Here is a 112,965-nt window from a genome sequence, read left to right as displayed (position 1 = left end):
ACATGGGCGACGACGAACGGCGGAATCCCCTGGAGGCTCTCGAGGGTCTTCACGCCGTGGGCGAGCGAGTGCTTCCGTGCCGACTCGAGCGAGAAACTGTAGCTCGACTCGAACACGCTCTGCAGCACACGGCGGAGGGCGAGGGCGGCGCGGGGCGGGTCAGGAAGGCCGTGGAGCACCTCCGCCAGTTCCGCCACGGTCGTGACGCGAACCTCGTTGAGGTCGAAAAACGCCTCCCCGAGACGGGCAAACGCCTTCTGGGCCAGTTCGTACGGGGCGTTCTCGAGACAGCAGGCGAACAGCACCTGTTCGAGAAGTGGCCGCGCCGTGTCGGTCGGGACGAGCCGGTATTGCGTCCGCAGTGCCTTGTGGAGTCGGGCGACCGCCTGCTGGCGACTGGATGCGCTCATGGCTGCTCCTGCTGCATGGCCGGCGGAAGCGGTGTCGATCCGCCGCCGTGGTCCTCCGGATCTGACGCGTCGTTGCCGGGCTCCGCGTCGGCGTCGCGGCCGGCGGGAGGAAGGACCTCGGCGAGAATCCGCGCCATCTCGATCGACTTCTTCACCCCGCCGTCGATTTCGAACCGCAGCCGGGGGGTGTACCGCGTCTCGATCCGGCTGGCGATCAACGACTGGAGGAAACCGGCCGAGCTCGCCAGCCCGCGCAGCGCCAGCGCCTCCTGCGCCGGGCTCCCCATCACCGACACGCGGACGGTCGCCGAGCGCATGTCGGGCGCCATCTCGACGCCGGTCACGGTGACGTCGCGAACGCGTGGATCACGGACCTGCGTGAGGATGGCAATGCTGACCACCTCCCGGACCGCCTCTGCCGCCTTGAGAAGCCGCCGCGTGCTCACGACAACGTCCGCGCGACTTCCTCGATCCGGTAGCACTCGAGGAAATCACCCTCCTTGACGTCATTGAAGCCCTGCAGCTTGATGCCGCACTCGAGGCCGTCCCGGACCTCGCGGGCGTCGTCCTTCTCCCGCTTCAGCGACTCGATGCCATAGTCGCCGATCACGCGACCGTCGCGGATGATCCGCAGCCGGCCATTGCGTGAGATCACGCCGCCGATCACCCGGCAGCCCGCGATCACCCCGATCCGACTGATCGAGAAGGTGCGCTGCACGACCGCGCGGCCGAGCTCCGTCTCGCGCTTCTCGGGGGCGAGCATCCCCTCCAGCGCGCTCTTCAGATCGTCGGTCATCTGGTAGATGATCTCGTAGCGGCGAATCTGCACGCCACGCTCCTCGGCCAACGACCGGGCGCGCTCGTCGGGGACGACGTTGAACGCGATGATCACCGCGTCGGAGGCATCGGCCAGCTGCACGTCCGCCTCGCTGACACCACCGACGGTGGCTTGGAGGATGCGGATCTTGACCTCCGGGTGGTCGAGCTTCTGCAGCTCCTTGAGGATCGCCTCGATCGAGCCGCGGACGTCGGCGCGGAGGATCAGGTTGAGCGTCGGCGTCTTCTGGGAACCGAGCTTTTCGAGGAGGTTTTCCAGGGTCACGTGCACCGGCGCACTGACGAGCGTCGACTGCCGGCGGATCGCGGCCCGCTTGAGCGCGACCTCGCGGGCCCGGGCGATCGACTCCACGACCTGAAACCGCTCACCGGCCCCCGGGGCGACGTCGAAACCGCTCATCAGGATCGGCTCGGCGGGGCCGACCGTCTGCTGGCGGCGCTTGCCGAGCGTCGGTTGCAGGGCCTTGACGGTGCCGCTGGCCTCGCCGCAGACGACGGCGTCGCCGACCCGCAACGTCCCCTTCTGGACGAGCAGGCAGGCCATCACTCCCTTGCCCTCGTGGATCGAGGCGTCGAGGCAGACGCCCGCCGCGAGGCGATCGGGGTTGGCACGCAGGTCGTGAAGTTCGGCGATCGTCAGCAGCGTGTCGAGGAGGTCGTCCACCCCCTCGCCGTTGAGGGCGCTGGTCTTGACCACTTCCGTCTCGCCCCCCCACTCCGTCGGCAGGAGGTCGGCCGTCGCGAGCTGCTGGTAGATCCGCTGCACGTCGGTCCCGGGAAGATCGATCTTGTTGATGCACACGACGATCGGGACGTTGGCCGCCTTGGCGTGGCTGATCGCCTCCTCGGTCTGCGGCATGACGCCGTCGTCGGCGGCGACGACGAGGACCGCGCAGTCGGTGACGTTGGCCCCGCGGGCCCGCATCTGCGTGAAGGCCTCGTGACCGGGGGTGTCGACGAACGTGATCGCCCGCCCGGAATGCTTGACCCCGTAGGCACGGATGTGCTGGGTGATCCCCCCGCTCTCGCGCTTGGCGACGTCGATGCCGAGGATCCGATCGAGGAGCGACGTCTTGCCGTGGTCGACGTGGCCGAGGAAGGTCACGATCGGGGCCCGCGGCATCCGCAGCACCGGGTCTTCGTCGACGGCATCGAAACCGGCGAGCAACTCCTGCTCGAGATCCTCCGCGGTCTTGAGGTCGAGGGAGACCCCGAGTTCGACCGCCAGCAATTCGACGGTATCCCTGTCGAGCATCGTGCTCATGCTCGGGATCGCCGTCGGTGCGAGGGAGAGGAGCTTCTTGAGGACTTCGCTGGCCGGCAGGCCGATCGCCTCGGAGAGGCCACGCACCGTGCACGGCACCTGGATCGAGGCGTTGGTCTTCCGTGGGGCGGCGGTCGACACGGCTGCCCCGCGCCGCGCTCGCGAGGAACGGCGCCGCCGGCCTCCGCCGTCGTCGTCGTCGCGCGAATCGGTGACCCGCTTGCGGTTGAGTTGCCGTGCTTCGCGCCCGCCGAGCAGGTCGTCCGACTTGCCGCCGACACCGCCGGCCTTGGAAGGCGTCCGCCGGGGGCGGACACCCGACTCCAGCGGCGGGGGCACGGGCATCGGCCCGGCTCCCCCACGGGCTCCGCCACGCGGCGCGACGCCGCCGGTGGTCCGCTGCCGCGCGATCTCGGCCTGCCGCTGCTCATGCTTGCGCATGTGATCGGCGAGCGGCTTCGCACCGCCGGCCTTCGCACTGCGGATCGCGTCGAGGGGTAGCTTCACATCCGGCTTCTGTGCGGCCGGCTCCTGGGGAGCGCGCGGCACGATCGTGGTCTTGCCGGCCGCCGGCACCGGCGCCAGCTTGAACGCGGGCCGCGGCACCGGCTTGGCTTCACCGGTGCGGCTGCCGATCGTGCGCGGGCGCGGTTCGGGACGCGGCGGCGGCTCACCGGGCCGCCCACGGGCCGCGACACCACCAGGGGCGATGTAGTCTTCTTTCCGCAACGGCCCGCTCGTCCGCGGGGCAGGAGCGGGTTCCGGAGGAGCGGCCGTCGGGGGTTGGGGAGCCTCGGGCGGAGCATCTCCCGGGCCGGCTGGACGTGCCGTCCCTGACTGACCGGCGCCCCCCGTGGACGGTCGCACCGCGCCACCGAGCGGGGCGCGCTCCGCGACGACGCCGGGGCGCGTGGGCACTGGCGCCGGCCGCGGCACCGCCGCGCCTCCCGCCGGCTCGACGGGCGCTGCCGCGGTGCCTGCACCCCCCTCGGCACCGTCCGGTGCTTCGGCGTCGGCTCGGCTCGGGGCCGGGGGCTTCGCTGCCGCGGGGCGCAGCGGCGGAGCCGGCCGCACCGGCGCCGCAATCGACGGCCGGACAGGAGCCCCGATCGACGGCCGCGCGGATCCCGCGGCGGGCCGCTCGGGAGGCCGCGAACGGGCGGCCATGAATTCCTTGAGCTTGACGACTTCCTCGTCGGTCAGACTCGCGAGCGCGGATCCTTTGTCATGGATCCCGGCGCGCGTGCACATCTCGACCAGCTCTTTGCTGTCGAGCTTCAACTGGTTGGCCAGCGTGTAAATCCGAACCGCCACGCGCACCCCTCATGGCAACGATCGAAACGATCCGCACCGGAACGACACCATCGTCTCACCGATCCACTCGTGTATCACTGGCCGCGATCCGCACCGGGCACGACCGGCGAATCGGCCACGCCGTCAGCGAGGCCACCCCCTCCGTCGCCAGACGCCGCCGCAGGCTCGGCATCGCCGCCGCCCCCGTCGGCCGCCGCCGAGTCGGCGTCGACCGTCGCCGCGGCATCGGCACCCTGGCTCTCCGTGGCGGCCCGGTCGACCCGCTCCTGCTCCCGCTGCTTCCGGCGTTCGTCGGCGGCGGCCATCTCGGCGACGGCGGCACGGCGTTCGGCCTCGGCGACGATCGCGTCCACCGACTCCTCCGCCAGGCCACCCATCTCCATCAGGTCAGCCGGCTCGATCACCGACAGGTCGTCGTACGACAGGAAGCCCTCGCCGACGAGCTTCTCGGCCACCGACTCCTCCATCCCCTCGATCGACGAGAAGCCGCTCACGGCCCGCTCGATCTGCTGGTCGAGCTCCTCGCGGGTCATGATTTCGATGTCCCAGCCGCACAGTTTGCTCGCGAGGCGGACGTTCTGCCCGCGGCGGCCGATCGCCAGGGACAGTTGGTCTTCCTGGACCAGGACGATCCCCCGGCCGAGCATCTGGCAGAGGATCACCTCGTCGACCTCGGCCGGCTGCAGCGCGTTGGGCACGAGGACCTGGAGGTCGTCGCTCCAGCGGACGATGTCGATCCGTTCGCCGCCGAGCTCCTCGACGATGTTCTTGATCCGGTTGCCGCGAACCCCGACGCAGGCACCGACGCAGTCGACGCGGTTGTCGGAGCTGATCACGGCTACCTTGCTGCGGTAGCCGGGCTCGCGTGCGATCGCCCGGATCTCGATGACGCCGTCGGCGATCTCGGGGATTTCCTGTTCGAACAGCCGGAGAACGAGTTGGGGACGGATCCGCGAGAGGATGATCTTCACCCGACTGCCGACCTTCCGAACCTCGAAGATCGTCCCCCGGATCCGCTCGTTGGGATGGAACGACTCCCCGGGGATCTGCTCGCTGCGCGGGAGGATCGCCTCGGTGTTGCCGAGCTGGACGGTCGCCGTCGCCCCCTCGAACCGGGTGACGACGCCCGACACCATCTGCCCGACCTGCTCCTCGAACTCGTCGTGCAGGGCGTCGCGCTCGGCCTCGCGGATCTTCTGGATGATCACCTGCTTCGCCGTCTGGGCACCGATCCGACCCGACAATTCCTGGGTGTCGATGTCGGCGCCGTCGCGGGTTCCGGTCAGCCGGCCGTCGTCGCGGTCGATGGCGATGACGATCTGCGACTCCTCGCCGTACTGACGCTGCAGCGCCGTGACGAGGGCCTGCTCGATCGCCAGGAAGACGATCTCTTTGTCGATGTTCTTGTCGCGATGGATCGCGTCGACGATGCGGAGGATTTCTTCAGGCTTCATGGATCGCTCGGAGTCGCTTCCGTGGCACCGCCAACGACGCTCGACCGGCAGCCGGGGCCACCGCACGCTCCCGTACGGCCCACACCGGACCACCGATCCAACAGCCATCACTGGCGTCAACACTGGCGTGACCCAGACGGTGAGCGTTCCGCAACCGACCACCGGCAGGGTCCGGGCCGCCCCATCGCGACAATCTTCCGATCCGACGGAAGCGCCCCGGCAGGACGACCACTGCTGCGACACCGATCGGCCCGGCCAGGGGGCCGACGTGCTCCACGTTCGCGCCGCGACGCGCGTAACTACCGTTTCGACGCCACGCACCTCGGCGAATCGCCGTCCGTCCGGACGACATTCTCACCTGTGCACAACGCGACCGGAGCCCCGTCTCAGCACCTGCCTGAAAGCGATCAGGTGCGGGTCCGGGGCCGTCTGGGAGCGACTCCCTGGCCAGCGGCCGCCCGCTGACGCAAGCTGCAAAGGGTACGGGCACGGCACTCGACTGTCAAGGATCCGCCTGCCGCCACCGAGGGGACCATCGGCCTCGTCGACACGCCCGGCATGCGGGTGAGATGCGTCAGGCGCGCTCGAGCAACCCGATCACCACCGCCGCCGCCTGCCCCTGGGGCGTGACCGACGAGGACATGAACGTGCGCCCCGCACGATCGCCGGCCACCGCCGGACGAATCGGGCAGGCCGGATCCGGCGCGGTGGAGTTGCGAAGCGGAAAGAGCGTTCCCTCGCGGAGCGCCTCGAGGCTGGCGATCGTCTCCACCAATCCGCTGGCGGCGCCGAGATTGCCGAAGTTGGCTTTCGCCGCGACGACCGGTATATCGCTTAGGCGGGGGCCGCAGACCTCGGCCAGCGCTTCGGCTTCATCGCGATCCGACCCCACCGTACTCAAGCCGTGCGCGTGGACATGCCCGAGCCCACCGGGCTCGAGACCGGCAGCCTCGAGGGCCCGGCGCATCGCCATCGCCAGCGCCGGCCGCCGCAGGCCGAGGGCGAGGCGATCGCTCGCTTGCCGCGCCGCGTGGCCAAGCACCTCGCCGTGGATCGTCGCACCCCGCGCCCGGGCGTGGCCGAGCTCCTCGAGGACCAGCACCGCCGCCCCCTCGCCGAGCACCATCCCCCGCCGCAGCCGGTCGAACGGCCGGCTCCACCCGGTGGGATCGTCGGTCCCCGTCGCGACCTGCTCCGACTGCAGGGCGTGGACGGTCTTCATCGGGTGGATGCGCGTGCCGGTGGCACCGGCGAGCATCACGTCGGCGGCACCGCGCTGGATCGTCATCGTCGCCTCACCGACCGCGAGATGGCCACTGGCCTCGCGGATCGTGATCGAGTTGCTCGGCCCGCGGAGGTCGTTGTAGATCGCGATGTGGCTGGCCGGCATGTTGGGGAGGTACTTGAGCAGCCACAGCGGATTGAGCAGCGGCATGCCGTCATCGGCCCAGCGCCCGAAGGAGAACCGGCCGTCGGCCCCACGGCAGCGCGCGATCCCGGAGGTGAAGTCCCCGGGGAGCGTGAGCATGTAGTCGGAGCCGAACACGCAGCCGAACCGGTCCGGCTCGGCCCCGCCGGCGGCGAGGCCGGAGGCGTACAGCGCCCGCTGGGCCGCCGCGACCGCCATCTGGCTCTCCCGGCACATCACCTTGAGGCCCTTGCGGATCGCCTTCTTGGTCTCCACTTCGAGGGGGCCGAAGTTGTCGATCTCCCCGGTGAACTGGCGGGCCTCGGCGCCATGGTGGAGGGGCAGGCCGCCGGTGTCGAACGACTCGATCGGGACGACGGCGCTGTGCCCCCCGCGGAGCCCGGCATGGAGGTCGGCGGGGGCGAGCCCGAACGGACAGACGACCCCCATCCCGGTGACGACGACTCGGCGGGCTGCGGTCTCCGGCATCGGGCACGATCCCCGGGAGGGCGACCACGGGAGGGCGGCCGCGGGGGACGGTGTCACCCCGGATCGCGGAGCCGTGGCTCGATGAACACCACCACGTCGGTGCGCGGCGCGACCGCCGACACCACGGGGGCGTCATTCTGCCCTGGAACCGGCCACGGGACCAACCCCAGGCCGACGACGAGCACCCGGCCGGCCGGCCAGCGCATCCGCTCTCCGACGCGCACCGCCGCCAGCTGCGGGACCTCGAGCTCCACCCGCTGTCCGGTGCCGCCGACGGCGACCGGGAGCGGAGCCATTCGCTCCACCTGGTCGATCCGGCAGCGGATCACCGCCTCGACGCCGGCCATGTCGGTCGACAGCAGCGGTTGCACGTCGATCGAAAATCCCTCGTCGCAACTGGCCGACAACGGCTGCCAGCCCGGCCAGACCTCGGGGCGCGGCGTGAGGTCGCGCAGGTACGGTCGCGACCGCCCCCCGCTGACGACCGCCGGCACGCCGTTGGCGGCGAGCACCGGCCCGGTGGGCAACTCGGCGAAGTCGGGGCGTTTGCGGAGGGTTCCCAGGACGACGGCCGCCTCCTCGCGCGAGGCGATCCAGGCCTGCACCCCCGGGGTCGCCGCCGGGATCGGCTGCAACAGCCCGCGGAGCGAGACGCGCCACCCGGGGTCCTTGACGCCGACGACCCGGATCGCGAACCGGTGCGGTGCTGCCGAGCCCGCGACGAATCGGGCCACGGTCTCGCCGACTCGCTCCTGGACGGGAGGCTGGTGGAAGCAGCGCACGGCCGTGGCGTCGGCGGACAGCGCGGCGACGACGCTCCCGTGCCAGGTCGAATAGCCGGTGTCCTGGAGGATCCAATCGACGACGTGGCGCTCGCTGCCGGGACCGGCGGCGGCGGTGAACGGCCGGATGTCGTGCTCCTGCCACACCTGCCCCGCCGCCGCGGGCAACGGGCCATCGCACCGGCCAGGGGGCGCCGCGAGCAGGGCCGCCGCGGCCAGCGCGACGGTGCCGAGGCACGCTCCGGGGGTGATCCGCCATACCGCCATCGCGGTGCCTCGCGCCCGGCCGGTATCCGGGTCCGGCCGCGGGGGACGATACAGCCCCCCGCGCACACCCTCCAGGCCGGTTTGCCGGACCGTCACACGCGCGCGAGCACCAACGACGCGTTGTGGCCGCCGAACCCGAAACTGTTGCTCATCGCCACCCTCACACGGGCCTCGCGGGCGACGTTGGGCGTGTAGTCGAGGTCGCAGTCCGGGTCGGGGTTGTCGAGGTTGATCGTCGGGGCGATCACGCCGCGCCCCAGCGACAGCGCGCAGGCCACCAGTTCGATGCCCCCGCTGGCGCCGAGCGTGTGGCCGAGCTGGCTCTTGGTGCTCGAGATCACCAGCCGCGCCGCGTGGGCGGCGAAGACGTGCTTCATGGCGACCGTCTCGGCTTTGTCGCCCAGCGGCGTGCTCGTGCCGTGGGCGTTGATGTAGTCGACGGCATCTGGCGCGAGCTCGGCGTCCTCGAGCGCCATCCGCATCGCCCGGGCGGCTCCCCGCCCCTCTTCGTCGGGCTGGGTGATGTGGCCGGCGTCACCGCTGGCGCCGTACCCGCGCAGCTCGCCGTGGATCCGGGCGCCACGGCGCCGGGCGTGCTCGTACTCCTCGAGGACCACGACGCCCGCCCCCTCGGCGAGCACGAAGCCGTCGCGGTCCCGATCGAAGGGGCGGCTGGCGGCCTGGGGGGCCTCGGTACGGAACGACAGCGCCCGCATGTTCTGGAAACCGGCCAGCCCCATCGGCGTCAGGGCGGCCTCGCTCCCCCCGGTGATCATCACGTCGGCGTCCCCCGAGCGGATCACCCGCAGCGCTTCGCCGATCGCGTTGCCGGCGCTGGCGCAGGCGGTGGCGACGGCGAAGTTCGGCCCCTTGATGCCGTACATCGACGAGACATGCCCGCTCGCCGAATTGACCATCAGCTTCGGGATCGTGAATGGCGAGACCTTGTCGATCCCCTTGGTGAGCAGGCGCTCGTGCTGGGCCTCGAACTCCGACAGCCCACCGATCCCCGAGCCGATCGCGACGCCGCACCGGTACGGCTCCTCGGTGGCGAAGTCGATCCCCGAATCACGCACCGCGTCGATCGCCGAGGCCATCGCGAACTGGGTGAACCTGTCGAGCCGGCGCAGCTCCTTGGGGTTGGCGATGCCCTCCGACTCCCCCTGCCAGGGCACCTCGCCGCCGAACTGGACGCGGAACCCCGTCACGTCGAACAGCGTGATCGGGCCAACCCCGCTGGCGCCGCTCACGAGCCGGTCCCAGAAGGTGTCGATGGCCCTGCCGAGCGACGTCACCACGCCCAGCCCCGTCACCACCACGCGCCGCTTCATCGCGTCTCCCGGGAGATCCCCGAAACCGCTCCCTCACAACGGCGGAAAACGCCGCCGGGTCATCCACCGGAGCGACCGACGGCACGGGGCGGACGACCGCCCGGAACGATCAGGCCGCCTGGTGCTTCTCGATGAACTCGACCGCCTGCCCGACCGTCTGGATCTTCTCGGCAGCGTCGTCGGGGATGTTGATCTCGAACTCTTCTTCGAGCTCCATCACCAACTCGACGGTGTCGAGCGAGTCGGCACCGAGATCGTTGATGAAGGAGGTCTGGGGGGTGATTTGATCCTTGCTCACGCCGAGTTGCGACGCGACGATGTCGATCACCCGTTCTTGGACGGAAGCCACCGTGTATTCTCCTCGCGATCCGGTCGACTGACACTCGGCCGGACTCCCCAATCCGTCTGGGGGCGGCTGGAACCGGGCCATGGACCGCAAGTGATATACCCGTTGCCCAGGGACAGTGTCCAGACCGCGGCGCGGTCCTGACTGTCCGTGGACAAAGCCCTCCATGGCCTTTGTCCACTCAGGCGACCGCGGGAAACGCCGGGGGTTTCCCGGGTCGCCGGGCCCCCAGGGCGGCGGCTGGACTCGCCGCGCCCGTGGAAACACCCGTCGGCGAGCCAACCCCGCGGTGCCGTTTCCGTTCCCGGCCCCCGCCGTTCGCGGCGCCCGACGACCAGATTCCCCGGCCGCGCCCCGGAACCTGCGGCGGATGCTCGGCGGCAGGCGACTCTGCGGTCAGCCGATCAACCCGCCGTCGACGGTCAGCACCTGCGCCGTCACGTAAGCCGCTGCCGGCGACGCGAGGAACAGCACCGCCTCGGCAACCTCCCACGCCTCGCCGAGTCGCTTCGCCGGCACGCGCTTCTTCACCTCGTCGAGCAGCGCCGGACCGAGGGCGGCGGTCATGTCGCTGGCGATGAAGCCGGGGGCAACGGCATTGACGGTGATCTTGCGCCCTGCCAGCTCTTTGGCGACCGTCCGCGTCAGGCCGACGAGGCCGGCCTTCGATGCCGAATAGTTGGCCTGGCCGGGATTCCCGATCAGACCGGAGACGCTCGCCACGTTGACGATCCGGCCGTAGCGCTGCTGCATCATCGGCCGGCTCACCGCCCGGGTGAACAGGAACGGCCCGCGGAGATTGGTGGCGATCACCTCGTCCCACTCCTCGTCGCTCATCCGCGGGAGGAGCGTGTCGCGCGTCACGCCGGCGTTGTTGACGAGGATGTCGATCCGACCGAGCGCGGCATGGACCGCCTCGACGACGGCGGCGACGTCGGCCGCCTTCGACACGTCGCAGGGGAAGCTTTCGGCACGACCGCCGGCGGCACGGATCGCGGCCGCGACCTCGTCGAGCTTGGCCGCCGAGCGGGCCACGAGGGCGACCGTCGCGCCGTTGGCGGCGAGCGTCTCGGCGATCGCGCGGCCGATCCCCTGCGAGGCCCCGGTGACCATCGCCACCTGCCCCGTGAGGTCGACGCGCAGGCGGGCGGGGGGCTGTCCGGTTTCGGTGGCCATCTGGTCCCTCCCCTCGGCCCCGCCGCGGCTCCGCGGCAGCGCACCGTCAATCACAGACGCCGGCGACCGCCACGCGGCGGTCGATCCGCTTCATCAATCCGCGGAGCACGCGGCCCGGTCCGACCTCGACCATCGTGCGGATTCCGGCACCGAGCAGATGCTCCATCGACGCCTGCCACTCGACCACCCCGACCAGCTGCCGTGCCAGGAGGCCGCGGATCTCGTTCGGGTCGTGGTGCGGGCGGGCATCGACGTTGCTGATCACCGCGATCCGCGGGGGCTCGATGGGTGTCGCCGCCAGGGCCGCGGTGAAGCGTTCGCGCGCCGGCCCCATGAGCGGCGTGTGGAAGGCACCCGCGACGTCGAGCCGCACGCACTTCATCGCCCCGGCGGCGGTGGCGGCCGCGGCGAGACGGTCGCAGGCCGCCAGCCCGCCGCTGACGACGACGTTGCCGGGGCAGAGGACGTTGGCCACGGCGAGCACGTCGCCGTCGCGGTGGGCCGCGCACAGCCCGGCGACCTGCTCGCGCTCCAGCCCGAGCACGGCCACCATCCCGCCGGGAGTGGCGTCGGCGCAGTCCTGCATCGCCCGGCCCCGCGCGTCGACGAGGCGGACGGCGTCCTCGAACTGCAGGGCACCCGCGAACGACAGCGCGGTGTATTCGCCGAGTGACAGGCCGGCGACGGCGACCAGGGCCGGGGGCAGCCCCCCGGGGCGGCGCCGCAGGACCTCGAGCGCCGCGAGGCTGGTGACGAGGATCGCCGGCTGGCTCACGGCCGTCGAATCGAGCCGTGCGGCCGGGCCGTTGCGGCAGACTTCGGCGAGGTCGTAGCCGAGGAGCGCACTGGCGCGATCGAACAGATCGAGTGCCTCGGGAACGTCGCACCACGCGCCGAGCATCCCGACCGACTGCGCGCCCTGACCGGGAAACAGCAGCGCCGTCGCCGCGGGAGGGTCGTTCAGCGCCGGCGCGGCGTGCGCTGCCTGTCCCACCTGGTCATTCCTCGGTCTTCACGACCGCGCGGCCCATGTAGTAGCCGCACGTCCCGCAGATCCGGTGCGTCGGCACGGCCTTCCCGCAGTTGGAACAGAACGTCAACTGCCGCGGCACGAGGAAATCGTGCGCACGCCGGGAGCGGGTTTTCTGGTTCGACTGACGTCGCTTGGGAACGGCCATGGCGCACCTGACACGAAAAAACCGTCGATCGGGGGAACCGCGGAGTGTAGTCGTGACCGCTCCGCAGGGTCAAACGCAGCCCCGCGATGGCCCGACGGCGCTCGTTTCGCCGCGAGCGGGGCTTTGCCGCCGCTGCAGCGTGCCCCCTGGCACCCTCAAAACAGCCGCGTCTGGCCGCCGGAGACCGGTTTGCCCCCGAGATGCTCCTCGCCGCGGGAGGTGAGCTGGCGGCCGCGGGGGGTGCGGATCACCAGTTCGCAGCGGAGCAGGAACGGCTCGACGTCCGATTCGAGCGTGTCGGCGGCGCTGCTCATCGTGTGGGCGATCGCCTCGATCCCCACCGGACCGCCGCCGAACACCCGCTGGATCGTCTCCAGGTAGCGGCGGTCGAACGAGTCGAGCCCGATCGTGTCGATCCCCTGCATGTCGAGGGCCTGGCGCGTGATGCCGAGGTCGAGACGGTCGCCCGCGCGGCTGGTGGAGTAGTCGCGGATCCAGCGCAGCCGGTTGTTGGCCAGCCGCGGCGTGCCCCGGCTGCGGCGGGCGATCTCGACGGCGCTGGCGTCGTCCATCGGCATCTGCAGCCGGGCGGCCGACCGTCGGACGATCTCGGCCAGTTCGTCGACGGAATAGAAGTCGAGGTGCTCGCGCATCTGGAACCGGTCGCGGAGCGGCGCCGAGATCAGGCCTGACCGGGTCGTCGCCCCGACGAGCGTGAACGGCCGCAGCGGCATGTTGATCGTCCGCGCCGCCACTCCCTCACCCCAGGTGAAGTCGACGCGGAAATCCTCCATCGCCGGATAGAGGAATTCCTCGACCGCGATCGGCAGGCGATGGATCTCGTCGATGAACAGCACCGACCCCTCGGTGCAGTTGGTGAGGTAGGGCATCAGGTCCTTGGGGGCCGACAGCGCCGCTCCGCTGGCGATCTGCAGCGTCGTGCCCAGTTCGCGCGGGATGCAGGTCGCGAACGTGGTCTTGCCGAGGCCGGGAGGGCCGTCGAGGAGGATGTGGCCGAGGACCTCGCCGCGCTTCCGCGCGGCGTCGACGGCGATCCCCAGCCGCTCGTGGACCTCGCGCTGGCCGATCATCTCGGCCATCCGCTGCGGGCGGAGATCGCGGTCGGCCGGGTCGGTGGAGCCGCTCGTCTCCACCGCTTCAGGCCGCACCGTGACCTCCCGTCCGCCGCTCATCGCTCGCCTCCGTGTCGGGGTCGTGCCACCGGCCCGAGCTTACCCGTTCCAGCGTCCGGCGGTCATGGCCGGCGCTGCCCCTGGCGGTAGATCGCCTCGAGTGCCTCCTGGGGATCGCGCCACGGTTTCTTGGCGTCGCGCAGCCCGTCGACGAGGCGCCGCGCGTCGCTCTCGGAGTGGCCGATCGAGCGGAGCACGGCGAGGGTCTCGGCGAGCACGTCGCCCCCCACGGGGCCGCCGGCCGGCAGCGCCCGCTGCACGGCGAGGGCGAACTTCGGCATCCGCCGGCGGAGCTTGGCGATCATCCGTTCGGCGGTCGCGGCGCCGATCCCGGGGAGCGTCGCCAGGGTCGCGGCATCCTGCTCCTCGATCGCCGTGGCGATCTCGCCGACCGGCTTGACCATCGCCCGCAGCGCCTTGCGGACCCCGACGCCGTCGACCTCGCAGACGAGATCGAAGAACTCGCGCTCGACTTCGGAGAGGAAACCGACCAGCCGCGGCACGAGATTTCCGCGCCCCGGCGTGCCCTCGAGGAACTCCAGGCAGTGGAGCGTCACGGTCGTGCCGGTACGCCCCTGCAGTTCGCGGCGCACCAGGTCGGGGACGAGCAGCTCGTGGACGACCGCCCCGACGGCCAGATCGATGGTCGCCGGTTCGACGCGCTCGAGCACTCCGGTGAGGCGCTTGATCATTCCCGTGTCGTCTCCGCGCGGGGGCAGCCGAGCAGGTCCAGCCGCAGCCGCAGGTGCCAGTCGGCCAGCGCCACCGCGAGGGCGTCGGCGGCATCCGCCGGCTGCGGCGGGCCGGCGAGGCCGAGCTCGCGCTGCACCGCGCGCTGCATCTGCGACTTGTCGGCGCGACCGCTGCCGGTGAGCAGCCGCTTCACACGGGCCGGCGGATAGTGGTGGACTGCCAAGGCGGCCTGGGCGGCGGCCAGGCAGATCACCCCACGGGCGTGGCCCATGAGCACGGCCGTGCGGGGAAACCGCGAGTGGACGAAGATCTGTTCGATCGCCAGGGCCGCGGGGCGGAGGTCGGCAAGCACCTCGGCGACACCGGCGTGGAGGCTGGCGAGCCGGTCCTCGATCGCCGTCCCGCGCGACCGCACCGTGCCGGCCTCGATCAGCCGGACCAGGCCCGGGGCACATTCGACGACGCCGTAGCCGGTGACGTCGAGGCCGGGGTCGAAACCGACGACCCGCCAGGCCGCCGCAGGCGGCGCCGACCGAACCGCTCGTGGTGTCTGCCCGCCGGCTGCCCGCATGGGGGCAGACTAGCGGTTGCCGCCGCGCTGGCCCAAGTCCAAAGGCCCAAGTCCAAAGGCCCAAGTCCAAAGGCCCAAGTCCAAAGGCCCAAGTCCAAAGCTGGACCTGCCCACAGTCGCCCCGAGGCAGAGCCGAGGGCCGACTCAGACCGGATCGATCGAGCATCCGCATGGCTTCGGATCGCGGACGTCATCTCACCGCCTCGAGCGGTGCCGTGAACTACACCCCGCAGGGCTCGAACCTGCAACCTTCGGTTCCGTAGACCGATGCTCTATCCAATTGAGCTAGGGGTGCGTCGGGCCGCGGCGCGAGTCCGCAGACCGTCGCTCAAGAATACAGCGCGGCCTCCATCCCTCAAAGCCGACAAGGGTCCGCGGTCACTCCGCTGCGGCCGGGCGGAGGAATCCGTCGCCGTCGATCGCGAGGCGTTCGGCGAGCGGCAGCGCCCCCGGCTCTCCGGGCGCCAGTCCACCCGGGCGGGGCAGCATCGCCCCGACGGCGACGGCCCCGCCGGCGGCCGCGGCGCTTCCCGCGAGCCGCGCCAGACCGAGCTCGTCGCGGCGCCCCGCGTCGGGCCAGACCACCGCCCCCGCCACGACGCGCCCCAGCGAGTCCGGTGCGAGCACGACCTCGTGCCCCGCCGGCACCCGCGCCGGCGGCGTGTTCATGGCCAGCAGCACCTGCGCGTCGGCGACGGCCAACGCGGTCACCGGCTCGACGCCGAAACGCCGCTGGAACGGGGCCCGTGCCGCAGCCGCCCGGGCGTGGGAGGCGAGATCCGCCACCGGCACGACGACGGCGTCGAGCGTCGCGGGGAGCGCGACACTGCCCGGCGAGGAGGCCAGCCGCTCGACCTGGTCGACCGTGGCCAGCCAGATCGTCGCCCGGGCGGCGGTGAGACGGCTGGCAATCTCGCCGGCCGGGGCTGCACCGTCGATCACCGCCCCGTCGATGCCGAGCAGTTTCGCGCCGAGGGGCCCGAGCGTGCGGCCCAGCGGGTCGTCGGCGGCCAGCGAGCTGGCGAGGACGTCGCCGCGCTTCACGAGGCAGGCCCCGTCGAACGCCTCGGCCAGCGCCACGAGCGCCGCCCCGTCGAGGGTCCCCGCGGGAAGCTCCACCGCGGCCGTCGCGGCGCTCCGCGCGGAGCCGGCATGGCGCTGCCGCGCGGCGGTGGCGGCGACGTCCTGGAGCGCCAGCCGCGCGATCTCGGGAGGGGTGCCCACGGGAAGCGGGGGGCCGAACGTGAGCGTCACCCCGCGGCGCCACCGGCTCGTCCGTTTGGTACCGAAAAACCTCGCTTCCGCGAACGAGAACCGGCTCCCCCACAGGCCGTCGATCACCAGCGGCTGGATCGGGGCGTTGACCCGTTCGAGCAACCACCCCAGGCCGCGCTTGAAGCCGATGACCTGGCCGGTCCGGGAGATGCCCCCCTCGGAGAAAATCCCGACCAGGTCACCGGCCTCGAGCCCCGACTGGATCGTCTTCAAGGCGCCGCCGATCGACTTCGGCCGCGGGTCGAAGAGGATGAACCGCCACTGGTCGGCGAGCATGCGGAGGAACCGCCCCTGGATGTTGGGGCCGTAGACGACCATCCGGGTCGAACGCGGCGATGCCAGCGCGACGAGGAAACCGTCGAGCCACGAGACGTGGTTGGCGACCACGACCAGCGGCCCGGTCACCGGCATCTTCGCGGCGTCGACGACCCGGAAGCGGTACGCGGCGTGGACCACGGCCGCGACCGCGCGCCGCAGCGTCGCCCGCGGCGCGCACCACACCGCGACGGCGGCGGCGCCGACCGAGGCGACCGCGAACAACCCGAAGATCGCCCGCGCCGACAGCCAGGGGCCACCGCCGGGACCGAGCGGAGCGCGCAGCGCCCCGTAGCCCAGGGAGGCGAGGAACATGCCGCTGAAGAGCAGGAGGTTGGTGGCTGCCAGGACGCTGCCGAGCCGGTCGCCCGGGCTCCGCGCCTGCTGGAACGTCTCGAGCGGCACGTCGAACATGCCCGCACCGAAGCCGAGGATCGCCAACCAGGCGAGCACTCCCCAGGCGTGGCCGCCCCCTTCGAGGAACCGCCCTCCGCTCAGGGCAAGGGCGACGAACGACACCGCCATGATCAGTGCCCCGACCGGCACGAAGCCGAGATCGACGCGCGGATCGGCTCCCGCCGGCCGCGCCGCCAGCTTGCCGGTGACGACGCTCCCGGCGCCGATGCCGGCGACCAGCGCCACCAGGAACGGCACCACCTGGGCCTGCGACGACGCCCCGGCCTCGGTGGCGAATTGATCGACGTTGGCCTGCGCCACGGCGCCGATCGCCCAGAAGAAGACGATGCCCGCGGCCGCCGCGGCGAGATCGGGACGGCTGGCCAGGAGGGAGAGGTCGGCCCGGGTGCGCGACAGCGCGTTCCACGCCGGCGGCGCGTCGGGATCGGCGGCGGGCAGGCGCGGGAGGCACAGCGACGCCACCCAACCGGCCAGCGCGATCCCCCCGATGACCAGCGCCGTCGGCAGCGCCCGGTCCCAGGCCGGGGCGGTCGCCGCGAGCGGCGTGGCATCGGCGAGCCAGTTGCCGGCCGCGGTGCCGGCGAGGACGGCGATCAGCGACACCAGCGCGAACACGCCGTTGGCCGCGGTCAACCGTGCCGCCGGCACGATCTCGGGCAGCACGCCGACGATCGCCGGTGTCATCAGCGCGGCCTGCATGCCGATCGCCATCACGGTGCCGAGGAGGAGCCACAGCCCAACCGGCAGGCCGCGCCACTCGCCCCCCGTTCCGAGGCCGAGGCCGACCACGGCGGTCGCCGCCAGCGCGATCCCGAGCTCCGCGACCTTGGCCCAGCGGATGACCGACGTCTTCGCTCGCCGATCGGCGAGCGACCCGGCGAGCCACGAGAAGAGGACGTAGGGGAGCGACAGACCGACCAGGCCGATGGTGAGGACGAGCGACACCTGCCCCTGGTCGACGAGCCGCTTGCCCAGGCCGATCGCCAGCCACTTCAGCGCGTGGTCGTTGGCGAGCGTGAAGAAGCGCGTCACCAACAGCGCCGGCAGCGCGCGGGGCACCGACACGACGTCGGCGCCAGACCCAGGCGGTTGGAGACCAGGGGGAGAAACCGGGGCGGACACGGGGCCCTCACAAGTCGGGGAACGACGATTGGGGCGACTGGGGCGATCGTGCCGTCCCGACCGCCGCGCCGAGGCGTGGTCGGGGGGGCCGCAATTTGCAGACACCGTCCGAGGGGGCGTATTCTTCCGGTTGTCACGCCGGTTCCACAAGTCGGTCCGGGCCACTCTCCAGCACCCCGCCACGCCCGCCTCCGGCCGATTCCGCCCCGCGCTCCCCCCGGAAACCCCGCGATGCTCCGCCCCGTCTCTCCGTTCATGTTCGCGATCGCCGTTGCCGCCGTGGCGGCGCCGCTGCCCGCCCAGACGATCGTCTACAGGCCGGTGGTGCCGATGTTCGCGCCGGCCGCCGGCCCGTACGTCGCCAACTACTCGCCGGTGGGCAACTACGCCGCCGTGACGGCCTTCTCGCCCCCGGTCGTCCAGGCCGTGCCGCTGGCGTCGGTGCCCGTGCCGGTCGTCGACACGGTGCCGTCGAGTTCGCTCGGCAACACCGGCTACACGCCGCTGGCGATCTCGGCGCTGCCCAGCGGCGTCGCGCCGACGTTCGTCACCAGCGCCCGCCCGGTGACCACCTATCATGCTCCGAGCTATGCGACGGCCATGGCACCCGCGCCGGTCTCCGCCACCGCGACCGTCGTCACCGCTGGCTACGCGCCCGCCGTGACGGTTTCCGCCATGCCGATGGTGCCGATGGCCCCGGCGACCGTCGTCGTTCCGCTGCGGCGCGGGCTGTTCGGCGGTCTGCGGCCGGTCCGCTCGGGATACGTCTATCCCGGCTGGTGAGCATGGGGGCACTCGGGGGCGACGCAGCCGCTGCGGCTGTCGATTTCTTGACCGTCCGCAGCGCCGACCTATAGTTTCGGTCTTTCTGGCACCCCGTTCGGGTGGCAGTCGGGCTCGGGCGTGTCCTGTCGTCAGGCCGCCAACGGCTCCGGGATGGAATGCCGGCTCCGCGCCGGTCCATCCCGCCGGCCAGGATCGGTTCGGCCGCGGCGGACGGATGGCGCGCACAGTCAACATCATCGGTGCCGGGCCGGGCGGGTTGGCGATCGCCATGCTCCTGGCGAATGCCGGGCTCCGCGTCCGGGTCCTCGAGCGGCTTCCCGTTCCCGGAGGTCGCACGAGCACGATCACCGCCCCCGGCGGTTACCGGTTCGATCTCGGTCCGACGTTCTTCCTCTACCCGCGCGTCCTCGAAGAGGTGTTCGGCGCCTGCGGGTACGACCTCCGCCGCGAGGTGGAGATGATCCGCCTCGACCCGCAGTACCGGATCGCGTTCGGTGGCGGCGGCGAGCTCCGTGCCACGCCGGACGTGGCCCGGATGGAGGCCGAGGTCTCGCGGCTGTCGCCGGCCGATTCCGGCTCGTTCACGCGGTTCATGGAGGCGACGCGGACCAAGTTCTCCCGGTTCGCCCCGTTTCTCGAGCAGCCGTTCCAGAGCTGGCTCGATCTGGCGAATCCCGACCTCCTCAAACTCGTCCCGCTCCTCAAGCCCTGGAAAAGCCTCGACTCCGAACTGGCGACATTCTTCTCCGACGAGCGCGTCCGGCTGGCGTTCACGTTCCAGTCGAAATACCTCGGGATGTCGCCGTTCCGCTGCCCGAGCCTGTTCTCGATCCTCTCGTTCCTCGAGTACGAGCACGGCGTCTACCACCCGGTGGGCGGCTGCGGGGCGGTGTCGGAGGCGATGGCGCGGATCGCCGCCGACATGGGGGTCGAGTTCCATTACGGCGAGGCCGTCGAGGCGCTCGAGTTCGACGGCCGGGCGATCAGCGCGGTGCGGACGGCGCAGCGCAGCTACGCCGCCGACGCCACGGTGGTCAACGCCGACTTCGCCCGGACGATGACCCGGCTGGTGCCCGACAGGCTGCGGCGCCGCTGGAACGACCGCAAACTGGCGACGTCGCGTTTCTCCTGCTCGACGTTCATGCTCTATCTCGGCGTCGAGGGGCTCGACGCCGACGTGCCTCATCACACGATCTACCTGTCGGAAAACTACCGCGACAACCTCGCCGACATCGAGACGCGCCACCGCCTCTCGCGCGACCCGTCGATGTACGTGCAGAACGCCTGCATCACCGACCCGAGCCTGGCGCCGGCGGGGCACTCGACGCTCTATATCCTCATCCCGGTGACCCACCGCCACCCCAACGTCGACTGGTCGCGCGAGGCCGCGGCGTACCGCGAGGTGGCGCTCGATCAAATCGAGCGGATCGGCATCGAACGGGTCCGCGACCGGATCCGCTACGAGAAGATGGTGACGCCCGACGACTGGGAGCAGGCCTACGAGATCCACCGCGGCGCCACGTTCAACCTCGCCCACGATCTCGGCCAGATGCTCCATCGGCGGCCCCACAACCGCTTCGAGGATCTCGAACGCACCTACCTCGTCGGCGGTGGCACCCATCCCGGCAGCGGCCTGCCGGTGATTTACTCCTCGGCGCGGATCACCGCCGAGCTCCTCCTCGACGACCTCGGGCTCGCGGCGTCGGCGCCCGGCCGCCCGCCGCGGGATGCCGGACGGCGCACGGGGGAACCCGCGGCGGTGTAGGCTGTGCACCCGATCGCGGCCCGGGTGATCGTCCGCGGTCCGGCAGGTGGCGGGAGAGCGAGACTGAGCATGAAACACGTCGATGAAACTCGCCGCGTGATCGTCGTCGGAGGAGGGCTTGCCGGGCTGGCGTCGGCATGCACGCTCGCCGCCCGCGGCTACGCGGTCACGCTGCTGGAGGCCAACTCCTGGGTCGGGGGGAAGGCGGCCGTGCTCGCCGAGCAGGGCTACCGGTTCGACATGGGCCCGACGATCCTCACGATCCCGGGGGTCCTGCGGCGGATCTGGGCCGAGGCCGATCGCGACCTCGACACGGCGCTCGACCTGGTGCCGCTCGATCCGCAATGGCGGAGCTTCTTTACCGACGGCTCGACGCTCGACCTCGTCGCCGACGTCGCCGAGATGCAGCGGACCCTCGACTCCTACGCCCCGGGCACCGGGTCGGCAGCGGGCTACGGCCGCTTCATGGCCCTCGCCGAGCGGCTCCACCGGCTGTCGGACGACTTTTTCTTCTGGCGGAGTGTGGGGGGGCTCGGCGACATGTTCGATCCTCGCCGGGGGATGTCGCTCGGCGTCCTCCGCGAAGTGATGAACATGCGCCCGGGCCACAGCGTCGCCGGGACCGTGCGCTCGTTCGTCGCCGATCCGCGCACCGCGCAGATGCTCGACCACTTCACGCAATACGTCGGCAGCGCCCCCGACGCCTCGCCGGCCGTGCTGTGTGGGATCGCCCACATGCAGTCGCATGACGGCGTCTGGTATCCGCGCGGCGGCACAGGCGCGGTCCCGCGGGCGCTGTCGAGCCTGGCGATCGACCTCGGCGTCGAGATCCGCACCCGCACCGAGGTGCGGCGGATCATCGTCGAGGGGGGCCGGGTCCGTGGGGTCGAGACGGCCGCCGGCGAGCGGCTCCCCGCGGCCGCCGTGGTCAGCAACAGCGACTCGGTGCGGACCCACCGCGAACTGCTCACCGCGCCGGCCGGCGACCGGTTCCTCGGCCGGCGCCGGTACGAGCCGGCCTGCTCGGGGGTCGTGCTCTATCTCGGCCTCGACCGCCGCTACGAGCAGCTGATCCATCACAATTTCGTCTTCTCCGCCGATGCCCACGAGGAGTTCGAGACGATCTACCGGCGCGGCGAGCCGGCCCCCGATCCGACCTGCTACGTCTGCGCCCCGGCGATCACCGAACCCGAGGTGGCCCCCCCCGGCGGCGAGGCGCTGTACGTTCTCGTCCACACCCCCTATCTGCGGCCGCACCACGATTGGAAGGCGATGTTCCCCGCCTACCGCAAGCGGATCATCGAGAAGCTCGAATCGACCGCCGGCCTCCGCGACCTCGAGCGCCACATCGTCTTCGAACGGGCCCTGACGCCGCAGGACATCCACGACCGCTACCGCGTGCTCGACGGCGCGATCTACGGGCTGGCGAGCCACGGCCGGTTCTTCGGTGCCTTCAAGCCCGCGAACCGGTCGCCCGACATCCGCGGGCTGTACCTCGCCGGCGGTGCCGCCCATCCGGGGCCGGGGATGCCGATGGTGCTGATGTCGGGCTGGATCGCCGGGGACTGCGTCGACCGCGACGGGCTCGTCGAACCGGTCAACGCGGCGCGGGCCGCGGCCGCATCGCCCGCCTGAGCGCGGGCCGGTCCGATCGACAGTGGCCGAGCGACCGTCGCGACGGTCAACGCGGCCCGTGGGGGCCAGCATGGCGCGGCGCGCGACGGCGGAGCGGCGGGGCAGGGGGGCCAGCGACGACACCGGTCGCGCCGAGGAACTGCCGCCGTTCTCCCACCGGCTCAACGACTGGTTCATGTGGTACGTGCGCGGGTATCTCGAGCGCCACTTCCACGCCCTCCGCCTCCTCGACGGCCCGGACGCGGTCCCCGACCTCGGCGACAGGCCGGTGCTCGTCTACACCAACCATCCGGGGTGGTGGGATCCGCTGGTGTTCCTGTCGGTCGGCCGGATCGTCTGGCCGGGCCGGATGAGCTACGGGCCGATCGATGCCGCGGCCCTCGGCCATTACCGGCTCATGGAACGGATCGGCTTCATCGGCATCGACCCGCGCAGCCGCGCCGGCGCCGCCCGCTTCCTCCGCGTCGCCCGGGCGGCGATGGCGCGGAGCGACGTGATCTTCTGGTGCACCGCGCAGGGGGAGTTCGTCGACCCGCGGACGCGCCCGCTGGTGCTCCGCTCCGGCATCGCCCATGTCGCGGCGGCCGGCGGCCCGGGCCGGATCGTGCCGCTGGCGGTCGAGTATCCGTTTTGGACCGAGCGCTGCCCCGAGGCGCTGGTGGCGATCGGAACGCCGCTGGATCTCGAGCCGGTCCGCGACCGGCGCCTGTGGCAGGAGGGGTTGACCGCGGCACTCGAGGCGACGCAGGATCGCCTCGCCGCGGCCGCTTGCAGCCGCGATCCGGGGCGATTCCGCACGCTCCTCGACGGCACCGTGGGCGTCGGCGGCCCCTACGACATCTGGCGCGGGCTGGTGGCGCGGCTCCGCGGCCAGCGCTTCGACCCGGCGCACGCGCGACGGACGCCGGAGGAAGGACGATGACGCTCGTCGGCGTGGCGGCCGCCGTGGCCTTGGCAACGGCCGCGCTCCCCGCCCTCCTCGTCGTGGCCAACCTCCGTCGCTTCGCCCCGGCGCCCCCGCCCGGGGATCCCCACTCCGTTTCGGCACTCGTCCCGGCACGGAACGAAGCGGAGGCGATCGACGGGCTCCTCGACCACCTCCTCGCCAGCCGGGGGGTCGATCTCGAGGTCGTGGTCCTCGACGACGACAGCCGCGACGACACCGCCGCGCGGGTCGCCGCGCGCGCGGCGGCCGACCCGCGCGTGAGGCTCCTGTCCGGTCGGCCGCTCCCCGCCGGATGGTGCGGGAAGCAGCACGCCTGCGCGCAGCTCGCCGCCGCCGCCCGCCACGAGACGCTGGCCTTCGTCGACGCCGACGTCCGCCTGGTGCCCGACGCCCTCGCCCGCGGCGCGGCGTTTCTCGACGCTGCGGCGGCCGACCTCGTCAGCGGCTTTCCCCGGCAGATCACCGGGCAGGCCGCCGACCGGCTGCTGCTGCCGCTGATCCACTTCATTCTCCTCGGCTTCCTCCCGCTCGGCCGGGCCCGGGCCCAGCCGTCGCCGGCGCTGGCGGCGGGGTGCGGCCAGTGGTTCATCACGCGACGGGCGGCCTACGAGCGCGCCGGCGGCCATGCCGCGATCCGGCGGTCGCTCCACGACGGCGTGATGCTGCCGCGGGCCTACCGCCGCGCGGGGCTGCGGACCGACATCTTCGACGCCACCGACGTCGCCAGCTGCCGGATGTACGACACCAGCCGGGCGACGCTCGCCGGGCTGGCGAAGAACGCCACCGAGGGGATCGGGGCGCCGCGGACCATCGTCCCGTTCACGGTCCTCCTCGTCGGCGGACAGGTTCTCCCCTGGGTCCTCGTGGGGACGGGGCTCCTCGGCGGCTGGCGCGATTGGCCAGGATGGGCGATCGTCGCCACGGTCGCGGCGGCGGCGCTCTCCGCCGCGACGCGGATCCAGCTCGACCGCCGCTTCACCGGCAGTGCCGTGGGCTGGCTCGGCCACCCGCTCGGGGTCGCGGTCCTGGTGGCGATCCAGTGGTGGGCACTGGCCCGGAAGCTCGCCGGCGCGAAAACCTCGTGGCGGGGTCGGTCGCTCGACCCGCAGTGAGCGCCGATCAGGTGCCCGGCGCGGCGCGGCAGGCACGGGCGCGGGCGGCGAGCACCGCCTCCTCGGCCGCGGTGGCCGTCGCGGCCACGGCGGTGAGGTGCCCCATCTTCCGCCCCGGACGCGGCGCCGCCTTGCCGTACAGGGTCAGGCTCACCCCGGGCACCGCCAGCGCCGCCGGCCAGTCCGGTTCGCCGTCGCCCCAGCACTCACCGAGGAGATTGGCCATCGCGGCGGGAGCGAGCTGCCGCGGCGCGCCGAGCGGCAGGCCGCACAGAGCCCGCACCTGCTGCTCGAACTGCGAGCAGGCGCAGGCTTCGATCGTCAGGTGCCCGGAGTTGTGCGGGCGGGGCGCGATCTCGTTGACGAGCAGCCGCCCGTCGCCGAGGAGAAAGAACTCGACGCACGCCACCCCCACCAGGTCGAGGGCCGTGAACACGCCGGCGGTGATCCGCGCCGCCTCCGCGCCGACCGCCTCGGGAAACGCGGCCGGGGAGGTCGTCAGGTCGAGGATGTGGTCGCGGTGGCGGTTGTGGACCGCAGGAAACCGCGCGAACGCCCCGTCGTCGCCGCGGGCGGCGACGACCGACAGCTCGGCGACGAACTCGACCCAGGCCTCGACGACGACCGGCCCCGCGCCGAGATCGCGCCACGCCGCCTCGAGGCCGGCGCGGTCCGCCACCCGGCGCTGCCCCTTGCCGTCGTAGCCGAAGGCGGTGGTCTTGATCACCGCCGGGAAGCCGACACGATCGGCGGCGGCGAGCGTCGCGGCGTCGGTGACCACGGCGTGGGGGACGACCGGAAAGCCGTGGGCGACGAGAAACGCCTTTTCGCGGCGCCGCTCCTGGACGGTGTGGAGCACGCTCGGCGAGGGGCGGACGCGCGTCCGTGCCGCGAGCGCCAGGGCGGCGGCGGCGGAGACGTTTTCGAACTCGAAGGTCACCGCGTCGACGTCGGCCGCGGCCCGGACCACGGCCTGCGGATCGTCGAGGGAGACGACGTGGAGCCGGTCGCAGTGCCGGGCAGCGGGACAGTCGGCGACGTCGGAAAACACCTCGACCCGGTAGCCCATCCGCCGGGCGGCGGTGGCGAACATCATCCCGAGCTGGCCGCCGCCGAGGACGCCGAGGCAGGCCCCGGGGAGGAGCGGGGGACGGCGACGGGCGGGGAGCGCGGAGGTCACCGGGTCGACACCCGCGGCGCGGATGGCTCGGCGATCCCGTCGAGGCCGTCGCGGAGGACGCGTTCCGTCTGCTCGCGCCGGTAGGTGGCGAGCCGCTCGGCGAGACGGGGATCGGTGAGGGCGAGGATCGCGATCGCCAGCAGCGCCGCGTTGGCCGCCCCGGCCGGTCCGATCGCCAGCGTCCCCACCGGAATGCCGGCGGGCATCTGCACGATCGACAGCAGCGAGTCGATCCCCCGTAGCATCTGCGATTCGACCGGCACGCCGAGGACCGGCAGGGGCGTGTGGGCGGCGAGCATCCCGGGCAGGTGTGCGGCCCCCCCGGCACCGGCGATGATCACCCGCAGCCCGCGGGCGGCGGCCTCGCGGGCGAACGTCGCGAGATGCTCCGGCGTGCGGTGGGCCGAGACGACGGCGCACTCGTGAGGCACGCCGAGCTCGGCGAGGACCATCGCGGCGCGTTCGAGCGTCGTCCAGTCGGAACGGCTCCCCATCACGACCGCGACCAGCGCGGCAGGGTCGGGGGATCCGGCGGTCTGAGCGGTGGCCATGGCAGGTCACGACGGGGTGGGGTGAGGCTGGATTGTTCCCGATCACCTCCCCGTCATGCAACGACCGCAGGTGCCGGTTGACTCCGGGACACGCCCGGCCGACCATTCCGCCGGCCGGCATCGTGCCGTCCCCGGCCTGCCGCTCGCCTGCGCCGGTGACCGTCGCGGGTTCGGCCCGCCACCCCGAGTACCGACCGGCCGCGATGGACCACGCCCTCCCCGACACGTTGCCGGTGCCCTGGCCGGATGGCGGCGCGCATCCGCCAGCCGCCACGGTGGCGGCTCTCGAACGCGCCGCCACCGTGCTCCGGGGCGGCGGGCTGGTGGCGGTGCCGACCGAGACGGTCTACGGGCTGGCCGCGCTGGCCCTCGACGAGGCGGCCGTCGCGAGGATCTTCACCGCCAAGGGACGGCCCGCCTCCAATCCGCTCATCGTCCACGTCGCCGACACCGCCATGGCGCGCTCGCTGGCGGCGGCCTGGCCCGACGCCGCCGAACGGCTCGCCGCGGCGCTGTGGCCCGGGCCGGTGACGGTCGTCGTGCCGCGTGCCGCGGCGGTTCCCGATCTGGTCACCGCCGGCGGCGCCACGGTGGCGCTCCGCTGCCCGGCGCACCCGGTCATCCGCCGGCTCATCGCCATGGTCGGCGCGCCGCTCGCGGCACCGAGTGCCAACCGGTCGCTGCGCCTCTCGCCGACCACGGCCGGACACGTCTTCGAGAGCCTCGGCGCCCGCGTCGACCTGATCCTCGACGGTGGGCCGTGCCGCGCCGGGATCGAGTCGACGGTCGTCGACTGCACGACGGCCGAGCCGGTCGTCCTCCGCCCCGGCCCGGTGGCGGCGGCCACGCTCGCCACCCTCCTCGGCCATCCCGTCGCCGCCGCCGGCGACCGTGCCGGCGTGCCGCGGTCCCCCGGCCAGCTCCGCCGCCACTACGCACCGCGGACGCCGCTCGAGGTCGCCGCCGACGCCCCGCGCGTCGTCCGCCGGGCGATCCGCGCGGGGAAGCGGGTCGGGTGGCTGTGCCTCACGCCCGACGCGCCGGCGACGCGGGCGGTCGCCGGATCGACGGAGGCCGTCGTCGTGCCGATGCCCGCCGTGCCCGAGGACTACGGTGCCCGGCTCTACGCCCTCCTCCACGCCCTCGACCGCCGGTCGCTCGACCTGATCGTCGCCGACGCGCCCCCGGCCGAGCCGGCGTGGGACGCGATCCGCGACCGGCTCACGCGTGCCAGTTCCCCGGACGAGACAGGCGACGCTGACGGCACCGCCCCGTGACGGGATCGCGCCGGCGCCGAAGCAACGCTCAGGCGGCCACGGTGAGGATCGCCCGCAGCGCCGAGGCGATGTCGGGGTATTGGAAGCGGAATCCGGTCTCCAGCGCGACGCGCGGGATCACGCGCTGCGAGTCGAACAGCACCTGGGCGAACTCGCCGAACAGCAGTCGCAGGCCGAAGTAGGGAGCCGGCAGGAACGCGGGGCGGTGGAGTTGCCTGGCCAGCGCCTTGGTGAAGTCGGCGTTGCGGACCGGTTCCGGGGCGACGCCGTTGACCGGGCCCGAGATGCCGGCCTGATCGGCGGCATGAACGTAGAGGCGCGCCAGGTCGGCGACGTGGATCCAGGGCATCCACTGGCGGCCGTTGCCGAGAGGGCCCCCCACCCCGAGCCGGAACGGCAGCAGCATCTTGGCCAACGCCCCGCCGCCACTGCCGAGGACGATGCCGGTCCGCAGCAGCGCCACGCGGACGCCGCCCGACGCCGCCGCGAGCGCTTCGCGTTCCCACTCCACGCACACCCCGGCGAGGAAATCGCTGGCCACGGGGCTCGTCTCGATCAGTTCCTCGTCGCCGCGGTTGCCGTAGATGCCGACCGCGGACGACGAGACGAGCGTCGCCGGTCGCGACGGCGCCTGGAGCATCCCGAGGACGAGATTCCGCGTCCCGATCACGCGGCTGTCGCGGATCTTCGCCTTCTGCGCGGCGGTCCACCGTCCGTCGGCGACCGACTCGCCGGCGAGGTGGAAGACGGTATCGATTCCCGAGAAGGCCTCCGCAGGAGGGGGACCGGCGAGCGGATCCCACTTGAAGATCGGGCCGACCGAGGGGCCGAGCCGTTGGCGGGCCCGCTCCGGCGATCGCGAAAGGACCGTCGGTGCGTCGAGCAGCCGCAGCAAACGCGGCCCGACGAAACCCGTGGCACCGGTGACGAGGGCCCGCATCGCGACATCTCCGACGGCCCCGTCCGCTCCGCGCTGCCGACGACGAAACCCGTGTCGGCGCCGGGACCGATGAGGAAGTATAAACGGGTTCCTCCGCCTGCCACCTCCGCCGCGCCGCCGCGCCCTGCGACGACCAACCGGTCGAGCGGCGTGGACCCCGCCCAGCTGCCCGAGTGACCCGTGTTCGCCCGCCGCCCGCGGATCGCCGCCGCGCTCCGCCCGTTGCTGCCCCCCCGCGCCGGACTCCGCCGCGACTTGTGGGTGTCGGCGGCGGACGCCGCCGCGTTCAGCGTGATGGTCGGCTGCGGCGAGACCTACATCCCGGCGTTCGCGCTGGAGTTGGGGCTCGGCCCGGTGGCGGCGGGCATGACGGCCACCGTCCCGGTGCTCGCCGGAGCCTGCCTCCAATCGGTCACGCCATGGGGCGTCCGCCATGTCGGCACGAACCGTGGCTGGGTGGTCGGCTGCACGCTCCTCCAAGCGGCGAGTTTTTTGCCCCTGATCGTCTGGGCGCTGACCGGCCACGCCGCCCTGTGGCAGGTGCTCGTCGCGGCGAGCCTCTACTGGTCGGCGGGGATGGCGGGGGCTCCGGCCTGGAACGCCTGGATGGGCACGATGGTGCCGGAGCGGATGCGGACTCCCTATTTCGCCCAGCGCCACCGGCTCGGGCAGTTCGCCGCCTTCGCCGGGTTCGTCGCCGGAGGGCTCGTGCTGCAATGGGGGGAGTCGCGCGGCGACGCGCGCGGGGCGTTCGCCGTGCTGTTCGCGATCGCCGCGGCGTTCCGCCTCGTTTCCACCGGCTGCCTGCTGGCGTGTCGCGAACTGAAGCGCCCCGCCCAGATCATCCGCGAGGCGCCGCCGAGCGCCACTCCGCCTCTCGCCGAGCGGCTCCGCCGGCTGACGGGGTCGGGGCCGGCGGCTCTGGTCGTCTTTCTCTGGCTGTTCGCCTTCGCCTGCCAGATCTCGGCGCCCTATTTCACCCCGTTCATGCGCCGTGAATTGGGGTTCTCCTACCTCGACTTCATGACCGTCGGCGCGACCGCCTTCCTCGCCAAGGCGTTCGCGCTGCCGGCCCTCGGCCGGCTTGGGTCGCGGATCGGGTCGACGAGGCTGCTGTGGGCCAGTGCCCTGGCGGTCACCCCCCTGGTGCTGTTGTGGGTTCCGGCCGAAACGGTGCCGTACCTGGTCGCGGTCCAGGTCCTTGCGGGGTGCTGCTGGGCCGGCTACGAGCTCGCCGTCGCGCTGCTGTTCTTCGATGCCGTCGCACCGGCTGACCGGACGAGCGTCGTCACCGTCTACAACGTCGGCCATGCCGTCGCCACCGTATCGGGCGCGACCGCCGGGGCGGCGCTGCTCGAGTGGCTCGGCGAAGGGAAGTCCGCGTACGTCACGTTGTTCGTGACGTCGGCGATTCTCCGCGCTGCGGTGATCCCGCTGATGGCGCGGATCAACCGCGGCGGGAGGACGGTCGGGGCCGCGGCGGCTCCGGGGCCGGGAGCGACCGCGGCCGCAGTCCCACCGCCGGTCGCCACCGCCGTCTCGCACGAAGCCGACGACGGCGCCACCGGCTCCGCACCCGGCCCGGGCGAAGGCGAACGCCCGGTGCGGGAGACCGGCTTGCCGCGGCCGCTCGCTCAGCCGCTGATCGGGAAGCGCAGCTCGTGGAGCAAGCTGTCGAGGAACGTCCGCGCCCTGCCGTAGTCGTTGGCCGAGTAGTCGTTGACGTGGGCCTTGAGCGCGTCGATGAAGTTCGACACGGTCTGGCGGATCTTGCGGTGGTCCTCGAAATCGATGCTCCCCTGCGTCGACGCGCGGTGGGCGAAGAGCGAGTCGAGTTGCGACCGGTTTTCGGCGAAGCGGCCGTCGCGCAGCACGAGCGGATATTCGATGTGCCCGGTGAGGGGATCGAGTTGGGTCGAGTCGAGCCGCGGCGGCGTCGCCATCTTGGCGATCCGGATCGCCTGTTCCTGGGTGACCCGCGGCCCCTCCTCCTCGGCACGCTTCTCGCGGTTGGTCCGCCGCATGTCGAAGTAGGTCTCGGTCCACTTGGCGCGGTTGTCGATCTCCATCGACTTCGCCTGCTCCCAATTCTTCGCCGCCTCGGAATTGGAGAGGTTGGCCTGCCCTTCGGAATTGATCACGGCGGAGTAGCCGTAGTCGGCGGCCTGACCGGCGGTCACGGCCATGCCTGAGCCGTAGCCCCATCCGCCCCACTGGGCCGCTGCGGGGAGCGCGGCCGTCAGCGCCGCCAGCGCCGCCAGCGTCCGCCCGCCCACGAGTGGCAGGGGGTTGCGGGAGAAAACGGACCGCGGGGAGGTGACGGTGGCAGGTCGGATCGGCATGGTTTCACCACGGGCGGAAAGGAAAGGGATCGCGAACGGGACCGGTGTGACTTGAAGCTCGATTGACGGACGGCGGGCGCGTGATCGGCGATGCCGCCGCCCACCGGCGGACCACGGGCGGGGCGTTGCCGTCGGGCACTCCGCGACCGCTCCGGAGCAGCCACCCGAAAGCATAGTTCGCGGGACGGGCCCGGTCGATGCGGGCGCTCGCGGGGGAGACGCCCGACGGCGTCGGCGCCGGTGCCCTCGGCATTTCCGTCACACCTCTCACGACCCCGTCATCCCGTCGGACATCACACGTGGGTGGGGAGGCAACGGATCTGCCGGTCGGAGCGACTCTGGCCCCGGGGCGACCCGTGACCGGGGGGCGAAACTTCCGTGTGACCGATGAGACTGAACGTATAATCTGCGGTGGAACTGCCGGCGACGTCGAATCGCGCGACCCTCCGAGAAGCGGTCGCGGCGACCTTCCGGTCAGCCTTCGGAGTGACTTGCATGTCCCGTGCCGCCGCCCGCTTCAGCCATCCGTCGCCCGCCGCCGCCGATCCCTGCCACCGGGCATGGCTCGAGTCCGCCCTGCATGCCGCCCGCACGGGCGCCGCCACCGCCTGCGTGGTGCTGGCGATTGCCGGCTGCAGCAAGCCGGCGGCTCCTCCCGCCCCGCCGCGACCGGCGCCTGCTCCCGCCCCGACGGCCGCCGCCGAGCAGGCCACGCCCAGGCCGGCCGCCCCCCAGCCGCCGACCACGCCCCGACAGGCGGCCGCTCCCGCACCGGCACCAGCGCCGGCGCCGGCCAACGACGTCGATGCCGACGTCGCCGCGATCAAGGATGCCGGGAAGGCCGCGGTGACGGCTCTCCTCGGCTCGCTGTCGGCGGCCACCGACGAGGATGGTCGTGTGGCGGCGATCGACGACATCGCGAAGCTCGGCGCCGCGGCGGCGCCGGCGCTCGACAAGCTGCTCGAAGCGGCCACGCATGCGTCGGAGCGGATCCGCTGGCATGCCGTCCGGGCGATCGGGCGGATCGGCCACGATGCCGCGCCGGCGATCCCGGCGCTGATCGACGCGCTCGGCGACGCCGACCCGATCGTCGTCACCCAGGCCGCCGCAGCGCTCGGTGAGATCCGCGCCGACGACCCGCGCCACGCTGCCGATCTGCCCGCCGCCGAGGCGGACCGGTTCGCGAAGGCCCTCGATGCCCTCGTCAAGGCCAGCAGCCATGGCGACGCCCGCGCCCGTCGCGCGGCGCTCAAGGGCCTGAAAGCCTTCAACGCCGGTCCCGAGACGCTCGGGCCGCTGTTCGTCCGCTTGCTGTCCGACTCCGATCCGTCGGTGATCCTGCCGGCGCTGCGGAGCCTCGCCGACATCGGTGAACCGGCGGTCCCGCTGCTCCGCAAGGCGCTGCAGGATCCCAAGGCGCGCTACTGGGCGAGCATCGCGCTGATGGAGATGGGGCCCGAGGCGGCTCCTGCCACCGACGACCTGATCGCCCTCCTCGGCACCGGCGAGATCGATGAGCGGATGCAGGCCGGGCTGGCGCTGGCCGCGATCGGCGAGCCGGCGGCCGCCGCGACCGACGAATTGGCCGCGCTCCTCGAGACGCCCGACGGGGCCCTGCGGTTCACCGGGGCCTATGCGCTGGGGCGCGTCCGCGGCGCGGGCGCCGATGCGGCCCTCGAAAAGGCCGCCGCCGACCCCGACGCCTTCCTCGCGACGATCGCGGCCTGGGCGCGGGCACGGATCCATCCCGACGACGTGGCCCTCGTCGACGCGGCCGTCACCCGGCTCGGCGAGGGATTGAAGAGCGACCGCCCCAACGTTCGGGCCGCGTCGCTGCGCGGCCTGGCCGACCTCCGTGGGGCGATCGCCGACGAGCGCGAAGCGGCGGTGGCCCAGGACATGGTCCGACTCCTCGCCGATCCGAAGCCCGACGTGTCGATGGCGGCCGCCGAGGCGCTGGTGCAGATGGGGCCGACGGCCGTCGCCACGCTCGAAGAGGCCCTCGGCGACCCGAGCCTGCGGATGACGGCCGTCCAGCTGCTGGCGGCGCTCGGCAAGCTCTCGCATCCGGCGGTCGACTCGCTCACCAAGGCCCTCGAAGAAACCGACACGCTCGTCCAGGGGGAGGCGGCGCTGGCGCTGGCGAGCGTCGGTTCGGAAGCCGCCGAGGCGATCCCCGGGCTGGTGCGGATCCTGACCGCCCCGGCCGCTCCCGACACGGCCGAACCATCGGCGACCGATGCCGTCGGCACCGTTGCCGGGAACCGGCTCGCGGCGGCCTACGCCCTGGGCAAGATCGGTCCCGCGGCGACCGCGGCCGTCGCCCCGCTCGTGGCGCTGGCCGACAAGGGGGACGACCCGATGCTCGCCACGATGGCCTCCTGGGCGCTGCTCAAGATCGAGCCGGGGAACGCGAAGCATTTCGAGCAGGCTGTCCCGCGGCTCCGCAAGGCGCTGCGGTCGGACCGCGAGCTGGCGCGGGTCGAGGCTGCCCGGGCGCTCGGTGAGATCGGGGCGTCTGCCAAGAGCGCGATCCCGATGCTGGAGCTGATGTCCGACGGCGATCCGTCGGAAGCGGTGCGGGCGGCTGCCGCCGCGGCCCTGCGGGCCCTCAAGAACGGCGCCGAGGCACGGTAGCCTGGCGGTTCCGTTCCCGACAGCGCGGCCGGCGCTGCGGGTCGGGAAAGCTGGGGGGCCGGGAGCGGCGCGGAGGCGGGCAGCTGAACCGCCGCCGATAGGCAGCCGATTGGACGGGTGAGGTCCCGGCGGACGGTTTCCGCGGGGCAGACTCCCGTCGAATCGGCCCCGCGATGCTTCCACGCTGGCTCGACCACCTCTGGCTGACCCGCTTCTCGCTGCCGGCGGGTGAGCGGATCCTCTGCCGTCACGTCCTCGCGCGCCGGCCGGCCCGGATCCTCGAGCTCGGCCTCGGGAACCTGCGCCGTGCGGAACGGCTGCTCCATCTCGCCGCCGACAGCGCCCGGGGCACTCCCGTCACCTACGTTGGCATCGACCGGTTCGAAAGCCGGCAGCCGGCCGAGGGCCCGGGTGTGTCGCTCAAGGAGGCCCACCGGCGCCTCCATGGGCTGGGCAGCGTAAGGCTCGTGCCCGGCAACGTCGACAGCACGCTATCGCGATTGTGCAACCATATCGGCGCGTTCGACCTGGTGGTCGTCGCTGCCGACACGCCCCCCCGCGAGCTCGAGCGCGCGTGGCTGTTCGTCCAGCGGCTCGTCGGCACCGACACGACGGTGTTCGTCGAGTCGCGCGGCGGCACGTGGGTGCCGCTGTCGCGGTCGCAACTCGCCGACCTGGCCAGCGCCTCGGTCCAGCGCCGCGCCGGCTGACGCCGCCCCCGGGCCGGCAGCGGCCGCGACCGTGGCACGCCCACGACGGCGGCAGTACATTGCGAGCCGGTCCTTCGGGCAGCCGTCTCCCGGCGCCCGATCCCCTCGGCTCGTCCACCCATGCCCGCCCCGCGCACGCTGCTCGACAAGATCTGGGACGACCACGTCGTCTGCGCCCCGCCCGGTGAACTCGCGCTGGTGTACGTCGACCGCCACCTCGTCCACGAGGTGACCAGCCCGCAGGCCTTCGAAGGGCTGCGGCTGGCCGGCCGGCGCGTCCGCCGCCCGGAGGCGACGTTCGCCACACCCGACCACAACGTCCCGACCACCGACCGGCGGCTGCCGATCGCCGACCTGATCTCGCGGCAGCAGATCGACACGCTGCGGAGCAACTGCCGCGAGTTCGGGATCCGTCTGTTCGACCTCGACGACGCCGACCAGGGGATCGTCCACGTCATCGGCCCCGAGCTCGGGATCACGCAGCCCGGGATGACGATCGTCTGCGGCGACAGCCACACTGCGACCCACGGGGCCCTGGGGGCCCTGGCCTTCGGCATCGGCACGAGCGAGGTCGAGCACGTCCTCGCCACGCAGACGCTCCGCCAAGCGAAACCGCGGTCACTCGAAATCCGCGTCGACGGTCGGCTCGCCCCCGGCGTGACCGCCAAGGACCTCGTCCTGTACATCATCGGCCGGCTGTCGACCGAGGGGGGAACGGGCTTCGTGATCGAATACACCGGATCGTGCATCCGCAGCCTCTCGATGGAGGAGCGGATGACGGTCTGCAACATGTCGATCGAAGCCGGGGCCCGGGCCGGGATGATCGCCCCCGACGCCGTGACCTTCGACTACCTCCGCGGCCGCGACTTCGCGCCGCGCGACTTCGATGCCGCGGTGTCCCGCTGGGAGCGGCTGCCGAGCGATCCCGGCGCCGTCTACGACCGCAGCGAACGCTTCGACGCCGCCGCGATCGTGCCGCAGGTCACCTGGGGCACGAACCCCGCCGAGGTCGTCGGGATCGACGGCTGCGTCCCCGACCCGGCGTCGTTCGCCGATCCCGGACAGCGCGACGGGGCGACCCGATCGCTGGCCTACATGGGTCTCGCCGGGGGCACGCCGATCGTCGGCATCCCGATCGACCGGGTGTTCATCGGCTCCTGCACCAACAGCCGGATCGAGGACCTTCGCGAGGCGGCGCGCACCGTCCGCGGCCACCGCGTCGCCAGTAGCGTCCACGCGATGGTCGTGCCGGGGAGCGGGCGCGTGAAGCGGCAGGCCGAGGCCGAGGGGCTCGACCGCGTGTTCCGCGACGCCGGTTTCGAATGGCGCGAGGCGGGGTGCAGCATGTGCCTGGGGATGAATCCCGACACGCTCGCGCCGGGTGAGCGCTGCGCCTCGACGAGTAACCGCAATTTCGAGGGGCGGCAGGGGAAGGGGGGGCGGACGCACCTCGTCTCGCCGGCGATGGCGGCCGCCGCGGCGGTCGCCGGCACGTTCGTCGACGTCCGCACCTGGCCGACCGACGCCTGAACCGAGAGGAGCCACTCAGGGGAGCGACATGGAGCCGTTCACGGTCCACACCGGGGTCGTCGCCGCGCTCGACCGGGCGAACGTCGACACCGACCAGATCATCCCGAAGCAGTTCCTCAAGCGGATCGAGCGCACGGGGTTCGGCAGGTTCCTGTTCTTCGACTGGCGCTTCCGTCCCGACGGCAGCCCCGATCCGGCCTTCGAGCTCAACCGCCCCGAGGCCGCCGGGGCGACGATCCTCCTGGCGCGGCGCAACTTCGGCTGCGGCTCGAGCCGCGAGCACGCCCCGTGGGCGCTGGCCGACTACGGTTTTCGTGCGGTGATCGCCCCGAGCTTCGCCGACATCTTCCATTCCAACTGCTTCCAGATCGGCATGCTCCCGATCGCCCTCGCCGATGCCGACGTCGAGGAGCTGTTTCGCCGCGCGGCGGTCGCGGCCCGCGACGGCCGTCAGCTCCGAGCCGTCATCGACCTCGCCGCCGGCACCGTGGCCGTCGACGCGCCGGGCGACGCTCCCTTCCAGCGCTCGTTCACGGTCGACCCGTTCCGCCGCGACTGCCTGCTCCGTGGCCTCGACTCGATCGCCCTGTCGCTGGCACACGGCGCGGAGATCGACGCCTGGGAGCGGGCCCACGGGATCGCCCCCGGCGCCGGGGCGTCGTCCCCATGAACGCCCGCCGGGGATTTTTCCGTGCGGGCCTGGCGGCAGTGGCCGGGGGGCTCGTCGGCCGGTCGTGGGGCGCCGACGTGCAGCCGGCCACGGTCACGCCGCTCGACGGCTTCGACACCGCCGGGCCGGTGACCGTGACCCGGACGGGACAGACGCTGTCGTTCCTCGATCCGTCCCGCCGCCGGATGGTCGCCGCCGATCCGGCCGAACCGACGAAACGCTGGACCGCCCTCGGCGCCGACGGGGGCGCCGCGGACGTCCCCGGGACGGTGGCCGCGATCGCCAGCCTCGACTCGAGCACGATGCTCGTGCTCTGGAACGACGGCGGGGAATGGGCGCTGCGTGCCCACCGCGTCCGCCCCCCGGGGACCGACGGAGCCGAGGCCACGCTCCAGACGGTGGCGCTGGGCCGTGCCGACGGCGACAGCGCCGGCCGGCACGTCGATCTGGTGATCAGCCCGTCGCGCACGCTGTTCGCCGTGGTCGGCCTGCCCGCGCCGCTACCGCCGATCCTCCGCGGACGGATCACCGGCGTCCGCCTCGACGCTCCGTCGGAGCGCCGCTGCCCCGCGCTCGACGGCCGGGAGGTGGCGGCGCTGACGTTCGGCCCCGGCGACGAATGGGTCGTGTTCACGATCGCACCCGGGGCGGACGCCGCGGCGCGGCTGGAGTGGTACGCGTCCTCGGGGGGCGGGGCGCTGATGGCCCTCGACACGGGCCTCCCCGGCGTGAGAGACGTCGCCTGGGACACGGAGACCGGGCGTTTGTTCGCGCTGGCCGGAGTCGAGGGGTCGGCAACACATCCGCCGGGATTGTGGCGTCTCGACGCCGAGTTGACCGGGGTCCGACAGACCTGCCGCCCGGTGTGCGTCGCCCGTGTCGGAGCGGCACACGGGCTGGTGTGCCTGCCCCGGCAGGTTGTGATCGTCAGCCACACCGACGGCAGCGGCGGGCTGGTGAGGATCACCGTTCCGGACCGGCCGGCCGATGCCGCCGCCGCGCCGCAGGAGGGCCGATGACCGCGTCACGCCGCCAACGGATCGAGGCCCTGCTCCGCGACGACCCGGGCGACACGTTCCTCCGCTACGGCCTGGCGCTGGAGATGGCGCAGGAAGGGGAGATCGACGCGGCGACGGCGATCTTCGCCGACCTGGCCACGGCCTCCCCGGCCTACGTGCCGGCGTTCCACATGGCCGGCCGCCACCTCGCGGCCAGTGGCCGGATCGCCGAAGCGCGGCGCTTCCTCCGCGACGGCATCGAAGAGGCACGGCGCCAGGGGCAGGACCACGCCGCCGGGGAGATGGCCGAGCTCCTGATGGAACTGGGCGCTCACGGTGCCGACGACTGACAGCCCGCGCCGCGCTCCGGGCCGCCGGTGATCGTGAAGCCGAGATCGGCGATCAGCGCCTCGTCCGCGGCCGGGGGCTGCCCCTTCGTCGTCAGGTAATCGCCGACGAAGATCGAATTGGCGGCGTACAGCGCCAGCGGCTGCAGGCTGCGGAGCTGGATCTCCCTGCCACCGGCAACGCGGATCTCGGAGGCGGGATTGACCAGCCGCATCATCGCCAGCCCGCGGAGGCAATCACGCGGCGTGAGCCGGGCGCTGCCCCCCAGCGGCGTGCCGTCGATCGCGGTGAGGAAATTGAGCGGGATCGACTCGACGCCGAGGGCGCGGAGTTCGAAGGCCATGTCGACGAGGTCGTCGGGGTCCTCGCCCATCCCCATGATCCCGCCGCTGCACAGCTCGAGGCCGGCGTCACGGCAGGCGGCGAGGGTGGCGACACGGTCGGCGTGGGTGTGGGTGCTGCAGACCGACGGATAGTAGCGGGCGCTGGTGTTGAGGTTGTGATTGACCTTGTCGACTCCGGCGTCGGCCAGACGCCGCGCTTGGCCGGGGGTGAGCAACCCGAGGCAGGCGCAGACGTTGAGCTCGTGGCGCGCCTTGATCTGCGGGACGATCGCGCAGACCGCGTCGATCTCACGTTCCGACGGTCCGCGCGCCGAGATCACGATGCAAAACGTCTTCGCCTGCCGCTCGGCCGCGAGCCGTGCGGCGTCGAGGATCGTGTCGGGGGCGAGCAGGTTGTATCGCGGGATGTCGGCCGTCGAGATCTTCGACTGCGAGCAGTAGCCGCAGTCCTCGGGACACAGCCCGCTCTTGGCGTTCATCAGGAAGAACAGCTGGACGGTGTCGCCGAAATGGCGGCGGCGGATTCGGTAGCTCGCCGCGAGGACCTCGAGGAGCTCGGCGTCGGCCGAAGTGACCACGGCGCGGGCCTCCTCCCGGCTGATCCCGTCCCCGGCGAGCACGCGCTCGGCGAGGCCCATCCACCCTCCAGAGGGGATCGACGGCGAATCCGCCGGCAACGGCGGGTTCAGCGGAACGGTCCCGGGAGGGGCGACGGGAACGGTGCTCATCCAGATTCCTCCTCGAGACGAACGGCACGGACGCCGGTCGGGTGCTCCGCGGCGGCGGCCCGGAACGGCCGTGGCCGGTGAATGTAGGCGAGGGGGGCGGCGCCGGAACAGTCCCCGTAGTTTCCCCGGCATCGCCGGCGGAGGTGCCGACGGGGGCGGAGATTCCGGTGATCCGGGCAGGCCCGGCGTTACCCGCAAAAGCTTTGACTTCGGATCGACCGATACACCCAGGGAACGACCTGCCCCATCCGAGGACGTGCCAGCCATGCTCCGCCACCGTCTTCCCGCGACCCTCCTGCCTGCGGCACTGTCCGCGGCGACGTTCGCGATGGCGCCCGCGGCAGCCGCGGAGAGGCCCCAGCAGAAGGCCCACTCCGTCGTCGCCCAATCCACCGAAGCGACCGCCGCCACGGGGCGCAAGCCGTTGGCGAAGCGGATCGCCGCCGCCAACCAGCCGATCCGGACCTCCGGTCCCGAATGGCCGATCCCCGGCACGGAGCCGGCAGCCGCGGTCGTCGCCCCGCTCGGCGACACGCTCGGCACGGCGACGGCCGAAACCACCACGGCGCTGCCCGTGGCACCGCCGGCGCTGCCCACCGATCCCGCGCTGGTCGTCGACGTGCCGCATCCGCCGGAGTCGATCGACCCGGCGATCGCCCTCCCCGGGCAGCTCGACGAAGCCCTCGTCGTCGTCATCGCACCGGCCGCGGAAGAGAATGCGTTCGAGCCCACGGCTGCGGTGCCCGTGATCGCCGCCGCCGATCCGCTCGCGGGCGCCGACGACGTGCCACCGGCAGACGCGATCCCCGAGCCGGCGGTCGCCGCAACGCCACGCCGGGTGGTCCCGGTTCCCCGTGTCAACGCAGCGCTCGTCGCCCCTCCGGAAACCCCGTCGTCGACTCCGATCCTCGACCGGTTCCGCGACACGCTCGCCCGCTGGCCGCGTCCGTTCGGCCTGCTCTCGGGGAGCGACTCCGTCGCCCACACCCATCAACCATCCGCACCGGCCCGCACCCGCCAGGCCCAGGTGCAGCCACCGCGGCCGCGGAGCGCGTCGCGCCGTCCGACGACCGCGCCGATCACGGTCGCCGATGGCCCGGCCGTCGAGCCCGCCGAGGCCGTCACCCCGGTGATCGCCGAGACCGTCGTCGCCGACTCGTCGACCACGGGGGACCAGACCGTGCAGTGGGTGGCGGCCGAAATTGGTGCCGAGTCTGCGGTGGCCGACTCCGCCGAGATCGCAGCGCCCGTCGTGGCCGAGTCCACCCCGACCGCGACGATCGACCCCGACGCCGGCGATCGCACCACGGCGGCCGGAGCCGAGGTGCTCGCGCTCGTCGCCGGCGACCCGGCACTCCCGACCGAATCGCCGACCGAATCGTCCACCGACGAGCAGGGTGCCGACGAGCCCTTCGCCGGTGCTCGGGCGACCGATGCCCTGGTGGCAGGGCCGATCGACAGCGACGCGCCGGTGGAGACCATCGACCCGGCCGCCGCCCCCGATTCCATCGCCATCGCTGACGATGCCGCCGCCAGCGATCCGGCCCCCGGCGACGAGGCCACGGCGACCGATGCCGTCGCGGCGACCGATGCCGGCACGCCGGCCGCCATCGCTCCTGCACCGGTCCCGCGCACGCACCTCGCCGAGCACTCCGCGGCCCGGCACCCGCCCGCACCGCAGCGCGAACTGCTCATCGACCGGCTGCGTGGCGCGTTCAACCGCCTGCCGCGGCCGCTCGGCCTGATCCCGCGCACGGCGCCCCAGGCGGGTGCCGTCGCCGCTCGGCCGGCGCCGAGCCGGCAGGCCCGCCCCCAGCACCTCGCGGGGCGGACGCCGGACATCCGGGGATCGGCCGGCACCGGTGCCCCCCTCCCGACGACCTCGGCAATCGCCCGCACCGTCGACCCGGCCAGCGCCTCGGTACCACTGGCGGATGACGGCGCCGCGCCGGCCACCTCCGGCACGGCGGCAGCCGCAGCCGTCACCACCGCCGGAGGCATGGCGATCGCGATCGAAGAGCCCCGCCGCGACGAGGCCGCGGCCGCCGAGGCGGCCACCGACAGCGTCGCGCTGGAATTGACCGGCCTGCCGGAAACGATCGGGGTCGACGCGCCGTTCGAGTTCACGATCGCGATCCACAACGCCAGTGACAGGACGATCCGCGGCGTGGTCGCCAGGGTGTTCTTCGCCGAGGGGATCGAGCCGGTGGTCGCGGAAGGACTCGCGGCACGCCTCGCCCCGGGTGTGATCGCGTTCGACGCGATCGCCAGCATCGAGGCCGGTGAAACGGCCACCGCGACGATCCGGGCCGTCGGGGTCGTCGCCACCGCAGTCGACTACCGGATCGACCTGTCGTGTGCCGAACTCGAAGCACCGCTCTGCACCGACGGCACCGTGACGGTGACCGCCCCGGAATCGCCGTGAGCGCGGCCGTCAGGCGAGACCGAGCGGAAACGGCGACAGCAGCTCGAGGCCATCGGCGGTGACGAGGTAGTCGTTCTCCAGCCGGATCCCGCAGTGGAGCCCCTCGCCGTACAGGGCCGGCTCGACGGCGATCACCTCCCCCTCGGCGAGCGTGTCGTCCCACGCCGGGTTGAGGTGCGGCGCTTCGTGGACGAACAGGCCGATGCCGTGCCCGAGGTGGCTCGACCAGCTCCCGACCGGAGCGGCCGCCAGCCATTCCTGGACCGTGGCGTAGATGTCGCGGCAGCGGACGCCGGGGCGGGCCATCCGCTCGACGATCCCGAACGCGCCGCAGACGTGCTCCCAGGCGGCGAGCTGCCGGTCGGTCGGACGGCCGTCGACGGCGAGCGTCCGCGCGTTGTCGGCGAAATACCCGCGGAACGCAGGGCCGAGATCGAGGATGAACAGATCACCGGCCCGGCAGTCGAGCGGCCGTGGCGCTCCGCCGCGGAGGCCGCTGGCGTAGTCGTTGCCGGTGCCGGTGAGCATCTCGCCGCAGGAGCGCACCGCAGCGGCCTGGAGCGCCGAAAAGACATCCAGCTCGCAGACACCCGGGCGGACGATCTCGCGGGCGACGCGGTACATCTCCCCGGTGGCGGCGATCGCCTGGCGCAGCAGGGCCAACTCGTCGGGGTCCTTCCTCCGCCGTGCCTCGACGAGGTGCGGCTCGATGTCGACGAGCTCCGCCGAACCGAGCATCCGACCGACATGGGGCGGGCAGGCGGACCATTCGACGCCGACGCGGCGGAGCGGCCCGCGCGCCGCCAGCCAGCCGGCAGCCGCAGCGGCGCTGGCCTGCCGCTGGTCCATCCGCAGCGTCGAGCGCCACTTCGCCTCGTAGGTGACGATCTCGTCGGCGGCCGCCAGCGGGGCCGGGCGGTCGGGGCAGACGAGCAGGGCGTTCCCGGCGGCGTCGAGGCCGACCAGCGGGGCGAACCGCCAGTCCCAGCGCGGCCCGGTGAGGTACTGGACGTGCTCGGGCAGGACGACGAGCACGGCGTCGAGGTCGAGCGGCGCGAGGCGCTCGAGCAACCGCCGTTGCCGCTGCCGGCAGGCAGCCGGGTCGAGCCAGGGCTTGCCATCCATCGGGCGAGACTCCGCCGGGCGGCAGCGACCGTCCCCCGGCTCCGTCCCCCGGTGCCGGCGCGGTCGGCCGGAGGGGGCGGTGAGAGTGTAGCCGGCCGGCAGGCCACGCGGTGGCGCGGCGGTGGCTCCCGCCCGGCCGCGGCTCAGCCGCCGGCGCCGTAAACCAGCGCCCGCGTGGGCAGCGCCCGCTGACGGCGCCGGAGGCGCGGCGGCAGGGCCATCAGCGATTCCGCCACCGCCTCGAGGTCGTCGTCATCGGGAGCGACGACGCTCTCCAGACCGGGCTCGGCCACCAGGGCCATCCAGGCACGGCTGACGTCGTCGGCGCCCTCGGCGGAGGCGAGCTCCGGCTCGAGCACGACCGCGATCGACCGGATCGGCAGGCAACGGACCGCGGCCGGCGCGTCGCCGACGGTGAGCGTGCCGGTGATGAACGGCGATGCAGGGCGCGCGGGTCGGGCGGGGGACAGCACGGGCATCGTGGGACTCCTGCTTCCGACGGTTCGGGGCCACGCGGCAGTCGCTCCGCGTCGGCCCCTGAACTTCATGCACGTTCGATGCCGGATGAAGATTCGCCGCCGGAATGCCGAAGGCGTCGCGAAACGGTGCGTGCTCCCCGCGCCGTCAGCCCAGCTTCACGGGCGACGGCGGGGGCAGGGAAGGGAGTGACGGCTGCGGAGACCGTGGGGCGTCGAGCGGTTTGCAAGAATTGCAATGCCGTCGTCGCCGGGGCACGGGGGCCTGGCCGTCAAAACGGGATGCCGTCGGCACCGAAGTCCGGGTCGAGATCCGCTTCGTCGCGACGGTCGCCCCGGGGGGCGTCGACGCTGGAGGTCTCGCGGACCTCGCGGAGGGCGTCGCGGAGCTGCGCGGCCCGCTCGTAGTCCTCGGCGCGGACGGCGTCGGTGAGCTGCTCGTCGAGCGTCCGGCCGACGTCGTAGCGCTCGCGGACGCTCTCACGCATCTGTTCGAGGCGACGGACCAGCTCGTCCTCCGAATAACGGTCGGCGGCGTCGTAGCGGGCGAACAGGTCGCGGAACCGGTCGAGCCCGGCGTTGATCTCGCTGATCGCGATCGCCGGCCGCTTCTCCTCGAGGGCCGCCAGCGCCCCGGCCTGGACCCGGTGGAAGAGCACGAACGGCCGGTACTGCTCGTGCGACAGCGTCCATTCGTCGTCGGGGGAATGCTGCCGGACGAAGTCCATGAAGGCGAGGCTGTGGTCGGCATCCCGGGCGGCGCGGCGGTATTCGCGGAGCGACAGCCAGCAGATCCGGCGGTGGTAGTACTGGACGAACTCGCGGTCCGCCTCCGCGCACTGCTCGCGGCTGAGGCGGAACGTGTCACCGGCGCGGATCGCCTCGCCGACGAGGTAGTCGTAGTACGTCTCGGCGCCGTGCGGAAACATCCCGTCGGGGCGGCGCTCGGTCTCCATCTGCAGCAGGCCCATGTCGACCCGCATCTGCAAGACTTCCCGGCCGGCACGCGTCTTTACGAGGCGGGCGCTGACCTCGCCGGGATTGAAAGCCCAGCCCTTGAGAACGCTGTCGATGTCGCGGGGGGAGGGCATTGGCGTCTCGTCGTCGAGGGACCCCGGCGCGGGCGGCGGCACGGGGTGCGAATCCTTCACGACTGAGTATAGCAACGCCCTGGGCCCCTCGGCGGCGGGCGGCGTCATCCGTCGGCGCCACGCCGCAGCGACTTTTTCCGGGCGGTCCGCCGCTTGTCGTCGAGACGGTCGGCGACCGCCGACCGCGGCACGCGCGTCGGACGGCGGCGGCGCGGCACGACCAGCGCCGCGGCCACCAGCGCGGACAGTTTGGCGACGCAGTCGGCGACGTTCCGCGCCCGCTCGCGGTGGACCTGGCTGGTGATCAACACCGCCCCGTCGGCCGCCAGGCGCCCCGCGGCCCGCGCCGCGAGCCGCTGCCGGGCCGCGGCGTCGAGGCCGGGGCACCGTTCCGGCGCGAAGCGGAGCACGGCCTTGGTGGCGGTCTTGTTGACGTGCTGGCCGCCGGGGCCGCTGGAGCGCACGAATTGCCAGTCGAGCGCCGCGGCGGGGATCACCACGCGGCCACCGGCAACGGGGATCTCCTTGGGAAGTGCCATCGGCTGTACCTTATCCGTCCGTGGACAAAGCCGTCCATGGCCTGTGTCCACTCGGGCGACCGCGGGAAACGCCGCGGGTTTCCCGGACCGGCGGCAGCCGCGGTGGAGAACGGCCGAGGAGACCACACCGATGTCCGGACGACGCTCCCGCGATCGCACGCGTTCCCCCGTCCAACCGCGCCGCGCCCTGCTCGCTGCCATGGGGGGCGCCGGGCTGGCGGGAATGCTCCGGGCCGACGGTGCGGTTCCGGCCGATCTCTCCCCCCGCACCGGCGAGGACTGGCCCGTGTTCCTCGGGCTTTCGGGCAACGGGCGGAGCAGTTTTGCCCCACTGCCGACGCCGTGGCCCGCCGCCGGGCCGAAGGTAGCGTGGCACGTCGAGCTCGGGGAGGGCTACGGCCCACCGGCGGTCGCCCGGGGGCGCGTGGTGATCTTCGACCGCGTCGGCCCCGAGACCCGACTCCGCGCGCTCGACGCCGAAACGGGGCGCGTCCTCTGGCAGCAGCTCGCCCCGTCCGCCTACGTCGACATGTTCGGATACGACGGCGGGCCGCGGACGGCACCGGTGATCGCCGACGACGCGGTGGTGAGCTACGACCCCGAAGGTCGGCTCGTGTGCCGCGCCCTCGACGACGGCGCCCCGCGCTGGGAGGTCGACACGACGGCGCGGTACCACGTGATCCGCAACTTTTTCGGCGTCGGCGCCGCGCCGCTGCCGCTCCTCGAGGGCGCCGAGCGCCTCGTCGTCGTGCCGGTCGGCGGCAGCCCACCGGGATCGCGCCCCGTGGCCCCGGACCGTCTCGACACGGTGCGCCCGCTCGACAGCGGCCTGGTGGCGTTCGACCTCGCGACCGGGGCGGAGCGGTGGCGGGCCGGCGCCGAACTGGCCAGCTACAGCTCGCCCCTGGCGACGACGATCGCCGGCCGACCGCGGATCGTCGCCTGGATGCGCGACCGCCTGCTGCTCGTCGATCCCGCGGCGGGCACCGTGCTGGCCAGTCACCCGTTCCGCGCCGACGAGCTGTTCAGTGTCAACGCCGCCAACCCGGTCGTCGTCGGCAGCGAGATCCTCCTGTCCGAGACCTACGGCCCGGGGAGCGTGCTCCTCGACGCGGCGGGCGACGGGCTCGCGGTGGTCCGCGAGGATCCACCCGCCAGCCGCCCCGCCCGGGCGCTGCGGGCCCACTGGGCGACACCGGTGGTCCACGACGGGCACGTCTACGGGTCGAGCGGCCGCAATGCCGGCGACGCCCAGTTCGTCTGCGCCGACTGGCGGACGGGGCGGATCGCGTGGGCCGAGCCGGGGCTCGGCCGGGCCAGCGCGGCGCTCGTCGACGGCCACCTCGTCGTCCTCGGCGAGTACGGCGACCTGCTCCTCGTGCGCGCGACGCCCGAGCGCTTCGCGGAGGTCTCACGAACCCGGCTGCTCGACAAGGGGCGCGAGCTGCTCGTCCCTCCCTGCTGGGCGGCACCGGTGATCGCGCGCGGGCTGCTCCTGGTGCGCGGCCGCGGCCGGCTGGTGTGCGTCGATTTGGCGGGGTGAGTCGGGCACCGCAGCCGTCCGTCGAAGCGCCTCCGCGGCGCGGCTGTCAAGAGGTCGAAGGACCGCGCCGACCAGCGCCGTCGCGCGGTCTCCCGACGAGCGCCGCGGCCGCGTTTCGGCGGGTCGTGAAGTTCTCTGGACAGCCCTCGCGGGGGCGTCCCATACTTCGCCCAGTCCGGTGCCGAGGGGTTCGGAAGGGCGCGACGGCGCGACGTCCCGACCGGTTCGTGGAGTGGGTGACGGTTCCATGCTGCACGCCTCGATCAGTGAGATCACGACGCTCCGCTGGGAGCTGTGCCGCGAGATCGAGCATCTCGTCCGGCACGGGTTCGATTGCATCGGACTGTGGCGGACCAAGGTCTCCGATCTCGGCACCGACGAGGTCCGCTCGTTGCTGCGGCGGTCCGGGATCCGGGTGTCGAGCCTGCAGTCGGCCGGAGGGTTCACCGGCGGCGACGGCCGGTCGTTCCGCGAGAGCCTCGCCGACGCCCGGGAGGCGATCGCCGAGGCCGCCTTCCTCGGATGCCCCACCCTGGTGATCCACACTGGCTGCCGGGGGGGCCACACGGTAGGCCATGCCCGGCGCCTGGTGCGCGAAGCCCTCCACGCCCTCGCCCCGCTGGCGGGAGCGAAGGGGGTGACGTTGGCCCTCAAGCCGTTCCATCCCGCCGTCGCCCCCGGGTGCGGGCTCCTCGGCGGGTGGGCGGAAACCGCGGCGCTCGTCGAGGAATGCGATCACCCGGCCGTCGGCCTGGCACTCGACTGCTGGCAATTCGCGGCCGACCCGGCGTTTCGGGCCGCGCTACCGCATCTCGCCGCGGCCCTGGCCGTGGTTCAGGTCGCCGATGGCACCGGCACGCCGTGCGCGGCCGGGGAACGCCTGCCCCCCGGCCTGGGAGCACTGCCACTGGCGGACGTCGTCGGCGCCCTGGTCGCCGCGGGCTACGAGGGCGATCTCGAGTTCGACCCCGTCGGTGAAACCGTCGAATGCCTCGGCTACGACGGCGTCCTCGGCCGCGTCCGGCGCGTCGCCGACGCCTGGTCGCTCGAGGCCGCCGGGCAGCGGGTCGTGGCGCGGCCGGCGCGGATCCGTGCACCGCGCCCCACCGCCGCCGCGGTCAACTGACGGCCGGCGCCGCGGGCGGAGTCCAGGCCCGCGCCCTCTGCCGGTCAGCGGCCGGCCCGTTTCGCAGCCGGCATCCTCAGGTCCCAAGCCTCGACCCAGTCGGTCTCCACCGGTTCGAGGCCGAAATCGGTACGCAGTCGGCGGTCGAAGTCTTCCATGTGGGCCGCGCCGTAGAAGATCGCGATCCGCCGCCGACCTGCCTTGATCTGCTCGCCGAGGACCTCGAGCGCCGCGGCATTGCGGTCGGTGATCAGGGTCGACCCGTCCTCGCCGCCGAAGGCACTGGTGAGGACGTCCATGTCGGTGAACTGCTCGGCCATCATCCGCCGCAGGCGGACCGCCCGGGCGGCATCCGACGAAAACAGCATCCCGAACAGTTCGCCGACGCCGACGTCGCCGCCTCCCCGGCCGGCATCGCGCTCGGCCCGTTTCATCCCCTCGCGCATCATCTTGCCGAACATCGACCACCACGATTCGCCGCGCCGCTCCATGGCGGCGTCGAATTCCTTCGGCGACAGGTCGGCATGGAGGAAATTGGCGGCCGTGTAGTCGACTTTTTCGAGCTGGAATTCGAGCCCCAGCACTCCGGTGAGGCCGTGCTGGGCCGAGCCGATCATCCCCGAAGGCTTCCGCCCCTTCTGCGGGATCCGGGCGTTGTCGGGGGCGACGAGCTCGTAGAGAACCGCGTCGTAATCGCGGAACAGCCGGTCGAGGAGGGCGTAGTAGGAGCCGTTGCCGACGTGCACGGCGCCGACGAGATCGACCTCGAGCGGCGCACGACCGGCCGCGGGGTGCCGCTCGCGGTAATGGACGACCGACGTGTCCAGCGACACCGGGTCGCCGCGCTCGTCGCGGAGGAGGCGGATGAAACCGACTTCGTCCGCCGCCGCACGGGCGCCGTGGGGTTTCTCGGCCACCGCCGCCGGCTCGTCACCGCGCGTCACCTGGCCGCGCTGGGCGAAGGCCGCCAGGCCCGCTCCCCCGGCGACGGCCAGCAGCACGACCACTGCCTTCTTCCCCACCTTGCCGCATCCGCCACACATGCCTCGTCTCCCGCGGGTTCCACGGTCCCATCCAGCGACGACCCTGCATTCGATGAGCCGGGAGGGGCCCGGCCCACCATGCAGGATACCCCGGTCGGCCCATGCTGCCAGCCTTGCGACCGGCACGGTCGGCAGGGTCAGCCGCGCCGGCAGGGTCAACCAACTTTCGTCAACTCGGTCGACCCGCACGACCGATACCTCGGGAGGAATCCGCAGACGCGGAAGACCCGCTCCTGCTCCCCAGGACATACTGCGATGGCCACACACTTGCGGCTCTCACGCGTATCGCGACTGCTCTGCCTCCTCGGGGCCGCCTGGACGGCGACCGCGACGGCGCGGGCCGGTGACTGGCTGCCGCTCCTGCCGGATCAGAACTTTTACGACTTCCAGTTGTTCGCGCCCCCCGATCTCCAGGAATACGAGATCTGGCCGGAGGCCGACGAGGGGCTGTTCTTCAGCTACGACCGGCTCTACTGGGGCATCACCGTGCCCCGCGTGGTGCCGGTCGGCAACACGCAGTTCTTCCCGGTCGAGCCGCTCAACCCGCTGGTCGCCCAGCAGCTCAACAACGCCCCGGGGAGCGTCTCGGGCGTGATCATCTACGGCACCGACCAGCTCAACCTGTCGCTCGACACCAGCTGGATGCGGACCAAGATGAGCTGGGGCAACCGCTTCGAGGGCGGTTGGATCTACAACGACCAGGGCGTGCTGATCTCGTACTTCGACAGCGGCCCGCAGTCGCAGAGCTTCACGACCGTCAACGAGTTCGCGGTCAACACCCCGGAGCAGGAGTTCGAGCAGGACTCGCCGCAGAACGGCGGCGGCGGCGTGGGCAACGTCAACGTCAGCCAGACGGTGTCGACGATCACGACCACCAGCCCGCCCCCGGACCACCTCATCAGCCAGCGCTTCACACAGACCAACTCGACGCGGATCCAGAGCGGCGGTGTCGCGGCGCTGATCCAGCGGCAGGTCCGCCATGCCGGCACCAACTCGGCGTGGAAGTTCGGCCTCGGACCGCGCTTCGTCCAGGTCGCCGACCGGTATGACCTCTCCTACCGGAGCCGTCAGTACCAGTTCCCATTCGGGGGGGCTGGCGCGACGGGTGGTGGCGGCGGTGGCGGTGGCGGTAACGCCGGCGGCGGTGGCGGCGGTGGGCTCGGCGGTGGCGGTGGTGGGCTCGGCGGTGGCGGTGGTGGGCTCGGTGGTGGCGGTGGTGTCAACGGCGGCGGTGCGGGCGGCGGTCTCAACGGTCTCGGCCAGGGTGGGTTCGCCACCGGCGGGCTGGGCAGCGCCGGACTCGACCAGCTGATCGCGACCAACGACCTCCAGAACCGCGGCCTCGGGGCCCCCCTCCAGAACGGCGGCTGGGAGACCTACACCAGCAACAACATCGTCGGGCCCGAGTTCTCGATCAACATGGCCGCCACGCAGGGGCGCTGGACCGTGTCCAGCGACCTCAAGTTCACCGCCGGCTTCAACTGGCAGAACAACATCTACCGCGGCTCCAACTTCCCCGACTCGCTGGCCGCCGACTACTTCCGCACGACCTTCGTGTCGGCCAACGTCGTCGCCCAGTCGGCGTTGTCGAACTCGCAGGCCAACATCACCGGCGATCCGATCCTCGTGCAGATCTACGGCGTCGGCCAGCAGAACGCCACCAACTCCGCCGAGCACACGTTCACGTTCACCCCGATCGGTGAATGGCGGCTCGGGGCGCAGTTCCGCGTCAGCCAGGCGATCCTCCTCCACTGCGGCTACACCGGCATGTGGCTCGGCCAGATCTCCCGGGCCAGTTCCAACACCGCGTTCCTCTCCAAGACCGACACGGTGCTGACGAGCATCGCCAACCCCAACTACAACCCCGGTACGATCCTCCTCGACGGCAACGGCGAACCCGTGCTCGTCAACGGCTCGCCGGTGATCGTCGGGGCCAACGATCCCTCGGCCCCGATCGACAACGTCCGGACGACCGTCGAGCCCCGGCCGGTGCGCTACGGCCGGATCGGACCGGCGCCGACGCGGGTCCAGGACTACGTGTTCAGCAACGGCATCGATTTCGGCGTCGAGATCAAGTACTGATCCCGTCGCCGCGGTCGAGGCCGGCGCCGAGCCAGTCGGCGGTGCCGCCGCGGACCTTGGCGAGCCGCTCGAGCCGCGCCACCAGCGGCTGCCAGAGTGGATCCGGCGGCACCGGCTCGACGGCCGTCGGCAACGGCACCGGCAGCCCGTCGCGGTCGACCTGGACGAAGCCGAACAGGCCGTCCATCCAGGGCACCGCCTGGCCGGCGAGCGGCATCCCGACCACGGCCACCGCAAGGTAGCACTGGCGCACGTCGATCACCGCGGCGCGGACCTCGACGAGCGTGCCGACCGGCACCCCCTGGCGGCACTCCACCGACAGCACACGGCGAAGCACGAGATTGGCACCGGGGCCGGCACCGCGCGTCGCCGCCGCATAGCCCGCCTCGAGGGCGTAGCGCAGCAGGCTGCCGGCGTACAGCGTGCCGTAGTGGTTGGCGTCGGCCGGCAGGACGAGACGGTGGCTGACGATCGTTCCGGTCGGCGCCATGCGGCGTTCCCTGCGGTTCGCGAACACGCCGGCGCCCGACGGTCGCCGCGGCACGGCGCCGCGGTCAGCGAGCCAGGCCGGCGGCGCCGCGCGGCGCTCCCCGCACCAGCGCCGGGTCGATGCGGCCGAGCTCCTCCTGCGCCGCGGCCACCGTCCGCCGGATCTGCTCCGGCGTGTGGCGCGAGGTGATGAAGAACCGCAGCCGCGCCGCCCGCTCCTCGACGGCCGGGTAGAGGATCGGCTGCACGCTGATCCCCCGGGAGAACAGCGCCCGCGACAGCCGCAGGGCGTTGAGCGAGTTGCCGAGGATCACCGGCACCACGCCCGAGCCCGCCGACATTCCCGTGTCGAGCCCCGCCTCGCGCGCCAGCTGCACGAACTGCCGGGCGTTGGCCTGGAGCCGCGCCACGCGTTCCGGCTGTCGCTCGAGCAGCCGCAGCGCCGCCAGCGCGGCCCCGGCGGCCGCCGGCGGCAGCCCGACGGAGTAGACGAACCCCGGAACGGTGTATTTCAGCCAGCGGATCAGCGTCTTGCTGCCGCCGATGTAGCCGCCGCAGCTCCCCAGTGCCTTGGAGAGCGTCCCCATCCAGATGTCGACGCTCGCGGGGTCGACGCCGAAGTGCTCGCCGATCCCGCGGCCGCGCGGCCCCATGACGCCGATCGAGTGGGCCTCGTCGACCATCAGCAGCGCCTTGTGGCGCTTCGCCAGGCCGATGAACCGGGGGAGGTCGGCGAAATCGCCGTCCATGCTGTAGACCCCCTCGATCACCACCAGCACGCGGCGGTACTGGCCGCGCACCTGGCGGAGGAGCTGTTCGGCAGCCTCCCAGTCGTTGTGGGGAAACGGCCGGCGCCGGGCCCCGGAGAGGATCGCCCCCTGGAGCAGGCTGTTGTGGGCCAGGGCGTCGTGGAGGACGAGATCCCCGGGGCCGACGACGTGGCCGATCACCGTCTCGTTGGTGGCGTGGCCGCCGACGAAGGTCAGCATGTCCTCGGTGCCGAGGAACCGGGCCAGCGCGCCTTCGAGCTCGCGATGGATCGTCTTCTCACCCGACACCAGCCGGCTGGCCGAGACGCTCGTGCCGTAGCGGTCGATCGCCGCCTTGGCCCCGGCGGCGACGTCGGGGTCGCCCGACATGCCGAGGTAGTTGTAGGTCGCCCAGCTGATCATCTCGCGGCCGGCGATCGTCGTCCGGTCGGCGGTCAGCCCCTCGTGGACGGTGAAGTAGGGGTCGTCGAGCCCCGAGCCCCGCACCATCGCGAAATTCTGCTCGAGGGCGCGGACCTCGGGGAACTGGGCGATGTCCCAGGCCTCGGGCGCGATCGGCTCGGCGACCATCGGCAGGGCGGCGACGTCATGCGCGCCGGCGGCCACCGCTCCCTCCTTGAGCGCCGCGGCGCCGGGGAGATGGTCGAGGATCGCCTCGGCGACCTCGCGGCAGGTCTCGATCTGCGGCAGCACCTGCTCGGGAAACCGTCCGCCGAACGTCTCCTCGAGGCTGGCGACGATCTCCATCCGCTCGAGCGAATCGAGGCCGAGCTCGACGATGTTGGAATCGAGCGAGAGCTGCGAGGCCCGTTCCTTGGCGATCGCGCGGACGTGCTCGAAGACCCTCTCGACCAGCGCCCGCGGCAGGTCGCGCTGCGGACCGGTGCGGCGCTCGTCGACGGGGCGCTGCCGGGCGAGGCGCGGCGCCTCGCCGACGCGGCGCGGGGCGGCCGGGGCGTCGGCCGACGGGATCACGGCCCGCACGGCCCGGTCGCCGGCCAGCCACCCGACGTGCTGGTCGACGACGTCGAGCGTGCCGTCGAGGAACTGCCGCTTGCAGGCGTGGCGCTGGATCTTGCCGCTCGACGTCTTGGGGATGCTGTTGGGGCGGACCATCACCAGCCCCTCGACGGCGACCTCGTGCTCGATCGCGACCTGCTTGCGGATCCGCTCGAAGGCGTCGGAGAGATCGGCCTGGTCGCGGCTGCCGCGCTCGATCTCGGCGACGACGACGACGCGCTCGCGCCCCTCGACGTCGAGGGCGAAGGCCGCCACCGATCCGGCGCGGACGACCGGCGTCGCACGCTCGACGGTGTGCTCGATGTCGTGCGGGTAGTGGTTGCGGCCGCGGATGATGATCAGGTCCTTGAGCCGGCCGGTGACGAACAGCTCCCCCTCGTCGAAGAACCCGAGGTCGCCGGTGCGGAGGTAGGGCCCGGGGTTCGGCTCCCACGCCTTGAGCGACTGCGGCGCCGCCGGTGCCACCGGACGGGCGAGCATCGCGCCGAACGTCTCGGCGGTCTCGGTCGGGCGCTGCCAATAGCCCTGGGCCACGCTCGGGCCGCTGACCCAAATCTCGCCGACCCGCCCCGTCGGGAGCGGCTCGCAGGTCGAGGGGTCGACGATCCGCACGTCCTGGCCGTCGAGCTCGCGCCCGCTGCCGACGAGGCGCCGCGTCCCCGGGGCGAATCCGGTGCGGAGCACGGCCGATCCGGTCTCGATCGCGGCGGCGTCGAAGGCGCGGATCACCGGCGGCTCGAACTTCATCCCGCCGGTCACCATCAGCGTGCTCTCGGCGAGCCCGTAGCAGGGGAAGAACGCCTCGCGGCGGAACCCGCACGGCCCGAAGGCCTCGCAGAAGGCGTCGATCGTGTCGGGGCGGACCGGTTCGGCACCGTCGAAGGCCAGCGACCAGCTGGAGAGATCGAGCCCGCGCCGTTGCTCGGGGGTGATCTTCCGGACGCACAGCTCGTAGGCGAAGTTCGGCCCGCCGCTGATCGTCGCCTTGTAGCGCGAGATCGCCTGGAGCCAGCGGAGCGGCTTCTGGAGGAAGGCCACCGGCGACATCAGGACGTTGAACTTCCCGCCGTACAGGGGCACGAGGATCCCGCCGATCAGCCCCATGTCGTGGAAGCTCGGCAGCCAGAACACGCCCGACTGGCTGCGCGTGATCTCGAACGCCTGCATGATCCGCAGCGAGTTGTGGAGCAGATTGGCGTGGGAGAGCATCACCCCCTTGGGCATCCCGGTGGAGCCGCTGGTGTACTGCAGGAAGGCGAGCGTCTCGCCGTCGATCGCCGGGCGCTCCCAGCGGTCGGCCCACCCCGGTTCGAGCTCGCCGTCGACGCGCCACAGGAGCTTCTCGAGGCTCGGCGCGGCGGCGCGGAGGGCGTCGAAGCGGTCGAGGACGTCGCGCGTGGTGAGGGCCACGGCCGCACGGGAGTCGGCGGCGATCGCCTCGATGCGCTCCACCGAGCGGTTCTTGCGCGGCGGATAGGCGGGCACGGCGATGGCGCCGCCGTACAGGCAGCCCATGAACGCCGCCACGAACTCGAGCCCGGGGGGAAACAGCAGCAGGACCCGCTCGCCGGTCATCCCCGAGGCCATCAGCCAGGCGCCGAGCGCCCGGGCCTTCCGGTCGAGCTCGGCGTAGGTGATGTTGAGCTCTTCGGTTTCGCCGTCGACGAGGAACGTGAACGCCCGGTCGTGGGGGCGGTAGGCGGCCCGCTGGGAGAGCAGGTCGACGATCGTCTCGGCGAATGACGCCTCGGAGGTCCCTGGGATCGGATTCACTCTACTGCGCCTCCGCCTGCCTGTCGGGCCCCGGTTTCGAGCCGGGCGCATGCCAGCCGACCGAGGGCGACTGACCTCTGGGATTTCGGCAGGTCCTTGCGGGAATCCCGAAGTCTACCCCCGCCACCCAAACAACCGGAAGTATCGCGAGAGCCCGGTGAACCGGCGGTTTGCTGGGCGAAACTCGAAAAAACACGCTGTTCGGCGGCTCCGGCACCGCGGCGGCTGGCCCCCCGGAGGCTGCCGGGGGGAGCGGTCGCGAAGACTCCGCCGGCGACGGTGACCTTCCGGCGGCGCGACCTCCACGGCGGTACCGCTCACCCCCCGGGCGCTGCGGCAAGACGATGGAAGACGCGTTCCAGTTCGACGAACCGCTCGGGGGGCAGGTCCTCGGCACGGACGTCGGCCGGTAGCCCGAGCGTCGCGTACAGCTCCTCCACCAGCCCCCGTGCGGCGGCGGTGCGGCGGCCGCCGGCGAGCCCGAGCAGGACACCGCGGAGGACCTTGCGGCGGTGGCAGAAGACGTCGCGGACGAAGCGGTGGAACCGCGTCCGGTCGTCGAGCAGGGCGCGCCGGGCGGGGTCGAGGTCGATGCGCACGATCGCCGATTCCACCCCCGGCCGCGGCCAGAACGACGCCGGGGGCAGGACGCGGACGATCTCCCCGCGGCACTGGGCCCCGACCCACACCGACAGGGCGTTGTAGGAAGAGGTTCCCGCCACGGCGGTCATCCGCTCGGCCATCTCCAGCTGCACCGTCACCGCCGCCGCCGTGAACGGCTCGGGGAGGGCGAGGAGGTTGGAGATCACCGGCGTGGCGACGCAGTAGGGGAGATTGGCGACGAGGAGGAACCGCCCCTCCGGCGCCGCCCCCCGCGCCGCGGCGACGGCGTCGAGCACCGCCGGCGCGAGCCGGTGCTTGCCCGCCAGCGCGTCCCCCTCGACGAACGTCACCGTGTCGAACGCCACCAGCCGGTCGCGGGCCAGCTGCGCCAGCCGCGGATCGATCTCGCAGGTCACGACGCGGGCAGCGGTCGCGGCGAGCCGCTCGGTCAGCGCCCCTGTCCCGGTGCCGACCTCGAGGACCACGTCCCCCGGCTGGACGGCGGCCGTCCGTTCGAGAAGGTCGAGGAGATTGAGATCGATGAGGAAGTTCTGCCCGTGACGGGCATTGATCGAGAACCCCACCTCGGCGAACAGCTTCTTCAAGTAGGCGGCCGTCTGCCGCGGCGGCGGGTGGGCCTCTCCCCGATCACCCGCGCCGCTCCCCGGTGGCTCCCTCACGGCGCCCCTCCCGCGGTCCACTCCGCCGGCGCGGAGCCACCGGCGAGCAGCCGGGCGACGTACTTGCAGACCAGGTCGGTCTCGAGATTCACCGCATCGCCGACGGCGAGGTCGCCGAGCGTCGTTTCGGCGAGCGTGTGGGGAATGAGGGCGACGGTGAAGAAGTCGCTCCCCGCCTCGACGACCGTCAGGCTGACGCCGTCCACCGCCACCGATCCCTTCGCCGCCAGCTGCCGCGCCAGCTCCGGGGGGGCGGCGAAACGGCAGGTCACCCACTCGCCGTCGACCTGGCGGGTCGCCAGGCGGCCGACGCCATCGACGTGGCCGGTGACCAGATGCCCGCCGAGCCGGTCGGAGAGGCGCAGCGACCGCTCGAGGTTCACGCGGCTGCCGGGGCCGAGCGCGGCGAGCGTCGTCCGGGCGAGCGTCTCGGGGCCGAGCTGAAACTCGACGGTGTCGCCGTCGCGGGCCACCACCGACAAGCAGCAGCCCCCGACACACACGCTCTCGCCGATCTCGGCGTCGGCGACCAGCGCCGCCGTCACCGTCAACCGCCTTCCGGCCCCTTCGCCGTGGCTGGCGATCACCCGCCCGACAGCCGCCACCAGACCCGTGAACATCGTCTCCCGGCCGTCTCGGACCGGGTCCTTCGGAGGCTCCCGGCAGCGCCTGAAGCGGGAGAACGCGCGCCGCAAACGCCACGCTGCGCACGACGAGGATACCACGGCGTCCCGCCGCGGCGGCGCCGCAGCGCCAGTCCCCTTTGCGGCGGGCGCGGCGCGGAGGCACAATCCCCCGCGGAAAAGCCCCCGCCCGTCCGCCTCCGAGAGGGAACCCGCGCATGAGCATGATCGTCGACGTCCACGCCCGCCAGATCCTCGACAGCCGAGGCAACCCCACGATCGAGGTCGACGTCAGCCTCGACGACGGCGCCTTCGGCCGGGCGGCGGTCCCCTCCGGCGCCAGCACCGGCGCCCATGAGGCGTGGGAGAAGCGCGACGGCGACAAGGCGGTGTATCTCGGCAAGGGGGTCCTCGAGGCCGTCGAGAACGTCAACACGCGGATCGCCGAGGAGCTCGAGGGCCTCGACGCCCTCGACCAGACGACCGTCGACGAGCGGATGCTCGAGCTCGACGGCTCGGCCAACAAGAAGAACCTCGGCGCCAACGCGATCCTCGGCGTCTCGCTCGCCGTCGCCCACGCTGCCGCCGAGCACTGCGGCCTGCCGCTGTACCGCTACCTTGGCGGGGCCGGCGCCCGGCTGCTCCCCGCGCCGATGATGAACATCATCAATGGCGGCGCCCACGCCGACAATCCGCTCGACGTGCAGGAATTCATGGTCTTCCCGCTCGGCTTCGACATCTTCGAAGACGGCCTCCGCGCCGGCGTCGAGACGTTCCACGCCTTGAAGAAGGTCCTCAAAGACAAGAAGCTGGCGACCTCGGTCGGCGACGAGGGGGGCTTCGCGCCCCACATCGGCACCTGCGCCGAGGCCCTCGAGGTGATCCTCGCCGCGATCTCCAATGCCGGCTACAAGCCCGGCGAGGAGATCGCCATCGCCCTCGACGTCGCCGCCACCGAGCTCTACGACTCGAAGACCGGCCGCTACACGATCGAGGGGAAGACGCTCGACAGCGCCGGGATGGTCGAGTTCCTCGCCAGCCTCGCCGGCCGCTACCCGATCGTCTCGATCGAGGACGGCTGTGCCGAGGACGACTGGCAGGGTTGGAAGGCGATCACCGAGAAGCTCGGCGACAAGGTCCAGCTCGTCGGCGACGACCTGTTCGTGACCAATTCGGAGCGCCTCGAGCGCGGGATCGGCGAGGGGATCGCCAATTCGATCCTCGTGAAGGTCAACCAGATCGGCACGCTGACCGAGACGATCAACGCCGTCCAGATGGCCCACCGCGCCGGCTACACCTCGATCTCGAGCCACCGCAGCGGCGAGACGGAGGACGCGACGATCGCCGATCTGGCCGTCGGGCTGTCGACCGGGCAGATCAAGACCGGCAGCGCCTCGCGGAGCGACCGGATCGCGAAGTACAACCAGCTCCTGCGGATTTCCGAGTCGCTCGGCGACGGGGCGATCTACGCCGGTCGCGAGGTGCTCGCGCGCTGGCCGGGAGTTTCATGAGGGGCGTGTCGTGACGGAGGAGCCGGTGGCGACGGGCCGAGGCGACGGGCATCGCGACAGCGCCCGGCAGCCGCCGTCGCCCGCGCGGGACGACGGTGTCGCGGCGGCCGGCGGGTTGTCTCCCGCAACGCCGCCGCCGCTCACCGACAGTGGCTGGTTTTGGGGGCTGGCGTTCGCGCTGGTGTCGCTGGTCGGCATCGGGCTGATCGCCCCCAAGTTCGACGTCCGGCAGCGGCAGATCGAGGGGCGGTTTCTCGGCCGGCAGAAGGCGGCGATCGAGCGGCAGCGCCGGGCGGCGGGTCTCGAGCCCGAAGACCTGGCCGACGCCGCCCGCGACCGCGACGACGCGCAGCCGGGGCGGATCGTCCCGTTGTGGACGCTCGCCGCCGGAGCGCTCGCCGCCGCCGCCGGCTGCGGCGCGATGCTCGTCCGCGAACGCCGCCGGCTGGCCACGGCCGCTCAGCCGATGATCGAGCGGCGCCGCGCGAGGTAGTCCCAGACCACGAACCGGTCGAGCTCCTTCCCGGCGGTGAAGAACACGCGCCCGTGCGCCGTCCGTGCCAGCCGGTAGGCGAACTGGATGTCCTCGCGCGACTGCGACCAGCCGGAGAGGAGGAACACGTTGACCGTGATCCCCTCGCGGCGGCAGGCCTCCGCCTCGCGGAGCGTGGCCTCCTCGGTGCGCCGGTGGGGCGGGTAGAGGAGGTACAGCTGCTGCCCCTCGAAGTGCGCCGTCGGGAGGCCGTCGGTGATCAGGATCACCTGGCGGTTGGGGGTGTCCTGCCGGGCAAGGTGCTGCCGCGACAGCTGCAGGGCGTGCTGGATGTTGGTGAAGTGCGGGGGGATCTGCGACTCGGTGATGTCGGGGTTGCCCATGTCGGCGCGGAGGCGGACGACCGAGTCGAAGATCGTCACCGGCTTGGGGAGCAGCGTCGCCACCTCGCCGGGCTGCCGCGGCTTGGCGAATGAGTACATCTCGATGAACTGGAGGTAGTCGCCGGGAAACTCGCGGAGCACGAGCCCCTGCAGCGCCAGCGCCATCTTCTTCACGCTCACGTGCAGGCCGCCGTAGCGCATCGACCCGCTCATGTCGAGGACCACGGTGGTGGCGCACTTGGGCGTGTTGCGGGTCTTGTGGACGAGGATGTCGCGCGGCTCGAGGCGCAGCGGCCCGCCGCCGGAGCGGAGCATGGCGTTGACGAGCGACCCGGGGATGTCCATGTGGGCGACCGAGTCGCCGAATTCGTAGGGGCGCGTCGGCACCATCTCGACGGCGCCGTCGCCGACGATGCCCGCCTGGTGGCGACCGGTGCGCGACGGGTCGAGGGCGGCGAAGATCTTCTCGAGGAGCTTCCCCTGGAAGACGCGCAGCGCCTTTGGCGTCAGCTGCCAGCCGCGGCGCGTCTTCTCGAGCCCTTGCTGGGAGGCCATCTGCTCGACGAGGTCCTCGACCTGGCGGCGCAGCGCGGCCAGGTCGTCGAGCTGCCCCTCCTCGGCGTAGCGGCCGAGGGCGGCCATGTCGATCAGCCCGATCCGGGCGTTTTTCCGCGCCTCGGCGATCTGCTCGAGGAGGCGCTCGATCTCCTCGAGCTCCTCCTTGATCGCGAGGGCGCGCTCGACGGTGAGCCGCTCCCGGCCGGTGAACGTCCACCGCGCGGAGAGGGTGTCGATCTCGTAGACCGCGCCGAGACGCTCGGTGAGGGCGACGAGCTCCGCGCCGAATGGCGATTGGTCGTCTTCCTGGGCGTACCACAGCCGCTCGAGTTGGCGGAGCTGCTCGCCCCGGATCGCCTTCTCGAACGCGTCGCGGTGCTGCTTCGGCGGCCGGACCCGCTCGGCAGCACGGCGAAACTCGTCGCGGGCGCGCTTCCGTACCGTCTCGGCCTCGTAGCGCGCGAGGATTGCCGCGCGGCGCTCCTCGAGCGCGCGGCGGAGGGCGTCGAGCGAGGGGCCGAGGCCTCGGATCTGCTCCGGGTCGAGCTCGATCGCGTTGGCCAGTTCCTCGTCGGTGAGCTCGTCGACGCTACCGAACTCGAGGAGGTGCTCCATCGCCGGCGAGACGAGATCGACCTCCGGAGGCCGCGGCGGCGGGATCCGCGCCGGGTCATAGCGCTGGTAGGAGTGGACGATCCCGCCGAGGGTGTCGCGGTTTGGCACGGGTCACCGGAATCCGGAGGTGTCGTAGATCGTGCGGCCGTGCATCTGCAGGCGCGAGACGCGCTCGGTGGCGTAGAGGCCGGCGAGGACGAACTCGATGCAGCTGGCGCGGACGGCCGGGTCGCGCGAGGCGTTGACCTCGAAGGCCTTCTCCCAGACCTCGGGGACGTCGGCCACGATCCGCTCGTAGGCCGCCGAGGGGACCATGTCGCCGACCTCGATCTTCACGCCGGTGGCGAAGATCTTCGCGATCGCGTCGAGGCCGTGGCGGTCGACGTATTCCTCGAACACCGTCGCGATCGCCTGGGCGACGACGGCGTCGAGCACCTGCCGCTCGGTCATCTGGTGGCTGCCCATCATGTCGAGCTCGAGCTTGCCGAGGCTCGACGAATAGAGGTGGCCGAGATCGCTGACCCGGGGCACGGCGGGGCGCTCGCCGAGCCGCACCGCCCGCTGCCGGGCGCTGGCGACCATCGTCCGGTAGTTGGCGATCGAGAACCGGGCGCTGACCCCGGACTGCTGGTCGATGAACTTGCTGCCACGGGCCGCGATCGTGATCTGCTCGACGACCTCCTTCATGAACGGCGGCACGACCACCGGCCACTCGCCGCCGAGATCGACCCCCGCCTCCTGCTCGGCGACCTGGATCCCGAGGGCCCGGTCGCGCGGGTAGTGGGTGTGGATCACCGCGCCGATCCGGTCCTTGAGCTGGGGGATCACCTTGCCGGAGCGGTTGTAGGTCGAGGGGTTGGCGGAGAACAGCAGCATCACGTCGATGTCGAAGCTGACGGGATAGCCGCGGATCTGCACGTCGCGCTCCTCGAGGATGTTGAACATCCCCACCTGCACCAGCTCGTCGAGCTCGGGGAGCTCGTTCATCGCGAAGATCCCGCGGTGCATCCGCGGGATGAGGCCGAAGTGGAGCGCCTCCTCGGCCCCCATGCTCGTGCCGGCGGCGAGCTTGGCCGGGTCGATCTCGCCGATGATGTCGGCGAATTTCGTCCCCGGCGCGAGGCGCTCGGCGTAGCGCTCGGCGCGCGGCCACCAGGCGATCGGCACCGTCGCCGGGTCGTGCTCGGCGACGAGCCGACGGCCGCCGCGGGAGATCGGCGCCAGCGGATCATCGTGGAACGGGATCGCCGGATCGTCGAGGTACGGGAGCCAGTCGTCGAGGAACCGGGCCAGCGACCGCATCAGCCGGCTCTTCGCCTGCCCCTTCTCGCCGAGGAACAGCATGTCGTGGCCGGCCAGGAGCGCGACGTTGATCTCGGGGATCACGGTGTCGTCGTAGCCGACGATCCCGGGAAACAGCTCCGCGCCGCCGGCCAGGGCCCGGGTGAAGTTGTCGCGCACCTCGTCCTTCACCGACCGGCTGCGCCAGCCGGAGGCACGGAGCGCCGCGAGGGTGCGGGGGAGATCGGCGGGAGCGGACTGCGGCATCGGCGGGAGCCTCCGGGGACGTTTCAATTCTAGACGGCTCGCGCTTTCGGCCGCGCGATTCGGGCGCGGCGGAAAAATCGCCGCGGGGCTCAGATCCCCCGTTGCACCAGCGTCCGTAGCCCTTCGACGACGCGCGAGAACCGCGTCTGTGCCCGGTCGATGGCCTGCGTCTGCTGGGTGTCGCGGGCGCGTTTCATCTGCAGTTCGCGGGGCGTCATCTTCACGCGGCCGGAGGCGATGTCGATCTCCTCACGGGCGAGGCGCTGGGTGCGCTGGCTGATCGCCACCATGAATCCCTGGAGCATCGACTCCATCTGCGCCAGCGCGTGGCGGTGGCGCCCGAGCCGGAATTCGCCGTCGCGGATCTGGATGATCGTGGCCACGCCGGGGATCAGCCCGCAGCGCTGGGCGGCGTCGATGAGGAGCGTGAACGCCCCCATGTCGATGACCAGGTCGCGCTCCGCCGCATCGGGCAGTTTCGGCTCGAGGAGGTAGACGCTCTGGCGGCGGGCAGCCTCCTGGAGCCGCCCGACCGCCTCCGGCTTCATCGGCCGATCGTCGGGCCAGGAATGGAAGTGCACCAAGCCGTCGGCCAGCGCCGGCGACAGCGTGCGGATCAGATGGCTCGAGCGGGCGCCGACGACGAAATAGACCGTGTCCGACTCGGAAAACGCATGGTCGGCCGCGACCGGCTCGACGCGGTATTCGCCGCGGAGCCTGAGCAGCCGCTCGTCGGCGCTGGCGGCCGCGGCGAGCGCTTCCGCCAGTGTCGCTGAAGGGGGCTCGATGGGCTGCATGCCGGCCCGTTCCGCCGGTGGATCGAGATCGCCCCCGGTGCGTGGCAACCGCCGGGAGACCCCCATCATCGTAACGGGCCGTGGACCGCGTGATCAGCCGCAGAAGGGGGCCCGGCGGCGCCGGTCAGGCAGCGGCTGCCGGCTCAATCACCGGGAGGCGGATCGTCACCGCCGTGCCACGACCAACCGCCGATTCGACGCGGATCCGGCCGCGGTGACCGTCGACGATCTCGCGACAGGCCGACAGCCCCAGGCCGCTGCCCCCCTTGCCGGTGGCGTCGGGACCCGACTTCGTCGAAAAGCCGGAGTCGAACATCCGCCGCATCACTTCCGCCGTCATCCCGCACCCGGTGTCGCGGACGGTCAGCTCGACCGTCCCCTGGAACGGATCATGGACGAGTCGGACGATCAACCGGCCGCCGCCGGGCATCGCCTGGCGGGCGTTGACCAGGAGGTTGAGGAGCACCTGCTGCAATTGGCCGGGATTGGCGGCGATCCGCGGCACTGGCTGGATCTCGCGCTCGACCTGGACGCGGTACTTCGTCATTTCCCGTTCGAGGAGGACGAGCACGTCCTCGACGAGCAGGGCCAGATCGACCGGTTCGAACCGGTGGCTACGGCTCCGCGACATCCCCAGGACGCTGGCCGTGATCCGCGCGGCGCGCGTGCCGGCCGAGAGGATCCGCTCCAGGGCCTTGTCGCGGGTGGCGGCGTCCTTGTGGCGGAGGCCGAGTTTGGCGTAGTTGAGGATCGTCGTCAGAGCGTTGTTGAACTCGTGGGTGGTCGTGCCGAGGAACTCGCCGAGCGTTGCTCCCTTGCGCGCTTCGAGGAGCTCGCGTTTCAGGGCCGCGACCTCGGCTGCATGCCGCTGCACCATCGCGCGGAGCCGCGGGTCGGCCTCCAGACCGTCGAGCGGTGGGGGCACTGCTGGGGCTTCGTGGTCCCGGCCTCCGGTGCCGGAGGAACCTCCGGCGCCGGTCAGGACGGGGGCACGCCCCGCCGAACCATCCCGCCCATCGCCACTTCCGCCGTCAGCCCAGGTCACGCCCCCACCCCAGCCGTTTGAACCTTCCTCACCCGAAGCGATAAGTCTGTTGCAGGAAACGACTTCGCTCACACTTGGGCACTATCGGCTCCGTCCGTGGCGAACCGGAATGAGCATGCCCCACACCTTTCGTTTCGCTCGACCGTTCCAGTTCAACAGACGCCCGACGGTTTGATCGCGGCCGGTTTGCGCCACGCCGCCTACACTCTTGACCATTCCGGAAGCCGCCCTCCACCCCGGCCGGCGTATCCGACACGACCCACCCGACATCGCGAGGTGCAGATTGAACATGGCCTCTTCCCCCGATCCGCGGAGCCGAGCCTGCCGCCCACGCCGCGGCTTCACGCTCGTCGAGTTGCTCGTCGTCATCGCCATCATCGGCACCCTCGTCGGGCTGCTGCTGCCGGCGGTGCAGAACGTCCGCGAGGCGGCGCGGCGGATCGAGTGCAAGAACCATCTCAAGCAGATCGGCTTGGCGATGACCATGTACATGGATCGCAAGACGCGGGAGAAGTATCCCGACGCGGCGATCCTGCCGAGCGACGAGCTGCTGTTCTTCACGCCGACGCGGCCGATCAAGAGGAGCATCGCCTCGTTCCTCGGCCCCTACAGCGAGGACAACCGCAACATCTTCAAGTGCCCCTCCGACGTCTACTACTTCCAGAAGTCGGAGAAGGCGATCAACAAGCTCAAGGCCGACTTGAGCGCGATCGGCCGCAACTACGACACGGTCCGCCCGCCGGAATACGCCACGCTGCCCTACGAGGGGCTGAGCTACGAGTACCCGGCGCGCCGCCTGGCCAACAAGACGCGTGAAGAGGCGCAGAGCTACCGGGGCAGCACGGGGGCCTCGTCGAAGCTGTGGTGGATGTACGAATTCGAGGCGTTCCACTCGGGCGGGAGCGGAATCTTCTTCCAGGACGACATCGATTACAACGACCCCGACCCGGGCCGGCCGCCGCCGCAGGAAGGGGCACGGAACTTCCTCTTCGCCGACGGCCACGTCGAGAACCTCTGACCCCGCCTTCCCTGTCCGTGCACGTACCTGCCCGGCGTTTTCCCGTTCCGGAGCCGATTGATGAGCACCTCCGCCAGCCGAGCCGCCCGTGACTTCTCGTTCGACGACCGGCAGGGGTCGAAGGCGAAGGGAGTCTGGCTGTGGATCGCGCTCGGGGCGGTGGCGCTCGGCCTGGTCGGGTTCCTCATCGCCTGGCTGATGGGCTGGATCCGGTTCGGCACCGATCCGCGCGTCGCCGAGATCCGGACGATGGTCCAGGACATGCAGACGAAGTTCGCCGAAGGGCCGGCCACCGAGGCCCAGGCCAAGGAGATGGTCGCGGCGATGGGGGCGATGCGGCAGAAGATGGAAGACCTCCCGCCGAACCTGCGCCGCGAGGCGATGGGGGGCATGGGCCCGATGCGCGGGATGCAAAACGGCGTGAAGAGCTACTTCGCCGCCAAGCCCGAGGACCGCAAGAAGGTCCTCGACAAGCAGATCGACCAGATGGAAATGATGCGCAAGGCGTTCATGTCGTCGGGAATGATGGGCGGCGGCCCTCCCGGAGGCGGGGGCGGCCAGGGCCAGGCCGGCGGTGGCAACGCCCAGGCCGGCGGTCCCCCCGGCGGCCCGCCGCGTAGCGGCGGCGAGGAGGGGCGCAACAACTGGCGCAAGCAGATGCTCGACTCGACGAGCCCCGGCCAGCGGGCCCAGTTCAACGAGTACTTCCGCGCCATGGAAGAGCGGCGCAAGGAACGCGGGATGGGGTCGTCGCCGTGGGGCCCGCGCGGCTGACGCGGGCGCGGCGATGATCGACACGCTCGGCCTGCTCGCCGAGGCGGTCCATCTGGCCGCCGAGCTCGGCCACGAAGTCCGCGAGGAACCGCTCGGCGACAGCCCGGGGGGGGCCTGCATCGTCGCCGGAACCCGGCGGATCCTCGTCAACGCCGACCTCCCGGCGTCGGACCGGCTGGCGGTGATCGTCGCGGCGCTCGCCGCCGACCCGCGCACGGCCGAGGAGCCGATGAGCCGCGCGCTCGCCGACCGGCTCGCCCGCGCCGCGGCTGCCGGGCCGCGCGGCTGACGGCGCGGTCAGGCGGGTGCCGCGCCGCGGTACAGCCCCCGCTCGGCGACATAGCGTTCGACGGCACGGGGCACCTGGTAGCGGATGCTCCTCCCCGCGGCGAGCAGCGCACGGATCGTGCTGGAGCGCAGATCGACGGCGGGAATCGCGACCTGCTCGGCGACGAGCGTTGCCACGCCGTCGGCGTTGAGCCAGCGGTCGAGCCCAGCCGTGCGGCAGGTGGTGGCGACGTCGTCGACCCCCGCGCGCGCGACGGCCACGATCCGCGCCCGGGCGAGGATCCCGACCGGATCGCGCCACGTGGCGAACTGCGCCAGCGAGTCGGGGCCGAGGATCAGGTGGAGCGTCGCCCCGGGATGCGCGGCGCGGAGCGCATCGAGCGTGTCGACGGTGTAGCTGACGCCACCGCGGTCGAGCTCGACCGTCGAGACGGCGAAGGCGTCGTGGCCGCCGACGGCGAGGGACAGCATCTCGACGCGGTGGCGGCCGTCGGCGCGCGGGCCGTCGGGCTTGTGCGGTGCCCGGGCCGCCGGCACGAACAGCACGCGGTCGAGCGCCGCCCCCTCGCGACACGCCTCGGCCAGCAGCAGGTGGCCGGTGTGGACCGGATCGAAACTCCCGCCGAACACTCCCAGCCGCACGTCAGCCTCCCCGCCCGCTCCGCCGCGGCCCGTCGGCCCGGTGTGTTACAACGCCCCGTGCCGGCACGCCCCCAGGCTGGCGGCCGCTCGGGCGAGTGCTCCGATGGACGACCAGCATACGACGCAGCGGTCCCTGTTCGACACCCGGCCGGCGTGGCGCGAGGACGACGCGCGCCGCGGGACGATCGCGACCGTCGTCCTCCCCGAGGGGGTCGACCGGCCGCTCGACTACCTCGTCCCCGACGCCCTCGCCGACCGGGTCGGCCCCGGGCAGCGCGTCCACGTGCCGCTGGGGCGGGGCGACCGGCGGCGGCTGGCGTACTGCGTCGCCGTCCACACCGGCGAGCTGCCGCAGCGGCCGCTCAAGGCGGTCCTCGGCATCGAAGACGACACGGCGCTGGTGTCGCCGCGGATGCTGGCACTGACGGCGTGGATGGCGGAGCGCTGGCTGGCGCCGTGGGGGACGGCGCTGGAGGCGGTGCTGCCGGCCGGGGTCCGGTCGACGCGGAAGCCGCGCTCGACCCCGCGGCTCGAGCCGACGGGATACGCCTCGCGCCTCCCCACCGCGCTGCAGGCGCGCGTGCTCGCCGCGGCCACCGGCCCCATGACCGCCGCCGAGCTCGCCGCCGCCGCCGGCGTGGCCCCGTCGGTCGTCGCCCGGATGGTACGGACGGGCCTGCTCCAGCCGGCGGCCGACACGGTCGCCGCTCCGCCGCCGCCGCGCCCCCACGACCGGCCGGAGGCGCTGTCCGCCGCGCAGAGCGCGGCGCTCGAGGCGATCGCCGCCCCCCTCACCGCCGGCCGCCACGAGACGATCGTCCTGTTCGGCGTCACGGGCAGCGGGAAGACGGAGGTCTACCTCCGCGCCGTCGAGGAGACGATCCGCCACGGCCGGCAGGCGATCGTGCTGGTGCCGGAGATCAGCCTCACGCCGCAGACCTGCGACCGGTTCCGGGCCCGGTTCGGCCAGGTCGCCGTCCTCCACAGCCACCTCACCCCCGGCGAGCGCCACGCCCAGTGGCGCTCGATCGCGGCCGGCGGGGCCCGGGTCGTCGTCGGGGCGCGGAGCGCCGTCTTCGCGCCGGTCCCGCGCCTCGGCCTGATCGTGATCGACGAAGAGCACGAGACGAGCTTCAAGCAGTCGACCGCCCCGCGCTACCACGCCCGCGACGTCGCCGAGTGGATCGCCCGCGACGCCGGCGTGCCGCTGGTGCTCGGCTCGGCGACGCCGGCGCTGGAGACGTTCGCCCGCTGCCGCGCCGGCGAGTGGCGGATGTGCCGGCTGCCGGAGCGCGTCGGCGCCGGCCGGCTGCCCCCGGTGATCACCGTCGATCTCCGCGCTCCGGAAAACCGCCGTGGCGGCCCGGTGAGCCCGCGGCTCGTCGCCGGGATCCGCTGGGCGCTCGACGCCGGCGGGCAGGTGATGCTCCTCCTCAACCGCCGCGGGTTCGCCACGCAGGTCCAGTGCCGGGCCTGCGGCGAGGCGGTCCGCTGCCCGCAGTGCGACCTCACCGTCACGCTCCACCAGCCCCGGTCCCGCGGCGTCTGCCACGGCTGCGGGCTGGTGACGCGGATCCCCGAGACCTGCCCCGTGTGCCGCGCTCCCGGCCTCGTCCACCGCGGCACCGGCACGCAGCGCCTCGAGGACCACTGCCGCGCCGCTTTCCCGGGGGCCCGCGTCGCCCGGATGGACACCGACACGATGCGCGCCCGCGGCAGCCACGAACGGACGCTCGACGCCTTCCGCAATCGCGAGCTCGACATCCTCGTCGGCACGCAGATGATCGCCAAAGGGCTCGACTTCCCCGCCGTGATGCTCGTCGGCGTCCTCTCCGCCGACACCGCGCTCCACCTCCCCGACTTCCGCGCCTCGGAGCGCGCCTGCCAGCTCGTCACCCAGGTCGCCGGCCGCAGCGGACGCGGCGAACGGGGGGGCCGCGTCGTCGTCCAGACGAGCACGCCCGACCATCCGGCGCTGGTCGCCGCGGTGCGCCACGACTACGAGGCGTTCGTGGCCGCCGAGCTCCCGGTCCGCGAGGCGCTCGGCTACCCACCGGCCGGCGCGATGGTACGGATCGTCGTCCGCGGCCATCAGGAAGACCGCGTCGCCGCCTGGGCCGGTGAGGTGGCGACGCGGCTCCGCTCCGCCGCGACCGCCGCCGGGGCGGCGATCCGTGTCCTCGGCCCGGCCCCGGCGCCGATCGCCCGGCTCCGCGACCGCCACCGCTGGCACGTCCAGATTCACGCCGCCGACGGGCCGGTGCTCCGGGCGCTGGTGCGCGACGTCTCGGCGGCGCTGCAGACGCCGGCGGGCATCGCCTGGATCGTCGACGTCGATCCGGTCGAGATGCTGTAGCGTGGCCGGCGCCAGCGGTGGCCGCCCGGCGCGGCCCCGCGAGGCGCGCCACCACGCCGGGTTTCACCGCCGTCGGGGCGGCGGGTACGATTTGCCCGGAGGGACGCGCCGTTCCATGGCCTCCACGAAGCTGGGCGAATTGCTGGGCGAGACGAGCCTGGAGCGGAAATGCCGCTTCCTGTTCGGGCTCTGCCTGCTGGTCCTGATCACCGGCAGCTTCTGGTGGTACGGCAGCCGCACCGAGGCGCTCGTCTACGAGAGCACGCGGACAACCGGACGGCACCTCGTCGACGCGATCATGCTCCAGCGCCACTGGGTGACGCTCGAGGCCAACCGCAGCAAGTACGAGCCGCTCATCGAGAAGCTCGGCCGCGACCTGCAGCGCGAGCCCTACGAGTGGGTCCTGCTCGATCCGGTCGCCCCCCCCGACGTCGCCGACGGCTACGCCCGGCTCGACGTCGCGGTCCTCGACTACTTCCGCTCCCGGCCGGCCCCGGCCGAGGCCGACGCCGCGGTTCCCCCCGGCACCGGCGAGGAGCGCGAGTTCCGCACCTCCGACCGCAGCGAATACCACTACTACCAGCCGATCCGCGCCCGGGAGCGCTGCCTCGTCTGCCATGCCTACCGCGGGCCGACCGCCCAACCGGTGCCTCCGCCCCCGGACGCCCCCCCCCCCGAGGCGCTGGCCGCCGGCGCCCTGCTGGCGGTCGTCAAGGTGGTGATGCCCGACGGCGCCACGCGGACGGCGATCAACTGGAACCGGGCCACGCTCCTCGCCGCCGCGATCATGACCTGGTTCCTGTCGATGCTCGCCGCCTGGGCGATCGTCCGCTGGGTGATCGTCAAGCCGCTCGAGCACCTCCGCGACGTCAGCGACGAGGTCCGCCGTGGCAACGTCGAGGCCCGCGCCGAGATCCACACCACCGACGAGTTCGAGGAATTGGGGGTGGCCTTCAACCGCATGCTCCGCGGCCTCGTCGACACCCAGGAAGCGCTCCAGAAGACCAACGGCACCCTCGACGAGAAGGTCGACGAGCTCGCCCAGGCCAATCTCCACCTCTACGAGATGAACCGGCTGAAGAGCGACTTCCTCGCCACCATGAGCCACGAGCTGCGCACGCCGCTCAACAGCATCATCGGGTTCTCCGACGTGCTCGGGTCGATCGAATCGCTCGACGACAAGCAGCGCCGCTACGTGCAGAACATCCGCTCGTCGGGGCGGATGCTCCTCGAGATGATCAACGACATCCTCGACCTGGCGAAGATCGAGGCGGGGAAGATGGAGGTCCGGGCGGTGCCGTTCGACGTCGAGGCGGTCGTCTCGGCGCAGTGCGACATGGTCCGGCCGCTCGCCGAGAAGAAGGAGATCGACGTCGCCTTCGAGGTCGGCCCCGGGCTCGAGGTCATCGTCCAGGACCAGGCCAAGGTCCAGCAGATCCTCGCCAACCTCCTCTCCAACGCCGTCAAGTTCACCCCGGGGGGCGGGCGCGTCGACGTCCGCGCGCGCCTCCTCCCCGGTGCCGCCGGCGGGGGCGAGCTGGTCCTCGACGTCGTCGACACCGGCGTCGGGATCGCCGCCGAGGAGCAGCAGACGATCTTCGAGAAGTTCCGCCAGGGGGGGCTGCCGCGCCGTGGCGACGACGCGATGACGCGCGAGTACTCGGGCACGGGCCTCGGGCTGTCGATCGTCCGCGAGCTGTGCCGCCTCCTCGGCGGCGACGTCGCCGTCGAGAGCCAGCTCGGGCGCGGGAGCCGGTTCACGGTGCGGTTGCCGGTGGGGATTCCCGAGGATCGGGCGCCGCCGGCGCTCGCGGAACAGGTGGTCGCCTGACGGCATCGCCGCTGCGACAGGGAGGTGGCATGGGCAGCGACGACGACGCCGAGGTGGTGCTGTTCACCGACGGGGCGTGCAGCGGCAATCCCGGCCCCGGGGGCTGGGCCTACATCCTCCGCCATCCCGCCAGCGGGCGCGAGTCGGCGGCCTCGGGCAGCGAACCGCTGACCACCAACAACCGGATGGAGCTGACCGCCGCCGTCCAGGGATTGGCGCAGCTCAAGCGGCGGACGCGCGTCGAGCTGGTCACCGACAGCGTCTACGTCGGCACCGGGCTGTCGGAGTGGCTGCCGCGCTGGAAGAGCCAGGGCTGGCAGCGGCGCGAGAAAGGGAAGCTCGTCCCGATCAAGAACGAAGACCTGTGGCGCGAGCTCGACCGCCTCGCCGGCCTCCACGAGGTGGTCTATACCCACGTCGCCGGCCACGCCGGCCATCCGGAGAACGAGCGCTGCGACACGATGGCCGTGGCCGCCTACCAGCCCCTCCTGCCGCGCAAGCGGTGACCCCCGGCCGCGGCAGGGACGCGATGGCACCAGACAGCGACGGCGGTTCCGCGGGCGGCGACGGTGCCGCCGCGCCGCCCGACGGCGCGCCCGACCGCGGGTTGGGGACGGCGCTGGCGCTCCTTCCCGGCCTCGGCGGCGGCCGGGCACGGCGGCTCGAGCGCCTCGGCCTGGTGACGGTGGCCGACGCGCTGATGCACTTCCCGCGCGACTACCGCGACTTCTCCGGCGCCCATGCGGTCGCCGACCTCGTCGCCGGCGAGCCGGCGTCGCTGGCCGGCGACGTCGCCGACGTGCGCACGCGGACCACGGCCGCCGGGCGGGCGCTGCTCTCGGTGCGCCTCGTCTGCCGCGACGGCCACGTCCGCGCGACCTGGTTCAACATGCCGTTTTTGGCGCGGCGCTTCGCCGCCGGCCAGCGCGTGGTGATCGCCGGCAGCCCGCGGCGCGGCGCGCACGGGTGGGAATTCGCCCACCCGGAAGTCCGCTGGCTGGCGGCGGGGGAGGCCGACCCGACCGGCGACTGGCTGCCCGTCTACCCGCTGGCCGCCGGCGTCCAGCAGCACCACGTGCGGACCGCCGTCGCGGCGGCGCTCGAGCACGGCGCCGACGCGGCCGTCGAGGCCCTCCCCGAGGGAATGCGCGCGGCCAAGGGGTTGCTGCCGATCGCCGCGGCGCTCCGCGCGATCCACCATCCCGGCGACGAAGCCCAGCTGGCGACCGCCCGGCGCCGGTTCGTGTACCAGGAGCTGTTCATGCTCCAGCTGGCGCTGCGGATGCACCGCGGCCGCCAGCAGGTGCGCCGCGCCGCGCCGGTGATCGCCGTCGACACGCGGCTCGACCACCGGATCCGGGCCCGGTTTCCCTACGAGTTCACCCCCGGGCAACGGCGCGTGGCGGCGGAGATCGTCGCCGACATGGCGCGCGGCGAACCGATGAACCGGCTCCTCCAGGGGGACGTGGGGAGCGGGAAGACGGCGCTGGCGGTGTACGCGATGCTCGCCACCGTGGCCACGCGCGTGCCCGCCGCCGAGCCGGTGCAGCGCTACCAGGCGGCGCTGATGGCCCCGACCGAGCTGCTCGCCCGCCAGCACGCCGCCACGCTTGGCCGGCTCCTCGACTCCAGCGGCGTCGGCGTCTGCCTCCTCTCCGGCAGCCAGAAGGCGCGGGACCGGCGCGAGGCCGTCGCCCGGATCGGGGCCGGCGACGTGCCGATCGTCGTCGGCACGCAGGCGCTGCTCGCCGACGGCGTCCGCTTCGCGCGCCTCGGGCTGGTCGTGATCGACGAGCAGCACCGCTTCGGCGTCCTCCAGCGCGCGCTGCTGCAGCGCGGCGACGGCGACCCGCACACGCTGGTGATGACGGCGACGCCGATCCCGCGGACGATCGCCCACGCGCTGTACGGCGATCTCGACGTCTCCGTGCTCGACGAGGCGCCCCCCGGCCGCCAGCCGGTGGCGACCTACAAGGTCGAGCCCCCGCAGGCCGACGACTGGTGGGATTTCTTCGCGCGCAAGCTCCGTGACGGCCGCCAGGGCTACGTCATCGTCCCCACCGTCGACGACTCGGCGCGCGGGCTGGCGAGCGTGGCCGGGGCCTACGAGCAGCTCGCCAACGGCCCGCTCGAGGCCTTCCGCCTCGGCCTCGTCCACGGCCGCCTCAACCCGGCGGCGCGCGACGCGGTGATGGAACGCTTCCGCGACGGCGAGATCGACGTCCTCGTGGCGACGAGCCTCGTCGAGGTCGGGATCGACGTCCCCCGGGCGACGGCGATGACGATCCTCGACGCCGAGAGCTTCGGCCTCGCCCAGCTCCACCAGCTCCGCGGCCGCGTCGCCCGGGGCGGGGTGCAGGGGATCTGCGGGGCCCTGGTCGCCGACGCCGCCCGGCCGCAGCCGCGGATCGACGCGTTCGTGGCGACGACCGACGGCTTCCGCCTCGCCGAGCAGGATCTGCTCCTCCGCGGCGCCGGCGACCTGGTGGGGACGCGGCAGAGCGGCAGCCCGCCGCTGTATCTCGCCGACCTGATCCGCGACACCGACCTCGTCGCCGAGGCCCGCGCCGACGCCAAGGCGCTGTTCGAGCGCGACCCACTGCTTTCCGATCCGGCGCTTGCCCGTGTCCGCGCGTTGGTCGAGACGCGCTGGGGGGCGACGCTCGGCCTCGGCCAGGTCGGCTGACGGCCTGCGCGCCAGCCGCTCAGGACGCCGCCGCCACGCTTCGCCAGCCGGACGCGCCTCGCTCCACGCGGTTGTAGAGCGTGTCGCGCTCGACGGGGACGCGCCCCGCCTCGCGGATCAAACGCGTGATCTCGTCGACCGACAGCACCTCCGGCGTCGTGGCGCCGGCGTCGTGGTAGATCAGTTCGTGGCGCACGGTGCCGTCGAGATCGTCGGCGCCGTAGGCCAGCGCCGCCTGCGCGGTGCCGATCCCGAGCATGATCCAGTAAGCCTTGAGGTGGTCGAAGTTGTCGAGCACCAGCCGCGAGACCGCCATCGTCCGCAGGCTGAATGCCGCCGTCGGCTTGGGGATGTGGGATAGCCGCGTGTTGGCGGGGTGGAAGGCGAGCGGGATGAACGTCTGGAACCCGCCGGTCTCGTCCTGCAGCGCGCGGAGGCGGAGGAGGTGGTCGGTGCGATGGAAGGCGTTCTCGATGTGGCCGTAGAGCATCGTGGCGTTGCTCCGCAGCCCGAGTTCGTGGGCGGTGCTGTGGATCGTGAACCACTCCTGCGTGTCGGCCTTGTGCTCGCAGATCTTGTCGCGGACCTCGGGATGGAAGATCTCGGCGCCGCCGCCGGGCAGGCTGCCGAGGCCCGCCGACTTGAGCTCGACGAGGATCTCGCGCACCGACCGCTTGGTGAGGTGGCAGAACCAGTTGATCTCGACCGGCGTCCAGGCCTTGAGGTGGAGCGCGGGGTAGTGGTCGTGGAGGAGGCGGATGATCCCCAGGTACCAGTCGTAGTCCTTCTGGTGATGGAGCCCGCCGACGATGTGCATCTCGGTGCTGCCGGCGGCGACCGCCTCGCCCCCGCGGGCGAGGATCTGCTCGTCGCTCATCACGTACCCACGCGACTCGCGCAGGTCGGCGCGGAAGGCGCAGAAGCTGCAGCGGTAGACGCAGACGTTGGTCGGGTTCAGGTGGGTGTTGATGTTGTAGAAGGCGCGGTTGCCGTTCTTCCGCTCGCGGACGAGGTTGGCCAGCTCGCCGAGCTCGTGGACGTCGATCGACTCGTCCCACAGCATCTCGCTCTCGGCAGCGTCGAGGCGGACGCCGCCCTCGACCTTTTCACGGATCGCGTCGAGCGACGGAACGACGGCGCGGATCATTCGAGCCTTCCTTTTCTAGAAGGGCCGCGACTGCCGCGGCACCACCAGGGGAACCGCAGCCGGCCGGTTTCCGCAACCGATCCCGGGAGGCGGCCGCCGTTTTCCGCGGCCATCGCCGGTCCCGGGTCACCACACCAGGTCGGCGGCGATCGCTACCAGGAGGACCAGGCCGATCACGGCGTTGGCCGTGAAAAACGCCTCGTTGACCCGCGACAGGTCGTCGGGGCGGACCAGCGAGTGTTCCCAGACGAGCAGGGCGGCGATCGCCGCCAGTGCGGCCCAGTAGATTCCACCCAATTCAGGGACCACGCCGGGGAGGAGGGCGAGGAGGAGGAGCGTCGTCGCGTGGAGCGGCTTCGAGACCGCCAGCGCCCGCGGCACTCCGAGCCGGGCGGGAATGCTCTCCAGCCCGTGGGCGGCGTCGAACCCGGCGTCCTGGCAGGCATAGATCATGTCGAACCCGGCCACCCAGGCCGTCACCGCGGCGCCGAGGAGCAGCGCCGGGAGCAGGTCGGCGGGGGTCGACAGCAGCGTCGCGCCGCGGAGGGCGATCCAGGCGGCGATCGGCGCCAGCCCAAGCGCCGCACCGAGCCAGACGTGGGCGAGTATCGTGAACCGCTTGGCGTAGCTGTAGCCGAGCAGCCAGGCGAGCACCGGCACCGAGAGCACCACCGGCAGCCAGTTGGGGAGGAACAGCAGCGTGGCGGCGATGAATCCCGCCGAGCTGGCGACGACGAGGCCGAGGACCTCGCCGGCGCCGACGTCGCCGCGCGGCAGGTGGCGCGAAGCGGTCCGCGGGTTGGCGGCGTCGAGCGCCCGGTCGACGAGCCGGTTGAACGCCATCGCCGCCGTCCGCGCCGTCACCATGCAGAGGAGGATCCCGGCCGCCGCCCGGACCCAGCCCCCCGCCGGCGCGGCGCCGTCGGCGATCCGCCGGGCGGCGATCAGCGCCGCCATCACCGCGAACGGCAGGGCGAACACGGTGTGGCTGAAGCGGACGAGCTCGAGGTAGGTGCGGAGCCTCGCCAGCAGGTTGCCCGCGGGCAGGCTCGTCGAGGGGCGCGGGGCGCTGGCCATCAGGACGTCTCCCCCCAGCAGCGCATGAGGTCGTGGCCGACACCGAGCTGGTCGCAGATCCGCGCGACGACGAAGTCGACGAGGTCGTCGAGCGACCGCGGCTGGTGGTAGAAGCCGGGGCTCGCGGGGAGCACGACCGCGCCCGCCTCGTGGATCGCCTGCATGTTCTTCAGCTGCGGTAGCGACAGCGGCGTCTCCCGCGGCACGACGACGAGCCGGCGCCGCTCCTTGAGGTGGACCTCGGCGGCGCGGTGGATGAGGTTCTCCCCCATCGAATGGGCGACGGCGGCCAGCGTGCTGCCGCTGCACGGGCAGATCACCATCCCCGCGGTGAGGAAACTGCCGCTGGCGATCGGGGCCATCAGGTCTTTGTAGTGGTGGTAGATCCAGCTTCCGGTGGCGGGAAGACCGCGGCCGAGGAGGACGGCGGGATCGAACCGGTCGAGGTCGACGCGCCGGCCGGTCTCCTCGGCGATCACCGCCTGCCCCGACGGGCTGACCGTCAGGTGGAGGTCGCACCCCGCGGCGAGGAGCACCTCGACGAGCCGCGCGCCGTAGGACGCGCCGGAGGCACCGGTGATCGCGACGACGACGGGCAGCGACGGCGCCGGCACGGCTCAGGCCGCCTTTCCGGCCGCGCGGTGGGCGACCGACAAGGTCGCGATCCCGAACGACAGCGGAAACTGCGCGACGGTGCCGAATCCGGCGGCGCGGACGAGCGCCGCGAGCCGTTCCCCCGAGGGGAACTCCTCGACGCTCTGGTTGAGGTAGGTGTAGGCCGCCGAACGGTTGCGGGCGACGGTGTTGCCGATTGCCGGGAGGAGGTTGCGGAAATACCACAGATAGCCGTGGCGGATCACCGGATTGGCCGGCAGCGAGAACTCGAGGATCGCCAGCGTGCCCCCCGGCTTGCAGACGCGGGCCATCTCGGCGAGGCCCGCGGCGGTGTCGGCGATGTTGCGCAGGCCGAAGGCCACGGTCACCAGGTCGAAGGACGCGGTCGGGAAGGGGAGGGCCATGGCGTCGGCCTCGACCCACTCGACCGTCCGGCTTACGCGCATCGCCTTCTCGGCACCGCGGTCGAGCATCGGCCGGCAGAAGTCGCTGGCCACGATCCGCACGCCAGGGGCGGCGGCGGCGTAGGCAAGCGCCAGGTCGCCGGTACCGGTGCAGACGTCGAGGATCGCGCCCCCGGCCGAGGGTGGCGGAGCTCGGCGGACCGTCTCGCGCCGCCAGCGGACGTCGATGCCTCCTGACAGGAGTCGGTTCACGAGATCGTAGCGCGGAGCGATCTCGGCAAACATCCCGCGGACCCGGCTGCCGCTCTTGTCAACACGGGCACCGTCGCCCGCCGGTGGGGGCGTGCGACCCGGTCGCTCGGCGGCTGACGTCATCACGGCACCCACGCTCGGCTCCTGCGGACGGTGTTCGCGGCCGTTTGCCGCTCATGAGAAATGGTAGCCGGACCGGCGCCGCGCGGGAGGGCACGCGGCCGCCCCCTCCGGCAGTATGCTCGCCGGGATGATCGACTGGCACTGCCACGACCTGGCGCCGCGGATGCCCCCCGGGGCGGCGGCCGGCGCGATCGCCGTCGTCATCGACGTCCTCCGTGCCAGCACGTCGATCGCCACGGCGCTGGAGTCGGGGGCGACGGCGGTGTGGCCGACGCCTTCGGTCGCCGCGGCGCGTGCGACCCGCGACCGGCTTCCCGCCGGGACGCTCCTGGGCGGCGAGCGCGGCGGCCTCCCCCCCGCCGGCTTCGATCTCGGCAACTCGCCGCTCGACTACACCCCGGCGCGCGTCGGCGGGCACGCCGTCGTGGTGACGACCACCAACGGCACCGCGGCGCTGGCCGCCTGCCGCGACGCCCGCGACGTCGTGATCGGAGCGCTGGTCAACCGGGCCGCCGTGGCGGCGTTCCTCCGCCGCCGCGGCGCCGCGCCCGACCGCGTCGCCGTCCACCTCGTCTGTGCCGGCACCGACGGCGCGGTGAGCGGCGAAGACGTCCTCGGCGCCGGGGCGATCGTCGACGCCGCCGCCGGTCCGGCCGACCGGCTCGACGCCGCCTCCAGCGCCGCCCGCGCCGCCTTCCGGAGGGTCGTCGCCGCGGGCGCGCCGGAGGCGGCGCTCGCCGACGCCTTCCGCGACACCCCCGGCGGTGCCAACCTGATCGCCCTCGGCATGCAGCGCGATCTCGCCGCCGCCGCGCGGCTCGACGCCGTCGCCGTCGTCCCGCACCTCGTCGGCGACCGGCTGGTGGCCGCGGCCGACTGAGCGGCACGGGCCTGCGGTGGACCGTCGGCGCCGGCTGCCACTACACTCGCCGTCCCCGCCGTTTCCCCACCAGGATCACGAGCCGATCATGGCAGACAAGCCCACCGGGCCCGCCGACCAGTCGCGGATGGACAAGATCGTGTCGCTGGCCAAGCGGCGCGGCTTCATCTTCCAGTCGAGCGAGATCTACGGCGGGCTCAACGGCTTCTGGGACTACGGCCCGCTCGGGGTGGCGCTGAAGCGCAACCTCAAGGACTGCTGGTGGCGCGACATGGTCGCCGGCCACGACGAGCTGGCGGCGCCGGCCGGCGCGCCGACCCCCTACGAGATGACCGGGCTCGACTGCACGATCATCATGCACCCGCAGGTCTGGAAGTGCTCCGGCCACTTCGACCTGTTCCACGACTGGATGATCGACTGCCGCGAGTCGAAGCGCCGCTACCGCTACGACCACCTCCAGGGGCGGTTCGCCGCCCACCGCGGCCGGCGCATGTTCGTGACCACCGACCAATCGGGCGACGAGGCGCTGCCGGCGACGGTCGCCCGGGCGCAGAAGCTGTTCGGCCTCCGCGCCAAGCAGGTCGACGAGATCGAGTGGTCGGGCGCGCTCCAGCCGCTCCCCGCCGCGCTCGCCGCCGGCGTCGATGCCGCCGACGTCCTCGGCCCCGACGCCTCGGCCCCGGGCACGCTGACGGCACCGCGCGAGTTCAACCTGATGTTCGAGACGCGGATCGGCGCCCTCGCCGGCGACGCCGACGACCGCGCTTTCCTCCGCCCCGAGACCGCCCAGGGGATATTCGTCAACTTCAAGAACGTCGTCGACACGTCGCGCGTCCGCGTGCCGTTCGGGATCGCGCAGATCGGCAAGAGCTTCCGCAACGAGATCACGCCGCGGAACTTCACCTTCCGGTCGCGCGAGTTCGAGCAGATGGAGATCGAGTTCTTCTGCCGCCCCGACGACTCGCCGGCCTGGTACCGCTACTGGCGCGACCGGCGCTGGCGCTGGTACCTCGACCTCGGCCTCACGGCCGGCCGCCTCCGGCTCCGCGAGCACGACGCCGACGAGCTGTCCCACTACTCGTGCGGGACCGCCGACATCGAGTACGCGTTCCCGTTCCTCGCCCCCGGTGAATTCGGCGAGCTCGAGGGGATCGCCCACCGCGGCGATTTCGACCTCCGCAGCCACATGGAGGGGAAGCTCGTCCGCCGCGACGGCCAGCTGGTCGTCGAGACCGGCGACGACGGCAAGCCGCGCCACCGCGGCAGCGGCAAGGACCTGTCGTACTTCGACGACGTCAGCCGCGAGCGCTACGTCCCCCACGTCATCGAGCCCTCGGCGGGCGCCGACCGGGCCGTGCTCGCCTTCCTCTGCGACGCCTACTGCGAGGACGAGGTCCCCGACGAAGACGGCAAGCCGCGGAGCCGGACCGTCCTCCGCCTCCACCCGCGGCTGGCGCCGGTCAAGGCGGCGATCCTGCCGCTGGTGAAGAAAGACGGCATGCCGGAGGTGGCGATCGACCTCTACCGCTCGCTCAAGCGCCACATGGCCTGCCAGTACGACGAGAAGGGCTCGGTCGGCCGGCGCTACGCCCGCCAGGACGAGGCCGGCACGCCGTGGTGCCTGACGATCGACGGCCAGACGCTCACCGACCGCACCGTGACCCTCCGCGACCGCGATTCGCTCGAGCAGCAGCGCGTGCCGCTCGACGAGGTCGTGGCGCTGCTCCGCGACCGGCTCGGCTGACCTCCTCCGAGACCGCCGCGATGGTTCCCGCCCTGGCCACCGTCTGCTCGCTCGAGGCACCGCTCGAGACGGTCCTCGAGGACTACGCCGCCGGCCAGTGCCATGCCGTCGAGCTGTGGCTCGGCCAGGTCGACGCCGCCAGCGCCCGCGGCGGCGTCGGCGCCGTCGCCGCGGCGCTCGAGCGCTACGCCATCCGCGCCGTGGCGGCGAGCTTCCAGGGCGGCCTGCTCACCAGCCAGGGGGAGGCACGGCGCGAGCACTGGCGCCACTTCGGCGAGCGCCTCGCCACCTGCCGCGCGCTGTCGGTGCCGGTCCTGGTCGTCGCCGGCGACGCCTTCGGCCCGCTCGGCGACACCGACCTGGCGCGGCTCTCGGCAAGCCTCGCCGAGGCGGCGTCGCGCGCCGCCGACGGCGGGGTGCGGCTGGCGCTCGAGTTCGACGCCCGCGCCAGCTTCCCCAACAACCTCCAGTCGGCGCTGGCGCTCGTCGAGGGGGTGGGGTCGCCGGCGCTGGGCGTGTGCCTCGACTGGTTCCATTTCCAGGTCGGTCCGAGCAAGCCGGCCGACCTCGGCCTCCTCTCCACGGCGACGCTGGCCCACGTCCAGCTCTCCGACGTGGCCGGCGTACCGCGCGAGATGGCCTCCGACGCCGACCGGATCCTCCCGGGGGAGGGGGGCGCGCCCCCCGACGAGCTCGTCGCCACCCTCGGGCGGATCGGCTACCGCGGTGCGGTGTCGCTCGAGGTCCTCAACCCGCGGCTCTGGCGGGTGCCGCCGCGGCAATTCGGCGAGATCGCGATGACCGCGCTGCGGCGGGTGCTCGGTCAGGCAGCGATGACCGACGCGCCGCCGGCGGCTCCCACTCCTTGATCCGCGTCGCCCGCGACTCGATCGGGTCGATCGGGCGCAGCGCGAACGACAGCGGTCGCGGCAGGAGCGGGTAGTGGCGGGCCGCGGTGAGGACGTCGATGATCTCGTGCGAGAAGCGGTCGTGCGTGACCCACAGCGCCGGGTCGTGGCGGCGCATGTCGACCGGCACGGAATAGGTGCGTAGCGTCTTGCGGCGGAAGCGGACGTACTGCGGAAAGTACGACAGCGCCAGTTCGCGCAGCGACCGGTAGACCGGGTCGCGGAACCGCAGGTAGGGCGTGTTGCTCTTCGAGATCGCCCCCCAGTGGCGGCCGCGGCGGAAGACGGCGATCACGTGGTCGACGTCCCCTTCCTCGGCACCGAGGTCGACGAGCAGCGGCGGCATCCCGATCATCCACAGCGCGACCGCGGCGACGAACGACGATTCGAGGCAGTGGGCGCGGTTGGCGTCGAGCGTCGCCGCCACGCTCATCGCCGACCGGCCGATCGCGAAGTTCATCGGCAGCGCGGTGACGAAGCGCTGGATCTCGTCGGGCGACCCGAGCCGGGCGAGCGTGCGCGCGTGCGCCGGGCAGAGCCCGAGCCGCCTCCCGACGGCCTCCCGGCGAGCGAGTGAAGATCCCACTGGCGTCCTCGATCGTGCCGTGGACAAGCCTTCCGCCGATTCCCGACGGTGTCGCGGCGGCCGCAACCTCGCCCCGGCCGCTGCGGTTTGCCCAGTTTCCCGCCCCGTTCGTCCCCCGCGGCACCGTTCCCTCGGGCTTTCCGACCCGAAGCCGTAGAATCGACCGGGAGGAGGAAAGGCCATGCACCGCCGCCGTCGGACCGGTCGAGTTTTCCTGCCGCTCATCCTCGCCGTGACCACCGCGGGATGCCTCGCCGGTACAGTCTCCGCCCACCCGCCCCATGCCGGGTGCGGACCGATGCCGATCGCCTCCTGCGGATGGGGCGGCGGCCCCCGCTGGGGTGAGTGCGTGCTTCCCGGCTGGCGCGGGGGATGGTGTGGGTTCGGCTCGGCCCGCGTGCTGGAGACCGTCGCGGTCAGCGGCGTCGGCTGCGGCAACTTCTTCTCCGGCAGCGTCCGCAGCGCCGTGGTCGGCTGCCCCCCCTGGCCGGTGTGCTGGGATCCCTGCGGCTTCGGCTCGTTCGGCTGGCGCCGCGGTGGCTGGTGGTCGGGTGGCTGCGGCTGGGATCCCTGGTGCGCGCCGGTCTGGTACGGCCCCTGGGTCTGTCCGACGCCGGCCGTGATCTGGCCGCCGATCGTCGTCTCACCGTTCGGCTCGTGGCTCCCCGCCGGCACCGTGCCGGTGTTCGGCCCGGCCGGCGTGGCGCCCTATCTCGGCCTCACCGCGCGTGGGCCGCTCGAGATCGGTTTCGTGCCCGGCATCGCCACGGCGCGGCGCGACGACGGCCGCCGGCTGCTCGCCGGGCTGACGAGTCCGGCACCTGCCAAGGCGACCGCGCGGACGAGCAACCGCGTCGCCCGGCAGCGCGCGGCGCGGCTGGTGGCCAAGGGGGACGACGCGCTCCGCGCCGCCGTGGCCGACGAGCGGCGCCTCGCCGACGCCCTCGACGCCTACCGCCGTGCCATCGCCGTCGCCCCCGATCTGCCCGACACATTCGTGCGCCAGGCGATCGCGCTGGTGGCCGCCGGCCGCGACGACGACGCCGCCGCGGCCCTCGGCCGGGCCGTGGCCCTCGATCGCCGGCTCGGCCTGGCCCCGCTGCCCGCGGCGGAGGGGCGGCCGGCCGATCCGGTGTTCGGCGACCGTCCGGCCGGCTCCGCGCCGCCGGTGATCGCCCGCGGCCGGGCGCTGTTGGCAGAGGTCCTCGCCGCGGGGGCCGGCCCCGCCGACGAGCCGCGCGGCAATTGGATCGCGACGGCGTGGACGAAGCGGTTCGGTGAACCGGCCCCGGCGCTCGCGCGGCGGTAGCGATCAGGCGACGACGCCCTCATCGGCTCGGTCGCCTGCTCCTCCGGCACCACCGGGGGTTCCGCCGCTCCGATTCGCCCCGGCCGGCGCGCGGGCTATTCTCCACAGGCTCGACCTCTGCTGCCGCCCCCCGATGGCCACCGCGATGCCCGCTCCCGCCGCCTGTCCGCTCCTTGACCTCGCACTTCCCGGCGACCGGGCCCGGCTCGACGCCCTCCGCCAGGCGCTCTGCTCGCAGGGGGACATCGTCAGTGAGGCGGGGCGGCAGCGGACGCTGGCGGTGTTCGGCGAGCCGCTCTCGCCGCGCCAGGTCGTCGCCCGGATCTGCACCGACGTCCGCCAGCGCGGCCGCGAAGCGCTCGTCGACTACTCGCGCCGACTCGACGGCGCCGCGGCCGACGGCCCCGTCGAGGTTCCCGAGGCGTCGCTGGCCGCCGCCCACGCCTCCGTCGACCCCGGGTTTCTCGCTGCCGTCCGGCGGATCCGTGATCGCGTCGAGCGCTTCCAGCGCGCCCTCCTGCCGCCGCCGGTGGCGGTGGCGCTGGCCGGCGGCGGCCAGCTCCGCCAGCGCGACCTGCCGCTCGACCGCGTCGGCGTCTGCGTGCCCGGCGGCGCCGCCGCCTACCCTTCGACACTGCTGATGACCGTCGTACCGGCGCGGGTCGCGGGCGTGCGCGAGGTCGTCGTCGTCGCCCCGCCGACGCCGTTCGGCGCTGACAACGCCCATGTGCTCGCCACCTGCCGCGAGCTCGGGGTCGACCGCGTGCTCCGCGTCGGCGGCGCCCAGGCGGTGGCGGCGCTCGCCTACGGCGTCGGGGGGATCCCGCGCGTCGACATGATCGTCGGCCCGGGAAACCTGTTCGTGGCGCTGGCCAAGCAATTCGTCGCCGGCGACGTGGCGATCGACTCGATCGCCGGCCCCAGCGAGATCGTCGTCGTCGCCGACGCCACGGCCCGGCCGGAGTTCATCGCCGCCGACATGCTCGCCCAGGCCGAGCATTCCCCCGGCTCGGCGCTGCTGCTCACCGCCAGCCGGCCGCTGGCCGAGGCGGTGGCGGCAGCCCTCGCCGCACAATTGTCGGGCCTCGAGCGCGAGAGCCTCACGCGCGACAGCCTGGCGCGATACAGCGCCCTGGTGGTCTGCCGCGACATCGCCGAGGCGGAGGCGCTGGCCGACGCGCTGGCCCCCGAGCACCTCTCGATCGACACCGCCGATCCCGAGGCGACGCTGGCGCGGATCCGCCACGCCGGCGCGGTGTTTCTCGGACCGCACAGCCCCGTCGCCGCCGGCGACTACGCGGCCGGGCCGTCCCACGTCCTGCCGACCGGCGGCACGGCGCGGTTCAGCGCCGGGCTGTCGGCGCGCGACTTCCTCCGGGGCGGCAGCGTGATCCGCCTCGCGGCCGCCGACCTCGCCGAGCTGGCGGCCGACATCCGCATCCTCGCCGACACCGAGGGGCTGTCGGCCCACCGGAAGAGCGTGGAGATCCGCTCGGCGTCACCGGGGCAGGGGGGCACGTGAACGACGACCCATTTCCGTTCTTCGTCGGCTGGGGGACGCTGTCGCTGATCAACGCCGGGCTGGCACAGTCGAAGAATCGCAGCGGCCTGGCCTGGTGGGTGCTGTCGCTCGTCCTCGGCCCGGTGGCGACGTTCCTGATCGTCGTCCTCGACCGGCTCCCGCCGCGCCTCGACTGACGGCCGCCGGATGCGGCCGACCGAGAGTCGACAAGGTCCATCCGGGATCGTCGTGGGTGGAAGACAGGAGACGACATCCCGGCATTCCCATCACAGGGCCGGCGCAGCCCCTCCGCCGTCGCCCGCGCATCGGCCCGTCACCCCTGGCTGCGGGTCGATGCGAGGGAAGAGGCGCGGGGGGCGACCCCCTCTGCAGAGACCGAGCGGAGGCTTCACCGGCCGCGGTGACCCACGGACATGCGAATCATGGCCTCAGCGGGCTTTTTCCACGGAAATTCAGCGGAACTTCACCAGCAGCATCCCGGCGAACACCAGCGCCACGCCGACGAGCCGCAGCGCCGAGAGCGGCTGCCGGGGCAGGTTCATCGCGCCAAAGTGGTCGAGGAGCACCGAGCAGGCCAGCTGCCCGCCGACGACCGCGGCGATGAACGCGGCGGCGCCGAGCCGCGGGGCGAGCGTCGCCCCGGCGAGCACGATCATCGCGCCGAGCGGACCGCCGATCCAGTACCACCACGGCGTGCCTCGGACGGCGGCCAGCGGCGGCAGCGGCGGACGGACGGCGAGCATGAACAGGCAGGCGCAGACGATCGTGCCGCAGATCGAGAAGAACGCGGCGACTCGCGCGTCGCCGACGGCGCCGCGGAGGGCGGCGTTGGCCGCGGCCTGGAGGGCGATGCAGCAGCCGGCGCCGGCGGCGAGCAGGATCCACCACGTTCCTTCCATCACGGGCTCCTTGCGGGGTCTGACCGACCGGCCACGATAGCAGCCGGCGGCCGCGCCGCGAGCGGCGCCGGTCGTGACGGTCGTGACGGCGGTGCAGGGGGCGCCGGGCCGGCGCTTGCTGTCCGTGGCCAAAGCCCTCCATGGCCTTTGTCCACTCGGGCAACCGAGGGAAACGCCAAGGGTCTCCCTGGTCGCCGTCGGCCGCATCCGGCGGCCGATACCTTGGTCCACGGCCTGTTGGCAGTTCAGGCGAGGTAGACTCCGGTCGTGACACCCACCACCCGCGCCGCCATCACCGCGTCCAATCTCGTCCGCCCCGGGCTGGCGGCGATCGCCGGCTACGTCCCCGGCGAGCAACCGCAGTCGGGCGACTGGATCAAGCTCAACACCAACGAGAATCCCTACGCTCCCTCCCCCCGCGTCGCCGCGGCGGTGACGGCGCTTTTGTCGGGGCGGACGCTCGCCAAGTATCCCGATCCGCTCGCGACCCGCTTTCGCGAGCAGGCCGCCGCGCTCCACGGAGTCGATCCCGACTGGATCCTCTGCGGCAACGGCAGCGACGACCTGCTCACGATCCTCGTCCGGTCGTTCGTCGGCGAAGGGGACTGGCTGCGGATGGCCTATCCGAGCTACATCCTCTACCGGACCCTCGCCCAGCTCCAGGGAGCGGCGTGCGACGAACATCCGTTCGCCCGCGACTGGTCGCTCGACGACGGCTTCGCCGCGCCGGCGACGCCGTCGGGCACGCCCCTCCGGCTGGCGATCCTCGCCAATCCCAACAGCCCGTCGGGGACCTGCCTGGCGCCGCAGCGCGTCGCCGAGCTGGCACGGCAGCTCCCCTGTCCGCTCGTCGTCGACGAGGCCTACGGCGATTTCGCCGACAGCGACTGCGTCGGCCTGGTGCGGACCCTCGACCGCGTCATCGTCACCCGGTCGCTGAGCAAGTCCTACGCCCTGGCGGGGATCCGCTTCGGCTACGCGATCGCCCGGCCGGAGCTCGTCGAGCAGCTGGTGAAGATGAAGGATTCCTACAACTGCGACGCCCTCTCGATCGCGGCGGCGACCGCGGCGCTGCTCGACCGCGAGTGGCTCGCCGCCACGCGCGCCCGGCTGCTCGCGACCCGCGCCCGGCTGACGGCCGGGCTCCGCACGCTCGGCTTCACCGTCGTCGACAGCCAGGCGAACTTCGTCTGGTGCACGCACGCCGACCGGCCCCACCGGGCGCTCTACGAGGCCCTCAAGGCGCGGCGGATCCTCGTCCGCTGCATGGACTACGCCGGCTGGGGCGACGGCCTGCGGATCACCGTCGGCACCGACGCCGAGATCGACGCCCTCCTCGCCGCCCTCCGCACGCTCTAGACCCCATGCACCGCACCGCCACCGTCTCCCGGACCACCGCCGAGACCGCCGTCTCCGTCGCCCTCGACCTCGACGGCACCGGCCGGGCCGAGATCGCCACGGGCCTCGGCTTCTTCGACCACATGCTCACGCTCCTCGCCGGCCACGCGCTGGTCGACCTGGCCGTGCGCTGCCAGGGCGACCTGCACGTCGACGGCCACCACACCGTCGAGGATGTCGGCCGGAGCGTCGGCCAGGCGGTCCGCGAGGCGCTCGGCGACCGCCGCGGCATCCGCCGCTACGGCCACTGCACGCTGCCGATGGACGAGGCGCTGGTCACCGGGGCGATCGACCTCGGCGGGCGTGCCGCCACCGTGCTCGCTGTCGAGTTCCGCGTGCCCACGATCGGTGCCTTCGACGTCCAGCTCGTCGAGGTCTTCTGGGAGGCCTTCGCGGCGACTGCCGGGGCCAACGTCCACGCCGTCCTCCACCACGGCCGCAACGCCCATCACGTCGCCGAGGCGGTGTTCAAGGCGCTGGCGCGCAGCCTGCGGATGGCGGCCGAGATCGACCCGCGCCAGGCGGGGATCCCGAGCACGAAGGGCACGCTGACGGTCTGACCGCCGCCGCCCGCGTCACTCGTTGACGAACGTCTCGAGGAACCGGGCGAGGCGGTGGAAGTCGCTGCCGCGTTCGACGTAGCGGACGACCGTCACCAGCGTCACCGGGTCGACGAGCTCCGCGAACGGGACGTAGTTGAGGTCGAGCTGTCCCGAGACGCTGACCATCACCCCGTCGAGGCCGCGCTCGGCGAGCGCCCGGTAGCCGCCGACGCCGAGCTGGCTGCCGAGCATGATGTCGAAGGCATGGGGCCGCGCGCAGCGCGCCTCGTAGCCGAGCTGCAGCCCGATCACCTTCCGCGACCGGCCGGTCTGGCGCTTGTACTCGGCCGCCACCAGCTTGGCGAACATCCGCCCGAGCTGCACGTGGCTGATCGAGATGTGGCCATGGTCGTCGCGTGGCACCCCCTCGAGGCTCCGGGCGGGGAGGTACTCGGCGAGCCCCTCGGCGAGGACGACGACGCCGAACTGCTTCCCCTCGCTCTCCTCGCGGACGAGCATCGTCTTCACGATCCGGCCGACGACCTCCTCGGTGTTCATCACCGGGCGGATGCTCGTCGTGCCGTCGGCGGCGGTGACCGTCTCCTCGCCGCGGTAGCGGCCGTGGATGTCCTCGACGCTGATCACCAGGCTCGCCTCACCGGAGATCGCCGCCCCGTAGGCCAGCCAGCCGGCACTGCGCCCCATCGTCTCGCAGACGAAGTAGGTCCGCCCCGCCTCGGCGTCGTGGAGGAGGTTGCGGATCTCGTCGCCGAGCGTGTCGACGGCGGTGAAGTAGCCGAAGGTGAAGTCGATCCCCATGTAGTCGTTGTCGATCGTCTTCGGCAGGTGCACGACGGGGATCCGCGGGCTGCCCGGCGGGAGCCGGTCCTGGAACAGCTTGAACTTGTTGGCCGTCTTCAACGTGTCGTCGCCGCCGATCGAGATCAGCGCCTCGACCCCCAGCGACCGCAGCCCCTCGTAGACCCGGCGCAGCGGCCCGACGCGCTCGGGGTCGTCGAAGTGGGCCGGCGACGAGACGAGCTTGCCGGGATTGGTCCGCGCGGTGCCGATCAGGATCCCCTGGCTGGAGCGCGAGCGCTTGAGGAAGTCGGAGGTGATCCGCACGTAGTCGCGCCCCTCGACGAGCGGGGCGGCGGGATCGAAGTCGGCGAGCGCCGAGTAGCCGTGCTTCATCCCGATGACCTCCGTGTCGTTGCGGAGGAACGAGATCGCGGCGGTCGAGATCACGGCGTTGGCGCCGGGGGCCGGCCCGCCGGCGAACAGGATCGCGACGCGACGGAACTGGTGGGCCGACTTCGGGGGGCGGGAGAGGCTTTCGTTCATGGCGGTGTCAGGAGGGGGAGCCGGCGAGCCAGCGTTCCACGAAGGTGGTGTCGATCCGCGCCTCGTGGAACGCGGCACTGCGGAGCAGTTTTTCGTGGAGCGGGACGGTCGTCTTCACCCCCTCGATCCGCAGTTCGGCCAGGGCCCGGAGCATCGTCGCCACCGCCGCCTCGCGCGAGGGCTGGTGGACGATCAGCTTGCCGACGAGCGAGTCGTAGTTGGGGGGCACGACCGAGCCGGCGGCGACGTGCGAATCGAAGCGGACGCCGAACCCGCCGGGGGCGATGATCCGCTCGATCCGGCCGGGGCAGGGGCGGAAGTTCGCGGCCGGGTCCTCGGCGTTGATCCGGCATTCGATGGCGTGCCCGCGCAGGACGACGTCGTCCTGCACCAGCCCGAGCGGCGCGCCGGCGGCGATCCGGATCTGGGCCTTCACCAGGTCGATCCCGGTCACCATCTCGCTGACCGGATGCTCGACCTGGATCCGGGCGTTGACCTCGATGAAGTAGAAGTTGTCGTGCTGGTCGACGATGAATTCGACCGTCCCCGCCGAGTGGTAGCCGGCGGCCTTGGCGAGGCGCACCGCGGCGGCGCACATCGCCTCGCGCGTCGCCTGGGGGAGGCGCGGCGAGGGGCTCTCCTCGATCAGCTTCTGGTGGCGCCGCTGCGTGGAGCAGTCGCGCTCCCAGAGATGGACCACCGTGCCGTGGTGGTCGCCGAGGATCTGGATCTCGACGTGCCGTGGCCGCTCGACGTATTTCTCGATGTAGATCCCGGGATTGCCGAACGCCGCCTGGGCCTCGGCCGAGGCCTGCTGCCAGGCACCGGCGAGGGCGGCGTCGTTGGGGGCGACCCGCATCCCCTTGCCGCCGCCCCCGGCGGTCGCCTTGAGGAGCACGGGGAAGCCGATCCCGCGGGCGATCCGCACCGCCTCCTCCTCGCTCGTCACCAGACCGTCACTGCCCGGCACGGTCGGCACACCCGCGCTCTTGGCCAGCGCCCGGGCGGAGTTCTTGTCGCCGAGCCGCTGCATCGCCTCGGGGGTCGGGCCGATGAACGTGATGTCGCAGGACCGGCAGACCTCGGCGAAGTGGGAGTTCTCGGAGAGGAAGCCGTAGCCGGGGTGGATCGCCTGGGCGTTGCCGACCTCGGCGGCGCTGATGATCCGGTCGATCCGCAGGTAGCTGTCGGCGGCCCGCGCCGGTCCGATGCAGATCGCCTCGTCGGCGAGCTCGAGGTAGGCGGCGCCGCGGTCGGCCTCGCTGTGGACGGCGACCGTCTCGATCCCCATCTCCCGGCAGGCGCGGATAACCCGGAGGGCGATCTCACCACGATTGGCGACGAGGATCCGTTTGAACATGCCTGCCATCCCTGCCTGTCCGCGACGTCGCCGGATCCCTCCGGCCCGCGCGCCGTGTTCTTCCGGGATCGGCCGGTCCACCGGAGCGCGGCCGGGGACGGACGCCCCAGCGGCATCAGTGTTCCGGATCGACCTTCAGGAGCGCCTGGCCGAACTCCACCGGCGCGCCGTTCTCGACCAAGATCGCCACCACCTGGCCCGACACGCCGGCGGGGATCTCGTTGAATACCTTCATCGCCTCGATGATGCAGACCGTCTTCTCCGGTTCGATCCGGTCGCCGACCTTGACGAACGGCGGCGAGTCGGGGCCGCTGGCCCGGTAGAACGTCCCGACCATCGGGCTCTTCACCACCATCGCCCGTTCCGGTTCGGCCGGCGCTGCCGGCGCGGTGCCGGCAGCCGGAGCGGCAGCAGGAGCCGCCGGCAATGCCGCCATCGGCACCATCCCTGCCGCGGCGCTCACCGCCCGCGAGAGCCTGACGCGCATCTCCCCCTGCTGGAGATCGATTTCGGTGAGCCCGTGCTTGTTCATCAACCGCACGAGCCGCTTGACGCGCTGCTCGTCGAAGACGTCGCCGCCCGGCGCCGGATCGGCTTCCGGGGGACCGCCCGGCCGCGGCTTTCCGACCGCTTTTTTGTCCGCCTTGCTCGGCTTCATGGCAAACCGCCGTCTCCGGTCATCCTCACGGGAGTGAAAGCCCGGGGAGGGTAGCCCGCGCGGCCGGTTTCAGTCAAGGTAACGGCTTCCCGGGTGAGCCGAGTCGACCGACCCCAACGGGCACCGCGACGATGACGCCTCCCGCAGCGCTGCCGCGCCTCGCCCGCCGTGTCCGCGACAGCCACAAGCACGACTACGGTCGCGTGGTCGTGATCGGCGGCGCCACGGGCATGGCCGGCGCTCCGGCGCTGTCGGCCCTGGCGGCGCTGCGCTGCGGCGCCGGCCTGGTCGAGGTCCTCGTCCCCGAGCCCGCGGCGGCGATCACCGCCGGCTTCGATCCCTGCCTGATGGCGCGCGGGTTCCCGGCCGACGCCGACGGCTGCTTCGCCAGCGCCGCCATCGCGCTGCTCGCGGCGCGGGCGGCGGCGGCCGACGCGCTGGTGGTCGGCCCCGGCCTCGGGCGCGGCGGCGCGGTCCGGGATCTCGTCGCCCGGCTGTGGAGCGAGGCGGCCGTGCCGACGGTCTTCGACGCCGACGCGCTGTGGGCCCTCTCCCCAACGCCGCCGGTCGCGGGCGCCGGCCCGCGGCTGATGACGCCCCACGAAGGAGAGCTGCGCCGGTTCCTCGCGCGCCCCGTCGGCGCCCGCGCCGCCCTCGAGGAACAGGCGGCGCGGCTGGCCGCGGCGACCGGCGCGGTGGTGCTCCTCAAGGGGCCCGACACGCTCGTCGTCGACGGTGCCGACCGCTGGCACAACGCCACGGGCAATCCGGGGATGGCGACGGCCGGGTCGGGCGACGTCCTGGCCGGGATGATCGCGGCGCTGGCGTGCCAGCCCTGCCTGGTCGACGGCGTGCGCCACGATCGGCCCGGCCTGGGGGCCGCGGCGCGGATCGGAGCCTGGGCCCACGGGCGTGCCGGCGACGTGGCGGCCAACGCGCTGGGGGAGATCGCGATCACCGCGCGCGACATCCTCACGGCGATTCCCGCGGCGCTCGGCGAGCTGGTCGCGCCCGACTCGGCTACCGCTGCACGAGGCGCGTGACGTCGACGACGGCGTCGTCGCGGCCGATCCAAACCCGTTCCCCCGGCATCGCCTCGTAGGTCATCCCGCCGGTGAACGAGCCGAACGCGGGGAGCACGAGGCGGCCGGCGTCGGCCACGAAGCACCGCGCGCGGATCCGCTCCCAGGCCGGCCCGCGGAGCGTGACGGCGGGGTGGAGGTGGCCGCCGACGACGAACCGCTCGGCGACGCCGCCGCGCGGGTCGTGGATGAAGTGCAGCGGCGGCTCGTCGAGCGCCGGGGCGACCTGGTCGAGGCCGAGCGCGCCGAGGCGGCGGCCGAGGCGGGCGTCGTGGTTGCCGACGACGAGCACGACCTCGACGGCCCCGACGCTCCCGCGCCACCGGCGAAACTGCTCCGTGACCGCGTCGGTCATGCCGCCGACGGAGTGGAACAGGTCGCCGAGGACGAGCAGGCGCCTCGCGCCCCGTTCGACGAGCAGCGCCCCGAGGCGGTCGAGGTCGGCGGCGGCCGAACCCTCGGGCACCGGGATCCCGGCGCGGCGGAAGGCGGCGGCCTTGCCGAGGTGGAGGTCGGCGACCGCCAGCGTCGCCGACGCCGGCAGCCAGGCGGCGCGGCCGGGGAGAAGGAGGATGTCGGCGGCACCGGCGTCGGGGCCGCCCGCCACGGCGATGGCCGGCGCGTTCATTGCCCGCCGCTCCCGGCCGGAGCGTGCGGCGCCGCGGCGGCCGTGGCCGCGGCCTCGAGATCGCGGGCCATGAGGGTGATCTGCTCGAGCCAGTCCTGCGTCGAGAGCCGCGCCTGGATGTGCTCGGCCCAGATCGGAAAGGCGAGCGGCGAGAGGCGCGGCGTGGCGACGACGTGGATCTCGCGGACGGCGATCCGCTCGAGCGTCTCCTCGAGCCGGCGAAACTCGAACTGCCGCTCGAGGACTTCGCGGCGCACCTGGCCGAGGAGCATGCTGTCGGCGTCGTGCTCGCAGAGGACGTCGTAGATCAGCCCGGCCGAGGCCTGCGTCTGCCGGTCGCCGTGCCGCGCCGCCGACACCAGCCCCGCGACGCGCGCGATCTCGCGGAAGTGGGCCCGGGCCATCTCGGTGCCGCGGAGGCACTCCATCAGGTCCTCGAGGAGGTTCCCGGGAGAGAGCAGCCGGCGCCACGAGCGCTCGTCGCCGGGGAGCGGGCCGCGGCCGGCCAGCTGCAGCCCCCAGTCGGTGGCGGCGAGGCGGAGCGTGCTCGAACGGCGCTGGGCGATCCGCCAGGCGACGAGCGTCGCCAGCCCGTCGTGGACGAGGCGGCCGGCGAACGGATACAGGAACACGTGCTCGCCGTCGCGCCCGGAGTAGCGTTCCACGAGCAGCTCGTCGGCCGCCGGGAGCCGGCTGGTGCGGGCCTGCGTATCGAGGAGGGGGAGGACGGCGGCGACCTCGGCGGGGAGGCGCTTCCGCCCCGGGCCGGCGGCGCCGCGGACGACGTCGAGGATCCCCTCCGAGAGCAGCGTGGTGAACGGCATCCGGGCGCCGTTCCAGCGCGGCACGGTGAGCCCCTGCGCGGAGCGCGCCCGCTTCACCCAGGCGACGCGGCCGTCGAACCGAAACAGCGACAGCGCCCGCCCCGCGAACAGGAACCGCTCCCCCTCGGCGAGGCGCGAGGCGAACGACTCCTCGACGGTCCCCAGCGTGCCGCCGCGGAGCCAGCGGACCTCGACGACGGCGTCGCCGACGATCGTGCCGATCGCCATCCGGTGGCGCCGCGCGATCGCCGGCGAGGCGACGTACCAGCGGCCGAAGCGCTCGACGATCCGGGCGTAGTCGGGGTAGGCGGCCAGCGCCGGCCCGCCGCGGGCGGCGAAATCGAGGGCCCACTGCCAGGAGCGGTCGTCGAGGGTCGCGTAGGCGCGCGTCGTGCGGACCTCGGCGAGCAGCTCGGCGGCGACGAAGCCGCCGCTGCAGGCGACGGTGACCAGATGCTGGGCGAGGAGGTCGAGCGGGCAGTCGAGCGGCACGCGCGGCTCGACGCGCCCCGCCACGGCGGCGGTCCGCGCCGCGGCGCACTCGATCAGCTCCAGCGCGTGCGTCGGCACGCACAACAGCCGCGAGGTCTGGCCGGGGGCGTGGCCGCTGCGGCCGGCGCGCTGCAGCAGCCGCGCCACCCCCTTGGGGCTCCCCACCTGGAAGACGAGGTCGACGGGGCCGAAGTCGACGCCGAGGTCGAGGCTCGACGTGGCGACGACGCACTTCAGCTTCCCCGCCTTGAGGCCCTGTTCCGCCGCCTCGCGCAGCTCGCGGTCGATCGAACCGTGATGGAGGGCGAGCGCGCCGCGCCAGTCGGGACGGGCGCGGGCGATCGATTCGTACCAGCGCTCGGCCTGGGCGCGGGTGTTGGTGAACACCAGCGACGTCGCCGCGCCGGCGATCCGCTCGACGACCTGCGGGAGGAGGCGCAGGCCCATGTGGCCGGACCAGGGGAAGCGCTCCATCGGCTCGGGGACGAGCGTGGCGATCTCGAGGCGCCGCGGCACGCGGGCGGTGACGACGCGCGCCGCCGGGGCCGCGGCAGGGCCGACCAGCGCCGCCACCGCGTCGGCGAGGTTGCCGAGCGTGGCGGACAGGCCCCACGTGGCCAGCCCCGGGGCGAGGGCGCGGAGGCGGGCGAGGGCCAGCTCCGTCTGCACGCCGCGCTTCGAGCCGAGCAGCTCGTGCCACTCGTCGACGATCACCGTCTGGAGCGCGGCGAAGTCGTCGAGGACGGTGTCGAGCGAGAGGAGGATCGAGAGCGTCTCGGGGGTGGTGACGAGCACCTCGGGGCGCTGCTCGCGGACGCGCTTCCGAGCCGCCGCCGAGCTGTCGCCGGTGCGGAGGCCGACGCGCCACCGGCTCCCGAGCCAGTCGGCGAGGTCCCCGAGCGGGCTCTCGAGCGCCGCGGCGGTGTCGGCGGCCAGTGCCCGCAGCGGCGTGATCCACACGACGCGCAGCCCGGCGGGGGCCGGTGCGATACCGGCGCGCGCCAGCCGCCGGGCACGGGCCAGCGCCCCGAGCCAGACGGCGAGCGTCTTGCCGGTGCCGGTGGGGGCGTGGACGAGGCCGCCGGCGCCGTCCGCGACCGCCTGCCAGACCTTCTCCTGGAAGGCGAACGGCTTCCAGCCGCGCCCTCGGCACCAGCGCCGCAGGGGGGCGCGGACGTCGTCGGCTGTGACTACGGCGCCGCTCATGGGACGGCCTCGGTGGGGGCCGCGGTCCGGCACAGCCGGCGCAGGTCGTCGAGCCGGCCGGCGTCGGCGATCCCCTTGTCGCGCCGCCAGCGGACGATCCGCGGGAAGCGGAGGGCGAGCTTGGCCTTGTGGCGCTGCGACGGCGCCACCCCCTCGAAGGCGATCTGGAAGACGAGCGACGGCTCGACGATCCGCACCGGGCCGTGGCGCTGCCGCGTCGTGGCGCGGACGATCCGGTCGACCTCGACGATCTCGGCGTCCGACAGCCCCGAGTAGGCCTTGGCGACGGTGACGAGCTCCTCCCCCTCCCAGACGCCGAGGGTGTAGTCGGTGTGGAGGCCGGCGCGGCGCCCGTGGCCGGCCTGGGCGTAGAGCAGGACGGCGTCGATCTCGAGCGGCTCGATCTTCCACTTCCACCAGTCGCCGCGCGTCCGCCCGCTGCCGTAGGGGGAGGCCCGGCGCTTGAGGATCAGCCCCTCGACGCCCCGGTCGCGCGCGAGGGCCCGCGCCGCGGCGCGGCCGGCCCAGTCGGGGGCCGCCAGGAGCGGCGAGAGGAACAGCCGCCCGGTCGCGACGGCCTCGTCGCCCTCTGGCAAGAACGGTGCATCGGTCGCCCCGGCGCCTCCGAGGAGCCGCTCGAGCCTCGCGCGCCTCTCGCCGAGCGGTAGCGCGCGAAGATCGTCTCCCCCTTCCTCGACGAGATCGTAGGCGACGAACACGCAGGGGACCTCGGCGAGGAGCCCCTTGGTGACGCGTTTGCGGCCACTGCGGCGCTGGAGCGTGGCGAAGGGGAGGAGGCGCGTGCCGCGGGCGGCGAGCAGCTCGCCGTCGAGGACCGTGCCCGGCGGGAGGCCGGCCGCGGCGGTGGCGATCTCGGGGAAGGCCTCGGTCGCCAGATCCTCGCCGCGCGTCCAGAGGGCGACCCCCGCGCTACGGACGACGACCTGCGCGCGGATCCCGTCCCACTTCCATTCGGCCTGCCAGTCGCCGACCGCACCGAGGCCGGCGGCCGGCACGTCGAGCGCCGCGGCGAGGAAGAACGGATAGGGGCGGAGGTCGTCGGCGGCGCTGGCGACGGGGGAGATCAACCGGGAAAACGCCTCCGCCCCCTCGTCGCCGCGGCCGACGAGGCGCGTCATCATCGCCGCCGGCTCGATGCCGGCGACCTCGGCCAGCGCCCGGGCGACGAGCGTCCGCGAGACGCCGACGCGGCAGCCGCCGGTGAGCAGCTTGTGCCACACGATCCGCTCCCGGGGGGCGAGCACGCGCCACGTGGCGCGGAGGAACGCGCCGATCGCCTCCTCGTCCTTCTCGTTGCGGAGATCGCGGAGGCGCTCGACGTGGGCGGCAAGGCCGAGATCGGCCGGCACCAACGCGGCAGCGGCGGGCACGGCGATCTCGTCGGCAGGGGGGAGGACGAGGGCCAGCGTCTCGGCGAGGTCGCCGGTCTGGGCGTAGCACTCTTCGAGGAGCCAGAGGGGGATCGCCGCGGCCGCCGCCGCCTCGCGGCGCAAAAGCGGCAGCGGCACGGCGCGCGACTGCCTCCCGCCGGCGAGGACGGCCAGCGCGCAGGCGGCGTCGGCGGCGGGGGCGGAGCGGAAATAGTCGCGCAGTGCCGCCACCTTCTCCGTGATGCTCGTCGTGCCGTCGAGCTGCCAGTAGAGGTCGGCGAACGCCTTCATGGCAGCGCCCCGGCGGCGTCGTCGGCGGGCTCGGCCGCAGCGCGGGTACCGGCGCCGTCGGCGCCGGCATTATCGGCGATCGAATCACCCGTGCCGTCGGCGTCGTCCTCGGGCTGGGCCGTCTCGCCGGGGGGCGTCTCGCCGAAGAACCGCGTGGGGAGGACGGAGGCGTCGAGGCCGCGCTCGCGGAGGAACCGCGCGAACGCCTCGGTGCTGCCGTGGGTGACAAGCACTCGCTTCGCCCGCGACGCCTCGACCGCCGCCACGAGGCCGGGGAAATCGGCGTGGTCGGAGAGGACGAAGCCGCGGTCGAAGCCGCGCCGGCGGCGCACGCCGCGGAGCTGCATCCAGCCCGACGCCGCGGCGGTGCTCACCGGCCCGAACAGGCGCAGCCACCGGCTCCCGGCCGCCGACGGGGGGGCGATGACCAGCACCCGGCCGTGGCCCACCTTGCGGGCGCCGGGGGGCACGCCGTCGATCGGCGGCAGGCGCACGCCGCTGTCGCGGTAGGCACGGACGAGCTTGGTGACCGCCCCGTGGGCGACGATCGGGCCGATCGACGGGTCGACCAGCGCCGCGAGGCGCTGCGCCTTGCCCAGCGCGTAGGCGAACAGCACGCTCGCCTTCCCCTCCACCTGGTTGGCGCGCCACCAGGCATCGATCTCGGCGCCGATCGTCGCCGCATCGGGCCAGCGGTAGATCGGCAGGCCGAACGTCGACTCGGTCACCAGCACGTCGCACTCCGCCGGCTGGAATGGCGCGCAGGTCGGGTCGGGGGCGGTCTTGTAGTCGCCGGTGATCACCCACACGACGCCGCGGTGCTCGATCCGCACCTGCGCCGACCCGAGGACGTGGCCGGCCGGGACGAGCGACACCCGGACGCCGTTGATCGACAGCGACTCACCCGGCCGCAGGCAGTCGATGACGCCGCCGGGACCGAGGCGGGTGCGGAGCACGAGCCGGCCGTCGGCGCTGCACAGGTAGCGGTCGCAGCCCGGCCGGGCGTGGTCGGCGTGGGCGTGGGTGATCACCGCCCGGGGGACGCGCCGCCACGGGTCGACGTGGAAGTCGCCGGCGGCGCAGTACAGCCCCGCGTCGGTCACCTCCACCAGGTCGTGCATCCCTCGCCGACCCCACGGGGTCGCCGCGGCCTCGGCGGCGCCGGAAGGTCGGCGCGCAGGCGCGGCTTCCGCATGGTAGCACCCGCGCCGCGGCGGGCGGGGGCGCCCGGCGGCGATCAGCGGTAGGCCTGGTTGCCGACGGCGGGGAAGCGGTAACCGCCGAAGCCGAACGGGGCGTAGACCGGCCAGTCGCCCGGCTTCACCCCCGGCGGGAACGAGTAGGCGCGCCATGTCGGCGTGCGCGGCTGCGTGGGGTTGACCCAGTAGCGCCAGCGGCCGCTGCGGGTCACCGACGGATTCGTGCCCCGGCCCCAGGGGGCCATCCGCTGCGGCGTGCCGTGGGGGAGCGGCTTGGGATCGCCGACACGGCTGATGCCGTCGCCGGCGGCGAGCGCCGTGGCGGCCGACAGGGCGACCGCGAGGAGCGAGAGCAGAAGCGTGCTGCGGCGCATGGGGAGGGTTCCGGAAGGAGCGCGCGGCGGGAACGGGCCGCCGCGCCCATCCGGGGAATCGTCGTCCCTTCGGCCGCGCCGACTTTGGCCGGCCGCCGGCGGGGGAGCGCGTAGCGGTTCGCGCGGCTGTGACGGGGCCCGGCGAGCGCGTGCCGCGGCCGGTTAGTCGCCGCGCCGGCGGGCACGCGATTTGCGCCCCTTCTGCTTGCCGCGGCCGTCGGCGCCGTCGCCGTGCTCGGCCCAGACGACGGTCACCGGCAGGCGGAACGCCCGCTCGAACAGGTCGGTGCGCCGCTCGGCCCCCCAGATGTCGACGAGCGGATCGGCGTCTGCCACCACCTCCACGCGCACCGCGTCGTCGTCGACCGCCACGCGGACGTCGCGCACCTGCTGCGAGCGGCTCCGGTCGAGGCCGCCGGCGAGGCGGAGGATCCCGGCCAGCCCCTCCACGCGGCGCTGCTCGTCGGCCGACAGGCGGGCGAGGTTCTCGTGCTTCTTCTTCGGCAGCGCGCCGCGGTGGTAGCGGGCGACGTTGGCAACGATCTCGAGATCCTGGGGGCGCATCCCGGGGAGGCGCGCGTTGCGGATCAGGTGGTAGCTGTGCTTGTGGTGCTGGTCGTAGTTGATCACGTAGCCCACGTCCTGGAGCCGTGCTGCCCACTGGAGCAGCTCGCGGTCGCCCGGCTCGAGGCCGAGCGCCGTGGCGAGCTGCTCGAACAGCCGCCCGGCGAGGTGGGCCACCTGGCGGCCGTGCTCGGCCTCGCCGGAGCAGACGGCGGCGAGGCGCTCGATCGCCGCTTCGCGCTGCCCCGCCAGGTCGGCCGGGCCGGCGGCCGAGCCGAGCGCCTCGTCGATCATCTCGCGGAGCAGGCCGTCGCGCACGCCGCGCGTGTGGACGACGACGGTGTTGCAGCGGAAGCGCTTCAGCAGCCCGTCGATGATCGACAGCCCGGCGATGATGATGTCGGCCCGGTCGGGGGTCATCCCCGGCAGCTCGCGGCGAGCGCGGAGCGGCGTCTTGCGGAGCCGGTCGAGGAGGTGGCGGATCTCGGCATGGGAGACGCGGTAGCCGGCCACGGGCAGGTTGCTCTCGCGCTTGGCGGCCATCACCAGCTCGGCGAGCGTCGTGAACGTGCCCCCCGAGCCGACGAGGAACTGCGGCGCGAACGGCGGCCGCGTCGTCCGCTTCTTGAGGCACGACGCGATCTCCCCCTCGAGGGCGGCGAACGCCTCGGCGCCGACGGCGTCGCCGACGGCGAACGCCTCGGTGAGCCGGACGGCGCCGAGCGGCGTGGTGAAGATCGCGTCGATGAGGGTGCCGGTGGCGTAGACAATCTCGGTGCTGCCGCCGCCGATGTCGGCGACGACGACGTTGCGCCCGGCGAGGTCGATGGCGTTGGCCACGCTGGCGAACGCCAACCGCGCCTCGCGCTCGGCGCTGATCACCTCGACGTCGAGGCCGACCTCCCCGCGCACCCGGCGGCAGAACTCGGCGCCGTTGGCCGCCTCGCGGACGGCGCAGGTGGCGATCGTCCGCAGCGCCGTCACCTGGTAGCCGGCGGCGATCTGCCGGAACGACCCCAGCGCCTGGACGGTGCGGGCCATCGATTCGTCGTCGAGGCGGCCGGTCGTCGACACGCTCCGGCCGAGGCGCGTCGGCTCGCGCTCCTCGTCGATGATCCGGTAGTTCCCGCCGCGGAGGGCCTCGGCGACGATCAGCCGGACGCTGTTGCTCCCGATGTCGATCGCGCCCAGCCGGGTGGTCATTTCCGGCGAGAGGAAGATCTGCTTGTCCTCGTCGACGCTGTCGCGCATGCGTTCGGTTCCGCCGGGGTGGGATCCGATTCGATGATACTCCCGCCCTCTTCCCGGCGGGGCCCGCGGCGGATCGCCGGGCCGCGGCAGCCGGCTGCCGAGGCGATACACTCCGTGCGATCGCTTTCCCCGCACGCCCCCGCACCACCCCCTCCGTGCCCGCCCCCACGCCCCCATTCCCGCCCGGTTCGCCGCGCGTGTTCTCGGCCACGGGCCGGTGGACGCCGGCGGCGCCGGGGTGCGCCGCCACGGTCGGCAACTTCGACGGCGTCCACGTCGGCCACGCGGCGATCGTGCGCCGGCTGGTGGAGGCGGCGGCCGACCGCGGCCTCCCCGCGGTGGCGGTTTCGTTCGATCCCCATCCGGCGGCGCTGCTCCGCCCCGACAGCGCGCCCGAGCCGCTGTCGACGCCGCGGCGCCGCGCCGAATTGCTCGCCGAGCTGGGGGTCGACGCCATCGTCGTCCAGCCCGCCGACCGGCGCTTGCTGGCGCTCGAGCCCGAGGCGTTCTACGCCTGGTTGCTGCGCGGCTGGCTCGGCGCCGCGGTGCTCGTCGAGGGGGAGGATTTCCGCTTCGGCGCCGCGCGGCGCGGCGACGTGGCGCTGCTGGCGTCGCTCGGGGCCGCCGACGGCGTGGTCGTCGACGTCGTCGCCCCGGTGGCGGTCGGCGGAGCGCCGGTGTCGAGCTCGCGCGTCCGCCGGCTGCTCGCCGAGGGGGCCGTCGCCGACGCCGCGGCGCTGCTCACGGCGCCCTACCGGATCGAGGGCACGGTCGTGGAGGGGGCGAAGCGCGGGCGCACGCTCGGCTTCCCGACGGCGAACCTCGCCGCGGTCGCCACGCTCATCCCCGCCGACGGCGTCTATGCGGCGCGGGCCTGGGTGGGCGACGGCGCGGGTCCGGCGGCGCCGTATCCGGCGGCCGTCCACGTCGGGCCGGCGGTGTCGTTCGGCGTCGAGTCGCGCGCGATCGAAGTCCACCTGATCGGCTTCTCGGGCGACCTCTACGGCCAGACGCTCGCCGTTGACTTCCTCGAGCGGGTCCGTGAGACTCGCCACTTTGCCGGTGTCGAGGAGCTCGTCGGCCAGCTCCGTGCCGACACCGCGCGGGCCACCGAGGTGGCGGCCCGGACCCCGGTCCCCCGATCCGCGGAGGCGACGTGAGACTCGACTGGGGCGGACTCCTCGACGTGCTCGCCGCCGCGGACACCGTCGTCCTCACCAGCCACGTCCGCCCCGATTGCGACGCGCTGGGGAGCGAGCTGGGGATGCTCGGGATCCTCGAGGCGAAGGGGAAGAAGGTCCGGATCGTCAACGCCCAGGCGACCCCGCCGGCGCTGCGCTGGATCGATCCCTGGCAGCGGATCGAGTCGCTCGCCGGCGGCGTCGATCAGGCGGCGCTGGCCACCACCGACCTGTTCATCGTCCTCGACACCAGCGCCTGGGCGCAGCTCGGGGCAATGGGGGAGGTGATCCGCGCCCACCGCCCGCGTGTCCTGGTCGTCGACCACCACGTCAGCGAAGACGACCTCTCCGACCGGTGGTTCAAGGACCCCACGGCCGAGGCGACGGCGCGGATCGTGGCCGAGATCGGGATGCGGCTCAAGGTGCCGCTCACCGAGGCGATCGCCACGCCGCTGTACGCCGGCCTGTCGACCGACACCGGCGGGTTCCGCTTCCCGTCGGCGAGCGCCGAGACCTTCCGCCTCGCCGCCCGCCTCGTCGACGCCGGCGCCAGCCCGCCGACGATCTACCGCGAGCTGTTCGAGCAGGACTCGATCGGCCGGCTCCATCTGGTGGGCCTGACGCTTGCCGGCGCCGAGACGAGCCACGGCGGCGCGGTGATCACGTCGCGGGTCCGCCAGGCCGATCTCGAGGCGGCCGGCGCCGTGCCGAGCGACACCGAGGATCTCGTCAACCTCACGCTGGCGGTGAAGGGGACGGTGCTGGCGATGATCCTCATCGAGCAGCCCGACGGGCGCGTGAAGGTGAGCTTCCGCAGCCGCTGCCACGTCGACGCCGCGGCACTGGCGGCGACGTTCGGCGGCGGTGGCCACCGCGCCGCGGCCGGCACGATCCTCCCGGGCCCGTTCGCCGAGGCCGCGGCGAAGGTCACGGCCGCCGTCGACGCGGCGTGGAGCGCGGGGATGTAGCGTTGCCAGCGACGCCGAGATGGAGCCTTCGAGGGGCGCACGCGGGAGCTGTCCAACCTCGAACGTGAGATCGTCGACCGCCAGCTCGCCGAGTCGCAGCTGCGCATGGGACGGGAGGAGTTTCGGGCCCTGGCCGAAAAATGCCCCACAGGCATCTTTCGCACCGATGCCACGGGCGCTCGCACGAAAGGAAGAGATCCTCCGAAACCTGATCGAAGCGCAGGAGTACGAGAAGCAGACCATCGGCCACGATATCCACGACGGCCTGCTGCAATACGCGATCGGCTCGCGGATGCTGCTGGAGAGCCTCGTGCATGACCACCCCACGCGGCCCGGCAGCGACGTGCCCGACACCGTACTGGCATACCTCGGCAAGGGCATCGAGGAGGGACGACAGGTGGTCCGTGGCATGCGGCCGCCGCTCCTCGACGATCTCGGCCTTCGAGCGGCGCTCGAGGACCTGGCCGAACAGTTCACCGACATGGGCGTCTGTGTCGAGAGCCGGATCGACGCCGATCTCGCGGCGATCTCCCCGTCGCTCCAGACCACCATCTACCGCGTCACGCAGGAGTCGCTCAACAACGTGCGGAAGCACAGCGGCGGGGACCGGGCAGTGGTGTCTTTGCGGCACATCGACGGCGGCCTGCGGCTCGAAGTGGAGGACCACGGCCGGGGGTTCGACGTCGACGCGGTCGGACCACGGGGCTTCGGGCTCATCGGGATGACGGAGCGGGTGCGGCTGGCAGGCGGGACGCTCCGGATCGACAGCGGCGCGGGCCGCGGCACCCGGGTCCGCGCGGACCTACCCCTGCAGGTCCGCGCGATCCCGACGGGCGGCGCGAAGGCGTGACGGCCGAGGCTTCGCGGTCAGTGCGACGGCATCGCGATCCACAGCGGCACGGTCGCCTTGTCGCCCCAGCCGTTTGCGCGGCGGATCTCGTTTTCCGTGCGCCGCGGATCGCGGAGATAGATGTAGTAGGCGTCAAGCCGCTCGAAGAGGTCGCCCGTGCCGTCGGGCCGATCGCTCACCACCAGCGCCGCGCCGATCCGCACGTGGAGGTATCCCCGCAGAAGCTCGTCGTACGTCCCCTCCGGCACCGAGAACGTGAGCGGCACGAGCGTCTTGTCGCTCCCGATCGTGCGGATGGTGGTGGGAGGCTTTTCCAGTTCGCTGGAAACAGTCTCCCAGCGGCCATCGCGTTGGATGCCCACCTCGAGCGCCGGGCCGAGCACGTGGAGCGGATGCTCCGGGCGGAAGTTTTGGAGAAACGCCGTCACGGTGGCTGTGCCATCGGCAGCGACGACCACGTCGTCGATATCGGCCCGCAGATCCTGCATCGCCATCTCCTCGGCGAGCCGCCGCTGTGCCCGCGCGGTTTGAACGACCACCTCCTGTTTTCCGGCGATCAGCCCGTCGACGAGGGCGACGACCGCCGCCGCGACTGCGAGCCCACCGACGAACGGCAGCCACGACCGGGCAAGGCTCCCCGCGCTGATCGCCGGTCGGAGGGGCGCAAGGTCGGCCGGGGGCGGCTCGAACACCGCCGCGCCGGTCAGTTCCCGCAGCACCGGAAAAACTGCCGCAGGCGGGAGGGGCGGTGTCGCGGCGTCGGTCACCTCCGTGCATCTGCCGCGTTCCATCCACAGCCGGCGGTCAGCGATCGCCGCCAGGGCCGGATCGTGCGTCACGAGCACGATCGCCGGGGAACGGTCGGCTCGCACACGCGCGAGCATGGCCGTGATCTCCGCCGCCGCCAGCGCGTCGAGGTCGCCGGTTGGCTCATCGGCGAGGATCACGGCAGGCTCCGCGGCCAAGGCCCGGGCGAGGGCCACGCGGCGCTGTTGCCCGCCCGACAATTCCGCTGGATAGGCGTCCCATCGATCGGCTAGGCCGACGAGCTCGAGCAGCTCCTCGGCCCGCGTCGCCAGCGAGCCGCGCGGCTTGCCGGCGAGCGCGGCGGGAAGGAGCACGTTGTCGAGAGCCCGCAGTCCCGGCAGGAGTGCGCCATCCTGCAAGAGGAGGCCGATGTCGCTCGCCCGCACGCCGCTCGTCTCGCGCTGCGTGCGTGATCGCCATGGCCGGCCGGCGAAACACACCTCGCCTGCCGTCGGTGCGCAGAGCCCGCCGAGCAGGGCCAGGAGTGTCGACTTTCCCGAACCCGATCGTCCCAGGATCGCCACGCATTCTCCCGGCGCGATCGCGAGACTCACGTCGTCGACCGCGGTAATCGGTCCGCGGCGAGTGTGATAGGTGAGGCTGGCATGCCGCGCCTCGATGATCGGCGGATCGCTCATGCCGTGTCGCCCCGCAGGAGCGTCCAGGGCTGCCGTCCCGCCGCCAGCCAGGCAGCGATCGCGGCGCCCATGATCGCCGTCGCGGCGACGAGCACGCCGCTCGCCAGCGCGTACAGACACAATTCCCCAACCCCCGGCATCGCCAGCGCGATCGCCCGCTGCTCGAGTGCGAACCCGACTGTCCGCATGAATCCGACGATCGCCGCGGCAGCCAGCACGACTCCGGCAAGCGACCCCGCGACGGCCGCGATCGCCGCCTCGAGCGCCACTGTGGCCATGATGGCGGCACGGGGGACACCCAGCGCCAGCATCGTGCCGAGCTCCCTCCGCCGCTCGGCGAGCATGCCGGTATACGCCACGCCCACGAGCACCACCGGGGCCGCGAGTGCCACCAGGAGCATGACGAACGACGTGTCGGCGAGTGTCTTGACGGCCTGGCGGACCGCGATCTGGCTGCCGCTGCCGGCGACGAGCTGCACACCCGGCACCGACGCCAGAGCGAACCGCAGTTCCTCGGGGCCTCGTCCCGCCACGAGCCGCAGCATCGCACCGCTCGGCGACTCGAGCGGCTCCTCCGCCACGCGTTCGCCATCGGCCGTGACGACGTTTGCAGCGGCGAGCCGTCGGGCGGTGTCGGCCGTGAAAAACCACGATCGCTCAAACGGCCCGGCACCGGTGAGGCCGAGTCGGCCATGCACGACGAGCTCCACACCTTGCACGACGATCTGCTCGCCCACCGCCTCCGGCCGCCGCCCGCCGACGAGCACGTCGCCGGCTCCGAATGGTCGCTCGAGCCGCTCCTCCACCCACGGCAGCACGGTGAGGTCGGTCGCCGGATCGAACACGACGACGTCGATCGGCAGGTGGCCACTGGCGTCGGCCAGTTTGAGCGTGCGCTGCCGGGCCACGGCTGCCACCACCGGCGAGGCCGAGAGCCGATGAATCGCCTCCGGAGCGATCGTCGCCGCCGACGGTTCGACCGAGAGGAGGACGGGAGTGAGGTTGGCCGTGATGCCGGCTGGCAGGATGGCGGCATCCGCGCCCAGCCGTGCGAGGCTCCGGTCGAGGGACCGACCGATCACCGTATGAAACACGAGCGCCCCGAACGCCGCCGCCCCCGCCAGCGCGATGCCAGCCGCGAGGAAGCCGAGCCGCCACGGGCGGCGGGTGACGTCGATCACCGCCATCCGGGCGAGCACCGGAAGAGACGACGACCTGCCGCCCGGGGTCATACTGTGCAGCTTCGGCTGTATTTCAACTCTTCCACCTTCGACGGCACGATCACGCAGTCATGATGCCCGCCGAAATTGGGCATGTAGCCGACCTGCTCGAGCGTGTCCTGCCGAAACACGAACGCCCCCGCCTCCATCCGTTGGAACCCGGAGAAGATGACGATCGCATACTTGCCGTCGTAGGTGGTGCAGGTGGTCTGGGCGTCGACGCCGACGTTGCGAAACTTCTTGATGATCTTCCAGGTCTTCGTGTCGACCACGACCACGTCCGACTTCATCGGCTTCGGCCGTAGGATCGTGAAGAAGCACTTCGTGCCGTCGATCGAGTAGTTGAGATGAAACGGCGACGGGAATTCCCCCTGCCATTCCGGATCCTTGACGAGCGTCACCCGCTTCCACTTCCGTGGATCCGCGTTGGCGGTGTCGAACACCGCCACGTTGTTCGCGCGGAGGTTGTTCATCATGCAGAGGTAGTTACCGGCGGGATGGAAACCCGACTCATGGATCGGGTTGCCCACGGCCGACAGGTCGACGACCCACGTGTCTGGTGAGCTCGAGACCTTCGTGAGCGGGAAGTTGTCCTGCACGCCCTCGTTGGCCTGGATGAAGCAGATCGGCTCGAAGGTGTTGCGGTCGACGATGAACCCGCCGCCGCACATCCGCAGCCCCATGAGCGAATAGCGGCCGGCCGGATCGTGGAGGCAGAAGTCGAGCCCGGTGAGCCCGCGCGGATCGTTACCGGGGATCTGGCCGCGCTCCACCCGCAGTTCGGCCATCGGGGCCATCTCGAAATTGATCTTGTTGCCGGTGGTGCCCTCGAGGTCGTAGCGGCCGAGGTCGAGGCTGGGCGCGAGCCGCGTGAGCACGATCCGGCCCCCCTTGGTCCACGTGGAGCCGAGGTCGTCGGCCTTCGGCTGCCAGTCGGCGCGGAAGGCGTTGAGGACCGTCGTCTTCTCGCGGCCGCGGGCCCGCGAGAAGAAGGCCACGATGTCCTTCTGGCCATCGCCACAGGCGAAGCCGGTGCCGTCCGGGAAGGGCACGGTGTGCACGCCCAGGCCGATGCCGGTCGTCTCGGCGATATCTTCGAGGAGGTCCATCTGGCCCGTCTTGCCGTCGTAGCCCACGCGGTAGATGTGATTGCCCTGGCCGGCCTGCCCGAGCATGCCGTTCTCGCGGATCCGCGTCGGGAGGCCATACATCAGGATGTTGTCGCCCCCCTGGGTCGTGTTGACGAACTCGAAGCCCTTGTAGGGATCGCCCGAGTCGGCGGGAAACGCCGCCAGGTGATGGGAGATGGGGCAGCTGTCGCCGTAGTTCCAATACGAGATCCAGGCGAGCGTCTTCTGCGCGGCCAAGTCGACGGCGTGTGTCCCGCCGCCGAGCTTCTGGGGAGTGAGCAGGATGAACCGGCCGAGTTGCTCGCGGATTCCCTCGTAGCGCGCATCCTCGGTGAGCGGGCTGTCGGCTGCAGCCGCCGCGGCCGGCCGACCAGCCAGCAGACGGCTGGCGGCGAACGCGCCTGCGCCGGCGAGACCAGCGGCTCCGTAGCGAAACAAGTTGCGACGGGCGAGTTTGGCGGCGAACAGGTCGTTCATCGGGCGATTCCAGGGGAGGGGGCGATCGAAGCCGAAAGGAGCGGGCAGCCGGCCGTGGTTGGACCGGGAAGAACGGCGAGCGATTCTGCGGGAAAGAGATTCGCATCGCCAAGCCGGCCGGCGAGGTCGCGAAACCCCTGCCGCGAAATGCCAGGCCACACCGTCTCGACGGAGCCATCCGGGCGCACGAGCGCCACGCAGCCCGCCTTGGTCACTCCCCAGGCCGCTGCCAGGCTGCCATCGGACTGGATCACGTGCGGCACGGCCAGGCCCGTCGACTCGAGGAATGGCTCGGCCTCGCCGTCTTGCGCCTCGATTACCGCCAGACACGACGCCCGCGGCGCGAGGTGCGGGGCGAGCGTGGTGAGCATCCTGGCAAACTCGGCACTGCAGCCGCAATCGGCCTTGAGAAACAGGATCACTGCGGGCCGGTTGTCGGGAAGCACCACGCGTTCGAGCGACGCGGGAACACGCCGGGGAGCCGACGTATTGAGCGCCGCCACGTCTTCGGGCGGCGCGGCATGCCTGCTCGGCCGAGAGGCCGCGGCGTACTCCATCGGCCGCGGGGCCGTACGACTGCGAACGAGCACAGCCCCGGCGAGCAAGGCGACGAACGTCGCGATGAGGAGTCCGACCGACCGCACGGCGTGTACGTGGCTCCTTTCCTCACATCGAGGCCAGACAGGCTCGGTAGCAAGGAATCGTTCTAGCACAATCAGGATGAGCACCGGGCCGCGAAAAAGAACGGTGTCTCCGTTTTCAGAAGCTCTCCAGCGCCCTCACGCCCGCGATCAGGGCCGGCGCTGCCGTCGGCAGCGCGGGCACGACGTGTTGCACGTCCGGCGTGATGAGCACGGCGACAGGGTCTGCCAGGGCTCGCCAGTTGAACGCAGGCCGGGCTCCGGCGGCGGCAGGATGGCCGTGGGGCGATCGGAGCGTCACGGCCCGACAGCCGATTTCGGTGAATCCTGAAACACGAAATACACCGCCGCGCAGATGCACAGTGCAGCCCACAGGTAGTTGAGCCTCAGCGGCTGCTTCATGGAGAGCACCGCGAAAGGCACGAACACGGCCAGCGCGATCACCTCCTGCAAGATCTTCAGCTGCCCGAGGTTCAGCGTGGTGTAGCCGATCCGGTTGGCCGGCACCTGGAGCAGGTATTCGGCGAGCGCCACGCCCCAGCTCACGAGCGCCGCGATGAACCACGGCCGTCCGCTCAAGTCCTTGAGATGGGCGTACCACGCGAACGTCATGAACACGTTCGAGCAGATCAGCAGCAGCGTGGTCTGGAGCAGAACGGGCATGGTATGAAGGTCGTTGTGAAGCCGGCATCGCCGGCGGACGTCGCCTGAATACAGGTGACGCGGAGACAATCCGCGTAGGATCGCCGTAGGAACTTCTCGGCGCGGCAATCATGACGATCGACCAGGCAGCGGAGATGCTCGGCGTGCAGCCGGGGCTGCTGCAGCCCTTCGCCGTGGCCGACCCGTTTCACGGCGGCCTGCCGCTCGAGGGCTTTCTCTGCCACAAGACAGACCACCGCTACGGGGCGATCGTGATCGCCCGCGTGGGTGAAGAGCCCTGCCCGCAACTGATTCATGCCACGCCGAAGCTGCGGTATCCGTTCGACCGCGACGGCCGGTTTCGGTTTCCGCCGATCGCCCGGGCGCATGTCTACGAGAAGCTCGACGGCACCAACGTGCTGGCCTACCGCTACCGCGACGCCGCCGGCATCGTGCGGACGACATTCAAGCTCCGGCTGCATCCAGTGCTTCGCAACGGCACGTTCGGCGGCTTTCTCGACCTGTGGCGGGAGCTGCTCGAGCGGCATCCGGAGGCCGCGGCACTGCCGGACCGCAACGACTGCTCAATCTCCTTCGAGCTCTACGGCGGCCGCAACCCGCACCTGATCGCCTACGACGAGCCGCTGGCCATGGCCGTGCTTTTTGGCGTCGATCCGGCGACGGGCCGGCTCGTCGCCCCCTTCGCGCTCGACCTCGGCAGCGTGCCGGTGGCCCCGCTCGTGGCCGAGTTGCGGGCCGAGGAGGATCCGGTGGGCCGCTTCCAGAAACTCCGCGCGGAGCTCGAGGCCCGCAACGTGCGCGTCTCCGACGAGCAGCTTTCCGGCACGGAGGGGGCCGTGTGGTGTGTGACGGAGCCGTCGGGCCTCGTGAGCCTCTGGAAGTGCAAGCCCGAAAGCATCGAGGAGATCCACTGGGCGACCGGCATCAACAAGCAGGCCGTGCTCGCCACCTGCTGGAACGCGCTCGAGACGGTTGACGTGCTTTCTTTCGACACCGTGCGGCCGCTCTTGCTCGAGGAGTATCCGCCGGAAGACATCGATGCCTTCCGGCCGCATGTCGAGGAATGCATCGCGGCTGTGCGTGCGGAGCTCGACTTCCGCGGGCGGGTCGTCGCCGCCTACGAGGCGATCAAGGCAGAGGGGCTGGCGTTTCCAGCCGACAAGGCCGCCGTGATGCGGCTCCTTGCCCCGCGGTTCACGAAGAATGAGATGCGCCGCGTGTATGCAGCCCTCGTGGCCACGACGGTGTGACACTCCGCCACGGATGGTCGCCCTACGACCGCCCGATCGCGAGGCTTGCGAGGGCAACGGCGGGCATGACCCAGATCGTGGCAAGCCGCCACCGGTGCGGGATGTTGGCGATCGACGCAAACCATACAAGGCCGATCGCCACGGTGACGTCAAGCACCCACTGAAACGGCACAAGACCCGCGGCGCCGTTGATCCAGTCGACGAGCGGCGCCACCGCCATCCGCACCGGATCGTCGGCGGGCACGGCGATGAAGCAGGCTCCGAACACCCGCAGGCCGAAGGCGGCAAACGGGATCAGCCCGGCCACCAGTTCCACGCGGCGAGAGAGCTTCGGCAGCGGTGCCGCCCAGATCGCGGTCCAGAGCGCCGTGAAGAAGAGCAGGCGGAAAGTCTCCATGATTGCCGAGTGTAGCCCTTGCAGGCCCGCCGGGCCGTCGTGGCTTGCCGCGGCGCTCCGAGGGTAAGATGAACGGCGTCATCCTGGTTTCCGGAGGCTCGCGTCATGAATCTGCTGTGGTTTCTCCTGATCGGCCTCGCGGCCGGGTGGCTCGCGAGCCAGATCATGAAGGGGGGTGGCTCGGGGCTCGTCACCGATCTGATCATGGGCGTGATCGGCTCGATCCTCGGCGGGTTTTTGTTCGGCCTGCTCGGACTCTCGGCCGATGGTGCGCTCGGCAGCTTCGTCACGGCCACGGTCGGCGCGATCGTCCTGATCGAGGGGCTGCGGATAATCAACCGCTCGCGGATCTGAGCGGCCGGGTCGAACAAGCCTTCAGCGGACGAGCTCCAGCGTCAGGCCCAAGGCGCGGGCAACCCGCTCGACGTTGGACAGCCGCACGTCCTTGCCCTCTTCGATCGCGCGGATCGTCGCTTGGTTGGGAATGCCCGCTCATTTCGCGAGGGCATACCAGGTCAGCTGACGTGCCTCTCGCTCCGCGCGGATTTGCCCTGCAATCCCTCCCCGAGTGTCGGCGGGCATGCGCTTTGGTGGAAACTCGCCCATGATCGCGTCGCGCACCTTCGCGTGCCGGGCCCGCTCCCGGGCGGTCAGCCATCGGTTCCTATGCTGGAGCTTGGGAGGCATTGTCGATTGCACCCGTCAGGGTTCGGATATTTCGTAAGCAGCTCACCCGCCGAATACCGCGTAGCCCCGCTCGATGACGAGCAGCCGACCCGGGCGGCAGGTGGTCCAGTCCTCGCCGTCGGTGAGCGGCCGGGAGGCGAGCACGTAGCCCCGCTGATTCGGCTCCTTCTCCTCGTCGAGGTCGGCCTCCCAGTCCTCGTCGCGGAGGCTCACGTGGCAGAAGGGCGCCTCCCGCCGCGTCCAGGCCAGGCCGTTGTAGCCGCCCGAGTCGTGGTAGCAGTAGAGCCGCCGGCCGTCGGAGAAGAGCAGGTTCAGATCGCCGAGGGCGTTGAGATCCCGCAGGAACTCCTCGAGGGCGGGATAGTCGGCGAGGCCGCCCGCAGCCTGCTCGCTGCCGAGCCACGTGAGCACCGCGCCCATCGCGAGTTCGGAGTCGGTCTGGCCTTCCGGGGTGAAGTCTGGGCCGGCCATTTTCTTGAGCCGTGCCACGTCGAGCGTGCCGTTGTGGGCAAACGTGAACGTGCCATCGCCCAACGGTCGGGTGAAGGGGTGCGTGTTGGCCTGGCTCACGCGGCCGCGGCTGGCGGCCCGAACGTGGCCGATGAAGAGCGGCGCGTGGAGCGGGTCGCGATCGGGCAGCGCGGCGGCCGTGTCACTCTCCTCGGCGTTGATCGGTTCCTTGACGATCGTGGGCTGCGTGGCCGTGATCGCCGCCAGCCCCCAGCCGTCGCGGTTTCGCCGGCCGCGGTGGCGAAAACCCCGGAACGACAGCCCGGGCGACACGGGCCTGTTGAACGCGAGTCCGAGGAGTTCACACATCGGGTGATTGGCCGTCCGGATTGAGCCAGTCGCGAAGCGTTGCTTTGATCCGGGCGATTCGGATCAGCCGTGCAGCCTCATCATTCATCGCTGTAGAGCACCCGGCCTTCCCGCAGTGCGGTGCGGATGACGTGGTTTGATGAACCTTTCCAGCGTTCGACTTCGTCCCGGCTGTAGTCAAGCACGTCTTTTGGCACGCGAAACGGCGAGAGTGCGCGACGAATCCTTCTTAACTCTGCTCGACGGCTTCGAGAGGGGCCGAATGGCTCGTTCTCGACGACGAGGAGATCGACGTCGGAATCAGCGGTGGCGTCACCTCTCGCGTGTGAGCCGAACACGACAATCTGCGTCGGCCGTACGGCGGCGACGATCGCGCGGGTCATGTCGGCAAGCAAGGCTGCGTCAGCGGTTTTGATCATTGGATGGCTCCGACCGCGATTGTACCCGCCGGATAGTCATTCGGTTTCCCGCAGCCGTTCGCGAAGCGCGGCTGGACCTCGGCCAGCCATTCGGGGCTCAGGGCGGGCCAAGCCTCTGGATGTTCGGCATCCCACATCGCATCGAGGAGTTGCAGTCGTTCAGCGGGGCTCAGCGCCCTCGCCGCTTCAATGATTTCAGCCAGTGTGATTGGCTTGGTCACTCGTTCTTGCCCCTGATCCTGAGTCATGGCTCCGTGCCTCGCGGCACAAGCTCGCAGTGCGCGGCGGCGGTCGGCAGTTCGCTCAGCGAAAATTTCGCGCTCACGACATGCTCTCCGATGATCGTCAGCCAATGCGGGCGACTCGAGTTCGCGCCGAGATCACGGCTCCTCGCCCGGCACGAACGGCCGCCGCGGGGACGCCGCCGACTTCATGAGCAGGTGACGAAATGCCTCGCTGGATTCAAGCAGCTCATTGACGAGTGACTCCGACTCGTCACCCTCCTCATGCCGACGATCCGGGTCGAGCGGATGGATCGCCACCAGGCGATGGTCAGGCAGCTCGACGACCACCGGGCAATCGGAGTCGCAACACCTGGCAAGAACATCGACAGCCTCACTCTGCAGGCGGCTGACGGGAATCACTTCGATGCCCATGAAACTCCTCACCTTGCTATCGATCGACGAGCTTAGCCATTGAGTCCGGCCTTTCGCCGGACACGGGCCTGCACATCCTCCCACGGGGAGGCCTTCATGCGACCCGCGTCGAACTCCGCCGACCGCCGCTGAACTTCAGCGAGCCATTCGGGGCTGAGGGCGGGCCAGTTCTCGGGGTGCTCGTCATCCCACACGGCGTCGACGAGCCGCCGCCGTTCAGCCGGGCTGAGCGTCCGTGCGGCGTCGATGATTTCCTGAAGCGTGGTCATGGGCATGGCCTGAGCGTAACCGGTTTTCCTGCCGCCGCCACAAAGTCGATCAGCACATCCGTGAAGATAATTTCTATTGGCTCGGTTTCAGCCGGCTGTGCGGCGTTGGGCCGCGTCGCGAAGACGGCGTGAATGGGCCTCCACGTCCGTGATGTCGGTTCGGTAGCCGATCAGCCCAAGTTCCGTCCAGCGCTGCACCAGTGCAGAGCCCCCGAGGCGTCGCTTCGATTCGGGTGGGCGGATCGTCGAAGAGTCGTGGGCGACTTGACCAGCCTTCTCGTCCGAAATGGGCACCTCCGAATGCGGGGCATTGTCGGCCCTGATCTCCGCATCGTCATCATTCCGTCTTTTCATGTGCTCGCGCCCCTGGTCCGGCGGCTGGCGTGCAGGATCGTCAGGCCGATCACTTCGTCGCCCCGGTAGCGCACCACGATATCGTCGGGCCCGAGTTCGCTGTCTGTCGCCTCGGCTTCCGGCTTGAAGCTGACATACACCACGTCGGCCGGCTCGTCATACGTGCACTGCATCGAATGCCCGGGCGCTTGCCGCACGGCGGGGAGTAGGTCGATAAAGGCTTGTGGATCGATGGGCAGCATGGTCATTTCCCGGCTGCGGCCTCGAGTTCGAACTGCTTCAAGCGGACGCGGCCCTGGGGGAATCGCACCGTCAGCTCGAGCTCGCCGCCCATCGCCTTGATCACCTTGCTTAGCGTCGAGATCAGCATGTCGGACTGCCCTTCGAGCTTGGCCCAACTGGGCTGCTTCATGCCCGCAACGCGGGCCATCTGAGTCTGCGTCTTGCCGAGAGCCGCGCGGATCTCGCTCAGCACCATCTCCGCCAGCATTTCCTGCGTGCGGCGCGAGGCGATCCGCTTGGTCTTGGCGTTGCCCGTTCGGGCGACGAGTTCCCGGACTGTCTTTGCCACGTCACTCTGCTCCGCGTTTCTTGGTCGGCTTCTTCATCGTCGAAAGGTGTTCGGCATACAGGATGTCGGCCTTGGCGATCAGTTGGCGGTAAAACGGCCGCTGCGGCCTGCCGCGCTTGTCTCCGCCCACCAGCAGGATCGCCGCCCGCGAAGGGTCGAAGGCAAACGCGATCCGCAGCGTGTGGTCGGCCACGTCGGCCCGAATTTTTTTCATGTTGGGGTATTTCGAACCGTTGAGCGTGTCGGCGTCCCAGGGCGGGCCCGAACAACTCGAGCAGATTCACCTTGGCCTCGATCTCAGCCCGTTCCTCGTCGCCCAGCGTCTGGAACCACTCATCGAAGACATCGGTCGTGGCCGCCGTCCACATGAGCATTTATAGCCTACGGGCTATTTCCTGAAAAGGCAAGAAAACCACCGACGCTCGCGACGCCGCATGGCGAAGAGTGTACGCATGTACCGTATCTCGTCAACCCACCCGGGACCAAGCGGCGGTGTTGGTTTTCAAGGGGGGCATGGTGCAGGTCATGTTTCCCAAGAAGGCAGTTCCAGGAGAGAGGGATGTCACGGAGCCAGGGTCGCCAGCCGAGGCCCCCACATCTCATC

At 72.3% G+C, this 112,965-nt stretch carries 101 protein-coding genes, 1 tRNA gene and 2 pseudogenes (1 of these 104 only partly in view); 39 read left to right on the top strand and 65 right to left on the bottom strand.

Annotation, left to right across the window (positions count from 1 at the left end):
* From FJ309_00520 to FJ309_00445, 16 genes are all read right to left on the bottom strand, one after another.
* Positions 1–410, bottom strand: the 5' end (the start) of a protein-coding gene (locus FJ309_00520) for a hypothetical protein (protein MBM3953099.1). It extends 922 nt beyond the left edge of the window; the window shows 410 of its 1,332 coding nt (coding positions 1–410); it begins with the start codon at positions 408–410; its stop codon lies off the left edge, out of view.
* Positions 407–856, bottom strand: coding sequence for a 30S ribosome-binding factor RbfA (rbfA, locus tag FJ309_00515; protein ID MBM3953098.1), 450 nt, complete (start codon positions 854–856; stop codon positions 407–409). The genes FJ309_00520 and rbfA overlap by 4 nt, the downstream gene beginning before the upstream one ends.
* Positions 853–3,825 carry a translation initiation factor IF-2 gene (infB, locus tag FJ309_00510; GenBank protein MBM3953097.1) on the bottom strand — a complete coding sequence of 991 codons (2,973 nt, stop codon included), beginning with the start codon at positions 3,823–3,825 and terminating at the stop codon, positions 853–855. Before infB ends, rbfA begins: the two co-directional genes overlap by 4 nt.
* 74 nt (positions 3,826–3,899) lie before the next feature.
* Complete coding sequence (gene nusA / locus FJ309_00505; protein MBM3953096.1) at positions 3,900–5,279, bottom strand: transcription termination factor NusA; 1,380 nt, start codon at positions 5,277–5,279, stop codon at positions 3,900–3,902.
* A gap of 574 nt (positions 5,280–5,853) precedes the next feature.
* On the bottom strand, positions 5,854–7,176 hold the full coding sequence (locus tag FJ309_00500) for a beta-ketoacyl-[acyl-carrier-protein] synthase family protein (GenBank protein ID MBM3953095.1): 1,323 nt from the start codon (positions 7,174–7,176) through the stop codon (positions 5,854–5,856).
* Between the two features lie 53 nt (positions 7,177–7,229).
* Entirely contained in the window at positions 7,230–8,225 is a 996-nt protein-coding gene (locus FJ309_00495; GenBank protein MBM3953094.1) for a hypothetical protein, read from the bottom strand.
* Positions 8,226–8,317: 92 nt separating this feature from the next.
* Positions 8,318–9,556, bottom strand: coding sequence for a beta-ketoacyl-ACP synthase II (fabF, locus tag FJ309_00490; GenBank protein MBM3953093.1), 1,239 nt, complete (start codon positions 9,554–9,556; stop codon positions 8,318–8,320).
* 109 nt (positions 9,557–9,665) lie between these two features.
* Complete coding sequence (locus tag FJ309_00485; protein MBM3953092.1) at positions 9,666–9,905, bottom strand: acyl carrier protein; 240 nt, start codon at positions 9,903–9,905, stop codon at positions 9,666–9,668.
* Between the two features lie 393 nt (positions 9,906–10,298).
* On the bottom strand, positions 10,299–11,078 hold the full coding sequence (fabG, locus tag FJ309_00480; GenBank protein ID MBM3953091.1) for a 3-oxoacyl-[acyl-carrier-protein] reductase: 780 nt from the start codon (positions 11,076–11,078) through the stop codon (positions 10,299–10,301).
* Positions 11,079–11,124: 46 nt separating this feature from the next.
* Positions 11,125–11,979, bottom strand: coding sequence for an acyltransferase domain-containing protein (locus FJ309_00475; protein MBM3953090.1), 855 nt, complete (start codon positions 11,977–11,979; stop codon positions 11,125–11,127).
* 97 nt (positions 11,980–12,076) lie between these two features.
* Positions 12,077–12,256, bottom strand: a complete 180-nt coding sequence (locus FJ309_00470) for a 50S ribosomal protein L32 (protein ID MBM3953089.1) — start codon at positions 12,254–12,256, stop codon at positions 12,077–12,079.
* Between the two features lie 155 nt (positions 12,257–12,411).
* Positions 12,412–13,449 (bottom strand): Holliday junction branch migration DNA helicase RuvB, encoded by a 1,038-nt coding sequence (gene ruvB / locus FJ309_00465; protein ID MBM3953088.1) that lies wholly within the window; start codon positions 13,447–13,449, stop codon positions 12,412–12,414.
* A gap of 62 nt (positions 13,450–13,511) precedes the next feature.
* A complete protein-coding gene (locus FJ309_00460; protein ID MBM3953087.1) occupies positions 13,512–14,141 on the bottom strand; it encodes a Holliday junction DNA helicase RuvA in 630 nt (209 codons plus the stop codon).
* Positions 14,138–14,713 (bottom strand): crossover junction endodeoxyribonuclease RuvC, encoded by a 576-nt coding sequence (gene ruvC / locus FJ309_00455; protein ID MBM3953086.1) that lies wholly within the window; start codon positions 14,711–14,713, stop codon positions 14,138–14,140. Before ruvC ends, FJ309_00460 begins: the two co-directional genes overlap by 4 nt.
* Before the next feature lie 221 nt (positions 14,714–14,934).
* Positions 14,935–15,008, bottom strand: a tRNA-Arg gene (locus FJ309_00450).
* A gap of 83 nt (positions 15,009–15,091) precedes the next feature.
* Positions 15,092–18,421, bottom strand: a complete 3,330-nt coding sequence (locus FJ309_00445) for an MFS transporter (protein ID MBM3953085.1) — start codon at positions 18,419–18,421, stop codon at positions 15,092–15,094.
* A 21-nt stretch (positions 18,422–18,442) separates the two neighbouring features.
* On the opposite strand from FJ309_00445, the gene FJ309_00440 reads away from it, so the two are divergent.
* From FJ309_00440 to FJ309_00420, 5 genes are all read left to right on the top strand, one after another.
* Complete coding sequence (locus tag FJ309_00440) at positions 18,443–18,625, top strand: hypothetical protein (GenBank protein MBM3953084.1); 183 nt, start codon at positions 18,443–18,445, stop codon at positions 18,623–18,625.
* Between the two features lie 217 nt (positions 18,626–18,842).
* Positions 18,843–20,393, top strand: coding sequence for a phytoene desaturase (crtI, locus tag FJ309_00435; protein ID MBM3953083.1), 1,551 nt, complete (start codon positions 18,843–18,845; stop codon positions 20,391–20,393).
* A 69-nt stretch (positions 20,394–20,462) separates the two neighbouring features.
* Entirely contained in the window at positions 20,463–22,028 is a 1,566-nt protein-coding gene (crtI, locus tag FJ309_00430) for a phytoene desaturase (protein MBM3953082.1), read from the top strand.
* A 70-nt stretch (positions 22,029–22,098) separates the two neighbouring features.
* Positions 22,099–22,950: an acyltransferase gene (locus tag FJ309_00425; GenBank protein MBM3953081.1), complete on the top strand. Its 852-nt coding sequence runs from the start codon at positions 22,099–22,101 to the stop codon at positions 22,948–22,950.
* Entirely contained in the window at positions 22,947–24,086 is a 1,140-nt protein-coding gene (locus FJ309_00420; protein ID MBM3953080.1) for a glycosyltransferase, read from the top strand. The genes FJ309_00425 and FJ309_00420 overlap by 4 nt, the downstream gene beginning before the upstream one ends.
* A gap of 7 nt (positions 24,087–24,093) precedes the next feature.
* On the opposite strand, the gene FJ309_00415 is transcribed toward FJ309_00420, so the two are convergent.
* On the bottom strand, positions 24,094–25,923 hold the full coding sequence (locus tag FJ309_00415; protein MBM3953079.1) for a 5-(carboxyamino)imidazole ribonucleotide synthase: 1,830 nt from the start codon (positions 25,921–25,923) through the stop codon (positions 24,094–24,096).
* 97 nt (positions 25,924–26,020) lie between these two features.
* Between FJ309_00415 and FJ309_00410 the strand changes: the two genes are divergently transcribed.
* On the top strand, positions 26,021–27,094 hold the full coding sequence (locus FJ309_00410; GenBank protein MBM3953078.1) for a threonylcarbamoyl-AMP synthase: 1,074 nt from the start codon (positions 26,021–26,023) through the stop codon (positions 27,092–27,094).
* Positions 27,095–27,122: 28 nt separating this feature from the next.
* Here the strand turns inward: FJ309_00410 and FJ309_00405 are convergent, their stop codons facing one another.
* On the bottom strand, positions 27,123–28,034 hold the full coding sequence (locus FJ309_00405; GenBank protein ID MBM3953077.1) for a TIGR01777 family protein: 912 nt from the start codon (positions 28,032–28,034) through the stop codon (positions 27,123–27,125).
* A gap of 180 nt (positions 28,035–28,214) precedes the next feature.
* Between FJ309_00405 and FJ309_00400 the strand changes: the two genes are divergently transcribed.
* Positions 28,215–29,735 carry an MFS transporter gene (locus FJ309_00400; GenBank protein MBM3953076.1) on the top strand — a complete coding sequence of 507 codons (1,521 nt, stop codon included), beginning with the start codon at positions 28,215–28,217 and terminating at the stop codon, positions 29,733–29,735.
* On the opposite strand, the gene FJ309_00395 is transcribed toward FJ309_00400, so the two are convergent.
* Complete coding sequence (locus FJ309_00395) at positions 29,669–30,376, bottom strand: hypothetical protein (protein MBM3953075.1); 708 nt, start codon at positions 30,374–30,376, stop codon at positions 29,669–29,671. The genes FJ309_00400 and FJ309_00395 overlap by 67 nt on opposite strands.
* A 495-nt stretch (positions 30,377–30,871) precedes the next feature.
* On the opposite strand from FJ309_00395, the gene FJ309_00390 reads away from it, so the two are divergent.
* The 6 genes from FJ309_00390 to FJ309_00365 all read left to right on the top strand — a co-directional run bounded on the left by FJ309_00390 (position 30,872) and on the right by FJ309_00365 (position 37,271).
* Complete coding sequence (locus FJ309_00390; protein ID MBM3953074.1) at positions 30,872–33,013, top strand: hypothetical protein; 2,142 nt, start codon at positions 30,872–30,874, stop codon at positions 33,011–33,013.
* Between the two features lie 173 nt (positions 33,014–33,186).
* Positions 33,187–33,723 (top strand): hypothetical protein, encoded by a 537-nt coding sequence (locus FJ309_00385; GenBank protein MBM3953073.1) that lies wholly within the window; start codon positions 33,187–33,189, stop codon positions 33,721–33,723.
* Positions 33,724–33,843: 120 nt separating this feature from the next.
* Complete coding sequence (leuC, locus tag FJ309_00380) at positions 33,844–35,253, top strand: 3-isopropylmalate dehydratase large subunit (GenBank protein ID MBM3953072.1); 1,410 nt, start codon at positions 33,844–33,846, stop codon at positions 35,251–35,253.
* 28 nt (positions 35,254–35,281) lie between these two features.
* Positions 35,282–35,923, top strand: coding sequence for a 3-isopropylmalate dehydratase small subunit (gene leuD / locus FJ309_00375; protein MBM3953071.1), 642 nt, complete (start codon positions 35,282–35,284; stop codon positions 35,921–35,923).
* Complete coding sequence (locus tag FJ309_00370) at positions 35,920–36,942, top strand: hypothetical protein (protein ID MBM3953070.1); 1,023 nt, start codon at positions 35,920–35,922, stop codon at positions 36,940–36,942. Before leuD ends, FJ309_00370 begins: the two co-directional genes overlap by 4 nt.
* Positions 36,939–37,271, top strand: coding sequence for a hypothetical protein (locus tag FJ309_00365; GenBank protein ID MBM3953069.1), 333 nt, complete (start codon positions 36,939–36,941; stop codon positions 37,269–37,271). Before FJ309_00370 ends, FJ309_00365 begins: the two co-directional genes overlap by 4 nt.
* On the opposite strand, the gene bioB is transcribed toward FJ309_00365, so the two are convergent.
* Positions 37,253–38,341 carry a biotin synthase BioB gene (gene bioB / locus FJ309_00360; GenBank protein MBM3953068.1) on the bottom strand — a complete coding sequence of 363 codons (1,089 nt, stop codon included), beginning with the start codon at positions 38,339–38,341 and terminating at the stop codon, positions 37,253–37,255. The genes FJ309_00365 and bioB overlap by 19 nt on opposite strands.
* A gap of 265 nt (positions 38,342–38,606) precedes the next feature.
* On the opposite strand from bioB, the gene FJ309_00355 reads away from it, so the two are divergent.
* The gene (locus FJ309_00355) at positions 38,607–40,766 is read left to right on the top strand and encodes a hypothetical protein (protein MBM3953067.1); all 2,160 of its coding nucleotides are present in this window, start codon (positions 38,607–38,609) and stop codon (positions 40,764–40,766) included.
* A 9-nt stretch (positions 40,767–40,775) separates the two neighbouring features.
* Here FJ309_00355 and FJ309_00350 read toward each other — a convergent pair whose 3' ends face one another.
* From FJ309_00350 to FJ309_00335, 4 genes are all read right to left on the bottom strand, one after another.
* On the bottom strand, positions 40,776–41,891 hold the full coding sequence (locus FJ309_00350) for an aminopeptidase P family protein (protein MBM3953066.1): 1,116 nt from the start codon (positions 41,889–41,891) through the stop codon (positions 40,776–40,778).
* A gap of 143 nt (positions 41,892–42,034) precedes the next feature.
* A complete protein-coding gene (locus tag FJ309_00345; protein ID MBM3953065.1) occupies positions 42,035–42,370 on the bottom strand; it encodes a hypothetical protein in 336 nt (111 codons plus the stop codon).
* Positions 42,371–42,639: 269 nt separating this feature from the next.
* The gene (locus FJ309_00340; GenBank protein ID MBM3953064.1) at positions 42,640–43,458 is read right to left on the bottom strand and encodes a DNA helicase UvrBC; all 819 of its coding nucleotides are present in this window, start codon (positions 43,456–43,458) and stop codon (positions 42,640–42,642) included.
* 104 nt (positions 43,459–43,562) lie between these two features.
* The gene (locus FJ309_00335; GenBank protein ID MBM3953063.1) at positions 43,563–43,997 is read right to left on the bottom strand and encodes an aminoacyl-tRNA hydrolase; all 435 of its coding nucleotides are present in this window, start codon (positions 43,995–43,997) and stop codon (positions 43,563–43,565) included.
* Between the two features lie 130 nt (positions 43,998–44,127).
* Here FJ309_00335 and FJ309_00330 point away from each other — a divergent pair, with 130 nt between their 5' ends.
* Both FJ309_00330 and FJ309_00325 read left to right on the top strand, forming a co-directional pair.
* Positions 44,128–45,540 carry a hypothetical protein gene (locus tag FJ309_00330; protein MBM3953062.1) on the top strand — a complete coding sequence of 471 codons (1,413 nt, stop codon included), beginning with the start codon at positions 44,128–44,130 and terminating at the stop codon, positions 45,538–45,540.
* A 247-nt stretch (positions 45,541–45,787) separates the two neighbouring features.
* Positions 45,788–46,666 carry a sugar phosphate isomerase/epimerase gene (locus FJ309_00325; protein ID MBM3953061.1) on the top strand — a complete coding sequence of 293 codons (879 nt, stop codon included), beginning with the start codon at positions 45,788–45,790 and terminating at the stop codon, positions 46,664–46,666.
* 44 nt (positions 46,667–46,710) lie between these two features.
* On the opposite strand, the gene FJ309_00320 is transcribed toward FJ309_00325, so the two are convergent.
* From FJ309_00320 to FJ309_00295, 6 genes and pseudogenes are all read right to left on the bottom strand, one after another.
* Positions 46,711–47,709: a hypothetical protein gene (locus FJ309_00320; GenBank protein ID MBM3953060.1), complete on the bottom strand. Its 999-nt coding sequence runs from the start codon at positions 47,707–47,709 to the stop codon at positions 46,711–46,713.
* A 1,067-nt stretch (positions 47,710–48,776) separates the two neighbouring features.
* Positions 48,777–48,956 (bottom strand): annotated as a pseudogene (locus FJ309_00315) (hypothetical protein).
* 824 nt (positions 48,957–49,780) lie between these two features.
* Positions 49,781–50,281, bottom strand: a complete 501-nt coding sequence (locus FJ309_00310) for an acyl-CoA hydrolase (GenBank protein ID MBM3953059.1) — start codon at positions 50,279–50,281, stop codon at positions 49,781–49,783.
* Between the two features lie 64 nt (positions 50,282–50,345).
* Positions 50,346–53,894, bottom strand: a complete 3,549-nt coding sequence (locus FJ309_00305) for an aminotransferase class I/II-fold pyridoxal phosphate-dependent enzyme (protein ID MBM3953058.1) — start codon at positions 53,892–53,894, stop codon at positions 50,346–50,348.
* Positions 53,895–54,160: 266 nt separating this feature from the next.
* Complete coding sequence (gene rsmA / locus FJ309_00300; protein MBM3953057.1) at positions 54,161–55,402, bottom strand: ribosomal RNA small subunit methyltransferase A; 1,242 nt, start codon at positions 55,400–55,402, stop codon at positions 54,161–54,163.
* Positions 55,123–55,746, bottom strand: a complete 624-nt coding sequence (locus FJ309_00295) for a riboflavin synthase (GenBank protein ID MBM3953056.1) — start codon at positions 55,744–55,746, stop codon at positions 55,123–55,125. Before FJ309_00295 ends, rsmA begins: the two co-directional genes overlap by 280 nt.
* Before the next feature lie 221 nt (positions 55,747–55,967).
* Here FJ309_00295 and FJ309_00290 point away from each other — a divergent pair, with 221 nt between their 5' ends.
* Both FJ309_00290 and FJ309_00285 read left to right on the top strand, forming a co-directional pair.
* Entirely contained in the window at positions 55,968–57,260 is a 1,293-nt protein-coding gene (locus tag FJ309_00290) for a phosphopyruvate hydratase (protein ID MBM3953055.1), read from the top strand.
* Positions 57,261–57,285: 25 nt separating this feature from the next.
* The gene (locus FJ309_00285) at positions 57,286–57,753 is read left to right on the top strand and encodes a hypothetical protein (protein MBM3953054.1); all 468 of its coding nucleotides are present in this window, start codon (positions 57,286–57,288) and stop codon (positions 57,751–57,753) included.
* On the opposite strand, the gene FJ309_00280 is transcribed toward FJ309_00285, so the two are convergent.
* The 4 genes from FJ309_00280 to FJ309_00265 all read right to left on the bottom strand — a co-directional run bounded on the left by FJ309_00280 (position 57,720) and on the right by FJ309_00265 (position 62,531).
* A complete protein-coding gene (locus FJ309_00280; protein MBM3953053.1) occupies positions 57,720–59,417 on the bottom strand; it encodes a VWA domain-containing protein in 1,698 nt (565 codons plus the stop codon). The two genes, FJ309_00285 and FJ309_00280, sit on opposite strands and share 34 nt — an antisense overlap.
* Positions 59,418–59,420: 3 nt before the next feature.
* Positions 59,421–60,857, bottom strand: a complete 1,437-nt coding sequence (locus tag FJ309_00275; protein MBM3953052.1) for a magnesium chelatase — start codon at positions 60,855–60,857, stop codon at positions 59,421–59,423.
* An 89-nt stretch (positions 60,858–60,946) separates the two neighbouring features.
* Positions 60,947–61,654: a hypothetical protein gene (locus FJ309_00270; protein MBM3953051.1), complete on the bottom strand. Its 708-nt coding sequence runs from the start codon at positions 61,652–61,654 to the stop codon at positions 60,947–60,949.
* Between the two features lie 124 nt (positions 61,655–61,778).
* A complete protein-coding gene (locus tag FJ309_00265) occupies positions 61,779–62,531 on the bottom strand; it encodes a sensor histidine kinase (protein ID MBM3953050.1) in 753 nt (250 codons plus the stop codon).
* Between the two features lie 457 nt (positions 62,532–62,988).
* Here FJ309_00265 and FJ309_00260 point away from each other — a divergent pair, with 457 nt between their 5' ends.
* The 3 genes from FJ309_00260 to FJ309_00250 are packed head-to-tail and all read left to right on the top strand — an operon-like array spanning position 62,989 to position 64,780.
* On the top strand, positions 62,989–63,717 hold the full coding sequence (locus FJ309_00260; GenBank protein MBM3953049.1) for a type II secretion system protein: 729 nt from the start codon (positions 62,989–62,991) through the stop codon (positions 63,715–63,717).
* A 60-nt stretch (positions 63,718–63,777) separates the two neighbouring features.
* Positions 63,778–64,491, top strand: coding sequence for a hypothetical protein (locus FJ309_00255; GenBank protein ID MBM3953048.1), 714 nt, complete (start codon positions 63,778–63,780; stop codon positions 64,489–64,491).
* A 13-nt stretch (positions 64,492–64,504) separates the two neighbouring features.
* Positions 64,505–64,780: a hypothetical protein gene (locus FJ309_00250; protein ID MBM3953047.1), complete on the top strand. Its 276-nt coding sequence runs from the start codon at positions 64,505–64,507 to the stop codon at positions 64,778–64,780.
* Positions 64,781–64,788: 8 nt separating this feature from the next.
* Here FJ309_00250 and nadD read toward each other — a convergent pair whose 3' ends face one another.
* Positions 64,789–65,421: a nicotinate (nicotinamide) nucleotide adenylyltransferase gene (gene nadD / locus FJ309_00245; protein ID MBM3953046.1), complete on the bottom strand. Its 633-nt coding sequence runs from the start codon at positions 65,419–65,421 to the stop codon at positions 64,789–64,791.
* A 103-nt stretch (positions 65,422–65,524) separates the two neighbouring features.
* Between nadD and priA the strand changes: the two genes are divergently transcribed.
* From priA to recG, 4 genes are all read left to right on the top strand, one after another.
* Complete coding sequence (gene priA / locus FJ309_00240; GenBank protein ID MBM3953045.1) at positions 65,525–67,777, top strand: primosomal protein N'; 2,253 nt, start codon at positions 65,525–65,527, stop codon at positions 67,775–67,777.
* Positions 67,778–67,892: 115 nt separating this feature from the next.
* Positions 67,893–69,608 (top strand): HAMP domain-containing protein, encoded by a 1,716-nt coding sequence (locus FJ309_00235; protein ID MBM3953044.1) that lies wholly within the window; start codon positions 67,893–67,895, stop codon positions 69,606–69,608.
* Positions 69,609–69,637: 29 nt separating this feature from the next.
* The gene (gene rnhA / locus FJ309_00230) at positions 69,638–70,114 is read left to right on the top strand and encodes a ribonuclease HI (protein ID MBM3953043.1); all 477 of its coding nucleotides are present in this window, start codon (positions 69,638–69,640) and stop codon (positions 70,112–70,114) included.
* Positions 70,115–70,137: 23 nt separating this feature from the next.
* Positions 70,138–72,294 (top strand): ATP-dependent DNA helicase RecG, encoded by a 2,157-nt coding sequence (gene recG, locus FJ309_00225; GenBank protein MBM3953042.1) that lies wholly within the window; start codon positions 70,138–70,140, stop codon positions 72,292–72,294.
* A 19-nt stretch (positions 72,295–72,313) separates the two neighbouring features.
* On the opposite strand, the gene mqnE is transcribed toward recG, so the two are convergent.
* The 4 genes from mqnE to ubiE all read right to left on the bottom strand — a co-directional run bounded on the left by mqnE (position 72,314) and on the right by ubiE (position 75,912).
* Positions 72,314–73,441: an aminofutalosine synthase MqnE gene (gene mqnE, locus FJ309_00220; protein ID MBM3953041.1), complete on the bottom strand. Its 1,128-nt coding sequence runs from the start codon at positions 73,439–73,441 to the stop codon at positions 72,314–72,316.
* A gap of 126 nt (positions 73,442–73,567) precedes the next feature.
* Positions 73,568–74,473, bottom strand: coding sequence for a 4-hydroxybenzoate octaprenyltransferase (locus FJ309_00215; protein MBM3953040.1), 906 nt, complete (start codon positions 74,471–74,473; stop codon positions 73,568–73,570).
* A 44-nt stretch (positions 74,474–74,517) separates the two neighbouring features.
* On the bottom strand, positions 74,518–75,132 hold the full coding sequence (locus tag FJ309_00210; protein ID MBM3953039.1) for a UbiX family flavin prenyltransferase: 615 nt from the start codon (positions 75,130–75,132) through the stop codon (positions 74,518–74,520).
* Between the two features lie 3 nt (positions 75,133–75,135).
* Entirely contained in the window at positions 75,136–75,912 is a 777-nt protein-coding gene (ubiE, locus tag FJ309_00205; GenBank protein MBM3953038.1) for a bifunctional demethylmenaquinone methyltransferase/2-methoxy-6-polyprenyl-1,4-benzoquinol methylase UbiE, read from the bottom strand.
* 127 nt (positions 75,913–76,039) lie between these two features.
* Between ubiE and FJ309_00200 the strand changes: the two genes are divergently transcribed.
* From FJ309_00200 to FJ309_00175, 6 genes are all read left to right on the top strand, one after another.
* On the top strand, positions 76,040–76,792 hold the full coding sequence (locus tag FJ309_00200) for a 2-phosphosulfolactate phosphatase (protein MBM3953037.1): 753 nt from the start codon (positions 76,040–76,042) through the stop codon (positions 76,790–76,792).
* 127 nt (positions 76,793–76,919) lie between these two features.
* Entirely contained in the window at positions 76,920–78,536 is a 1,617-nt protein-coding gene (locus FJ309_00195) for a glycine--tRNA ligase (GenBank protein ID MBM3953036.1), read from the top strand.
* Positions 78,537–78,556: 20 nt separating this feature from the next.
* Complete coding sequence (locus tag FJ309_00190; GenBank protein MBM3953035.1) at positions 78,557–79,405, top strand: sugar phosphate isomerase/epimerase; 849 nt, start codon at positions 78,557–78,559, stop codon at positions 79,403–79,405.
* Between the two features lie 806 nt (positions 79,406–80,211).
* The gene (locus FJ309_00185) at positions 80,212–81,339 is read left to right on the top strand and encodes a hypothetical protein (protein MBM3953034.1); all 1,128 of its coding nucleotides are present in this window, start codon (positions 80,212–80,214) and stop codon (positions 81,337–81,339) included.
* Positions 81,340–81,484: 145 nt separating this feature from the next.
* Positions 81,485–82,861, top strand: coding sequence for a histidinol dehydrogenase (hisD, locus tag FJ309_00180; GenBank protein ID MBM3953033.1), 1,377 nt, complete (start codon positions 81,485–81,487; stop codon positions 82,859–82,861).
* Positions 82,858–83,037: a hypothetical protein gene (locus FJ309_00175; GenBank protein ID MBM3953032.1), complete on the top strand. Its 180-nt coding sequence runs from the start codon at positions 82,858–82,860 to the stop codon at positions 83,035–83,037. The genes hisD and FJ309_00175 overlap by 4 nt, the downstream gene beginning before the upstream one ends.
* 276 nt (positions 83,038–83,313) lie before the next feature.
* Here the strand turns inward: FJ309_00175 and FJ309_00170 are convergent, their stop codons facing one another.
* Positions 83,314–83,760, bottom strand: coding sequence for an EamA-like transporter family protein (locus FJ309_00170; protein ID MBM3953031.1), 447 nt, complete (start codon positions 83,758–83,760; stop codon positions 83,314–83,316).
* 291 nt (positions 83,761–84,051) lie between these two features.
* On the opposite strand from FJ309_00170, the gene hisC reads away from it, so the two are divergent.
* Entirely contained in the window at positions 84,052–85,119 is a 1,068-nt protein-coding gene (gene hisC, locus FJ309_00165; GenBank protein ID MBM3953030.1) for a histidinol-phosphate transaminase, read from the top strand.
* Between the two features lie 5 nt (positions 85,120–85,124).
* Positions 85,125–85,718, top strand: coding sequence for an imidazoleglycerol-phosphate dehydratase HisB (hisB, locus tag FJ309_00160; GenBank protein MBM3953029.1), 594 nt, complete (start codon positions 85,125–85,127; stop codon positions 85,716–85,718).
* Positions 85,719–85,733: 15 nt separating this feature from the next.
* On the opposite strand, the gene FJ309_00155 is transcribed toward hisB, so the two are convergent.
* The 3 genes from FJ309_00155 to accB all read right to left on the bottom strand — a co-directional run bounded on the left by FJ309_00155 (position 85,734) and on the right by accB (position 89,062).
* Positions 85,734–87,044, bottom strand: a complete 1,311-nt coding sequence (locus FJ309_00155; GenBank protein MBM3953028.1) for a 6-phosphofructokinase — start codon at positions 87,042–87,044, stop codon at positions 85,734–85,736.
* Between the two features lie 7 nt (positions 87,045–87,051).
* A complete protein-coding gene (gene accC, locus FJ309_00150) occupies positions 87,052–88,404 on the bottom strand; it encodes an acetyl-CoA carboxylase biotin carboxylase subunit (GenBank protein ID MBM3953027.1) in 1,353 nt (450 codons plus the stop codon).
* A 115-nt stretch (positions 88,405–88,519) separates the two neighbouring features.
* On the bottom strand, positions 88,520–89,062 hold the full coding sequence (accB, locus tag FJ309_00145; protein MBM3953026.1) for an acetyl-CoA carboxylase biotin carboxyl carrier protein: 543 nt from the start codon (positions 89,060–89,062) through the stop codon (positions 88,520–88,522).
* A gap of 131 nt (positions 89,063–89,193) precedes the next feature.
* On the opposite strand from accB, the gene FJ309_00140 reads away from it, so the two are divergent.
* Positions 89,194–90,105, top strand: a complete 912-nt coding sequence (locus tag FJ309_00140) for an NAD(P)H-hydrate dehydratase (protein ID MBM3953025.1) — start codon at positions 89,194–89,196, stop codon at positions 90,103–90,105.
* Here FJ309_00140 and pdeM read toward each other — a convergent pair.
* From pdeM to FJ309_00110, 6 genes are all read right to left on the bottom strand, one after another.
* Positions 90,083–90,772 carry a ligase-associated DNA damage response endonuclease PdeM gene (gene pdeM, locus FJ309_00135; protein ID MBM3953024.1) on the bottom strand — a complete coding sequence of 230 codons (690 nt, stop codon included), beginning with the start codon at positions 90,770–90,772 and terminating at the stop codon, positions 90,083–90,085. The genes FJ309_00140 and pdeM overlap by 23 nt on opposite strands.
* Positions 90,769–93,294 carry a ligase-associated DNA damage response DEXH box helicase gene (locus tag FJ309_00130; protein ID MBM3953023.1) on the bottom strand — a complete coding sequence of 842 codons (2,526 nt, stop codon included), beginning with the start codon at positions 93,292–93,294 and terminating at the stop codon, positions 90,769–90,771. The genes pdeM and FJ309_00130 overlap by 4 nt, the downstream gene beginning before the upstream one ends.
* Positions 93,291–94,976 (bottom strand): ATP-dependent DNA ligase, encoded by a 1,686-nt coding sequence (locus FJ309_00125; GenBank protein ID MBM3953022.1) that lies wholly within the window; start codon positions 94,974–94,976, stop codon positions 93,291–93,293. Before FJ309_00125 ends, FJ309_00130 begins: the two co-directional genes overlap by 4 nt.
* On the bottom strand, positions 94,973–96,097 hold the full coding sequence (locus tag FJ309_00120; GenBank protein ID MBM3953021.1) for a ligase-associated DNA damage response exonuclease: 1,125 nt from the start codon (positions 96,095–96,097) through the stop codon (positions 94,973–94,975). Before FJ309_00120 ends, FJ309_00125 begins: the two co-directional genes overlap by 4 nt.
* A 116-nt stretch (positions 96,098–96,213) precedes the next feature.
* Positions 96,214–96,549 carry a hypothetical protein gene (locus FJ309_00115; protein ID MBM3953020.1) on the bottom strand — a complete coding sequence of 112 codons (336 nt, stop codon included), beginning with the start codon at positions 96,547–96,549 and terminating at the stop codon, positions 96,214–96,216.
* A 162-nt stretch (positions 96,550–96,711) separates the two neighbouring features.
* Entirely contained in the window at positions 96,712–98,541 is a 1,830-nt protein-coding gene (locus tag FJ309_00110) for a Ppx/GppA family phosphatase (protein MBM3953019.1), read from the bottom strand.
* Positions 98,542–98,561: 20 nt separating this feature from the next.
* On the opposite strand from FJ309_00110, the gene FJ309_00105 reads away from it, so the two are divergent.
* The 3 genes from FJ309_00105 to FJ309_00095 are packed head-to-tail and all read left to right on the top strand — an operon-like array spanning position 98,562 to position 101,363.
* A complete protein-coding gene (locus tag FJ309_00105; protein MBM3953018.1) occupies positions 98,562–99,524 on the top strand; it encodes a bifunctional riboflavin kinase/FAD synthetase in 963 nt (320 codons plus the stop codon).
* A complete protein-coding gene (locus tag FJ309_00100) occupies positions 99,521–100,513 on the top strand; it encodes a bifunctional oligoribonuclease/PAP phosphatase NrnA (GenBank protein ID MBM3953017.1) in 993 nt (330 codons plus the stop codon). Before FJ309_00105 ends, FJ309_00100 begins: the two co-directional genes overlap by 4 nt.
* Positions 100,410–101,363, top strand: a complete 954-nt coding sequence (locus tag FJ309_00095) for a sensor histidine kinase (protein MBM3953016.1) — start codon at positions 100,410–100,412, stop codon at positions 101,361–101,363. Before FJ309_00100 ends, FJ309_00095 begins: the two co-directional genes overlap by 104 nt.
* 17 nt (positions 101,364–101,380) lie before the next feature.
* Here FJ309_00095 and FJ309_00090 read toward each other — a convergent pair whose 3' ends face one another.
* The 6 genes from FJ309_00090 to FJ309_00065 all read right to left on the bottom strand — a co-directional run bounded on the left by FJ309_00090 (position 101,381) and on the right by FJ309_00065 (position 106,939).
* Positions 101,381–102,808, bottom strand: a complete 1,428-nt coding sequence (locus FJ309_00090) for an ATP-binding cassette domain-containing protein (protein MBM3953015.1) — start codon at positions 102,806–102,808, stop codon at positions 101,381–101,383.
* A complete protein-coding gene (locus FJ309_00085; protein MBM3953014.1) occupies positions 102,805–104,040 on the bottom strand; it encodes an FtsX-like permease family protein in 1,236 nt (411 codons plus the stop codon). The genes FJ309_00090 and FJ309_00085 overlap by 4 nt, the downstream gene beginning before the upstream one ends.
* On the bottom strand, positions 104,037–105,635 hold the full coding sequence (locus tag FJ309_00080) for a hypothetical protein (GenBank protein MBM3953013.1): 1,599 nt from the start codon (positions 105,633–105,635) through the stop codon (positions 104,037–104,039). The genes FJ309_00085 and FJ309_00080 overlap by 4 nt, the downstream gene beginning before the upstream one ends.
* Positions 105,632–106,279, bottom strand: coding sequence for a hypothetical protein (locus tag FJ309_00075; protein ID MBM3953012.1), 648 nt, complete (start codon positions 106,277–106,279; stop codon positions 105,632–105,634). The genes FJ309_00080 and FJ309_00075 overlap by 4 nt, the downstream gene beginning before the upstream one ends.
* A gap of 115 nt (positions 106,280–106,394) precedes the next feature.
* Positions 106,395–106,577 carry a hypothetical protein gene (locus FJ309_00070; GenBank protein ID MBM3953011.1) on the bottom strand — a complete coding sequence of 61 codons (183 nt, stop codon included), beginning with the start codon at positions 106,575–106,577 and terminating at the stop codon, positions 106,395–106,397.
* The gene (locus FJ309_00065; GenBank protein MBM3953010.1) at positions 106,574–106,939 is read right to left on the bottom strand and encodes a DMT family protein; all 366 of its coding nucleotides are present in this window, start codon (positions 106,937–106,939) and stop codon (positions 106,574–106,576) included. The genes FJ309_00070 and FJ309_00065 overlap by 4 nt, the downstream gene beginning before the upstream one ends.
* 110 nt (positions 106,940–107,049) lie before the next feature.
* On the opposite strand from FJ309_00065, the gene FJ309_00060 reads away from it, so the two are divergent.
* Positions 107,050–108,189: a hypothetical protein gene (locus tag FJ309_00060; protein ID MBM3953009.1), complete on the top strand. Its 1,140-nt coding sequence runs from the start codon at positions 107,050–107,052 to the stop codon at positions 108,187–108,189.
* A gap of 22 nt (positions 108,190–108,211) precedes the next feature.
* On the opposite strand, the gene FJ309_00055 is transcribed toward FJ309_00060, so the two are convergent.
* Positions 108,212–108,586, bottom strand: coding sequence for a hypothetical protein (locus tag FJ309_00055; GenBank protein ID MBM3953008.1), 375 nt, complete (start codon positions 108,584–108,586; stop codon positions 108,212–108,214).
* Positions 108,587–108,691: 105 nt separating this feature from the next.
* Here FJ309_00055 and FJ309_00050 point away from each other — a divergent pair, with 105 nt between their 5' ends.
* The gene (locus FJ309_00050) at positions 108,692–108,940 is read left to right on the top strand and encodes a GlsB/YeaQ/YmgE family stress response membrane protein (GenBank protein ID MBM3953007.1); all 249 of its coding nucleotides are present in this window, start codon (positions 108,692–108,694) and stop codon (positions 108,938–108,940) included.
* Between the two features lie 375 nt (positions 108,941–109,315).
* Here FJ309_00050 and FJ309_00045 read toward each other — a convergent pair whose 3' ends face one another.
* The 9 genes and pseudogenes from FJ309_00045 to FJ309_00005 form a co-directional block, all read right to left on the bottom strand.
* The gene (locus tag FJ309_00045) at positions 109,316–110,092 is read right to left on the bottom strand and encodes a hypothetical protein (protein ID MBM3953006.1); all 777 of its coding nucleotides are present in this window, start codon (positions 110,090–110,092) and stop codon (positions 109,316–109,318) included.
* A gap of 80 nt (positions 110,093–110,172) precedes the next feature.
* Positions 110,173–110,511 (bottom strand): nucleotidyltransferase domain-containing protein, encoded by a 339-nt coding sequence (locus FJ309_00040; protein MBM3953005.1) that lies wholly within the window; start codon positions 110,509–110,511, stop codon positions 110,173–110,175.
* The gene (locus FJ309_00035; protein ID MBM3953004.1) at positions 110,508–110,732 is read right to left on the bottom strand and encodes a hypothetical protein; all 225 of its coding nucleotides are present in this window, start codon (positions 110,730–110,732) and stop codon (positions 110,508–110,510) included. The genes FJ309_00040 and FJ309_00035 overlap by 4 nt, the downstream gene beginning before the upstream one ends.
* A 159-nt stretch (positions 110,733–110,891) precedes the next feature.
* Positions 110,892–111,167: a hypothetical protein gene (locus FJ309_00030; GenBank protein ID MBM3953003.1), complete on the bottom strand. Its 276-nt coding sequence runs from the start codon at positions 111,165–111,167 to the stop codon at positions 110,892–110,894.
* A 32-nt stretch (positions 111,168–111,199) separates the two neighbouring features.
* Entirely contained in the window at positions 111,200–111,442 is a 243-nt protein-coding gene (locus FJ309_00025; GenBank protein ID MBM3953002.1) for an addiction module protein, read from the bottom strand.
* 81 nt (positions 111,443–111,523) lie between these two features.
* Entirely contained in the window at positions 111,524–111,790 is a 267-nt protein-coding gene (locus tag FJ309_00020) for a hypothetical protein (GenBank protein MBM3953001.1), read from the bottom strand.
* Positions 111,787–112,032, bottom strand: a complete 246-nt coding sequence (locus FJ309_00015; protein ID MBM3953000.1) for a DUF2283 domain-containing protein — start codon at positions 112,030–112,032, stop codon at positions 111,787–111,789. Before FJ309_00015 ends, FJ309_00020 begins: the two co-directional genes overlap by 4 nt.
* A gap of 2 nt (positions 112,033–112,034) precedes the next feature.
* Complete coding sequence (locus FJ309_00010) at positions 112,035–112,280, bottom strand: helix-turn-helix transcriptional regulator (GenBank protein ID MBM3952999.1); 246 nt, start codon at positions 112,278–112,280, stop codon at positions 112,035–112,037.
* An 82-nt stretch (positions 112,281–112,362) separates the two neighbouring features.
* A pseudogene (locus FJ309_00005) lies at positions 112,363–112,729 on the bottom strand (addiction module toxin RelE).
* Between the last annotated feature and the right edge of the window lie 236 nt (positions 112,730–112,965).

The organism is Planctomycetota bacterium (assembly GCA_016872555.1).
GTDB lineage: Bacteria > Planctomycetota > Planctomycetia > Pirellulales > UBA1268 > F1-20-MAGs016.
Note: the sequence above shows the minus strand (reverse complement) of the source record. Positions and strands in the feature narration are given on the sequence as shown.

Excerpts from the sequence above, each read along its gene's own strand:
- FJ309_00270 (MBM3953051.1), bottom strand. The coding sequence starts at position 61,654 with ATGCAGCCCATCGAGCCCCCTTCAGCGACACTGGCGGAAGCGCTCGCC.
- FJ309_00395 (MBM3953075.1), bottom strand. The coding sequence starts at position 30,376 with ATGCCGATCCGACCTGCCACCGTCACCTCCCCGCGGTCCGTTTTCTCC.
- FJ309_00080 (MBM3953013.1), bottom strand. The coding sequence starts at position 105,635 with ATGAACGACCTGTTCGCCGCCAAACTCGCCCGTCGCAACTTGTTTCGC.
- FJ309_00115 (MBM3953020.1), bottom strand. The coding sequence starts at position 96,549 with ATGCGCCGCAGCACGCTTCTGCTCTCGCTCCTCGCGGTCGCCCTGTCG.
- FJ309_00065 (MBM3953010.1), bottom strand. The coding sequence starts at position 106,939 with ATGCCCGTTCTGCTCCAGACCACGCTGCTGCTGATCTGCTCGAACGTG.
- FJ309_00010 (MBM3952999.1), bottom strand. The coding sequence starts at position 112,280 with ATGCTGGCGGAGATGGTGCTGAGCGAGATCCGCGCGGCTCTCGGCAAG.
- FJ309_00275 (MBM3953052.1), bottom strand. The coding sequence starts at position 60,857 with ATGCCGCAGTCCGCTCCCGCCGATCTCCCCCGCACCCTCGCGGCGCTC.
- FJ309_00470 (MBM3953089.1), bottom strand. The coding sequence starts at position 12,256 with ATGGCCGTTCCCAAGCGACGTCAGTCGAACCAGAAAACCCGCTCCCGG.
- leuC (MBM3953072.1), top strand. The coding sequence starts at position 33,844 with ATGCCCGCCCCGCGCACGCTGCTCGACAAGATCTGGGACGACCACGTC.
- FJ309_00170 (MBM3953031.1), bottom strand. The coding sequence starts at position 83,760 with ATGGAAGGAACGTGGTGGATCCTGCTCGCCGCCGGCGCCGGCTGCTGC.
- FJ309_00125 (MBM3953022.1), bottom strand. The coding sequence starts at position 94,976 with ATGAAGGCGTTCGCCGACCTCTACTGGCAGCTCGACGGCACGACGAGC.
- FJ309_00390 (MBM3953074.1), top strand. The coding sequence starts at position 30,872 with ATGTCCCGTGCCGCCGCCCGCTTCAGCCATCCGTCGCCCGCCGCCGCC.
- fabG (MBM3953091.1), bottom strand. The coding sequence starts at position 11,078 with ATGGCCACCGAAACCGGACAGCCCCCCGCCCGCCTGCGCGTCGACCTC.
- FJ309_00425 (MBM3953081.1), top strand. The coding sequence starts at position 22,099 with ATGGCGCGGCGCGCGACGGCGGAGCGGCGGGGCAGGGGGGCCAGCGAC.
- FJ309_00305 (MBM3953058.1), bottom strand. The coding sequence starts at position 53,894 with ATGCGCCCGGCTCGAAACCGGGGCCCGACAGGCAGGCGGAGGCGCAGT.
- FJ309_00255 (MBM3953048.1), top strand. The coding sequence starts at position 63,778 with ATGAGCACCTCCGCCAGCCGAGCCGCCCGTGACTTCTCGTTCGACGAC.
- crtI (MBM3953082.1), top strand. The coding sequence starts at position 20,463 with ATGAAACACGTCGATGAAACTCGCCGCGTGATCGTCGTCGGAGGAGGG.
- FJ309_00330 (MBM3953062.1), top strand. The coding sequence starts at position 44,128 with ATGTCCGGACGACGCTCCCGCGATCGCACGCGTTCCCCCGTCCAACCG.
- FJ309_00410 (MBM3953078.1), top strand. The coding sequence starts at position 26,021 with ATGGACCACGCCCTCCCCGACACGTTGCCGGTGCCCTGGCCGGATGGC.
- ruvB (MBM3953088.1), bottom strand. The coding sequence starts at position 13,449 with ATGAGCGGCGGACGGGAGGTCACGGTGCGGCCTGAAGCGGTGGAGACG.
- FJ309_00025 (MBM3953002.1), bottom strand. The coding sequence starts at position 111,442 with ATGCCCATGACCACGCTTCAGGAAATCATCGACGCCGCACGGACGCTC.
- FJ309_00155 (MBM3953028.1), bottom strand. The coding sequence starts at position 87,044 with ATGAACGAAAGCCTCTCCCGCCCCCCGAAGTCGGCCCACCAGTTCCGT.
- FJ309_00040 (MBM3953005.1), bottom strand. The coding sequence starts at position 110,511 with ATGATCAAAACCGCTGACGCAGCCTTGCTTGCCGACATGACCCGCGCG.
- accB (MBM3953026.1), bottom strand. The coding sequence starts at position 89,062 with ATGAAGCCGAGCAAGGCGGACAAAAAAGCGGTCGGAAAGCCGCGGCCG.
- FJ309_00365 (MBM3953069.1), top strand. The coding sequence starts at position 36,939 with ATGACCGCGTCACGCCGCCAACGGATCGAGGCCCTGCTCCGCGACGAC.
- FJ309_00335 (MBM3953063.1), bottom strand. The coding sequence starts at position 43,997 with ATGGCACTTCCCAAGGAGATCCCCGTTGCCGGTGGCCGCGTGGTGATC.
- FJ309_00085 (MBM3953014.1), bottom strand. The coding sequence starts at position 104,040 with ATGACCCCGGGCGGCAGGTCGTCGTCTCTTCCGGTGCTCGCCCGGATG.
- FJ309_00050 (MBM3953007.1), top strand. The coding sequence starts at position 108,692 with ATGAATCTGCTGTGGTTTCTCCTGATCGGCCTCGCGGCCGGGTGGCTC.
- ubiE (MBM3953038.1), bottom strand. The coding sequence starts at position 75,912 with ATGACGTCAGCCGCCGAGCGACCGGGTCGCACGCCCCCACCGGCGGGC.
- FJ309_00355 (MBM3953067.1), top strand. The coding sequence starts at position 38,607 with ATGCTCCGCCACCGTCTTCCCGCGACCCTCCTGCCTGCGGCACTGTCC.
- FJ309_00110 (MBM3953019.1), bottom strand. The coding sequence starts at position 98,541 with ATGGGGGCGTGGGGGCGGGCACGGAGGGGGTGGTGCGGGGGCGTGCGG.
- FJ309_00320 (MBM3953060.1), bottom strand. The coding sequence starts at position 47,709 with ATGTGTGGCGGATGCGGCAAGGTGGGGAAGAAGGCAGTGGTCGTGCTG.
- FJ309_00190 (MBM3953035.1), top strand. The coding sequence starts at position 78,557 with ATGGTTCCCGCCCTGGCCACCGTCTGCTCGCTCGAGGCACCGCTCGAG.
- mqnE (MBM3953041.1), bottom strand. The coding sequence starts at position 73,441 with ATGATCCGCGCCGTCGTTCCGTCGCTCGACGCGATCCGTGAAAAGGTC.
- accC (MBM3953027.1), bottom strand. The coding sequence starts at position 88,404 with ATGTTCAAACGGATCCTCGTCGCCAATCGTGGTGAGATCGCCCTCCGG.
- FJ309_00235 (MBM3953044.1), top strand. The coding sequence starts at position 67,893 with ATGGCCTCCACGAAGCTGGGCGAATTGCTGGGCGAGACGAGCCTGGAG.
- FJ309_00460 (MBM3953087.1), bottom strand. The coding sequence starts at position 14,141 with ATGATCAAGCGCCTCACCGGAGTGCTCGAGCGCGTCGAACCGGCGACC.
- FJ309_00030 (MBM3953003.1), bottom strand. The coding sequence starts at position 111,167 with ATGGGCATCGAAGTGATTCCCGTCAGCCGCCTGCAGAGTGAGGCTGTC.
- FJ309_00500 (MBM3953095.1), bottom strand. The coding sequence starts at position 7,176 with ATGCCGGAGACCGCAGCCCGCCGAGTCGTCGTCACCGGGATGGGGGTC.
- FJ309_00120 (MBM3953021.1), bottom strand. The coding sequence starts at position 96,097 with ATGCACGACCTGGTGGAGGTGACCGACGCGGGGCTGTACTGCGCCGCC.
- FJ309_00310 (MBM3953059.1), bottom strand. The coding sequence starts at position 50,281 with ATGGCGCCGACCGGAACGATCGTCAGCCACCGTCTCGTCCTGCCGGCC.
- crtI (MBM3953083.1), top strand. The coding sequence starts at position 18,843 with ATGGCGCGCACAGTCAACATCATCGGTGCCGGGCCGGGCGGGTTGGCG.
- priA (MBM3953045.1), top strand. The coding sequence starts at position 65,525 with ATGGACGACCAGCATACGACGCAGCGGTCCCTGTTCGACACCCGGCCG.
- FJ309_00260 (MBM3953049.1), top strand. The coding sequence starts at position 62,989 with ATGGCCTCTTCCCCCGATCCGCGGAGCCGAGCCTGCCGCCCACGCCGC.
- FJ309_00295 (MBM3953056.1), bottom strand. The coding sequence starts at position 55,746 with ATGTTCACGGGTCTGGTGGCGGCTGTCGGGCGGGTGATCGCCAGCCAC.
- FJ309_00385 (MBM3953073.1), top strand. The coding sequence starts at position 33,187 with ATGCTTCCACGCTGGCTCGACCACCTCTGGCTGACCCGCTTCTCGCTG.
- hisD (MBM3953033.1), top strand. The coding sequence starts at position 81,485 with ATGCCCGCTCCCGCCGCCTGTCCGCTCCTTGACCTCGCACTTCCCGGC.
- FJ309_00440 (MBM3953084.1), top strand. The coding sequence starts at position 18,443 with ATGGCACCCGCGCCGGTCTCCGCCACCGCGACCGTCGTCACCGCTGGC.
- FJ309_00415 (MBM3953079.1), bottom strand. The coding sequence starts at position 25,923 with ATGGTCGGCCGGGCGTGTCCCGGAGTCAACCGGCACCTGCGGTCGTTG.
- FJ309_00370 (MBM3953070.1), top strand. The coding sequence starts at position 35,920 with ATGAACGCCCGCCGGGGATTTTTCCGTGCGGGCCTGGCGGCAGTGGCC.
- pdeM (MBM3953024.1), bottom strand. The coding sequence starts at position 90,772 with ATGAACGCGCCGGCCATCGCCGTGGCGGGCGGCCCCGACGCCGGTGCC.
- FJ309_00290 (MBM3953055.1), top strand. The coding sequence starts at position 55,968 with ATGAGCATGATCGTCGACGTCCACGCCCGCCAGATCCTCGACAGCCGA.
- FJ309_00325 (MBM3953061.1), top strand. The coding sequence starts at position 45,788 with ATGCTGCACGCCTCGATCAGTGAGATCACGACGCTCCGCTGGGAGCTG.
- FJ309_00055 (MBM3953008.1), bottom strand. The coding sequence starts at position 108,586 with ATGGAGACTTTCCGCCTGCTCTTCTTCACGGCGCTCTGGACCGCGATC.
- FJ309_00090 (MBM3953015.1), bottom strand. The coding sequence starts at position 102,808 with ATGAGCGATCCGCCGATCATCGAGGCGCGGCATGCCAGCCTCACCTAT.
- FJ309_00200 (MBM3953037.1), top strand. The coding sequence starts at position 76,040 with ATGATCGACTGGCACTGCCACGACCTGGCGCCGCGGATGCCCCCCGGG.
- ruvC (MBM3953086.1), bottom strand. The coding sequence starts at position 14,713 with ATGCGGGCAGCCGGCGGGCAGACACCACGAGCGGTTCGGTCGGCGCCG.
- FJ309_00015 (MBM3953000.1), bottom strand. The coding sequence starts at position 112,032 with ATGCTGCCCATCGATCCACAAGCCTTTATCGACCTACTCCCCGCCGTG.
- rnhA (MBM3953043.1), top strand. The coding sequence starts at position 69,638 with ATGGGCAGCGACGACGACGCCGAGGTGGTGCTGTTCACCGACGGGGCG.
- FJ309_00420 (MBM3953080.1), top strand. The coding sequence starts at position 22,947 with ATGACGCTCGTCGGCGTGGCGGCCGCCGTGGCCTTGGCAACGGCCGCG.
- FJ309_00345 (MBM3953065.1), bottom strand. The coding sequence starts at position 42,370 with ATGCCCGTGCTGTCCCCCGCCCGACCCGCGCGCCCTGCATCGCCGTTC.
- FJ309_00495 (MBM3953094.1), bottom strand. The coding sequence starts at position 8,225 with ATGGCGGTATGGCGGATCACCCCCGGAGCGTGCCTCGGCACCGTCGCG.
- FJ309_00350 (MBM3953066.1), bottom strand. The coding sequence starts at position 41,891 with ATGGATGGCAAGCCCTGGCTCGACCCGGCTGCCTGCCGGCAGCGGCAA.
- FJ309_00405 (MBM3953077.1), bottom strand. The coding sequence starts at position 28,034 with ATGCGGGCCCTCGTCACCGGTGCCACGGGTTTCGTCGGGCCGCGTTTG.
- hisB (MBM3953029.1), top strand. The coding sequence starts at position 85,125 with ATGCACCGCACCGCCACCGTCTCCCGGACCACCGCCGAGACCGCCGTC.
- recG (MBM3953042.1), top strand. The coding sequence starts at position 70,138 with ATGGCACCAGACAGCGACGGCGGTTCCGCGGGCGGCGACGGTGCCGCC.
- FJ309_00185 (MBM3953034.1), top strand. The coding sequence starts at position 80,212 with ATGCACCGCCGCCGTCGGACCGGTCGAGTTTTCCTGCCGCTCATCCTC.
- FJ309_00130 (MBM3953023.1), bottom strand. The coding sequence starts at position 93,294 with ATGAGCGGCGCCGTAGTCACAGCCGACGACGTCCGCGCCCCCCTGCGG.
- FJ309_00475 (MBM3953090.1), bottom strand. The coding sequence starts at position 11,979 with ATGCTCGGCGCGTGGTGCGACGTTCCCGAGGCACTCGATCTGTTCGAT.
- FJ309_00140 (MBM3953025.1), top strand. The coding sequence starts at position 89,194 with ATGACGCCTCCCGCAGCGCTGCCGCGCCTCGCCCGCCGTGTCCGCGAC.
- FJ309_00250 (MBM3953047.1), top strand. The coding sequence starts at position 64,505 with ATGATCGACACGCTCGGCCTGCTCGCCGAGGCGGTCCATCTGGCCGCC.
- fabF (MBM3953093.1), bottom strand. The coding sequence starts at position 9,556 with ATGAAGCGGCGCGTGGTGGTGACGGGGCTGGGCGTGGTGACGTCGCTC.
- FJ309_00060 (MBM3953009.1), top strand. The coding sequence starts at position 107,050 with ATGACGATCGACCAGGCAGCGGAGATGCTCGGCGTGCAGCCGGGGCTG.
- leuD (MBM3953071.1), top strand. The coding sequence starts at position 35,282 with ATGGAGCCGTTCACGGTCCACACCGGGGTCGTCGCCGCGCTCGACCGG.
- FJ309_00195 (MBM3953036.1), top strand. The coding sequence starts at position 76,920 with ATGGACAAGATCGTGTCGCTGGCCAAGCGGCGCGGCTTCATCTTCCAG.
- FJ309_00340 (MBM3953064.1), bottom strand. The coding sequence starts at position 43,458 with ATGCCCTCCCCCCGCGACATCGACAGCGTTCTCAAGGGCTGGGCTTTC.
- FJ309_00445 (MBM3953085.1), bottom strand. The coding sequence starts at position 18,421 with ATGATAGGTGGTCACCGGGCGGGCGCTGGTGACGAACGTCGGCGCGAC.
- FJ309_00020 (MBM3953001.1), bottom strand. The coding sequence starts at position 111,790 with ATGAAAAGACGGAATGATGACGATGCGGAGATCAGGGCCGACAATGCC.
- FJ309_00265 (MBM3953050.1), bottom strand. The coding sequence starts at position 62,531 with ATGGTGCAGCGGCATGCAGCCGAGGTCGCGGCCCTGAAACGCGAGCTC.
- nusA (MBM3953096.1), bottom strand. The coding sequence starts at position 5,279 with ATGAAGCCTGAAGAAATCCTCCGCATCGTCGACGCGATCCATCGCGAC.
- bioB (MBM3953068.1), bottom strand. The coding sequence starts at position 38,341 with ATGAGCACCGTTCCCGTCGCCCCTCCCGGGACCGTTCCGCTGAACCCG.
- FJ309_00045 (MBM3953006.1), bottom strand. The coding sequence starts at position 110,092 with ATGTGTGAACTCCTCGGACTCGCGTTCAACAGGCCCGTGTCGCCCGGG.